This window comes from Streptomyces sp. NPDC001922 (assembly GCF_042891165.1).
Classification (GTDB): Bacteria; Actinomycetota; Actinomycetes; order Streptomycetales; family Streptomycetaceae; genus Streptomyces.
Genome location: NZ_JBIASV010000021.1, coordinates 1 through 115,343, shown reverse-complemented (window position 1 = coordinate 115,343; position 115,343 = coordinate 1). Strand labels below are relative to the sequence as shown.

At 73.1% G+C, this 115,343-nt stretch carries 84 protein-coding genes, 1 tRNA gene and 1 other RNA gene (1 of these 86 running past the window's edge); 29 read left to right on the top strand and 57 right to left on the bottom strand.

The genetic code is table 11. The features are described from left to right. Both ACFYYR_RS30885 and clpS read right to left on the bottom strand, forming a co-directional pair. Positions 1-90: the beginning of a DUF2017 domain-containing protein gene (locus ACFYYR_RS30885; RefSeq protein WP_388860963.1), read on the bottom strand. It extends 501 nt beyond the left edge of the window; 90 of the gene's 591 nt are visible here — the first part of the coding sequence; the start codon lies at positions 88-90; its stop codon lies beyond the left edge, outside the window. Beyond that, positions 90-422 carry an ATP-dependent Clp protease adapter ClpS gene (clpS, locus tag ACFYYR_RS30880; protein ID WP_351512757.1) on the bottom strand — a complete coding sequence of 111 codons (333 nt, stop codon included), beginning with the start codon at positions 420-422 and terminating at the stop codon, positions 90-92. Before clpS ends, ACFYYR_RS30885 begins: the two co-directional genes overlap by 1 nt. 78 nt (positions 423-500) lie before the next feature. Between clpS and ACFYYR_RS30875 the strand changes: the two genes are divergently transcribed. Both ACFYYR_RS30875 and ACFYYR_RS30870 read left to right on the top strand, forming a co-directional pair. Next, positions 501-1,829 (top strand): nicotinate phosphoribosyltransferase, encoded by a 1,329-nt coding sequence (locus tag ACFYYR_RS30875; protein ID WP_388860960.1) that lies wholly within the window; start codon positions 501-503, stop codon positions 1,827-1,829. Between the two features lie 311 nt (positions 1,830-2,140). Further along, on the top strand, positions 2,141-2,725 hold the full coding sequence (locus tag ACFYYR_RS30870) for an isochorismatase family protein (protein ID WP_388860958.1): 585 nt from the start codon (positions 2,141-2,143) through the stop codon (positions 2,723-2,725). Between the two features lie 173 nt (positions 2,726-2,898). On the opposite strand, the gene ACFYYR_RS30865 is transcribed toward ACFYYR_RS30870, so the two are convergent. Next, positions 2,899-3,303, bottom strand: a complete 405-nt coding sequence (locus tag ACFYYR_RS30865; RefSeq protein ID WP_388860955.1) for a hypothetical protein — start codon at positions 3,301-3,303, stop codon at positions 2,899-2,901. Between the two features lie 139 nt (positions 3,304-3,442). Continuing rightward, positions 3,443-5,836, bottom strand: coding sequence for an immune inhibitor A domain-containing protein (locus ACFYYR_RS30860; RefSeq protein ID WP_388860952.1), 2,394 nt, complete (start codon positions 5,834-5,836; stop codon positions 3,443-3,445). Positions 5,837-6,267: 431 nt separating this feature from the next. On the opposite strand from ACFYYR_RS30860, the gene ACFYYR_RS30855 reads away from it, so the two are divergent. Then, positions 6,268-6,585: a hypothetical protein gene (locus ACFYYR_RS30855; protein WP_388860949.1), complete on the top strand. Its 318-nt coding sequence runs from the start codon at positions 6,268-6,270 to the stop codon at positions 6,583-6,585. A gap of 178 nt (positions 6,586-6,763) precedes the next feature. Here ACFYYR_RS30855 and ACFYYR_RS30850 read toward each other — a convergent pair whose 3' ends face one another. Both ACFYYR_RS30850 and ACFYYR_RS30845 read right to left on the bottom strand, forming a co-directional pair. Next, positions 6,764-7,495, bottom strand: a complete 732-nt coding sequence (locus ACFYYR_RS30850; protein ID WP_388860946.1) for an RDD family protein — start codon at positions 7,493-7,495, stop codon at positions 6,764-6,766. Positions 7,496-7,747: 252 nt separating this feature from the next. Continuing rightward, a complete protein-coding gene (locus ACFYYR_RS30845) occupies positions 7,748-9,535 on the bottom strand; it encodes an RDD family protein (RefSeq protein WP_388860943.1) in 1,788 nt (595 codons plus the stop codon). A gap of 490 nt (positions 9,536-10,025) precedes the next feature. On the opposite strand from ACFYYR_RS30845, the gene ACFYYR_RS30840 reads away from it, so the two are divergent. After that, on the top strand, positions 10,026-10,508 hold the full coding sequence (locus ACFYYR_RS30840) for an SsgA family sporulation/cell division regulator (RefSeq protein ID WP_388860940.1): 483 nt from the start codon (positions 10,026-10,028) through the stop codon (positions 10,506-10,508). Positions 10,509-10,751: 243 nt separating this feature from the next. Here the strand turns inward: ACFYYR_RS30840 and ACFYYR_RS30835 are convergent, their stop codons facing one another. The 3 genes from ACFYYR_RS30835 to hppD form a co-directional block, all read right to left on the bottom strand. Next, positions 10,752-12,119: an FAD-binding oxidoreductase gene (locus tag ACFYYR_RS30835; RefSeq protein WP_388860937.1), complete on the bottom strand. Its 1,368-nt coding sequence runs from the start codon at positions 12,117-12,119 to the stop codon at positions 10,752-10,754. A gap of 310 nt (positions 12,120-12,429) precedes the next feature. Further along, the gene (locus ACFYYR_RS30830; protein WP_388860934.1) at positions 12,430-13,554 is read right to left on the bottom strand and encodes a teichoic acid biosynthesis protein C; all 1,125 of its coding nucleotides are present in this window, start codon (positions 13,552-13,554) and stop codon (positions 12,430-12,432) included. Between the two features lie 278 nt (positions 13,555-13,832). Further along, entirely contained in the window at positions 13,833-14,990 is a 1,158-nt protein-coding gene (hppD, locus tag ACFYYR_RS30825; RefSeq protein WP_388860931.1) for a 4-hydroxyphenylpyruvate dioxygenase, read from the bottom strand. A 124-nt stretch (positions 14,991-15,114) separates the two neighbouring features. Here hppD and ACFYYR_RS30820 point away from each other — a divergent pair, with 124 nt between their 5' ends. From ACFYYR_RS30820 to ACFYYR_RS30800, 5 genes are read left to right on the top strand one after another with little or no spacing between them, the layout of a single operon-like run. Continuing rightward, on the top strand, positions 15,115-15,588 hold the full coding sequence (locus tag ACFYYR_RS30820; protein WP_388860928.1) for an Lrp/AsnC family transcriptional regulator: 474 nt from the start codon (positions 15,115-15,117) through the stop codon (positions 15,586-15,588). Positions 15,589-15,613: 25 nt separating this feature from the next. Beyond that, positions 15,614-16,261 (top strand): ABC transporter permease, encoded by a 648-nt coding sequence (locus ACFYYR_RS30815; RefSeq protein WP_388860925.1) that lies wholly within the window; start codon positions 15,614-15,616, stop codon positions 16,259-16,261. Next, positions 16,254-17,711 carry a betaine/proline/choline family ABC transporter ATP-binding protein gene (locus ACFYYR_RS30810; RefSeq protein ID WP_388860922.1) on the top strand — a complete coding sequence of 486 codons (1,458 nt, stop codon included), beginning with the start codon at positions 16,254-16,256 and terminating at the stop codon, positions 17,709-17,711. The genes ACFYYR_RS30815 and ACFYYR_RS30810 overlap by 8 nt, the downstream gene beginning before the upstream one ends. A gap of 47 nt (positions 17,712-17,758) precedes the next feature. After that, positions 17,759-18,517 (top strand): ABC transporter permease, encoded by a 759-nt coding sequence (locus ACFYYR_RS30805; protein ID WP_388860974.1) that lies wholly within the window; start codon positions 17,759-17,761, stop codon positions 18,515-18,517. Between the two features lie 2 nt (positions 18,518-18,519). Then, complete coding sequence (locus ACFYYR_RS30800; protein ID WP_388860919.1) at positions 18,520-19,536, top strand: glycine betaine ABC transporter substrate-binding protein; 1,017 nt, start codon at positions 18,520-18,522, stop codon at positions 19,534-19,536. Positions 19,537-19,590: 54 nt separating this feature from the next. On the opposite strand, the gene ACFYYR_RS30795 is transcribed toward ACFYYR_RS30800, so the two are convergent. The 7 genes from ACFYYR_RS30795 to ACFYYR_RS30765 form a co-directional block, all read right to left on the bottom strand. Continuing rightward, positions 19,591-20,379: a PDZ domain-containing protein gene (locus ACFYYR_RS30795; protein WP_388860916.1), complete on the bottom strand. Its 789-nt coding sequence runs from the start codon at positions 20,377-20,379 to the stop codon at positions 19,591-19,593. Between the two features lie 162 nt (positions 20,380-20,541). Next, positions 20,542-21,183, bottom strand: coding sequence for a helix-turn-helix domain-containing protein (locus tag ACFYYR_RS30790; protein WP_351512722.1), 642 nt, complete (start codon positions 21,181-21,183; stop codon positions 20,542-20,544). 563 nt (positions 21,184-21,746) lie between these two features. Beyond that, on the bottom strand, positions 21,747-23,534 hold the full coding sequence (locus ACFYYR_RS30785; RefSeq protein WP_388860912.1) for a DEAD/DEAH box helicase: 1,788 nt from the start codon (positions 23,532-23,534) through the stop codon (positions 21,747-21,749). Between the two features lie 303 nt (positions 23,535-23,837). Next, positions 23,838-25,400: an MFS transporter gene (locus ACFYYR_RS30780; RefSeq protein ID WP_388860909.1), complete on the bottom strand. Its 1,563-nt coding sequence runs from the start codon at positions 25,398-25,400 to the stop codon at positions 23,838-23,840. A 327-nt stretch (positions 25,401-25,727) separates the two neighbouring features. Next, positions 25,728-26,783, bottom strand: coding sequence for a YeiH family protein (locus ACFYYR_RS30775; RefSeq protein ID WP_388860906.1), 1,056 nt, complete (start codon positions 26,781-26,783; stop codon positions 25,728-25,730). Continuing rightward, the gene (locus ACFYYR_RS30770; protein ID WP_388860903.1) at positions 26,783-27,424 is read right to left on the bottom strand and encodes a cysteine dioxygenase; all 642 of its coding nucleotides are present in this window, start codon (positions 27,422-27,424) and stop codon (positions 26,783-26,785) included. The genes ACFYYR_RS30775 and ACFYYR_RS30770 overlap by 1 nt, the downstream gene beginning before the upstream one ends. An 80-nt stretch (positions 27,425-27,504) precedes the next feature. Beyond that, positions 27,505-28,410 carry a LysR family transcriptional regulator gene (locus tag ACFYYR_RS30765; protein ID WP_388860900.1) on the bottom strand — a complete coding sequence of 302 codons (906 nt, stop codon included), beginning with the start codon at positions 28,408-28,410 and terminating at the stop codon, positions 27,505-27,507. Positions 28,411-28,569: 159 nt separating this feature from the next. Here ACFYYR_RS30765 and ACFYYR_RS30760 point away from each other — a divergent pair, with 159 nt between their 5' ends. Together ACFYYR_RS30760 and ACFYYR_RS30755 are read left to right on the top strand one after the other, a co-directional pair. Further along, positions 28,570-29,442: an alpha/beta fold hydrolase gene (locus ACFYYR_RS30760; RefSeq protein WP_388860897.1), complete on the top strand. Its 873-nt coding sequence runs from the start codon at positions 28,570-28,572 to the stop codon at positions 29,440-29,442. A gap of 177 nt (positions 29,443-29,619) precedes the next feature. Further along, positions 29,620-29,691: transfer RNA gene (locus ACFYYR_RS30755), tRNA-Cys, on the top strand. A 141-nt stretch (positions 29,692-29,832) separates the two neighbouring features. On the opposite strand, the gene ACFYYR_RS30750 is transcribed toward ACFYYR_RS30755, so the two are convergent. The 7 genes from ACFYYR_RS30750 to ACFYYR_RS30720 all read right to left on the bottom strand — a co-directional run bounded on the left by ACFYYR_RS30750 (position 29,833) and on the right by ACFYYR_RS30720 (position 38,245). After that, the gene (locus ACFYYR_RS30750) at positions 29,833-30,573 is read right to left on the bottom strand and encodes a hypothetical protein (RefSeq protein ID WP_388860894.1); all 741 of its coding nucleotides are present in this window, start codon (positions 30,571-30,573) and stop codon (positions 29,833-29,835) included. Continuing rightward, positions 30,563-30,748: a hypothetical protein gene (locus ACFYYR_RS30745; RefSeq protein WP_388860891.1), complete on the bottom strand. Its 186-nt coding sequence runs from the start codon at positions 30,746-30,748 to the stop codon at positions 30,563-30,565. The genes ACFYYR_RS30750 and ACFYYR_RS30745 overlap by 11 nt, the downstream gene beginning before the upstream one ends. A 170-nt stretch (positions 30,749-30,918) precedes the next feature. Next, on the bottom strand, positions 30,919-33,234 hold the full coding sequence (locus ACFYYR_RS30740) for a xanthine dehydrogenase family protein molybdopterin-binding subunit (protein ID WP_388860888.1): 2,316 nt from the start codon (positions 33,232-33,234) through the stop codon (positions 30,919-30,921). 139 nt (positions 33,235-33,373) lie between these two features. Beyond that, positions 33,374-35,761, bottom strand: coding sequence for a 2Fe-2S iron-sulfur cluster-binding protein (locus ACFYYR_RS30735; protein ID WP_388860885.1), 2,388 nt, complete (start codon positions 35,759-35,761; stop codon positions 33,374-33,376). Next, complete coding sequence (locus ACFYYR_RS30730) at positions 35,758-36,654, bottom strand: FAD binding domain-containing protein (protein ID WP_351512687.1); 897 nt, start codon at positions 36,652-36,654, stop codon at positions 35,758-35,760. The genes ACFYYR_RS30735 and ACFYYR_RS30730 overlap by 4 nt, the downstream gene beginning before the upstream one ends. 689 nt (positions 36,655-37,343) lie before the next feature. Next, positions 37,344-37,637, bottom strand: a complete 294-nt coding sequence (locus ACFYYR_RS30725; protein ID WP_351512686.1) for a DUF3039 domain-containing protein — start codon at positions 37,635-37,637, stop codon at positions 37,344-37,346. Positions 37,638-37,666: 29 nt separating this feature from the next. After that, positions 37,667-38,245, bottom strand: coding sequence for a YqgE/AlgH family protein (locus tag ACFYYR_RS30720; protein WP_388860881.1), 579 nt, complete (start codon positions 38,243-38,245; stop codon positions 37,667-37,669). Between the two features lie 242 nt (positions 38,246-38,487). On the opposite strand from ACFYYR_RS30720, the gene murA reads away from it, so the two are divergent. After that, positions 38,488-39,831 carry a UDP-N-acetylglucosamine 1-carboxyvinyltransferase gene (gene murA, locus ACFYYR_RS30715; RefSeq protein ID WP_351512683.1) on the top strand — a complete coding sequence of 448 codons (1,344 nt, stop codon included), beginning with the start codon at positions 38,488-38,490 and terminating at the stop codon, positions 39,829-39,831. A gap of 214 nt (positions 39,832-40,045) precedes the next feature. Here the strand turns inward: murA and ACFYYR_RS30710 are convergent, their stop codons facing one another. The 11 genes from ACFYYR_RS30710 to ACFYYR_RS30660 all read right to left on the bottom strand — a co-directional run bounded on the left by ACFYYR_RS30710 (position 40,046) and on the right by ACFYYR_RS30660 (position 55,705). Then, positions 40,046-40,327, bottom strand: a complete 282-nt coding sequence (locus ACFYYR_RS30710; RefSeq protein WP_351512681.1) for an HU family DNA-binding protein — start codon at positions 40,325-40,327, stop codon at positions 40,046-40,048. A 334-nt stretch (positions 40,328-40,661) separates the two neighbouring features. Further along, positions 40,662-42,098, bottom strand: a complete 1,437-nt coding sequence (locus tag ACFYYR_RS30705) for an NAD-dependent malic enzyme (RefSeq protein WP_388860877.1) — start codon at positions 42,096-42,098, stop codon at positions 40,662-40,664. Positions 42,099-42,516: 418 nt separating this feature from the next. Next, positions 42,517-44,961: a HelD family protein gene (locus ACFYYR_RS30700; protein ID WP_388860874.1), complete on the bottom strand. Its 2,445-nt coding sequence runs from the start codon at positions 44,959-44,961 to the stop codon at positions 42,517-42,519. 207 nt (positions 44,962-45,168) lie between these two features. Then, positions 45,169-45,936, bottom strand: coding sequence for a zf-HC2 domain-containing protein (locus tag ACFYYR_RS30695; protein WP_388860871.1), 768 nt, complete (start codon positions 45,934-45,936; stop codon positions 45,169-45,171). Further along, positions 45,933-46,520, bottom strand: a complete 588-nt coding sequence (locus tag ACFYYR_RS30690; RefSeq protein ID WP_388860868.1) for a sigma-70 family RNA polymerase sigma factor — start codon at positions 46,518-46,520, stop codon at positions 45,933-45,935. The genes ACFYYR_RS30695 and ACFYYR_RS30690 overlap by 4 nt, the downstream gene beginning before the upstream one ends. An 824-nt stretch (positions 46,521-47,344) precedes the next feature. Further along, positions 47,345-48,508, bottom strand: a complete 1,164-nt coding sequence (locus ACFYYR_RS30685) for a uroporphyrinogen-III synthase (protein ID WP_388860865.1) — start codon at positions 48,506-48,508, stop codon at positions 47,345-47,347. A gap of 170 nt (positions 48,509-48,678) precedes the next feature. Continuing rightward, a complete protein-coding gene (locus ACFYYR_RS30680) occupies positions 48,679-50,052 on the bottom strand; it encodes a nitrate/nitrite transporter (RefSeq protein WP_388860862.1) in 1,374 nt (457 codons plus the stop codon). A gap of 270 nt (positions 50,053-50,322) precedes the next feature. Next, positions 50,323-51,582, bottom strand: a complete 1,260-nt coding sequence (locus ACFYYR_RS30675; protein WP_388860859.1) for an acyltransferase — start codon at positions 51,580-51,582, stop codon at positions 50,323-50,325. Then, entirely contained in the window at positions 51,579-53,750 is a 2,172-nt protein-coding gene (locus ACFYYR_RS30670; protein ID WP_388860856.1) for a bifunctional polysaccharide deacetylase/glycosyltransferase family 2 protein, read from the bottom strand. Before ACFYYR_RS30670 ends, ACFYYR_RS30675 begins: the two co-directional genes overlap by 4 nt. After that, positions 53,747-54,439 (bottom strand): hypothetical protein, encoded by a 693-nt coding sequence (locus ACFYYR_RS30665; RefSeq protein ID WP_388860853.1) that lies wholly within the window; start codon positions 54,437-54,439, stop codon positions 53,747-53,749. The genes ACFYYR_RS30670 and ACFYYR_RS30665 overlap by 4 nt, the downstream gene beginning before the upstream one ends. A gap of 294 nt (positions 54,440-54,733) precedes the next feature. Continuing rightward, on the bottom strand, positions 54,734-55,705 hold the full coding sequence (locus tag ACFYYR_RS30660) for a LysR family transcriptional regulator (RefSeq protein WP_388860850.1): 972 nt from the start codon (positions 55,703-55,705) through the stop codon (positions 54,734-54,736). Positions 55,706-55,788: 83 nt separating this feature from the next. Between ACFYYR_RS30660 and ACFYYR_RS30655 the strand changes: the two genes are divergently transcribed. Next, positions 55,789-57,102, top strand: coding sequence for an MFS transporter (locus ACFYYR_RS30655; protein ID WP_388860847.1), 1,314 nt, complete (start codon positions 55,789-55,791; stop codon positions 57,100-57,102). A 94-nt stretch (positions 57,103-57,196) separates the two neighbouring features. Here the strand turns inward: ACFYYR_RS30655 and ssrA are convergent. The 5 genes from ssrA to ftsE form a co-directional block, all read right to left on the bottom strand. After that, positions 57,197-57,567, bottom strand: a transfer-messenger RNA (tmRNA) gene (ssrA, locus tag ACFYYR_RS30650). A 188-nt stretch (positions 57,568-57,755) separates the two neighbouring features. Beyond that, a complete protein-coding gene (smpB, locus tag ACFYYR_RS30645) occupies positions 57,756-58,235 on the bottom strand; it encodes an SsrA-binding protein SmpB (protein ID WP_388860844.1) in 480 nt (159 codons plus the stop codon). A gap of 18 nt (positions 58,236-58,253) precedes the next feature. Then, entirely contained in the window at positions 58,254-59,435 is a 1,182-nt protein-coding gene (locus ACFYYR_RS30640; protein ID WP_388860841.1) for a S41 family peptidase, read from the bottom strand. A 67-nt stretch (positions 59,436-59,502) separates the two neighbouring features. Then, complete coding sequence (gene ftsX, locus ACFYYR_RS30635; protein ID WP_388860838.1) at positions 59,503-60,420, bottom strand: permease-like cell division protein FtsX; 918 nt, start codon at positions 60,418-60,420, stop codon at positions 59,503-59,505. A 42-nt stretch (positions 60,421-60,462) separates the two neighbouring features. Then, positions 60,463-61,152 (bottom strand): cell division ATP-binding protein FtsE, encoded by a 690-nt coding sequence (ftsE, locus tag ACFYYR_RS30630; protein ID WP_351514857.1) that lies wholly within the window; start codon positions 61,150-61,152, stop codon positions 60,463-60,465. Between the two features lie 287 nt (positions 61,153-61,439). Between ftsE and ACFYYR_RS30625 the strand changes: the two genes are divergently transcribed. Then, a complete protein-coding gene (locus tag ACFYYR_RS30625; protein ID WP_351514855.1) occupies positions 61,440-61,640 on the top strand; it encodes a hypothetical protein in 201 nt (66 codons plus the stop codon). Between the two features lie 450 nt (positions 61,641-62,090). On the opposite strand, the gene ACFYYR_RS30620 is transcribed toward ACFYYR_RS30625, so the two are convergent. Then, on the bottom strand, positions 62,091-62,807 hold the full coding sequence (locus tag ACFYYR_RS30620; RefSeq protein WP_388860834.1) for a hypothetical protein: 717 nt from the start codon (positions 62,805-62,807) through the stop codon (positions 62,091-62,093). Between the two features lie 350 nt (positions 62,808-63,157). Beyond that, the gene (gene prfB, locus ACFYYR_RS30615; protein ID WP_351514851.1) at positions 63,158-64,264 is read right to left on the bottom strand and encodes a peptide chain release factor 2; all 1,107 of its coding nucleotides are present in this window, start codon (positions 64,262-64,264) and stop codon (positions 63,158-63,160) included. Positions 64,265-64,404: 140 nt separating this feature from the next. Here prfB and ACFYYR_RS30610 point away from each other — a divergent pair, with 140 nt between their 5' ends. After that, positions 64,405-64,599 (top strand): hypothetical protein, encoded by a 195-nt coding sequence (locus ACFYYR_RS30610; protein WP_388860831.1) that lies wholly within the window; start codon positions 64,405-64,407, stop codon positions 64,597-64,599. A 248-nt stretch (positions 64,600-64,847) separates the two neighbouring features. Here ACFYYR_RS30610 and ACFYYR_RS30605 read toward each other — a convergent pair whose 3' ends face one another. Both ACFYYR_RS30605 and ACFYYR_RS30600 read right to left on the bottom strand, forming a co-directional pair. Beyond that, complete coding sequence (locus ACFYYR_RS30605; protein ID WP_388860828.1) at positions 64,848-66,107, bottom strand: serine/threonine-protein kinase; 1,260 nt, start codon at positions 66,105-66,107, stop codon at positions 64,848-64,850. Positions 66,108-66,403: 296 nt separating this feature from the next. Continuing rightward, positions 66,404-68,071 carry a serine/threonine-protein kinase gene (locus ACFYYR_RS30600; RefSeq protein ID WP_388860825.1) on the bottom strand — a complete coding sequence of 556 codons (1,668 nt, stop codon included), beginning with the start codon at positions 68,069-68,071 and terminating at the stop codon, positions 66,404-66,406. A gap of 435 nt (positions 68,072-68,506) precedes the next feature. Between ACFYYR_RS30600 and ACFYYR_RS30595 the strand changes: the two genes are divergently transcribed. From ACFYYR_RS30595 to ACFYYR_RS30580, 4 genes are all read left to right on the top strand, one after another. Further along, complete coding sequence (locus ACFYYR_RS30595; protein ID WP_388860822.1) at positions 68,507-71,845, top strand: FtsK/SpoIIIE domain-containing protein; 3,339 nt, start codon at positions 68,507-68,509, stop codon at positions 71,843-71,845. A 204-nt stretch (positions 71,846-72,049) separates the two neighbouring features. Further along, positions 72,050-73,423 (top strand): ABC transporter substrate-binding protein, encoded by a 1,374-nt coding sequence (locus tag ACFYYR_RS30590; RefSeq protein ID WP_388860819.1) that lies wholly within the window; start codon positions 72,050-72,052, stop codon positions 73,421-73,423. Between the two features lie 13 nt (positions 73,424-73,436). Next, positions 73,437-74,804: a carbohydrate ABC transporter permease gene (locus ACFYYR_RS30585; RefSeq protein WP_388860816.1), complete on the top strand. Its 1,368-nt coding sequence runs from the start codon at positions 73,437-73,439 to the stop codon at positions 74,802-74,804. After that, complete coding sequence (locus ACFYYR_RS30580; protein ID WP_388860813.1) at positions 74,801-75,709, top strand: carbohydrate ABC transporter permease; 909 nt, start codon at positions 74,801-74,803, stop codon at positions 75,707-75,709. Before ACFYYR_RS30585 ends, ACFYYR_RS30580 begins: the two co-directional genes overlap by 4 nt. A gap of 112 nt (positions 75,710-75,821) precedes the next feature. Here ACFYYR_RS30580 and ACFYYR_RS30575 read toward each other — a convergent pair whose 3' ends face one another. Further along, the gene (locus tag ACFYYR_RS30575) at positions 75,822-77,321 is read right to left on the bottom strand and encodes a hypothetical protein (RefSeq protein WP_388860810.1); all 1,500 of its coding nucleotides are present in this window, start codon (positions 77,319-77,321) and stop codon (positions 75,822-75,824) included. 175 nt (positions 77,322-77,496) lie between these two features. Between ACFYYR_RS30575 and ACFYYR_RS30570 the strand changes: the two genes are divergently transcribed. Next, on the top strand, positions 77,497-79,158 hold the full coding sequence (locus ACFYYR_RS30570) for a glycosyltransferase family 2 protein (RefSeq protein ID WP_388860807.1): 1,662 nt from the start codon (positions 77,497-77,499) through the stop codon (positions 79,156-79,158). A gap of 194 nt (positions 79,159-79,352) precedes the next feature. On the opposite strand, the gene ACFYYR_RS30565 is transcribed toward ACFYYR_RS30570, so the two are convergent. Both ACFYYR_RS30565 and ACFYYR_RS30560 read right to left on the bottom strand, forming a co-directional pair. Then, complete coding sequence (locus ACFYYR_RS30565; RefSeq protein ID WP_388860804.1) at positions 79,353-80,648, bottom strand: glycosyltransferase; 1,296 nt, start codon at positions 80,646-80,648, stop codon at positions 79,353-79,355. Next, complete coding sequence (locus tag ACFYYR_RS30560; RefSeq protein WP_388860801.1) at positions 80,645-83,707, bottom strand: CDP-glycerol glycerophosphotransferase family protein; 3,063 nt, start codon at positions 83,705-83,707, stop codon at positions 80,645-80,647. Before ACFYYR_RS30560 ends, ACFYYR_RS30565 begins: the two co-directional genes overlap by 4 nt. Positions 83,708-84,316: 609 nt before the next feature. Between ACFYYR_RS30560 and ACFYYR_RS30555 the strand changes: the two genes are divergently transcribed. Next, a complete protein-coding gene (locus tag ACFYYR_RS30555; protein ID WP_388860798.1) occupies positions 84,317-86,605 on the top strand; it encodes a PIG-L family deacetylase in 2,289 nt (762 codons plus the stop codon). A gap of 155 nt (positions 86,606-86,760) precedes the next feature. Here the strand turns inward: ACFYYR_RS30555 and ACFYYR_RS30550 are convergent, their stop codons facing one another. Continuing rightward, positions 86,761-91,749 (bottom strand): NAD-glutamate dehydrogenase, encoded by a 4,989-nt coding sequence (locus ACFYYR_RS30550; RefSeq protein WP_388860795.1) that lies wholly within the window; start codon positions 91,747-91,749, stop codon positions 86,761-86,763. A gap of 444 nt (positions 91,750-92,193) precedes the next feature. Here ACFYYR_RS30550 and ACFYYR_RS30545 point away from each other — a divergent pair, with 444 nt between their 5' ends. Beyond that, positions 92,194-92,763, top strand: coding sequence for a DJ-1/PfpI family protein (locus tag ACFYYR_RS30545; protein WP_388860792.1), 570 nt, complete (start codon positions 92,194-92,196; stop codon positions 92,761-92,763). Between the two features lie 128 nt (positions 92,764-92,891). Here the strand turns inward: ACFYYR_RS30545 and ACFYYR_RS30540 are convergent, their stop codons facing one another. Continuing rightward, positions 92,892-93,554 carry an HAD family hydrolase gene (locus ACFYYR_RS30540; protein WP_388860789.1) on the bottom strand — a complete coding sequence of 221 codons (663 nt, stop codon included), beginning with the start codon at positions 93,552-93,554 and terminating at the stop codon, positions 92,892-92,894. 102 nt (positions 93,555-93,656) lie between these two features. Continuing rightward, complete coding sequence (locus ACFYYR_RS30535; protein ID WP_388860786.1) at positions 93,657-94,163, bottom strand: DUF6912 family protein; 507 nt, start codon at positions 94,161-94,163, stop codon at positions 93,657-93,659. Positions 94,164-94,534: 371 nt separating this feature from the next. Here ACFYYR_RS30535 and ACFYYR_RS30530 point away from each other — a divergent pair, with 371 nt between their 5' ends. After that, a complete protein-coding gene (locus ACFYYR_RS30530) occupies positions 94,535-95,122 on the top strand; it encodes an Rv3235 family protein (protein ID WP_388860783.1) in 588 nt (195 codons plus the stop codon). Between the two features lie 330 nt (positions 95,123-95,452). On the opposite strand, the gene secA is transcribed toward ACFYYR_RS30530, so the two are convergent. Then, entirely contained in the window at positions 95,453-98,281 is a 2,829-nt protein-coding gene (secA, locus tag ACFYYR_RS30525) for a preprotein translocase subunit SecA (RefSeq protein ID WP_388860780.1), read from the bottom strand. 445 nt (positions 98,282-98,726) lie between these two features. Here secA and ACFYYR_RS30520 point away from each other — a divergent pair, with 445 nt between their 5' ends. After that, the gene (locus ACFYYR_RS30520) at positions 98,727-99,950 is read left to right on the top strand and encodes a winged helix-turn-helix domain-containing protein (protein WP_388860777.1); all 1,224 of its coding nucleotides are present in this window, start codon (positions 98,727-98,729) and stop codon (positions 99,948-99,950) included. 165 nt (positions 99,951-100,115) lie between these two features. On the opposite strand, the gene ACFYYR_RS30515 is transcribed toward ACFYYR_RS30520, so the two are convergent. The 7 genes from ACFYYR_RS30515 to mtnA form a co-directional block, all read right to left on the bottom strand. Continuing rightward, the gene (locus ACFYYR_RS30515) at positions 100,116-100,859 is read right to left on the bottom strand and encodes a response regulator (protein WP_388860774.1); all 744 of its coding nucleotides are present in this window, start codon (positions 100,857-100,859) and stop codon (positions 100,116-100,118) included. A 197-nt stretch (positions 100,860-101,056) separates the two neighbouring features. After that, entirely contained in the window at positions 101,057-101,740 is a 684-nt protein-coding gene (gene hpf / locus ACFYYR_RS30510) for a ribosome hibernation-promoting factor, HPF/YfiA family (RefSeq protein ID WP_388860771.1), read from the bottom strand. Between the two features lie 591 nt (positions 101,741-102,331). Next, the gene (locus ACFYYR_RS30505; RefSeq protein WP_388860768.1) at positions 102,332-102,841 is read right to left on the bottom strand and encodes a ComF family protein; all 510 of its coding nucleotides are present in this window, start codon (positions 102,839-102,841) and stop codon (positions 102,332-102,334) included. A gap of 604 nt (positions 102,842-103,445) precedes the next feature. After that, complete coding sequence (locus ACFYYR_RS30500; protein ID WP_388860765.1) at positions 103,446-105,290, bottom strand: LpqB family beta-propeller domain-containing protein; 1,845 nt, start codon at positions 105,288-105,290, stop codon at positions 103,446-103,448. Continuing rightward, on the bottom strand, positions 105,280-107,322 hold the full coding sequence (mtrB, locus tag ACFYYR_RS30495; RefSeq protein ID WP_388860762.1) for an MtrAB system histidine kinase MtrB: 2,043 nt from the start codon (positions 107,320-107,322) through the stop codon (positions 105,280-105,282). Before mtrB ends, ACFYYR_RS30500 begins: the two co-directional genes overlap by 11 nt. A 1-nt stretch (position 107,323) precedes the next feature. After that, entirely contained in the window at positions 107,324-108,013 is a 690-nt protein-coding gene (mtrA, locus tag ACFYYR_RS30490) for a two-component system response regulator MtrA (RefSeq protein ID WP_351515682.1), read from the bottom strand. 4 nt (positions 108,014-108,017) lie between these two features. Further along, positions 108,018-109,166: an S-methyl-5-thioribose-1-phosphate isomerase gene (gene mtnA, locus ACFYYR_RS30485; protein ID WP_388860757.1), complete on the bottom strand. Its 1,149-nt coding sequence runs from the start codon at positions 109,164-109,166 to the stop codon at positions 108,018-108,020. Between the two features lie 186 nt (positions 109,167-109,352). On the opposite strand from mtnA, the gene ACFYYR_RS30480 reads away from it, so the two are divergent. From ACFYYR_RS30480 to ACFYYR_RS30460, 5 genes are read left to right on the top strand one after another with little or no spacing between them, the layout of a single operon-like run. Continuing rightward, the gene (locus ACFYYR_RS30480; RefSeq protein WP_388860754.1) at positions 109,353-110,657 is read left to right on the top strand and encodes a hypothetical protein; all 1,305 of its coding nucleotides are present in this window, start codon (positions 109,353-109,355) and stop codon (positions 110,655-110,657) included. A 22-nt stretch (positions 110,658-110,679) separates the two neighbouring features. Next, entirely contained in the window at positions 110,680-111,351 is a 672-nt protein-coding gene (locus ACFYYR_RS30475) for a DUF4129 domain-containing protein (RefSeq protein WP_388860751.1), read from the top strand. Further along, positions 111,348-112,616, top strand: a complete 1,269-nt coding sequence (locus tag ACFYYR_RS30470) for a DUF4350 domain-containing protein (RefSeq protein WP_388860748.1) — start codon at positions 111,348-111,350, stop codon at positions 112,614-112,616. Before ACFYYR_RS30475 ends, ACFYYR_RS30470 begins: the two co-directional genes overlap by 4 nt. Continuing rightward, the gene (locus ACFYYR_RS30465) at positions 112,613-113,578 is read left to right on the top strand and encodes an AAA family ATPase (RefSeq protein ID WP_388860745.1); all 966 of its coding nucleotides are present in this window, start codon (positions 112,613-112,615) and stop codon (positions 113,576-113,578) included. Before ACFYYR_RS30470 ends, ACFYYR_RS30465 begins: the two co-directional genes overlap by 4 nt. Positions 113,579-113,595: 17 nt before the next feature. Next, on the top strand, positions 113,596-114,909 hold the full coding sequence (locus tag ACFYYR_RS30460; protein ID WP_388860742.1) for a DUF58 domain-containing protein: 1,314 nt from the start codon (positions 113,596-113,598) through the stop codon (positions 114,907-114,909). Positions 114,910-115,343: the final 434 nt, after the last annotated feature.

Sequence of the window (115,343 nt, the reverse complement as noted above, 5' to 3'; positions counted from 1 at the left end):
GACGGCGAGGCTGCGCAGGATGGAGACCTCGACCTCGTCGAGCGCCACGGCCGCGCCCCCGCCGGGTACGGCTTCGAAGAGTCCGGGCATCAGCGGTCCTGCTGGAGAGTCGCCCACAGGCCGTAGCCGTGCATGGCCTGCACGTCGCGTTCCATCTCCTCGCGGGTGCCGCTGGAGACGATCGCCCGCCCCTTGTGGTGCACGTCGAGCATCAGCTTGTGAGCCTTGTCCTTGGAGTAGCCGAAGTACGTCTGGAAGACATACGTCACGTAGCTCATGAGGTTGACCGGGTCGTTGTGCACGAGCGTCACCCACGGGACATCGGGTTCGGGCACCACGTCGGGTGCCTCGCTCGACTCGGGACGCTCGATCTCGACGGGTGCGACGCTCACGCGTCCATGCTGCCACCAGGGGTGGGGCATCGCATAAACCGGCCGCCGGGAGGCCCCCGTTCCGCAGAAATCGTCAGAGTGACGAGTATGGGGGGTAGCATCCCAGCCATGAACACAGCGGACCTGGGGCTGCCGGTGGCCGTGCCGTCGACTGCGCTCTTCACCGATCAGTACGAACTGACGATGCTGCAAGCAGCGCTGAGAGCGGGCACCGCCGACCGCCGCTCCGTCTTCGAGGTCTTCACCCGCCGGCTGCCCGAGGGGCGGCGCTACGGGGTCGTGGCGGGCACCGGCCGGGTGCTGGACGCCGTCGAGAACTTCCGCTTCGACACCGGCGTGCTGGACTTCCTCCGCAGCCGCGGCGTGGTCGACGAGCCGACGCTGGAGTGGCTGGCCGACTTCCGCTTCCGCGGCGACATCCAGGGCTACCCGGAGGGCGAGGTCTACTTCCCCGGGTCGCCGCTGCTGCGGGTCGAGGGCAGCTTCGCCGAGGCCGTACTGCTGGAGACGGTGATCCTCTCGATCCTCAACCACGACTCGGCGGTGGCCGCCGCGGCCTCCCGGATGTCGCTGGCCGCCGGGGTCCGGCAGCTGATCGAGATGGGCGCCCGGCGCACCCACGAGCTGGCCGCGGTCGCCGCCAGCCGCGCCGCGTACATCGGCGGCTTCCACTCCACCTCCGACCTCGCGGCCGGCTTCCGCTACGGCATCCCGACGGTCGGCACCAGCGCCCACGCCTTCACGCTGCTGCACGACAGCGAGCGGGACGCGTTCACCGCCCAGATCGACTCGCTCGGGCGGGGCACGACCCTGCTGGTCGACACCTACGACGTGGCCGAGGCCGTACGGACCGCCGTGGAGCTGGCCGGGCCCGAGCTGGGCGCCGTCCGGATCGACTCGGGCGACCTGCTGCTGGTGGCGCACCGGGTGCGGCAGCAGCTGGACGCCCTCGGCGCCCGGGACACCCGGATCGTCGTCACCAGCGACCTGGACGAGTACGCGATCGCCTCGCTCGCCGCGGCCCCGGTGGACGCCTACGGCGTCGGCACCCAGCTGGTCACCGGCAGCGGCCACCCGACCTGCTCCATGGTCTACAAGCTGGTCGCCCGCGCCGAGTCCACCGATCCGGCGGCCCCGCTGGTCCCGGTCGCCAAGAAGTCGCTGGGCGGGAAGACGTCGGTCGGCGGCCGGAAGTGGGCCGCCCGCCGGGTGGACGCGGACGGCGTGGCGACGGCCGAGGTGGTGGGCACCGGGGAGGTCCCCCCGGAGCTGGCCGGGAACGAGCTGCTGGTGGAGCTGGTCCGGGGCGGCGAGGTGCTCTCCCGCGAGCCGCTGGACACGGTCCGCGACCGGCACGCCCGGGTCCGGGAGACCCTGCCGCTGTCGGCCCGGCAGCTGTCCCGGGGCGAGCCGGTGCTCCCCACGGAGTACCTCTAGGCCCGGGGGCCCGCCGCCACGGGCTCGGGCCGGGCTCACCGGTCCGGTCCCCCCGACGGCGGGCCCCCGGGCCGCGTCCGCTCCCCGTGCGGCGCCCAGGGGGAGCGGACGGCACGAATCCGGGCAGGCCCCGGGACACGCGCCATGGTCAGGGACACCCCACGAGGGCGTCCGGGCCCCCTCCCGCGGGGGCGTCCGAATCTCTACGCTCGGAAGGGCCGGGACTGGCCGGTCGACCGTGCGGTGGCCGGGCGCCGGCCCCGGAGAGGGGCCCGGTCCGCCCCCGCCGTTCACCAGCCGAAGGGCACGCCATGCACCGGGCACTCATCGTCGTCGATGTGCAGAACGACTTCTGCGAAGGCGGCAGCCTCGCGGTCGCCGGCGGCGCCGACATCGCCGCCGCCATCACCGACGCGATCGGAGCGTCGACCGCCGGATACCGCCATGTCGTCGCGTCCCGCGACTTCCACATCGACCCGGGCGGTCACTTCTCCGAGCAGCCCGATTTCGAGCACTCCTGGCCCCCGCACTGCGTGGCGGGCACGGAGGGCAGCGCGTTCCACCCGAACTTCGCCCCGGCCGTCGCCTCGGGCGCGATCGCCGCGATCTTCGACAAGGGCGCGTACGCCTCGGCGTACAGCGGGTTCGAGGGCGTCGACGAGGACGGGACGACCCTGGCCGACTGGCTGCGGGCCCGGCACGTCAGCGAGGTCGACGTGGTCGGCATCGCGACCGACCACTGCGTCCGGGCCACCGCGCTGGACGCGGTCCGGGAGGGCTTCACCACGGGGGTGCTGCTCGATCTGACGGCCGGGGTGGCCCGGCACACCACCGAGCGGGCGCTGCGGGAGTTCCGCGAGGCGGGGGTGGAGCTCACCGGGCGGCCGGTGGTCTGAGGCCCGCAGGGGCCGCGGCCCTCCGCGGCGGCCCCTGCGGCGGCTCTCACGCGGCCGGGACCGGCCTCGGAGGACCGGCCCGTACGAGCGCGGGGCCGCGCAGCGGACCCCGGCCCCACCAGGTGCCGGATACGCAGGCCGGATACCCGGAATCCCGAGACCGGGGCCGACCTCTAGAGCACCAGCGGTGCGGGCACCGCGGGAAAGGCCGGCAGGCGCCGCTCCTCCGGCGCCCGCGGCTCCGGCGCGGCGGGCTGGGCCGGCGGCCGCAGCAGGGTCCGGATCGGGTGCCAGGACTCCGTGTCGTCGTGCGGGGCGGCCCGCCAGACGAGCCCGTCGGGGTGGTGCAGGACGGCCGTGACCTCGTCCGGCGTGGGCGGCGCGATGTTCCCCCGCAGGTAGACCGAGCGCAGCCCGAGATTGCGCAGGCGGGTCAGGGCCCGCGCCCGGTTCGCGGCGTGCACGAGCACCCGGACCCGTACGGCCTCGCCGCAGGCGCCCTCGCCCAGCGGGCGGGGCAGCGACAGCGCGACGACCACGCTGCCGCCCGGAAGCTTGATGAATCCTCCATCTGCCATGCGTTCGAAATCTCCCCCGTGAGTGGTCATGCGTGACGGTCGTGTCAATAAGAAGTTTGCCAGAGCATCTAAACGCGGATCGGCCGCCGCCCGCTAGAGGGCGACGGCCGATACCGTTCTGACCTGCGAAGATAAGGATCTACCGGGTCGAGGGCCCGACCTTCACCGTCATCGTCGACCCATCGCGGGCCTCCTTGACGATCTTGATCTGGGTGTTGGTGTCAGGAACGACCACACCCGCGGTCGGGTTCGAGCGGTACCAGTAGGTCCCCTTGTGATCGTCGAAGACGGAGACGCCCTTCTTCGACTTGATCTTGGTGGCCTTGCCGTCCTTGTGGATCTTGAACCCGTCCGAGGCGTACCGGCTGAAGGGCGAGTCGTACGCCTGGACGCGGTTGCGCAGCAGCGTCCCGTCGGCCCACTTCTCCGGCTTGGCGTGCGAGTCGACCGGCAGGATCAGACCCTTGCCCGGGTGGACGCTGACGTTGTTGTCCGCCTGCGAGGTGTCCCAGAGCGAGACCAGCAGGCCGTTCTGGTACGGGTAGTGCTCCACCCAGTTCGGACGGGCGGTGGCCCAGCCGAAGTTGTACGGGCCGACCTTGAGGGTCTTGTCGTACGACACGTACTGGCGGTTCTCCGCGAGGTAGTACTGCGGGTACTTCTTGGTGAAGGTCTCGCCGATGCGGGAGAAGCCCTTCACGGTCCAGCCGTTGTCGCCGGCCTCGGCGCCGTCGGTGAACAGCGGGGAGCCGTCCGCCACCACGCCGATCTCGTCGGCCGCGAAGCCCTTCTGCGCCGCGCCGCCGTCGGTCTGGTAGCGGAAGCGGAGATCGATCTTCTTGCCCGCGTAGGCGTCCAGCGGGTAGACGACGTCCTTGTAGGCGCCGGAGACACCGGTCAGCGCCGGCTTGTCACCGCCGTCGCGCGGAATGGCCTTGCCGTCCGCCGTGCCGTCCACCGGCGTCCAGTTGGCGCCGCCGTCGGTCGACACCTCGGCGTAGAGGTAGTCGTAGTTCTCCTCGATGTCCCACCAGCCCTTGAGGTTCAGGGCGGCCTTGGACTTGCCCGTCAGGTCGACGGAGCGGGTGAGGGTGTTCTTGAGGTCGTTGCCCATGTCGCTCCACCACTGCTTGGCGCCCTCGGTGGGCTTCGCCACGGTGGTGGTCTCGGACTTGGACGGCAGGTTGACGACGAGCGCCTGCTTGTTGCGGGTGTTGTACTCCGCGACCCCCAGCTTGTGGGTGGACTTCTTCGCCGCCTTGGCCTTGCCGTAGTTCAGCCAGCCCAGCTGCAGCTTGTCCCAGGCGCTCATGTCGCCCGGCAGGTCGCCGATCTCCTTCTTGCCGGTGCCCAGCCAGGAGCCCGAGGACATCAGGGACCAGAAACCGACGGACGACTCGCCCTTGCCCGTGGTGTCGTAGAGGTCCGGCAGACCCAGGTCGTGGCCGTACTCGTGGGCGTAGACCCCGAGGCCGCCGTTCTCCGGCTGCATCGTGTAGTCGCCGACCCAGATGCCGGTGTCACCGATCTGGGTGCCGCCGGACTTGTTGGCCGAGGGGCCGGTCTTGCCCGCGTCCGTGCCGTACGCGTACCAGCGGTGCGCCCACAGCGCGGTCTCGCCCTGGACACCGCCGCCCGCCGACTCGTCCTCGCCCGCGTGCACGAGCTGGAAGTGGTCGATGTAGCCGTCGGGCTCGTTGAAGTTGCCGTCACCGTCGAAGTCGTAACGGTCCCACTTGTCGTACTTGGCGAGCTGCGCCTTGATCTGGGCGGGGGTGCGCCCGGCGGCCTTCTGGTCGGCGGCCCACTGGTTGACACCGTCGCGCACCGCGTCCCAGACGTTGGGGCAGTTGGTGTCACCGCAGTAGTTCGAGCCGTACCGGCCCTCGTTCCACTTGACCTTCACCCAGTCGGAGACCTCGCCGTCGACCGAGTACCGGCCGGAGGATGCCTTCTCGTAGTACTTCTTCAGGGACTGCTTCTTCTTCGCCTTGGAGAAGTAGAGGTCCTGGAAGTGCTTGCGGTCGTAGTCCTTGCGCCAGGCGGTGCTGTTGTCGTCGGCGCGGTCCGGCTTCGCGATCTTGTTGTGCTTCGGGCCGGGCGTGCCGCCGTACTTCTTGACGGCCGGCTTCGGGCCGTCGGCGCCGTCCGGGTCGTACATCGTGGTGCTGTCGACCTTGTTGCCGAACTCCACGAGGATCGTGAAGATCTTGTCGGTCCGCTCCCGGCCCAGCTCGACGTACTTGTTCTTGTCGAGCTTGACGACCTGCGAGGAACCGCGCTTCTCGGCCCGCGCGTCTCCGGCGAGGACCTGCTTGAGCGCTTCCTCGCGCTGAGCCTTCTGCTTCTCGCTGAACGGGCCTTCCAGGTCGTGATCGACCTGCCCCCTCGCCGACGCCGGGTCAAGGCGCTCGACTCCGCCGGTCGGCCGGTCGTCGGCCTGCGCGGCGCCCGCTGACAGAGCTGCTGCTCCGAGCGCGGCGACCGCGGTTGCCAGGGCGGCGGATCTGATGGTCCTCCGGTGGCTGCTCACGTGGCGCTGTCCTCCCCGGGTGTTCCCCCAAAAAAGCTTCTTCTGGGGGGCATTGGACCGGAGTGACGACAGAAAAGACAGATCTTGACTTGGACACGCCATGCACTTACGTTGAACGGTTCTCACCTTCCGGACATCGGACGCATGTCCGCCGGGTGAACGCCGCAACCCCCGGACACCCGGCCCCACCTCGGGCAACGTGGTTCCGGCAGGCGGAAGGAACAGGCGCGTCCGTCTCGCCTGTTGAAATACGGAATGACTCCGTGCGCCCCCTGTGCACCGGCACCGTGTGTAAGGTCACGCTTAGTACCGGATCCGCTCGGGCAGACAGCAACTGGAGTGACAGGACGGCGCGAGCTCGGCGTCCGCCCCGGGCCCAGCGACCGGTGACTCCGCCAACCCCGACACTGTCCCGAGGACGGAACTCCGCGATGCCGCGTCCGACTCTCGCCCAGCTCGCCTACGGTTCGGCCACCGTCGTCTTCGCGACCCTGGCCATGCTGCTGCTCTTCCGGACCGGTTCGGGGCTGGGGGTGACCCTCGTCGCCGTCGCGGGCCTGGCCCTCGGCCTGCTGGTGGCCACGACCGTCGCGGCGCCCCGCCGCTCCGCCCGGCCCGCGGCCCAGCCGCCCGCCGACCGCGCCATGGGCTCCGCCGTCCCGGCCGTCACGCACCGGGCCCGGGTCCCCCGGCCGCGGCACCACCCGAAGGCGGGCTCCCGGCTGGAGGGCCACTCGGTCCGCCGCTGAGAGATGGGGCACCGGCTCGGCTGACGCCCGCCTCCCGTGGCCGGGCACAGCGGGAACAGGGCCCGGGTGACGCCCACTTCCGGCGCAGACGGCCGGAACAGGGCCCGGGTGACGCTGACTTCCGGGACCGGCACGGCCGGAACAGGGCTCGGGTACGAGCCCGTTTCCCGGCCGGGGCTCAGGTGACCGCCACCACCACGGTCTTGGCCGCCTTGTCGTGCAGACACTGCTGGTACGGCTTGTCCCAGGTGCAGTTCAGCACGTTGATCAGCCAGAAGATGAAGCCGCAGCAGGGCACGAACTCGGGCAGCGTGTAGACGGCGGCGCGGATCCAGCCGGCCGATCCGGCCGGGATCCCTCCGTTGTCCAGCAGGGCGACCCGGATGTTCATGAGCTTCTTGCCCACGGTCTGGCCGGAGTTGCTCAGCATCAGCCCCTCGTAGATGAAGTACACGAGCATGACCGTGCCCTGGACGGTGGCCGATCGGCCGGTGTCGTCGGGGTCCGTGGGGTCGTAGCCGCCGACGATCAAGGACATGATCACGCCGACCGGGATGGCGATGAGCAGCCCGTCGATGATCCGGGCGAGCAGCCGCCTGCCGCGGTTGGCGAGCGGGGGCATTCCGGCGAGCGGATCGACGCCGGAGCCCGAACCGTAGGGATCGCCGCCCTGGGGCCCGCCGCCGTACGGACCACCGCCGTAGGGTCTGCCGCCGCCCGGGGCGCCCCTGTACGGGCCGCCGCCCCCTCCGACGTACGGGCCGCCGGCGCCGCCGGGCGGAGGGGGTGGCGGGGAACCACCACCCCACGCACCGCCGGCCCCGTCCGCGGGCGGGGGCTGCGGCCCCTTCCGGAACGGGTCGTCGTCCGGCGGCTCGCCGGACCCCGGCGACGGCTGATCGCTGCTCATGGCCCCCAGTCGACCCCGGCCGCGGAGGCTCCGCAGCCCGGAACGAGCCGTTCGGGGGAACGGTCGGGGACCGGTCGGCTCAGGGCTCCGTGCGCCGTGCCCGCCCGGGCCGTGGCCCGGCACGGCACCGCGCCGCGTTGCCGGACAGCCCGGGTGGCCCCGTGACCGGAACTCTCCGGCGCCCGCACGGCACCGGCCCCCGCACGGCACCGGACCGGCGACCGCACGGGGCGCCCACAACGCCGGAACTCCTCAGTCCTGTCCGCCGGTTCCGGCCACGAACGTGCGGGCCGCCTTGTCGTGCCAGCACTGCCGCCACGGCCGGTCGAAGAGGCACCAGAGCACATTGACGATCCCGACGGCCAGGACGCCGAACAGGCCGTAGAGCAGCCAGCGGCGCAGGGCGGCGCCGAAGGACGGGGTGTCGTGGGTCTCGATGTCCAGCACCTGCACCCCGCAGAGCCGCTTGCCCACGGTGCGGCCCCACTTGGCCACCGGCAGCGCCTCGTAGAGCACGCCCGCGACGAGCAGCACGCCCAGGACCGCGCCGAAGTACCCGGCCGTGGTGCCGTCGACCAGCCAGACGGTCACCGTCTCGCCGGTCAGCCGGGCCTTCTCCAGCTTGTCGTCGATGTGGCCGAGGGCGAGGGAGATCAGCGGAACGGCGGCGGCGGCCACCGCGCCGCCGAGGAGGACCGTGTCGATCAGCCGGGCCGCGAACCGGCGGCCGAGCGCGGCCGGACGGACCGACGCCTGGGCCTGGGCGGCCCGGAGGAAGGGGTCGTCGACCGGCGGCCGCCACGGGATGACGCCCTCGGCGCCGCCCTGGCCCGCACCGCCGTGCCCCGCACCGCCCTGGCCCTGCGCCGCGCCCGCGGCGGCCTGGTCCGGGGTGGCGAGCCGGTGCACCTGCTGCGCCCAGGACGGCTGCCCGCCGCCGGGGCCCTGGGTGACCGGCGACTGCGGGGCGGCGGGCCCGGGCCCCGGCGCCTGCTGCTGCGCCGGGACGGACGGCTGATGCGGCGTCGGGGCGGCGGGCGTGGCCGCCGGGGTCTGCTGCGGGGGCACCTGGGCCGAGGGCGCCCGGTCCGGCTGGGCGGCGGCGGCCTGGCCGGTGGGCGACGGGGCCTCCGGGCCCGGCTGGGGCGGGATCGCGTCGATCCGCTCCCGCGCGGCACCGGGCCGGGCGGCGCGGATGGTCAGGGTGCCGTCCTTGCGGTCCGCGCCGGACGACGCGCCCCGCTCGCCGGCGTCGGCGCGCAGGGTCATCGTGCCGTCGTGCCGGTCCCGCCCCGCCGGTCCGGAACCGGTGCGCGCGCCCAGCTGCACGGTCGCCGACGGGCCCTGACGGTCCGTGGTCCCGGCCGCCGCTCCCCCGTCCGCCTCCGGGGACCGGTCCGACGGCTCGTTCCGGCCGGCGGAACCGGCCTGGGCGTCCGCCGGCCGCTCCGGGTCCTGGGGCGGGCCGAACGCGCCGGAGACGGGCCGGCCGACGGCCTGCGCGGCACCTCCGGCCCCCACGCCTCCGGCCCCCGCACCTCCGGCAGCGGCACCGGGGCCGTCGCCGACGGAGGGCGCCGCACCGTGCGCACCGGGGGTGTCCGCGGATTCCGCGCCCCAGGAGATGCGGCGCTCCTGCTCCGCGCTGAACCCGGTCTGCCGGGAGGCGTCCGCCTGCCAGGCGGAGGCGGGCTCGCTGCGGGAGCCCTGGCCGGCCGGCGGTGACGTCCCGTCCGGGCCGCCGGAGCCGCTCTCCGGCAGGGAGCCGGCGGAGGACGCCGCCAGGGCCGGGTCCTCGTCGAGGAACACCGGGCCGGACTCCTCCATCGACGTGCTCAGGTCCCCCGGGAAAGCGGCCGGGGCGGGCGCGGCGGCGGCCGGTGCCCCGGGCGTCTCCTCGCCCTCCTTCGGCGCTGGCCGGCTGGTGCCCGGCACCCAGGACGAGCCGTTCCAGTACCGGATGTAGCTGGGAATGGACGGGTCCGGGTAGTACCCGGGGCTGGGGCTGCCGTCGGCGGATCCTGAGGTTGGCGCGCTCATTGACCGTGTCCCGTCGTTCTGCTCGTCCGTGCTGTGCGGTTGGGGCAGGAGCAGTGTGCCGCACACGCGCGGTGTGGGTGTAGCGCGCTCCGCCGCTGCCCGGAGGCGCGCGGGGGCCGGAACGCAGTGTCCACACATACCAGACCCGTCCGTCCGGCGCTCCAATCCCCGGTTACCGCCACGACGGCCGGGCGCGGCCGGGAGAATCCGTGGGCGTGCCCGCGGAACCACCGCCAACGCAGGGACCCCTGCGTCGCGTGTCCGGGGTACGCGCTCCGCGCCGCTCCCGCCGGGGAGGCACATCGGGGGAGAAGCGGGGCACGAGAACGGAGCCGGGCGGGCCGTCCGCGGTACCACCCGGTCACCGCCGGCGTCCGCCCGGCACGTGTTCCGGCGGGTTCCGCGAAGTCGCGTCATGAATGCCGAGGTGCGGTGTCTCACCGTGTGCGGGCCCGTCGCGAGGGCCGCCGCCCCAGGAAAGGACGACGTCATGCACACCGTGGTGGAACGAGAGTTGGAGCTCGACCTGGTCCTGTCACCCGAGCGCAGCATTCCGGTACCGGCCCGGCTGATCTACCGGACGGACGATCCGTATGCCGTGCGCATCACCTTCCACATCGGCTCGGACTCCCCCGTCACCTGGACGTTCGCCCGGGATCTGCTGATCGAGGGGGTGTTCCGGCTCTCCGGCGAGGGCGATGTGCGGGTCTGGCCGACGAAGATCGACGGCCGGAGCGTCGTCTGCATGATGCTGTCCTCCCCCGACGGTGACGCGCTGCTGGAGGCCCCGGCCGGTGCGGTGTCGGCGTGGCTGGAACGGACCCTGCGCCTGGTGCCGCCCGCGGCGGAGGGCGAGCGGCTGGCCATCGACGACGAACTGGAGGCCCTGCTGGCCCCGGTGGTCCCGGAGGAGGCCCGGCTGCGGGAGTCCCGGCCCGCCGACGAGCCGCCGGAGACGCCCGCGGGGGCCTGAGCGGGGGACGGCGCGGGGGCCGGGCAGCAGGTCCGGAAGGGGGACGAGGAGAGACGGAACCGGGGGAAGCAACCGGGGGTGAGGTCGGGGATCGGGGTCGGGGTCGGGGTCGGGGTCGGGGTCGGGGATCGGGGGTACGGCCGAGGGTGCGGCCGTGAGGGCACAGGCGGGCCCCGGGGAAGAGGGGGTGGTCCGGGCCGGGCGGTGCGTCGGGGGAAGCGGTGCGTCGGAAGAAGCGGTGCGTCAGAAGAGCTTGCCCGGGTTGAGCAGGCCGAGCGGGTCGAAGGTGTTCTTGATGCCCCGCTGGAGCTCCAGGCCGACCGGGCCGATCTCCCGGGCGAGCCACTCCTTCTTCAGCACGCCGACGCCGTGCTCGCCGGTGATCGTGCCGCCGAGTTCGAGGCCGAGGGCCATGATCGCGTCGAACGACTCCCGGGCGCGCCGCGACTCGTCCGGGTCGGCGGAGTCGAAGCAGACGACGGGGTGGGTGTTGCCGTCGCCCGCGTGGGCGCAGACGCCGACCGTCAGGCCGTACCGGTCGCCGATCGCCGCGGTGCCCTCCAGCATCTCCGCGAGCCGGGACCGGGGCACGCAGACGTCGTCGATCATGGTGGCGGTGCCGACCCGCTCCAGGGCGGTGAGGGCCAGGCGCCGGGCCTGGAGGAGGAGTTCGGACTCGGCGGTGTCGTCGGCCGGCACGACCTCGGTGGCCCCGGCCTCCTCGCAGATCTTCCCGACCGCCGCCAGCTCGCTCGACGGATCGGGGGTGTCGAAGGCGGCGAGCAGCAGCGTCTCGGTGGTCTCCGGCAGTCCCATGCCGGCCATCGCGTTGACCGCGCGGAGCGTGGTGCGGTCCATGAGTTCGAGGAGGGAGGGGACGTGGCCGTCGGCCATGATGCGGCAGACGGCCTCGCAGGCGGCGGCCGTGCTGGGGAATTCGGCAGCGAGGGCGAGCTGCGGCGGCGGGGTGGGCTTCAGGGCGAGCACGGCCCGGACGACGATGCCGAGGCTGCCCTCGGAGCCGACGAACAGCCGCGTCAGGTCGTAGCCGGCGACGCCCTTGGCGGTGCGACGGCCGGTGCTCAGCAGCCGCCCGTCGGCGAGGACGACCTCGAGGCCGAGCACGTACTCGGCGGTGACCCCGTACTTCACGCAGCACAGGCCGCCGGACGCGGTGCCGATGTTGCCGCCGATGGTGCACTGTTCCCAACTGCTCGGGTCCGGCGGGTAGTAGAGGCCGTGCTCGGCGACGGCCCGGGAGAGCGCGGCGTTGACCACGCCGGGCTCGACGACCGCGGTCCGGTCGACGGGGTTGATCTCCAGGATCCGGTCCATCTTGACCAGGGAGAGCACGATGCAGCCCTCGGAGGCGTTGGCCCCGCCGGACAGCCCGGTGCGCGCCCCCTGGGGGACGACGGGGACGCGCAGGGCGGTGGCGGTGCGCATCACGTGCTGGACCTGCTCGACACTGCGGGGCAGGACGACGACGGCGGGGACGCCCGCGTCGCAGAAGGACGCCATGTCGTTGCGGTAGGCGGCGGTGACGTCGGGGTCGGTCAGCAGCGCTTCGTCGGGGAGGCCGTCCCGGAGCAGATCCATCAGCTGGTCCATGAGGTCCAGCGTCGCATTTGCGTGCTCCGCTGGGAAGATCGACACCTCCCGGCGACGGGCGGGATCCGGACCGGACGGGCCGGCCCCCCGGGGCTGGGACCGCAACCGGAACCGGACGGGGGCGGGGGCGTGCGCTGTGCCCGGTCCGTTTCCGGTGCTCCTGGAAGCGGTGGCACCGCTTCCAGGAGCGGTCGGGGGGCCGGATGCCTCGGCTCAGGGGCCGCGCTCAAGGGCCCGAACTCAGGGGCTCGGATTCAGGGGCCCGAACCGCGGGGCCCGGGCTCAGGGGCCCGAACCGCGGGGCCCGGGCTCAGGGCCCCGGGCTCAGCGGCGCCGGGTCCGGCTCCGGGGCCTCCTTGTAGTAGAGGGAGTACTTCCGGCCGCCGACCGGCCCCGAGGCGTACCCCATGCACAGCCGCGGCCGGGGAGTGTGCAGCACCGCCAGGCCCTCCGGCTCGCGCGCCAGCAGCACGTCGACGGACCGGGTCCGCAGCTCCTGGATGACTCCCCCGCTGCTCAGGTCCATGCAGTACAGGCGGCCGTTGATGCCGACCTCCTCGGAGTCCGGGTCGTCGGGGTCCCGGAAGGCGCCGATCACCTGGTAGGCGTAGTCGCCGTACAGCGTCATGCCCTGGAACGGGAGGCCGAGCTCGGCGCCCGGCTGGGGGAAGTCGACGATCGGGCGGTAGCTGCCGCGCCGGAAGAGGTCGAAGTCGTAGACGGCGAAGCGCACCCCGTCGTCCCGGCGGTAGCGCAGCAGCAGCCGCCGGCCGTGCAGGTCGATGGCGGCCGAGTTGCTGATGGAGCCGGGCTGCGGGCGGTGGATGGTGACCCCGGGGTCGGAGCAGTGCAGGATCGTGTCCTCGGCGTAGCGGTAGCGGCCGATGCCGCGGGCGTGCCCGGTCTCGGGGTCGGCGTCGCACTCGGTCCACAGCGCGAACCGGCCGCTCCCGAGCGGCTCGACGCCCATCGCGCTGCCGTGCCCGAAGCCCTTGAGGTACATGTGGCCCAGCACGTCGCCGTCCATGGAGAGCCGGTTGAGGCACAGGTCCCCGGACCGGGTCCGCTCGGCGTGGGTGTACGCGCGGGGCTCGCCCGGCAGCTGGACGCCGCCGCGGATCACCTGGAGGGCGTAGATGTGCTGGTTGTCCTCGTCGAAGGCGAAGGACTGGAGCACCGTCGTCTGCTGCAGCCGCTTCTCGTGGATCCAGCGGGTGGCGGCCCCGCTCAGGTCGAACGGCCGGTCGGGGGCGGTCGGCACGGCGCCGCGGACGGGCCGTCCGGTGGCGGACGGCCCGCCGAGCGGCGCGGTGCCGGTCCCGGGGGCCGCGTACGCCGGTGACGCCCCGAGCGCGGACGCCACCACCGCGCCGCCGCCGAGCCGGAGCACGGACCTGCGGGTGGGCCGAAGTGGTGATGAGTCTTCCTCTCGCATCGGAACACTGTCGGAGGTACCGGGACGCGGCCGGAACGAAGGCGGACGGCGGGCCGCGAAGTTCATCCGTACGGGGTCCGTTCCGCCCGGCGTCCGTGTCACGGGGTGGGTACCACGGGGTGGGTGCCACAGCGGGGGCGTCCCCCGGGGAAGGCCGACGCACCGCGGCCCCACGGGTCAGGTTCCGTGGGGCCGCTGGGGCCACCCCCGCGCGAGCGGGGGCGTGCGGGCGGTCCAGGGGCCTGTCGTTCGGATCGGCCCCAGCGCCGCCGGGCGGGTCACAGGTTGCCGCGCTTCTCCTGCTCCCGCTCGATCGCCTCGAACAGCGCCTTGAAGTTGCCCTTGCCGAAGCCCATGGAACCGTGCCGCTCGATCATCTCGAAGAAGACGGTGGGGCGGTCCTGAACGGGCTTGGTGAAGATCTGCAACAGGTAGCCGTCCTCGTCGCGGTCGGCGAGGATCTTCAGCTCACGCAGCGTCTCCAGCGGCACCCGGGTGTCACCGACCCACTCGCCGAGGGTGTCGTAGTAGGAGTCGGGGGTGTCGAGGAACTGCACCCCGGCCGCCCGCATGGCCCGTACGGTCGCCACGATGTCGTTGGTGGCCAGCGCGATGTGCTGGACGCCCGGGCCGCCGTAGAACTCCAGGTACTCGTCGATCTGCGACTTCTTCTTCGCCACGGCGGGCTCGTTGAGCGGGAACTTCACCTTGCGGGTGCCGTCCGCCACGACCTTCGACATGAGCGCGGAGTACTCGGTGGCGATGTCGTCGCCCACGAACTCCTTCATATTGGTGAAGCCCATGACCTTGTTGTAGAAGCCGACCCACTCGTCCATCCGGCCGAGCTCGACATTGCCGACGCAGTGGTCGATGGCCTGGAAGCGGCGGGGGCCGGGCTCGACGATCGGCTCGGCCGCGACATAGCCGGGCAGGTACGGGCCCCGGTAGTCACCGCGCTCCACCAGGGTGTGGCGGGTCTTGCCGTAGGTGGCGATGGCGGCGAGGACGACGGTGCCGTGCTCGTCCTTCACCTCGTGCGGCTCGTCCAGGCCGGTGGCGCCGTGCTCCACCGCGTAGGCGTAGGCGGCGCGGGCGTCCGGCACCTCGATCGCCAGGTCGATCACGCCGTCGCCGTGCGCGGCGACATGCTCGGCGAGGAACCGCCCGTGGTCGGACACCGGCTTGATGACAGAGGTGAAGACGAACCGGGCGCCACCGGACTCCAGCACGTAACTGGCGGTCTCCCGGCTGCCGTTCTCCGGGCCGGAATACGCCACGCGCTTCATGCCGAACGCCGTGGAGTAGTAGTGGGCGGCCTGCTTGGCGTTGCCGACCGCGAAGACGACCGCGTCCATCCCCTTCACCGGGAAGGGGTCGGCCTGGCGTGCGCCCTCTTCGGTCGATCCGGCAGGGCGGTGATCGATGGTCTCAGTCATATGCGCAGGCTCCCTCCGAACCACAAGGTGCGCAATAGTTGGGGATTCCACTGCACACTGTGTACAGCCGAACCAGGGGTACGCCGGTCGGTCTGTACAGGATGACCATCGGGAGGCGTGACGCATGGGGATCGACGGGCTGGACGGACGGCTGATCGAGCTGCTCGCGGTGGAGCCCCGCATCGGCGTCCTGGAGGCGTCCCGCCGGCTCGGCGTGGCCCGGGGCACGGTTCAGGCCAGGCTGGACCGGCTTCAGGCCAATGGAGTGATCCGCGGCTTCGGGCCGGAGGTGGACCCGGCGGCCCTGGGCTATCCGGTGACGGCCTTCGCCACCCTGGAGATCAAGCAGGGGCAAGGGGCCGACGTGCGGTCCCACTTGGCGACCGTTCCGGAGGTGCTGGAGCTGCACACCACCACCGGCCACGGCGACATGCTCTGCCGGCTGGTGGCGCGCTCCAATGCCGACCTACAACGTGTCATCGACCGGGTTGTGGGCTTTGATGGCATCGTGCGAGCCTCGACTGCCATCGTGATGGAGAACCCGGTACCGCTACGGATCATCCCGCTGGTGCGCCAGGCGTCGGAGGACCGCCCCTGAGCCGAGCAGGACGGAGGGCCCGGATGTGAGCTTCTGGGAGTACCTCGGAAACCGCCACGAGCAACTGCTGGTGGACGCGTACCAGCACGCCAGCGCGGTGTTCCAGTGCATGGTGCTCGCCACGCTGATCGGAGTGCTGATCGGTGTGCTGACCTACAACTCCGAGTGGGCCGGGAACCTCGCCATCACCTCCACGGCGACCGTCCTCACCGTGCCCTCGCTGGCCATGATCGGCCTGCTGGTGCCGGTCGTCGGCCTGGGCGTCGCCCCGACCGTCATCGCGCTCACCCTGTACGGGCTGCTGCCGGTGGTGCGCAACTGCATCGTCGGGCTGCGCGGCGTCGACCCGTCGCTGGTGGAGGCGGCCCGGGGCATCGGCATGTCCCGCACCGCCCGGCTCCTCCGGGTCGAACTCCCGCTGGCCTGGCCGCCCATCCTCACCGGCATCCGGGTGGCGACGCAGATGCTGATGGGCATCGCCGCCATCGCCGCGTTCGCCTCCGGCCCGGGGCTGGGGAACCTGATCTTCCGTGGCATCTCCAGCCTGGGCAGCGCCAACGCGCTCAACGAGGTGCTGTCCGGGACGCTCGGGATCGTCGTTCTCGCCCTGCTCTTCGACGCCGCGTACGTCCTCATCGGACGTCTCACCATCTCGAGGGGAATCCGTGCCTGAACCCGCGGTCACCGGTGCCACGATCGAGCTGGAACAGCTCACCAAGCGCTATCCGGGAGGTTCGGTCCCCGCGGTCGACGGCGTCGATCTGCACATCAACGCCGGGGAGATCGTGATCCTGGTCGGCCCGTCCGGCTGCGGCAAGAGCACCCTGCTGAAGATGATCAACCGGCTGATCGAGCCGACGTCCGGCCGGATCCGGATCGGCGGGGAGGACGTCACGGGCATCGACCCGGTACGGCTGCGCCGCACGATCGGGTACGCCATCCAGGCGTCGGGGCTGTTCCCGCACATGACGGTGGCCGAGAACATCGCGCTCGTCCCGCGCATGGTGGGCTGGCCGAAGGCCAAGGTGAAGGACCGCGTCGAGGAGATGCTCGACCTGGTCGGCCTCGACCCCGGCGAGTTCCGCGGCCGCTATCCGCGCCGGCTCTCCGGCGGCCAGCAGCAGCGGGTCGGGGTGGCCCGGGCGCTGGCGGCGGATCCGCCGGTGCTGCTGATGGACGAGCCGTTCGGCGCGGTCGACCCCATCACCCGCGACCACCTCCAGGACGAGCTGATCCGGCTCCAGCACGAACTGCACAAGACGATCGTCTTCGTCACCCATGACTTCGACGAGGCGATCAAGCTGGGCGACCGGATCGCGGTGCTGCGCGAGCAGTCGCACATCGCCCAGTTCGACACCCCGGAGGCGATCCTCACCAACCCGGCCGACGACTTCGTCTCCGGCTTCGTCGGTGCCGGCGCGGCACTCAAACGGCTCAACCTCACCCGGGTGCGGGACGTGGAGATCGCCGACTTCCCCACCGTCACGGTCGACGACCCGCTGGACACCATCCTCGAGCGGCTCCAGTCGAGCAACACCAACGAACTGTTGCTGCTGGACCAGCGGGGACGCCCGTACAAGTGGCTGCGTCGCGGCGACCTGCTGCGCGCCCAGGGCTCGCTGGCCCGCGCCGGTGCGCTGATCCAGGACACGGTGACCCGGGACGCGACCCTCCACGACGCCCTGGAGGCGGTGCTGGTGGACAGCAGCGGCCGGGTCGCGGTCACCGGGCGGCGCGGCGAGTACGCCGGGGTGGTCGACATGGAGACGCTGCTCAACACGGTGCACGAGATGCTGGAGGCGGACCGGCTGGCGGCGACGGAACCGCCGGACGAGCGGCGGGAGTCGGAGGCGGAACGTTCCGGCAGCAGGGGTTCGGGGGTCGGCGGTTCCGGTGCCGCGGAGCCCGGTGCCGGGGGCCCGGGGGCCGGGGGAACGGGAGTCGGGGCACCGGGGCCCGGGAGCGCGCCGTCCGCCGGACCCGGACGCCACGGCGGCGGGGGCAGCGGGGGCAGCGGCGGTTCACCGGCCGGGGAACCGGGTGCCGGTGCCGCCGGGCCACGGGCCGAAGCCCCCGGCCGGGAGGTCGGCGGGTCCGTCACCCCGCCGGAGGATCCGTCGTGAGCCCGGGGACCACCGCACCGGCCGCCCGGGACGAGATCGAGACCGGAATGGTCGGCCAGGACCGGGTCCCGTCCCGGCTCACCTGGCAGAAGCTGGTGATCATCCCGGCGTTCGTGGTCGTCGCCGTCGGCGCCACCGCGCTCTGGCTGAGCAATGTCCACCTGGACTCGATCGCCCGGAACTCCCTGAGCCTGGAGATCGTCCGCACCGCGCTCTGGCAGCAGATCAAGCTGGTCGCGATCTCCACGTTCTTCGTACTGATCATCGCGATTCCGCTGGGGATCGCCCTGACCCGCGGGGCGCTGCGCCGGGCCTCGCCGGTGGTGACCGCGCTCGCCAACATCGGCCAGGCGACCCCGGCCCTCGGCCTGTTGGCGCTGCTGGTGATCTGGCTCGGGATCGGTCAGCGGTCGGCGCTGATCGGCATCATCATCTACGCGATCCTGCCGGTCCTCAGCAACACCATGGCCGGGCTGCACGCCATCGACCCGACGCTCGTGGACGCGGCGCGCGGCATCGGGATGTCACCGCTGGGCGTCCTGACGCGGGTCGAACTGCCGCTGGCCGTCCCCCTGATCCTGGCCGGGGTGCGTACCGCCCTGGTGCTCAACGTCGGCACCGCGACGCTCGCCACGTTCGGCGGGGGCGGCGGCCTCGGCGACCTGATCGCGGCCGGCATCACCAATCAGCGGATGCCGGTGCTGGTGCTGGGCTCGGTGCTGACCGTGGCGCTGGCGCTGATGGTGGACTGGCTGGCCAACCTCGCCGAGGTCCTGCTGCGGCCGCGCGGCCTGGAGGTGGGGTGAGGATGCGCCGGACGAGGACGACGCGCCGGGTGAGGACGCGCCTCGCGACGACCGCGGTGGCCGGCGGCTGCGCGCTGCTGCTGGCCGCCGCGACGCTCTCCGGGTGCGGACTGACCAGCGGCAGCCCGCTGGTGGACGATGTGCGGCCCGGCTCGGTGGGTCAGGGGCGTCCGCTGGAGGGGGCCAGGCTGACCGTCACCTCCAAGCAGTTCACCGAGCAGATCATCCTGGGCCAGATGATGGGCCTGGCCTTCAAGGCGGCGGGCGCGGAGGTGCTCGACCGCACCAACATCCAGGGGTCGATCGGTGCCCGGGAGGCGGTCAAGTCGGGCGCGGCGGACGGGATGTACGAGTACACCGGCACCGCGTGGATCACCTACCTCGGCCACACCGCGCCGATCGTGGACCCGTACCGGCAGTGGGTGACCGTCCGCGACGAGGACCGGAAGAACGGCATCACCTGGCTGCCGCCCGCGCCGCTCGACAACACCTACGCGCTGGCCGCCAACCCGGCGAACGCCAAGAAGTACCGCCTCCGGACGCTGTCCGACGTGGCGCGGCTGACGAAGACCGACCCGGGGGCGGCCACGCTGTGCGTGGAGAGCGAGTTCGCGGTCCGCGACGACGGGCTGCCGGGCCTGCAGAAGAAGTACGGCTTCACGATCCCGCCCGGGAACATCAAGAAGATGGACAGCGGCATCGTCTACACCCAGGTCTCGAAGGGCGCGGCGTGCACCCTGGGCGAGGTCTTCACCACCGACGGCCGCATCCCGGAACTCGACCTGACGGTGCTGGAGGACAACAAGCACTTCTTCCCCAACTACAACGCGGCGCCGGAGATCAACACGGACGCCTTCCGGAAGCACCCGGAGATCGCCGACGTCCTCGACCCGATCAGCAAGCGGCTGACGACCCGGGTCGCCCAGCAGCTGAACGCGAAGGTCGACGTGGGCGGCGAGGACCCGCACGACGTGGCGCTGGACTGGCTGGTGCAGGAAGGGTTCATCAAGGAGGGGTGAGGACCCGCACCCGGCGTCGGGCCGGCAGCGCACGGCCCGTCCGGCTGGGGTGAGTCAGCAGCTCGGGACCCGGCCGCCGGTGTTCAAGGCCTTCAGCGAGTCGAGGGCGCCGTCGAGCGTGGTGACCGGGATCAGGCGGAGCCCCTTCGGCAGCCCGGACTTCGCGTCGGAGCACTCCGCCTTCGGGACCAGGAAGACGGTCGCGCCGTCCCGCCGGGCCGCCTGGGTCTTGAGCGGTACGCCGCCGACCGCGCCCACCGTGCCGTCCTCGGTGATCGTGCCGGTCCCCGCGACCGTACGGCCGCCGGTGAGGTCGCCGCCCCGGCCGTCGCCGTCGAGCTTGTCGATGATGCCGAGGGAGAACAGCAGCCCCGCGCTCGGCCCGCCGACGTCCGCGAGCCGCAGGGTGACCTTGACGTCGTCGGGCGAACGGTGGAGCCGGTGCAGCGCGGCGTCGGTGGCGGAGCCCTGGGACTTCCGCATCTCCTGCACGTTGTGCTTCTCGATCTGCTGGGTGCTCTCACCGACCGGGTAGACCGCTTCGCGCGGCAGCACCTCCCGGTCCGTGTCGAACCAGCCGTCGACCACGTCCCCCAGGCCGATCTGCGCGTCCGGGCCCGTCGCGGCGATCGTCGTCATCCGCAGCTGCCCCGCCGTCTTCCGGGTCTCGGCACCCGAAATGGTGATCACCGGCTTGCCCTTGTTGCTGCCGAGCACATCCGCCGTCATGCCCGGCTGCGCGATCGAGAAGGGCAGCGGGGCGAACGCGGCCACGGCGAACAGCGCGGTCACGGGCAGGGCGCAGACAGCGAGGAGCCGGGAGCGGGGAGAGACGGCTGGCATGGGAACGAATCTAGTTCACCGGGGGCGCGGACGTCGCAGGGGGCGGCCCCCGGCCCGGCGACGGCGGAGCGGCCGACATGCGGGGTGGACGGACGCTGCGAGCCTGCGGCCGGGGCCGCAGGCCTGGACCTGGGTCTGGGCCTGGGTCTGGGCCGCCCCCGGTCAGCGCAGCGCCTCCGACACCTCCCGGGCCGCCTCCATCACCCGCGGGCCGACCCGTTCCGGTACGGAGTCGGCGAGCATGACCACGCCCACGCTGCCCTCCACGCCCGTCACCCCCAGCAGGGGGGCGGCGGCGCCGCTCGCGCCCGCCTCCAGTTCGCCGTGGGTGAGCTCGAAGCCGGGGTCGGTGCCCGGGTTCCGCCGGGCGGCGAGGATCGCCCGGCCCGCGGCTCCGCGGTCCAGCGCGTGCCGGAATCCGGCCCGGTAGGCCACGTGGTAGTCGGTCCAGGTCGGCTCGACGACGGCGACGGCCAGGGCCTCGGTGCCGTCGACGAGGGTGAGGTGAGCGGTGGCCCCGATGTCCTCCGCGAGCGAGCGCAGCGCGGGCAGCGCGGCCTCCCGCACCAGGGGATGCACCTGGCGCCCCAGCCGCAGCACCCCCAGCCCGACCCGGGCGCGCCCGCCGAGGTCCCGGCGGACGAGGGCGTGCTGCTCGAGGGTGGCGAGCAGTCGGTAGACGACGGTCCGGTTGACCCCGAGCTTGTTGGACAGCTCGGTCACGGTCAGCCCGTGGTCGGTATCGGCCAGCAGCTTGAGGACCCGCAGTCCCCGGTCGAGCGTTTGAGACGTCTCCGCGGTCACGACGCCCCCTCCTCGTCTGAGTGACGGGCGACGCTCTCCCGCGGTGGGTGGCCCTGCCGGTCCCAGCGGCAGCGCACGGAGAGGCCGCCGGTCGCATGGCACCGGCTGCGCTCCGCGGCGGCGTTGCCACGGGGCGTGTGGGGTAGACCGGAACGCTAGCGAGCGGTCCCGCTGAGCGGAAGAGTCCGTCCAGAATCCGGGCATATCACGGTCGGTTTACGCGCATTGCGGACCGCTCCGGACAGGGAATCGGGCCCGAGGCCGACCGCTGAGCGCCTGGTGACGACCGGTCGGAGCAGCCGCTTCCGCGCCGCCGGTCACCCCTCCGGGGCGTCCGGGACTCCCCCGCCCCGCGGATTCGGTCACCGCCACAACCTCTGGACACCGGCCGGCCGTCGGCCGGCGGAGCCGCGGTCGGCCCCCGGCTCACGGGCGGCCGACGCCTCGACAGCAACGCCCGACGACTGGCGACCGACGACCGCCCCTCGCCGCACCCCCGACCGCCGACCAGCGACCAGCAGCCGTCAGCCGTCAGCCGTCAGCCGTCAGCCGTCAGCCGCACCTCACCGCATCCGCGTGGCCCACTCCTGGACCTTCTTGATCCGTTCCCGGATCTGCCCCGCCGTCGCCTCCGCGCTCGGCGGCCCGCCGCACACCCGGCGCAGCTCGGTGTGGATCACGCCGTGCGGCTTGCCGCTCTGGTGCACATAGGCGCCGACCAGGTTGTTCAGCTGCTTGCGGAGCTCCAGCATCTCCTTGTGGCTGACGATCGGCCGCCGCTCCGCCGGGAGCTCCAGCAGATCGGCTTCCTCGTCGGGCTTCTTCCGGCTGTGCTGGATCTGCCGGGCCTGCCGCTTCTGCAGCAGCATCTGCACCTGATCGGGTTCGAGAAGGCCCGGAATGCCCAGGTAGTCCTGTTCCTCCTCGCTGCCCGGGTGAGCCTGCATCCCGAACTCGGCGCCGTCGTACAGCACCCGGTCGAAGACCGCGTCCGACTCCAGCGCCTCGAAGGGCAGCGCGTCCTGCTCGCCGGTGTCCTCGTCCTGCTGCTTCTCGGCCTCGGCGAGTTCCTTCTCGGACTCCGCGTACGGGTCCTCCTCGCCCTCCTTCTTCGGCTTGTCCAGGACGTGGTCGCGCTCGACCTCCATCTCGTTGGCGAAACCGAGCAGCATCGGGATGGTGGGCAGGAAGACGGACGCCGTCTCACCGCGCCGCCGGGACCGCACGAAACGGCCCACCGCCTGGGCGAAGAAGAGCGGTGTGGAGATGGTCGTGGCGTAGACGCCGACCGCCAGCCGCGGCACGTCCACCCCTTCCGACACCATCCGGACCGCGACCATCCACCGGTCCTCGGACGCGCTGAAGTCGTCGATGCGCTGCGAGGCGCCGCTGTCGTCGGAGAGGACGACGGTCGGCCCCTTGCCGGTGATCTCGCGGATCAGCTTCGCGTAGGCGCGCGCCGAGTCCTGGTCGGACGCGATGACCAGCCCGCCCGCGTCCGGGATCGCCTTGCGGACCTCGCCGAGCCGCTGGTCCGCGGCCTTCAGCACATTCGGCATCCAGTCGCCGCGCGGGTCCAGGGCGGTGCGCCACGCCTGGGACACCGCGTCCTTGGTCATCGGCTCGCCGAGCCGGGCCGCGACCTCGTCGCCCGCCTTCGTCCGCCAGCGCATGTTGCCGCTGTAGGAGAGGAAGATGACCGGGCGGACGACGCCGTCGCCGAGCGCGTTGCCGTAGCCGTAGGTGTAGTCGGCGGAGGAGCGGCGGATGCCGTCGTTCCCCTCCTCGTACTGCACGAACGGGATCGGGTTGGTGTCGGACCGGAACGGCGTGCCGGTGAGCGCCAGCCGCCGGGTCGCCGGGTCGAACGCCTCGAGGCACGCCTCGCCCCAGGACTTGGAGTCACCGGCGTGGTGGATCTCGTCCAGGATGACCAGCGTCTTGCGCTGTTCGCAGCGGTTGCGGTGCAGCATGGGCCGCACACCGACGCCCGCGTAGGTCACCGCGACGCCGTGGTACTCGCGGCCCAGCGGCCCCGCGCTGTACTCCGGGTCGAGCTTGATGCCTATCCGGGCTGCCGCCTCCGCCCACTGCTTCTTCAGATGCTCGGTCGGCGCGACCACGGTCACCTGCTGCACGACGTGGTGGTGCAGCAGCCAGGAGGCGAGGGTCAGCGCGAACGTGGTCTTGCCCGCGCCGGGTGTCGCCACCGCGAGGAAGTCCCGCGGCTGCTTCTCGATGTACTGGTCCATCGCGCCCTGCTGCCAGGCACGCAGCTTGTTGGCCGTACCCCAGGGGGCGCGGCCGGGGAAGGCGGGCGAGAGGTGGTGGTTGGCGGTGGTGGTAGTCACGGTCTCCGTCGGGCTGGCTCGGCGATCGGGAACCGCGTCAGCCTACCGGTGCCGAGGGCGCGCTCCGCGGGTGCGCCCCTCAGCTGCCCCGGGGTGGGATCCAGCTCACATCCGCTTCTGTCGGTCCCGGCCGGAACGCGTCCCGAAAAGCCTCCGGAAGCCGCGGGAAACGGCCGGAAGCCGCCGCCGCGCGTTCCGCATCCGCCACGGCCACGGCCACGGCCACGGCCACGACGAGGATCGGAGAACGCCCGGGACCGGCCCCGCGCTCCCGCCGGCGGCGATGAGGGCCACCGGCCCGGCTCAGCCCGCCCGTTCGGGCGCGGGCCGCAGCCGAGTGGTGATGTACGCGCCGATCAGGGCAACCGCCGCCATCGCCAGATACACGGCGGCGAACGCCGCGGGGCGGCCCGCACCGGCGCCGGCCGCCCCGGACACCGCATGCGCCCCCGTGGCGAGCGAACCCCCGCCCAGCCCGACGAAGACCACACCACTGAGCCCGACCAGGGTGATCGACCCCAGCGCGTCGGACACCTGGAGGGAGGCGGAGTTGCTGCCCGCCTCCTCCGGGCGGGACAGTTCCAGCAGCAGCACGCTCGCGTTGGAGATCGTCAGGCCCATGCCGAAGCCGCCAGCCATCCAGCAGACGGCCACCGTCCAGGCCGGCACCGATTCGGCGAGGGCGAGCGCGCAACCGGCGATGGAGAGGGCCATCAGCGTCGTGCCCAGCGTCATGAGCCGCTCCCGGTGGGGCTCCATCCGGCTCCTGGACTGGACGTACGAGCCGAGCGCCCAGGTGAGCCCACCGCCGGTGAGGGAGAGCCCGGCCTGGGTGGGCGTCAGTCCGCGCTGGGTGACGAGCATGAGCGGAACGAACGTTTCCGCACCGAGGAAGGACCCGGCGGCCACCCCGCGCAGCAGGATCACGGCGGGCAGCCCGCGGGCTGCCCGGAACGTACCGCGCGGCAGCAGCCGGCGGATGGTGGGGACGACGAGCAGCAGCCCGGCGGCCGCCGCAGCCACCGCGGCCGGGCCCACCCCGCCGGACGGCACGGCCTGCGCCGCGTACTGCAGCAGACCGGCGCCCGCCGCGACGGCGAGGGCGAAGAGGATCCGGCGGCGGTCCATGGCCGGGGTGCGGTCCCCGGCGGGGAGCCCCCGCAGGGCGGGCAGCATCACGGCGAGCGGCAGCAGGATCAGCGCCGGAATGGCGAGGAACACCCAGCGCCAGCCGAACTGTTCGGTGACGGTACCGGCGACGAGGGGGCCGACGATGACGGGCAGCACCCAGGCGGCGCTGAACGAGGCCAGCACGGCCGGGCGCAGCCGCTCAGGGTAGGCCCGGCCCACCACCACGTACAGGGCGACGATCACCAGCCCGCCCCCGGCCCCCTGGACGCAGCGGCCCGCGACCAGGATCCACATGGCCTGCGCCGCACCGGCCAGCACCAGCCCGGTGCCGAAGGCCGCGATCCCGGTGAACAGCGGGACGAGCGGTCCCCGGCGGTCGCACCACTCGCCGGACAGGACCATGGTGAAGAGGCTGGCGGTGAAGTAGCCGGAGAAGGCGTACGCGTAGAGGGCGATGCCGTCCAGGGCGTGGGCGGCGACGGGCAGGGCCGTGTTGAGCGCGCTGGCCTCGAAGGCGATCAGCGAGACCACGGAAATGATGCCCAGGGTGAGCGCCCGGAAGCGCCTCCCGAGGACGGTCTCGTCCGGCGCGGGGCCGCCGGCCGGGGCGGTACTTCCCTCCGGGACGGGACTTCTGTCCGCCGCCCCGGAACCGGGAACGCCGGTGCCCTCGGGGGCACCGGCGGTATCGGCGGTATCGGCCACTGTGTCGTCCCCCTGGTCGAATGCGGTCATTGCGCCAGCGTAGGAGCGCCCTGACGGTCCGACACCTGCCGCGGGACGGTGATCGGGTCGGACTTCGGTCCTAGGCCACGAGGTGGCCGAGGCAGGAGGCCGCGGTGACCGCGGCAGGAGGTCGCGGTGACCAAGGGAAGAGGTCGCCGTGGCCAAGGAAAGAGGTCGCCGCGACCAAGGGAGGAGCCGCAGCCCGTGGCGAGTCCGCGGAAGCCCCCTCCGGCCGCGGCCCGTCCCTCCGTACCGGGCCGCGGCCGTGGCCGTAGGCGCGCCGTCCGCCCGCGCGCACCGGTCCCTGGGGTGGTCGTCGGGTGGTTCCGCCCGCCTTCAGGTGGTGAGCAGCACCCCCGCGTACGACACCCCCGCCACCACCACCCAGGAGCACAGGCCGAGCGCGGCGACCCGGCCTCCGGTCCGGGCCAGCGTGGGCAGGTGGACCGCGCTGCCCAGCGCGAACAGCGCGGTGGCCAGCAGGAGTTCCTGGGCGATCTGCGCCGCGTCGAGCACGGAGACCGGCACTCCCCCGGTGCTGCGCAGGGCCACCATCGCCAGGAAGCCCAGCACGAACAGCGGCACCAGCGCCGGACGGCGTCCCTCCGTGCGGCCCGCCGCCTTGCCGCGCCGCCGGATGTGCACGGCCACGCCGGCCACGAGCGGCGCGAGCATGGCCACCCGCATCAGCTTGACCAGGACCGCCTCCCCCAGGGCCCCGGGGCCGGCGGTCTGTGCGGTCGCCACGACCTGCCCGACGTCGTGCACTCCCGCGCCGACCCAGCGGCCGAACTGCGGATCGCTCAGCCCGAGCGGGTACTGGAGCAGCGGCAGCACGGCGATGGCGAGCGTGCCGCAGAGCGTCACCAGGGCCACGGAGGTCGCGACGTCCTCCTTGTCGCTGTCGGACACCTCGCTCACCGCGCCGATGGCCGACGCGCCGCAGATCGAGTAGCCGGTGGCCACCAGCAGCGGCTGGTCGCCCCGCAGGCCCATCCGGCGGCCGAGCCACAGAGTGCCGAAGAAGGTGGCGGCCACCACGGCGAGGACCATCACCACGGTCGCCCAGCCCAGCCCCAGCACGTCGTTCAGGCTCAGCTTGAGGCCCAGCAGCACGATGCCGAGCCGCATCAGGCGCTTCCCCGCCAGCGACAGCCCCGGCTTGGCCACGCCGCGCACCAGCCCGCGCAGCCCGGGCAGATGGGCGGCGGCGATGCCCAGCACGATCGCCGCGGTCAGCAGCGGCACGGCAGGCACCAGCCGGTGGACGGCCCAGGCCGCCGCCGTGCCGAGACAGGCGACCGCCAGCCCGGTGACCTTGGGATGCGCGGCGACGGTCGCGACGGGAGCCGGACCCGGACCGGCAGTGGGGCGTTCCCTGAGGAGTGCCACTACTGGTCGTCCTCCGGGAGGTCGTAGACCCGGCGGACGCTGGTGCCCAGCCGGCTGATGTCCGCGCCGTAGACGTGGATCGAGATCGCCAGGTCCGTCGCGCCGTTCCACACCCGGTGGATGTCGCCGGGCGGCGCGAAGCCGCACACCTCGCCCTGCGGGTTCACCACGTCCTGGATGGGGACCAGCCGCGCCGACGTGCCGTCGGGCACCAGCCGGTAGCGGCGCTCGCACTCCTCGCCCTCGTGCACTCCGGCGACGCACCAGGCCACATGGTCGTGGATGCAGGTGCGCTGCCCGGGCAACCAGACGAGCCCGACGACCGAGAAGCTGCCGTCCGGCTCGGCGTGCAGCAGATGCTGGCGGTAGGTCTCGGGGTCGCTCTGCCGCTGCTCCTCGGTGAGCAGGTCGGGAGCCCCCATGTGCGGCCGCAGCGCCTCGGAGACGAGGTGGGCCGTCAACTCGGGGGACAGACCGCGCCCGACGGCCTCCCGCACGTCCTCCACGAGTCGGTGCAGCCGGGCCGTGCCGCGAACGGGGACGGCGGCGGTGCGGTCGGTGGCCGGTGTCCGGACCGTGGAGGTGGTCCGGCCGGTGGTCGTCCGGTCGGTGGCGGTGCGGGCAGCGGTCGCAGGGGTCATACACGCAGCGTCGGGCCGCCCGACCCATCACGTCCAACGACGATTTATACGCCTGACCCCAACGTCTGCTTATAACGGGCTCAGCAGCCGACGCGCGCCTCCGCCACCGCCTTGAGCTGGTCGAGGACCAGGGCGGTGGCCGGAATCCGCAGATGCTCGCGGAGCACGTACGCCGACACCTGGCGGCGGGTGTGCGGCTCCACCGCGCGCCCCGTCACCTTGGTGTGGCAGAGGAACGACAGCACCAGCGCCGGCATCATCGCGACGCCCACCCCGGCCGCGACCAGGCTCTGCACCACCAGGTTGTCGTCGGTGGTGAACGCGATGTCCGGGGCGAACCCCTCCTCCGCGCACGCGTGCAGGAAGTTGGCGCGGCAGCGCAGGCAGCCCGCGATCCAGCGCTCGTCCCGCAGGTCCGCCAGATGCACCGCCTTGCGGCGGGCCAGCGGATGGCCGGCCGGCAGCAGCACCGTCAGCAGGTCCTCCATCAGCGGGACCTCGACCAGGTCCTCCGGCACGTCGTCGTGCAGGCCGGGGTAGCTGAACGCCAGCGTGATGTCGCACTCGCCGCGCACCAACTGCCGCAGCGAATCCGGCGGTTCCCCCTCCAGCAGCTCCACCCGCACCCCGGGATGCTCCGCGGAGAGCCGCGCCATGGCCTCCGGTATCAGCGTGGCGCTGGCGCTGGGGAACGCACAGACCCGCACCCGCCCCGAACGCAGCCGGGTGATGGCGTTCATCTGCTCCTGAGCCGCGGAGATGCTCTCCAGGATGACGCCGGCGTGCCGGGCCATCGCCTCACCGGCCTCGGTCAGCCGCACGCCCCGGCCCGCGCGGGTGAACAGCGGGGTGCCCACCGAGCGCTCCAGCGCCTTCATCTGCTGGGTGATGGCGGGCTGGGTGTAACCGAGAGAACGAGCCGCCGCGGAGTACGACCCCGTCCTGACCACTTCGTGAAACGTCTTGATGTGCCGCGATTCGAACACGCAGGAATCATAAGCGGATTTTGGGATCGCAGAAGAATCCGCATCCGACGCTTTTCAGCCGCCTCACCGTCCGGGGCCGGGGACACGGGCCGGCGACACCCCACCCGGATGCCCCCGCATCCGGACGTACGCCGTCGCAGATCGGGCACCCTGATGCCTATGCCGCACTTCCGCTCGTACGACGACACCGAACTCTCCTACCGGGTGCTCGACGCCCGCGACGGCACGGCCGCGCCCCCGCTGGTCTGCCTGGCCGGCGGGCCGGCCCGGGACGCCGCCTACCTCGGGAGCCTCGGCGGACTCGACGGCCACCGGCCGCTCGTCCTGCCCGACGCCCGCGGCACCGGTGACTCCCCCGCCGCGTCCGACGCCTCCGACTACGCCTTCCCGCGCCTCGCCGAGGACGTGGAGGCCCTGCGCGAACACCTCGGGCTGGAACGGTTCGCCCTGCTCGCCCACGACGCGGGCACGGCCACGGCCCAGGCGTACGCCGCCGCCCACGGAGAGCGCCTCAGCCACCTGATCCTGCTCAACCCCGGCGCCCGGCTGCAGGGCGAACTCCCCGACGACGCCCGGGAGATCTTCGAGTCCCGGCGGGACGAACCCTGGTGGCCGGATGCCGCCGCCGCGCTGCGGCAGCTCGCCGAGGTCTCCGACCTCGACGAGGTGCGCGAGCTGCTGCTGCGGGTCGCGCCCATGGCGTACGCGCGCTGGGACGAGGCCCAGCAGTCGCACGCCCACGCGGAGGCCGGGCAGCTGAACCCGGTCCCCCGGGCCGGCTTCTGGCAGGGCGTCGACGAGTCCGCCCGCCGCGCCCTGCTCGCCCGCCTGTCCGAACCGGACTGCCCGGTCCTGGTGGTGACGGGCGCACTGGACGCCGTGACCGGCCTGCGCGCGGGCGAACTGGTCGCGGACTCCTTCCGGCACGCCACCCTGCGCGTCCTCCCCGGCGTGGGCCACTACCCCTGGGTGGACGAACCGGAGACGCTGCGCCCCTTGGTGGAGGAGTTCCTCACGACGCCACGGGCGTGAAGCCGGGGGTGGGTACCGGGGAGGCCGCAGGGGGCCGCCGGACAGGGGCCGGACCGGGGTGTCGGACGCCCCTGCCGGGCCGACTGTGAACGGCATATGGCAGTCGTATGGCACCGTGCACCGAACCGTTGAGCGCCCCACTCCGGCGCCGTACGGTCGTTATCAACAGCCCGGCACGGCCGTGTGCCCGAGTGGTTCAGGGACTCGCCTGCAAAGCGAGTTACGCGGGTTCGATTCCCGCCACGGCCTCTCCCGCCCGATCACAGGCGAGCATGGGGCGGTCCCGACAGGGCCGCCCCATCGCTGTCCAGGGCCGAGAACCACCTGTGTGGCGTGGAGCGTCCCCCGCGAGCGCTTCGGACCCCAGACCGTTCGGACCAGGCTTCCTCCTCACGGCAGGAAGAGTTTGGTGACATCACGTTCCGTACGGGGTCGGACCACCTTCGGCGGCTCCACGGTGTACCCCAGAAGGCGGAGAGTTTCGGCAGCCTCTTCCGGTGCGTCCCGCACAGCCGACTTCATCTGCATCAGCCGCCAGTCCACGAGGTGCTCCTCGACCACCGCCCGCCAGCCCGGACGGGTATCGATCGAGAACTCCCTCTCCAGGAAGAGCAGAACGTCCTCCAGCGACGGACGCATGCGATGTCCGCCCACCGGAAGATGCATTTCCGCCAGGCGAGGCAGCTTGTCCCGCTTCATCGCGAACCCGGGCCTGCCCGAGTCGGCCAAGCGCAGCAGGTACGCCATCTCGTCACGGTGCGCGTGCACTTGGATGTGAGCGCCGGGCGGGTCCGTCCACGTTCGCTCGTACTCGAACCGCAGCAGCGGCTCGGACCCCTTCTCGTAGAAGAGGTGCAGGTTGGCCTTGTCCGTCGCCAGGAAGGTGCTGGAGCCGTCCCAACAGCAGTAGTAGCAGGCCATGAGGCTGAGCCTCGGCTGTCCGCCGATGGTGATGGGGATGCGGTGCACCCGCTCGGTATCGGATATCGGCGAGACGCGGATGCGCGAGCCTGCATTCACGGCGTGGAACTGCGGGGAATCCTCGCCGAGGACTCCCCGGGTCAACGCGGTGAGCTTGTTGGCGAACTCGGCCGCCAAGTCATCGAGGGCGAAGGCCCCTTCAGCAGTCACCCGCCAGAAGGTAGTCGATGCCCTCGATGGTGTGCCAAACCTCCAGCTCGGCCATGCTCAGGCTGTAGGTCTCCGCACGCTCCCGAAGCTCCTCGTAGTCCATGTTCACCTCGGCGAGGAGCGCCGCGCGCTGGTCCCGTAGCTCCGTCGGAGTCCGGTGAATCACTGTCGGCATACTGCGCTCCCCACTGTCGATGAGGCCCAGTGAACCAGGCCCCACTGACAACGATGCGGCAAGGACCGGGGATTGTCACCCGGGTGGGTCACCTACCAGTCTTCCCGCGTAGACACCGAGCAGTCGGGTGGCGCGCGGAAAAGGCGCACGCCGCCCCTGATGACGCGCGACTACTGCGGCGCCGCCGCCACCGCCGCCTGCGGGCGGATCGGGAGGCGGTTCACCGGGCGGCCGGTGGCCGCGCGGACCGCCGCCGCCACCGCGGCCGGGGCCGTGACCACCGGTACCGCGCTCGCGGCCTTCGCTCCGAACGGCGCCACCACGTCCCGCTCCTCGATCAGTTCGACGATCCGGATCTCGGGGGCGTCCAGCGAGGTCGGGAGGGCGTAGCCGGTGAGGTCCGGGTGGCGGACGACACCGCGCGAGGTGCGCAGATTCTCGGTCAGCGCCGCGCCCACGCCCTGGGTGATGCCCGCCTCGATCCGGGCCGCCAGCTGACGCGGGTTGAGCACCCGGCCGACGTCCTGGGCCACGGCCATCTCCACGACGCGCACCGAGCCCAGCTCGATGTCCACGTCCACCACGGCCCGGACGGCGGCGAAGGCCATGCCGACGAACGCGTCGCCCTGGCCCGTCTCGTCCAGCGGCTCGGTCGGGTGCGGGCGGCACTGCGCGGTGGCCCACAGCTCCTTGCCGTCCAGCGTCTCCGCGACCGTGGTGCTGAGCACCCCGTCGTAGGAAGTGATCTTGCCGTCGGCGATGGTCAGGAGCTCGGTGGACATGCCGAACTTGTGGGCCAGCGGCTGCAGCAGCTGGGTACGGACCATCTTCGCCGCACGCTCGACCGCGCCGCCCGACACCCAGGTGTGCCGGCCGTGGCAGGCCGGGCCGGCCGGCGGCTGGTCGGTGTCGACGGAGGCGACGTGCACCTCCTCGATGCCCAGCACCTCCTGGACGATCTGACGGGCGAGGGTGGTGAAGCCCTGTCCGGTCTCGACGGCCGCGCAGATCACGGTCGCCTCACCGCCGTTGACCTTGACCGTCGCGGTGGAGACCTCGTCGGTCCCCTCCGCGCCCAGCATGTGCACCATGCCCAGGGCGTAGCCGACGCCGCGCCGCACCGCGCCCGGCTCGCCCGCGCCCTCGGGGCCGCCCGGCAGCAGCCAGTCCTCCTCGGGGGCGTCCTTGGGCAGGGCGGGCAGCTCGGCGTCCCGTACCGCTTCGAGGAGTTCGGCCACCGGGGCGGGGCAGGTCACGGTCTGGCCGGTGGGCAGCAGGTCGCCGGTGGCCAGGACGTTCCGGAGCCGCAGCTCGACGGGGTCCATGCCGAGCTTGGCGGCGAGCTTGTCCATCTGGCCCTCGTACGCGGCGCACACCTGCAGGGCGCCCTCGCCGCGGACGTGGCCGGAGGGCGGGTTGTTGGTGCGCACGGCCCAGCCCTCGACGAACGCGTGCGGCACCACGTACGGGCCGGCCGCGAAGGCGACCGCCGCGGCCAGCGATTCGGACGAGTCGTCGGCGTAGGCGCCCGCGTCGAGCAGGATCTGGGCCTCCACCTTGACGAGCCGGCCGTCGGCGTCGGCGTGGTGGCGGTAGCGCAGCAGCGTGGGGTGCCGGTGGGCGTGGCCGAGGAAGGACTCCTCGCGGGTCGCGGCGAGCTTCACCGGGCGGCCGGTGCGCAGCGCGAGCAGCCCCAGCGGCAGTTGCATGCCCGGGTCCTCGCGGTCGCCCATCGCGCCCGGCACACCGGTGACGACGACCTTCACCCGGTCCCGGTCGAGTCCGAAGCAGGCGGCGGCGAGGTCGCGGTCGGTGTGCGGGTCGGTGGAGGCGGTGTAGATCTCCACGCCGCCGTCCGGGCGCGGCACCGCGAGCCCGGCCTCGGCGCCGATCGGCGCCGGGTCCTGACGCCCGATCCGGTACAGGCCCTCGACGACGACCTCCCCGTTCACGTCCGGGTCGCCGTAGCGCAGCGGGATGTGCCGGACCAGGTTGCCGTCGGGGTGCAGCGGTTCGGCGGAGAACGCCCGCTCCGGGTCGGTGACCGGCTCCAGGACCTCGTACTCGACGGCGATGGCCGCGGCGGCCAGGCGCGCGGTGTCGGGGTGGTCGGCGGCGACGGCGGCGATCGGCTCGCCGTGGTGCCGGACCAGGTCCTTGGCGAAGACCGGCCGGTCGGCGATCTTCCGGCCGTGGCAGGCGTCGCCGGGCACGTCCTCGTGGGTGACGACGGCGTGCACGCCCGGCATCTCCGCGGCGCCCGAGGTGTCGATGGCGACGATGCGGGCGTGCGGGTGCGGGGACCGGAGCACAGCGGCCCACAGCAGGCCCTCGGCCCACAGGTCGGCCGCGTACGGGAAGGTGCCCGCGGTCTTGGCGAGCGCGTCGGCGGGCGGGAGGGACGCTCCGATGCCGTGCGCCGGGAGTTCGGGCGGCACCGGGGTGCCGCCGGCCGGTGTCGCGGTGGCCGCGTCGGGACCGGTCATCACGCTGCCTTTCCGCTGCCGCTGAAGGTCTGCTGGGGGCGGGCCGCCGTGCCGGGCGGAGCGGTGGGGTCACCGGCCGCGGCGTGCGCGGGCCGGGTGGCCCCGGGGGCCGGGCTCCGCAGGCGGGCGCGCGGGGGGATCACGCGGGTCCTCCCGTCGAGGGATCGGTGGCCCCTCCGTACGGGCCCGTCTGGTGGGGGATGCGGGTGGTGTCGGCCTGCGGGCCGGGCGGGGTGCCGTCCGGGGCCTCGTCGGCCGGGCCGGCGGCCTCCGCCGCCTCGATCCGGTTCTCGACGACCTCGCGGACCGCGTCCAGGACGCCCCGGTAGCCGGAGCAGCGGCACAGGTTGCCGCAGATCGCCTGCCGGGTCTCCAGCTCGGTCGGCGCGTGGTTGCCCTCGAGCAGGTCGTGCACGGTCATGGCCAGGCCGGGCACGCAGAAGCCGCACTGCACGGCGCCCTTGGCGGCGAGCGCGCGCTGCACGTCGGAGGCCGCGCCGTCGGTGGCCAGCCCCTCGACGGTGCGGATCTCGCAGCCCGCGGCGGTCGCGGCGGGCACCAGGCAGGAGGCGACCAGCCGGCCGTCCACCTGCACGGAGCACGCCCCGCACTCGCCCTGCGAGCAGCCGTCCTTGGCCCCGGCGAGGCCGAGCCGCTCCCGCAGGACGTAGAGCAGCGACTCGCCGATCCAGGCCTCGGTGACGGGCCGGTCGGTGCCGTTGACCGTCAACAGGTAGGAGGCGTACGGGTGTTCGCTGTGCGGGTCGTACGCCGCGGGCTCGTCCTGCGGTGCCGCGTCGGGTCCGGCGGCGTCCGGAGCGGCCGGGTGGGCCGGGTCGCCCGGCTCCCCCGCTCCGGCCGGGCCGTCAGCGGCGGCCACGGAGTCACCGCCGGGAGCCGGCGCGCCGCCGGGAGCGGTTGCGCCGCCGGGGACCGGCGCGCCGTCGACCGGCGTCGCGTCGGAGACCGGACCGGCGTCGGAGACCGGAGCGGCACCGGGAAGCCGGGTGCCGTCGGGCACGGTGTCGCCCGGACCGGCCGGAGCGGGCCCGGCGGCCGGGTTCGCGGATCCGTGGCCCGGAGCGGCGCCCTCGGCGTCGTGGTCCCCCGCCGCGGGGGTGCCGGCGGCGGTCCCGGCGTCCGTCGGCCGTGCGGCCGGTTCGCCGGCGGCAGCCGCCTCGTGGGTGGAGTCCGGGGCGTGGGTGTCCGGGGCGTGGGTGTCCGCGGCATGGGCGTCCGCAGGGTGGGCGTCCGCGGCCTGAGGCGAGTCCGGGGCGTGCGTGGGTTCCGGGTCGTGACCGGCGACCGGAGCGTGACCGGCAGCCGGAGCGTGACCGGCCGGGTCGTGCCCGGGAGCCGGGGCGTCCGACCGCGGGGCGGCGTCGGCGTGCTCCGGGTGCTCCGGGGCGGGCCGGTGGCCGCCGCCGGCGTCCGGCCACGGGGCCCCGGCCGGCAGACCGCCGCCATACGAGCCGCTGGAGGGCACGTCGGTGCCGAACCCGTCGCGCGGGCCCGGCAGTTCGACCTGCGGGGCGGCCGGCCAGGCGTCACCCGCCCGGGGCTCCGGCGGCCTCGGGCCGGCCGGCGCGCCGGTGCCGGGCACCGCGGGGGCCGTGCCGCGCGCTTCCCAGTAGGCGCTGCCGTGGTCGTCGTACGGACGGCCGCCGTCGTCCGGGGAACCGGGTGCGTGCGGCCCGGGGGCCGGCCCGTCCGCGGTCACGCCGTCGGGACGGTAGGCGCCCGGGGCATCCCGGTCCGCCGGGTCCGCGTCCCGGGGGACGGTCCAGTGGCCGGTGTCCCGGCCGGCGGTGTTCCAGTGCCCGGCGGAGCCGTCCGGCGCCCCGGGGTGCTGCTCGGGAGGAGCGGGGTGCTGCCCGGGGGAAGCGGCGCCCGGGTGCGGCGACCCGTGCTGCTCCTGGGGTGCGTAGTGCCACGGGGCGTCCGGCGCGGGGGCGGTGCCGTCGCGCTCCGCGTCCCACCGGGTGCCGCTCGCGGCCCCGTGAACCTGCCACTGGCCGGTGCCGCCCGCTCCGCCGGAGTCCCGGAGCAGGTACTCGCCGGACTCGTCCGGGATGTCGTCGGCGGCCGGGGGGACCGTCCACGGACCGGCGGGGCCCTCGGCGTTCGGACCGGTCCAGCCGGTGTCGTGCGCGGCGCCGTACGAGGGCCGCTCCTCGCCGGGCGCGGGCCAGTGGGTCTCCGGCGCCGGATGGTGCGGCGCGGCGCCGTCGCCGAACGGCATCGTCCACTGCCCGGCGCCCGGGTCGGCGGGCGGCGCCGGGTGCGCGGGCGCGCCGGAGTCACCGCCGGCGGTCCCGGGCGTTATCGGCGGGGGGACGTAGCCGTGGCCGGGCGCCGCCAGCGGGTCGCTGCCGGGAGGCATCGCGACCATGTCGAGGAGGCCCTCCGGCAGTTGCACGAACGCCGTGGCCTCGATGTCGTACTCGCCCTGCGGCAGCGGCTGCCAGCCCTGCTGCGGGTCGGGGTCGTGCGGCTGCCCCGGCTGCCGCTGCTCCTCGGAACTCATGCGAGAGCCCTCCCCAGTGCTCGGCGGGCCAGTGCCGCCACCGTACGACGCAGATGCAGCACTCCCGGCGGCAGCGCAGGGGGGTCCGAGCCGTCCGCCGCCGGGGGCGGGTCGGGGATGCAGGCCGCGGCGACGTACTCGCCGAACGCCGTGCAGGCCTCGGGCGCCAGCGCGCGGTCGCCGTCCCAGTCGATGAGTCCGGCGACCCAGCGCTCGGCCTCCAGCGGGCGCAGCGGCATCGGGGCGACCGCGCCCACCGCGCAGCGCACCCCGCGGCGGGCGGGGTCCAGCACCACGGCGACGGAGGCGGTGGCCCGGCCCGGCCCGGTGCGGCCGGTCGCCTTGAGGAAGGTCTGCGGGGCGTGCAGCAGCGGCACCCGGACGAAGCCGACGAGTTCGGCGGGGCCGAGCATCTCCATCCCGGCGAGCAGATGGCTGACCGGGATCTCCCGCCGCGCGCGCTCCGGCCCCGCGATGATCAGCGTGGCTTCGAGGGCCGCGAGCACGGGCAGGGCGTCACCGGTCGGGGCGGCGGAGACGATGTTGCCGCCGAGGGTTCCGGCGTTGCGGATCTGCGGCGGACCGGCGGCGCGGGCCGCGGCGGCCAGCCCCGGGATCAGCGCCGCGAAGTCCGGGCGGCCCATGCGGGCGTGGGTGAGTCCGGCGCCGAGCAGGGCGTGTCCGTCCTGGTACTGCCAGCCGCGGATCTCGCTGATCCGGCCGAGGCCGACCAGGGCCGCGGGGCGCAGCAGACCGGAGTTGACGGCCGCCATGAGGTCGGTGCCGCCCGCGACGGGTACGGCGGCGGGCATGGCGGACAGCGCCGCGACGGCCTCGTCCAGCGAGACCGGCAACGTCACCGTCTGCGCCGCATGCGGTGCGTGCGTGGTCAACCCAGCTGCCCCTTCCCGGTGTCCCGCCTGTTCGCCGTACGGTACGTGCTCACAGCCCGGACGTGGCAACTCTGGCACATGTTCACCGGTCCCCGACGCGAGGGTCCGCGAAGGGCGGTTCCGCACCGACCCGACCAATGGTCCGTTTTCTTCCCCTGTCACCCGTGCGTGCGCATTGCCATCTTCGGGGAACCTTGTACGAATTCCTCCGCGGCGGAGACAACGGTCCCAGGGGTCCGGCGCACGGACGGCCACCTTCCGCTCCGGCTCACACGATCGGGGGCGCCCCCTCGATCGGGCGTCCGAGCACCGCGTCACGGCCGTGCGGGACCGCCCACCGGGAGCGCGGCCGGGGGAACGGGTGCGCCGGGCCCGGGGCGCCAAGTCGCCCACGGCGCAGGCCCCCACCGCCGCGCGGCGCGGCGCCGGGTGAAACCGGCCCGGCCCGGCGTGGCCCAGCGGCGGAAGACGGAACCCGAGAACGGGGCCCGGAACCCCCGCCCGCCCGAGCGCCGTTCACCGCCGGAGCCCGCCCGCGGACCACGGCCGGCCCGGTCACGGGGCGACGGCGCCCCGGTACCGACGGGAGGCCCCGCCGGGAGCGCGGACGGCCCCCGGGCGCGCCTCAGCGCGCACCCGGGGGCCGTGGAAGCCCAGTTGCGTCCCGGCGTCCGCCGGGCGGGCGGCCGTTACTTCTTGTCGCCGCCCTTGCCGCCCTTGTCCTTGTCGCCGCCGGCGCCCATGGACTCGTAGATCTCCTTGCACATCGGGCACACCGGGTACTTCTTGGGGTCGCGCCCCGGGACCCAGACCTTGCCGCAGAGTGCGACGACGGGCGTGCCTTCCAGCGCGCTCGCCATGATCTTTTCCTTCTGGACGTAATGGGCGAAGCGCTCGTGGTCGCCGTCACCGCTCGACACCTGCGGCGTCGGCTCCACGAGGGTGCCGGTCCCTGCCCCGCGCTCGGGCTCAAGAGTGCTCATATCGGCAAGGGTACTCAACGCGGCCCTGCTCAGTTGAGGCTCGGGTCGTCGGGGTAGGTCGCCACCATCGCGAGCTCGTTGCGCTGCCGCCGCAGCACCGCCCGCCACAACTGCTCGGGGTCCGGCGAGGACACGTCACCGGGCTCCGACTCCACCACGTACCAGGCGCCGTCGACCAGCTCCTCCTCCAGCTGGCCGGGCCCCCAGCCCGCGTAACCGGCGAAGATCCGCAGCGAGCCGACGGCCGCCGCCAGCAGCTCCGGGGGCGCCTCCAGGTCGACCAGCCCGATCGCCCCGTGCACCCGCCGCCAGCCCAGCGGCCCCTCCCCCACGACCGCTCCGGCCTCGCCGGGCACCACGGCCACGCCGAGCGCCGAGTCCAGCGACACCGGACCGCCCTGGAAGACCACACCGGGCTCCCCGGCCAGCTCGGCCCAGGACTCCAGGATGTCGCCGACCCCCACCGGTGTCGGCCGGTTCAGGACGACCCCCAGCGACCCCTCGTCGTCGTGGTCGAGGAGCAGCACCACCGCGCGGTCGAAGTTCGGGTCGGCCAGCGCCGGTGTCGCCACCAGCAGCCGTCCTGTGAGGGAGGACACCTCGGTCATGAGCACATGATCCCGCACGTTCGCCCCGCGCGGGGAGTCAACCGGGCTACGTGGCTGATGGCAGCACGGGGCGTACGGCGGCAGCGGGGGCGCGCCCGGTGACCCAGCGGCGCGAGTGGTGGACGGAGCGTGCTGTCACACGTTCATGACGTGACCGTGGCGTTCCCGCCCTTACGGGACAGGGCCACTCGGCCCTTACCATTTCCCTTTGGCCACTGCCCAACTCCAGGAACGCGAGATCCATGACCGGCACCGACGATGTCCTGCTTGTCCACGGCGGCACCCCGCTCGAGGGCGAGATCCGTGTCCGCGGCGCGAAGAACCTCGTGCCGAAGGCCATGGTCGCCGCACTGTTGGGAAGCGAGCCCAGTCGGCTGCGCAATGTGCCCGACATCCGCGACGTCCGCGTCGTCCGCGGGCTGCTCCAGCTGCACGGCGTGACCGTCCGGCCGGGTGACGAGTCCGGCGAGCTGATCCTCGACCCGTCCCGGGTGGAGAGCGCCAATGTCGCCGACATCGACGCCCACGCCGGCTCCTCCCGCATCCCGATCCTCTTCTGCGGCCCGCTGCTGCACCGGCTCGGCCACGCCTTCATCCCGGGCCTGGGCGGCTGCGACATCGGCGGCCGTCCGGTCGACTTCCACTTCGACGTGCTGCGCCAGTTCGGCGCGGTCATCGAGAAGCGGGCGGACGGCCAGTACCTGGAGGCCCCGCAGCGGCTGCGCGGCACCAAGATCCGGCTGCCGTACCCGTCGGTCGGCTCGACCGAGCAGGTGCTGCTGACGGCCGTGCTGGCCGAGGGCGTCACCGAGCTGTCGAACGCCGCCGTGGAGCCGGAGATCGAGGACCTGATCTGCGTCCTGCAGAAAATGGGCGCGATCATCTCCATGGACACCGACCGGACCATCCGGATCACCGGTGTCGACAAGCTCGGCGGCTACAACCACCGCGCGCTCCCGGACCGCCTGGAGGCGGCCTCCTGGGCGAGCGCGGCGCTGGCCACCGAGGGCAACATCTACGTGCGCGGCGCGCAGCAGCGCTCGATGATGACCTTCCTCAACACCTTCCGGAAGGTCGGCGGCGCCTTCGAGATCGGCGACGAGGGCATCCGCTTCTGGCACCCGGGCGGCCCGCTGAACGCGATCGCGCTGGAGACCGACGTCCACCCCGGTTTCCAGACCGACTGGCAGCAGCCGCTGGTCGTCGCCCTGACCCAGGCGTCCGGGCTCTCCATCGTCCACGAGACGGTGTACGAGTCGCGGCTGGGCTTCACCTCCGCCCTGAACCAGATGGGCGCGCACATCCAGCTCTACCGCGAGTGCCTGGGCGGCTCCGCCTGCCGCTTCGGGCAGCGGAACTTCCTGCACTCGGCGGTCGTCTCCGGCCCGACCCGGCTCCAGGGCTCCGACCTGGTCATCCCGGACCTCCGCGGCGGCTTCTCGTACCTGATCGCGGCGCTGGCGGCGCAGGGCACCTCCCGGGTGCACGGCATCGACCTGATCAACCGCGGCTACGAGAACTTCATGAGCAAGCTGGTGGAGCTGGGCGCGAAGGTCGAGCTCCCGGGCGGCTCCACGGGCGCCTGAGCCCGCCGTCCGGCTGCCGGGCCGCCCTCGGGCGCCCACGGCAGCCGGACGGGGCCCAGGGCCGTGATCAGGGCCCCTGGCGCCGGTGACCGGCGGCGGGCCCCGCCGGGCCCGCACCGGCCCGGCGCCGCGGCCCGACGGCACGGCCCCGCACGCACGACGAAGGGCGGCCACCCCGGAAGGGGTGGCCGCCCTCTGCGTTGTCTGCGTGGCCTTACTTGCCCTTGGCGGCTTCCTTGAGCTTGGAGCCCGCGGAGACCTTCACGCTGTAACCGGCCGGGATCTGGATCGGGTCGCCGGTCTGCGGGTTACGCGCGGTGCGAGCGGCACGGTGGGTGCGCTCGAAAGTCAGGAAGCCGGGGATGGTGACCTTCTCGTCGCCCTTGGAGACGACCTCACCGATGGTCTCGGCGAGGGCGGCCAGGACGGCGTCCGCGTCCTTGCGGGTCACCTCGGCGCGCTCGGAAAGAGCGGCCACCAGCTCACTGCGGTTCATAGTTACTCCCGTGTTCATCTTGCCAATGAGGCGTGAGATCGAAGCCGATGCTGCCAGGGCCCTCGGACAGTCCCCGGACCCGGGTCTGAAGCCAGACCCTCGCGCCCGCGATACGCATCCTGCCCCCACCTGAGGCGGGAAAGCCAATCCGGCACCCTCGAGAGTCACACGGAAAGCGCCACTGCCTCACTTTGTGACGCTCCGTCCACTCCCGGCAGCGCACCGCAGGGCATCGCTTCAGGGTGTGCGACCCTTTTCTGCCCCCGTCACCCTATGGGGGCCACGGCGGCCCGGAGTCACGCGACGCGCCGTGCCCGGGCCTGCCGGACGCGGCCTACTGCTCCCCGGTGGCCCCGGTCACGGCCGGTTCCGACGCCTTGGCGGCGTCCCGGACGGCACCCGCGACCGCGCCCGCGACCTTGTCGTTGAAGACGCTGGGGATGATGTAGTTCGGGTTGATCTCGTCCTCGGTGACCACATCGGCGAGCGCCGCGGCGGCCGCCAGCATCATCTCGGTGTTCACCGTGCGTGACTGCGCGTCGAGCAGGCCGCGGAAGACGCCCGGGAAGACGAGCACATTGTTGATCTGGTTGGGGAAGTCGCTGCGGCCGGTGGCGACCACCGCGGCGGTCTGCCGGGCCACGGCCGGGTCCACCTCGGGGTCCGGGTTGGCGAGCGCGAAGACGATCGCGTCGTCCGCCATCGCGGCGACGTCCTCGCCCGCGAGCACGTTCGGCGCCGAGACGCCGATGAAGACGTCCGCACCGGCCACGGCCTCCTTCAGGGTGCCGGTGACGCCCTCGGGGTTGGTGTTGTCGGCGATCCAGCGCAGCGGGGACTCCGGGTCGGCGGAGACCAGGTCGGGGCGCCCGGCGTGCACGACGCCGTGGATGTCGGCGACCACCGCGTGCCGCACTCCGGCGGCGATCAGCAGTTTGAGGATGGCCGTGCCCGCGGCGCCGGCGCCGGACATCACGACCCGCACGTCGCCGATGGCCTTGTCGACCACCCGGAGCGCGTTGGTGAGCGCGGCGAGCACGACGATGGCCGTGCCGTGCTGGTCGTCGTGGAAGACCGGGATGTCGAGGGCCTCGCGCAGCCGGGCCTCGATCTCGAAGCAGCGCGGCGCGGAGATGTCCTCCAGGTTGATGCCCGCGAAGCCGGGGGCGATGGCCTTGACGATCTCGACGATGGCGTCGGTGTCCTGGGTGTCCAGGCAGAGCGGCCAGGCGTCGATCCCGGCGAAGCGCTTGAAGAGGGCGGCCTTGCCCTCCATCACCGGCAGGGCGGCCTTGGGGCCGATGTTGCCCAGGCCCAGGACCGCCGAGCCGTCGGTGACGACGGCGACGGAGTTGCGCTTGATGGTGAGGCGGCGCGCGTCCTCGGGGTTCTCGGCGATGGCCATGCACACCCGGGCGACCCCCGGGGTGTAGACCATGGAGAGGTCGTCACGGTTGCGAATGGGATGCTTGGACGCCATCTCGATCTTGCCACCGAGGTGCATCAGGAAGGTACGGTCGGAGACCTTGCCCAGGTGGACGCCCTCGATGCCGCGCAGCTTCTCGACGATCTCGTCGGCGTGCGCGGTGGAGGTCGCGCCGACGGTGACGTCGATCCGCAGCGTCTCGTGGCCGGAAGCGGTGACGTCGAGACCGATCACCGAGCCCCCGGAGGACTCCACGGCCGTGGTGAGCTGGCTGACGGCCGTGCCGCTCGCCGGCACCTCCAGCCGGACGGTCATCGAGTAGGAGACGCTGGGCGCCGTTGCCATGGCGGACTTCCTCTGCTTTCCCTTGTTTCGCGTGACGCGCGACCACAGGGATACCGGGACGCGCCGTACGATCGTCGCACCTACCAGCCGGTACACGGTAACCAGCCATGACGCCCCGAGCCCCGTACAGCGGGCCGGGAGACGCCGGCCGCGCCGGGCCTCACCGGCGTGCGCACCCGCATCGGGCGCCCCCCGCACAGCACTTCGGGCGCCCCTCCGCGGAGGAGGAGCGCCCGAAGTGCGAACGAAGGTGGCACCGGCCCGCCATGCTCGCCTCGCGGCAAGTGGTCGCTCGAAGCGACTATGGTTGGGCCCGGGGGCTTGGATCGGGCCGGTGCCACACTCAGGCTAACAAAGAGCCCCGGAAAGTCATTCCTGGGCGGCCAGTTGGTCCGAAATCGACCCCGATCAGCCGACGTCAGTCCCGCAGCAGATCCGGCACCCCGTCCGCGTCCGGGGCGTCCCGTTCGCCGGAGAGCACCGTCAGCCGCTGGGTGGCCCGGGTCAGCGCCACGTACAGCACCCGCAGGCCGGCCGGGGACTCGTCCGCGATCTCCGCGGGCGAGACGACGACCGTGGCGTCGTACTCCAGGCCCTTCGCCTCCAGGCTGCCCAGGGGCACGACCCGTTCGCCGAGGCCCGCCAGCCACTGCCGGGCCTCCTCGCGCCGGTCCATGGCGACGACCACGCCGACGGTGCCGTCCACCTCGCCGAGCAGGCGTTCCGCCTCCTCGCGGACGGCCGCTCCGAGGGCGTCGGTCGCCGCGGTGACGTCCGTACCGGTGCCGTCCGGCTCGGTGACCTGCTCCGCCGTGCCGTTCACCGACGCGCCGCCCACCCTCGCGCCGCTCACCACTGCGCCGTTCGCCGCGACGGCGAAGCGGGGCACGGTGCCGGTGGAGCGGACCGCCGCCGGGGACTCCATGCCCGGCATGGCCAGGGCCAGCACCTTGGCCGCGACCTCCGCGATCTCCGCCGGGTTCCGGTAGTTGACGGTCAGGGTGAACCGGCGGCGCGGCCGGGGGCCGAGCGCCTCGTCCCGCGCCTCGGCGGCCTCGTCCGGATCGGACCAGGAGCTCTGCGCGGGGTCGCCTACGACCGTCCAGGTGGCGTGCCGGCCGCGGCGGCCCACGAGCCGCCACTGCATGGGGGTGAGGTCCTGCGCCTCGTCGACGATGACGTGGGCGTAGTCCGTCCGCTCCTCCTCCAGCCGCTCGGTGCGGCTGCGGCGGCCGGCGGTGCGGTCGGCGAAGGTGGTGACCTCGTCCAGGCCGGTGAGCTGGTCGAGCGGGTCGGCCTCCCGCTTGCGGGGGCGGGCCGGCGCGCCGAGCAGGGTGTGCAGTTCGTCCAGCAGCGCCACGTCGTGCACGGAGAGCGGTCCCCGGCCCTCCGGGTCCAGCCGCCGCAGGGAGCGCGCCAGCCGGCGGGCCTCGCGCTGGTTCAGCACCCGGCGCGACCAGCGGGCGAGCCGCCGCTCGTCGGCCATCGCGGCGAGCACCCGGCGCGGGGTCAGCTCGGGCCACCAGGCGTCCAGGAAGTCGATGAAGTACGGCTCACCCGTGATGTCGTCGTCGAACGCCTGCCGGGCCTCGGCCGCCAGCTCCGGATCGCTGTACCGGCGGCCCGCGCCGGACTTCGCCCAGAGGGCGTCCAGCACCAGCCGGCGGGCCCGCGGGCGCAGCAGGTTGACGGGCGCGGTGCCGCCGAGCGCGGTCCGGCGGATGTGCTGGAGGTCCTCCGGGCCGAGCTCGACGCGGCCGCCGAAGGCGACCACCCGGAGCTGCTCGGGGACGTCCGGCGGTGCGGTGCCGTCCGTGCCGGGGCGCGGCAGTTCCAGGGCGCCGCGGACCGCCTTGCGGAGGACCTTGACCATCCGGGAGGAGCCCTTGATCCGGGCCACCGCCGGTTCGTCGTACGTGGTGGCCTCGGCCCCGTCGACGAGTGAGCCCACCGCGCGGATCGCGACCTGGCCCTCCTCGCCGAGCGACGGCAGCACGCCCTCGGTGTAGGCGACCAGCAGCGGGGTGGGGCTGACCACGAGGATGCCCCCGGCGTACCGGCGGCGGTCCTGGTAGAGGAGGTACGCGGCGCGGTGCAGCGCCACCGCGGTCTTGCCGGTGCCGGGGCCGCCGCCGACCTCGGTGACGGAGGCGGCGGGGGCCCGGATCACCTCGTCCTGCTCGGCCTGGATGGAGGAGACGATGTCCCGCATGGCGTGGCTGCGGGCCCGGCCGAGCGCCGCCATCAGCGCGCCGTCGCCCACCACGGGCAGTTCCCCGCCGTCGAGCGTGGCGGTCAGTTCGGGTCTGAGCAGGTCGTCCTCGACGCCGAGCACCCGGCGGCCCTTGCTCCGGATCACCCGGCGGCGCACCACGCGGCCGGGGGCCTTGGGCGTCGAGCGGTAGAAGGGCGCCGCGGCGGGCGCGCGCCAGTCGATGACCAGCGGGGAGTAGTCGGCGTCGAGCACCCCGAGCCGGCCGATGTGCAGGGTCTCGGCGATGTCGCCGTACGACCCGGCCCCGTCGGTGCGCACGGCGTCCTCGGAGGGCTCCACCGAGGTGTAGGCGCCGTCCGGGCCGCGCTTGCCGTCCTTGCCCAGCAGCAGGTCGATCCGGCCGAAGAGGAAGTCCTCGAATTCGCTGTTCAGCCGGTTGAGGTGGACGCCGGCGCGGAACACCTGCGCGTCGCGCTCGGCGAGCGCCCCGGGCGTGCCGACCTGGCCGCGGCGAGCGGCGTCGTCCATCAGGAACTCGGCTTCGTGGATCTTCTCCTCGAGGCGCCGGTACACCTGGTCCAGATGTTCCTGCTCGACCCCGATCTCGCGGTCCCGAACCGAATCGACTGCGGCATCCTGCGCGGCCACCCGGATCCCCCTTCTGACGTGCTGGGCAGCCGTCAACCGTACGCCACGGGCGCGTGCGGCGCACGCCTGCCCGTCCGGGGCCGGGAGGGGGAGAGCGGAGCGGAAGGGCCCGGTCAGCGGGGTACGCCGGGGAGCGGCCGGGCGGGAACGCCGGAGCGGGCCGCGCGGGCAGCCGGACGGCTGCGGACGCGGCCCGCCGGGGTGCGATCAGGCGTTGATCGAGACGAGGCGCTTGCCCGAGAAGGTCCGGACCTCGAAGTGGTCGATGTCGTCGCGGGACATCGCGGCGCCGCCGTGGACGTACAGCGGCTTCTTGCCTGCCTCGTGCTTGCTGCCCGGGATGCCGTAACCCCATCGGGGGACGCTCCAGGACGTGATGACCTCTTCCTCGCCGCTCTTGGACACGGCGATGAGGTTGCACCGCTCGGGGCCCTTCACGTTCTTCAGCTCCAGAACCGTGTGGGTGCCCCAGGCCTTCTTCTCGGTGCCGACCGTGGCAGCGATCTTGGTGCCGGGGTCGGTCCCGTTGACCTTGTCGGTCATGTGGTTGAAGAACGCGTCCTCCGCCGGGCTGGTGGAGTGCGCGTGCGGCAGGGCGACGTTGGAGCCGGTGTTCTCCGCGGTCACCGCCGTGGCGATCACCGGCCCGCCGATGATCAGCGCGGCGGCCGCCGCGACCAGGTACAGGCCGCGGCGCCGGCGCTGGGTGCGCCGCACGGCCACCTCGTCGACCAGCCGGTCCAGCAATTGCGGCGTCGGCTTGGCGTGGAGGGTCGCGGGATCGGGCACCGCGGAGGGAGTCTCGGCAAGCTTGGCGAGCAGCGGTTCGAGACCCATGAACTCGTCGAGCTGCTGTGCGCAGGGCTCGCAGTAGGCCAGGTGGTCCTCGAATCGGGCCGCATCCGCAGCGTCCAGCACGCCGAGCGCGTAGGCACCGACGGCCTCGTGCTCTGAATGGCGCTCGTACGCTGTCATGCCGTCACTCCTCGTTCCTCGAGCGCGAGCTTCATGGAGCGCAGCGCGTAGAAAACACGGGATCTCACGGTCCCGCTGGGTATGCCGAGTTTTTCTGCCGCTTCATTGACGGTCCGACCCTTGAAGTATGTCTCGACGAGCGCTTCCCTATGCGCGTCACTGAGGTCACCCAAGGCATCCGAGAGCGTCATGAGTGACAGAGCCTTGTCAATCTCATCCTCCGCGGGCATGAGTTCCAGAGGTGACGGGTCGACCTCCTGCGGGCGCGCCTGACGGCTGCGGTGCCCGTCGATGACGATGCGCCGCGCGACGGTCACGAGCCACGGCCGCACCGAGCCGGTGGCCCGGTTCAGCTGGTCCGCGTTCCGCCATGCCCGTACCAGGGTTTCCTGGACGACGTCCTCCGCGCGGTGGCGGTCACCCGCGACCAAGCGGAGGACGTAGGCGAGCAACGGACCTGCGTGCTCACGGTAGAGAGCCCGCATGAGCTCCTCGTCCGGCACGGGGGTGCCGGCTCGGGGCTTCTCGGCCCTATGGCGCGTTCTTGAAGGACGATGTTCGACCACGGCCGCATCCTTGCGCACCCGAACCTCCTGGTCGAGTCCCAGTTTTGGAGAAAGACTGGGAACGGTCATTGACGGAAGTCACGAAGTGGGGCGGGGGTCCGCAGCCCTCGTCTGCGGCGGACCCCCGCCCGTCCTCGGAACCACTGGCGTGGGGGAACGGTCAGTGGCCCGAGGAGTTTCCGGAATCTCCGCCGCTCCGGCCCGAGTCCGGGAGACCGTCGTCGCGGACCGCCGTGCGGCGGGAGGCGGCAACGGCGGGGGCGGACACCGCGTGCGGTCGGGCGCGGTTGGAGTGGCGCATGGGTGTTTCCCCCAAGGATCTGGTGGACGCGGGCTTTTCGCTGCTTCCCCCATGAGTACGCGCGGGGCTCTCGATCGACTCAACGCCGCGACAAAAAGTTTGTGAATCGCTCCGCGGACGGCGGGCGATACGAGGGCTGCGGGCCGGCGGTTCACGGCCCGCGGCATGACGCGTCTCACACTCGGAAATTCCCCGGGGCGCGGGAAGGAATCCGCTTCATTTCCGCAGAGTCGACACAGCGGACACATTCCGCATCGCGGAGGAATCACCAGGAACGGCCGGGGCGGTGAAGTCCGTTGGGGCGCGGCCCTGACGTTTCAGGGTTCGCTGTTGGTCACCGCGGGACTTCTCTTGGCTGCTGATGGACCGATGGTGACCGCCGGCGGATCACTGGTGGCGCGGGCCGATGACCGGGCGGTCCGGAGCGGGCCCGGAGAGGTCCGGAATCGAACCCCCCGTAACGGGGTACCCCGACCGGGCCCTCCCGCCATGGGGACAGCGGCCTCGCGCCCCGGAGGGCGGGAGGCCGTGCCGACCGCGCCTACGCGTCCCCGTACTTGGTGTCCGCCGCCGGGTCGAGCGCCAGCCGGTAGCCCCGCTTGACCACGGTCTGGATGAGCTTCGGCGCGCCCAGCGCCGTCCGCAGCCGGGCCATCGCCGTCTCCACCGCGTGCTCGTCCCGGCCCGCCCCGGGCAGCGCCCGCAGCAGGTCCGCCCGCGACACCACCCAGCCGGGCCGCCGGGCCAGCGACCGCAGCAGCGCCATGCCGGCGGGCGGTACCGGCCGCAGCTCGCCGTCCACCAGCACCGCGTGCCCGCGGATCTCCACCCGGCGGCCGCCGACGACCAACGGCCGCACCCGACCGGGAAGTTCGGCGCAGAGCAGCTGGACGAGCGGCCCGAGCCGGAAGCGTTCGGGCTGTTCGGTGGGGATGTCGTGGGCCTGGAGCGGCAGCGCGGTCACCGGCCCGACGCAGGCGGGGAGCACATCGTGGCGCAGGGCCTCGACCAGCTCCGTCAGCAGTCCGCGCTCCCGCGCCCGGTCCAGCAGGGAGGCCGCCGCGGGTGCGCTGGTGAACGTCACCGCGTCCAGGGAGCGGTGCACCGTGGCGTCGAGCAGCCGGTCCAGCGGGCCGATGTCCTCCGGCGGCATCCAGCGGTAGACGGGCACGCCGACCACCTCGGCGCCGCCGGCCCGCAGCGCCTCGATGAAGCCCGGCAGCGGCTCCCCGTGCAGTTGCAGCGCGATCCGGCGCCCCTCGACGCCCTGCTCCAGCAGCCGGTCGAGGACCTCGGCCATCGACTCCGAGGCGGGGGACCACTCCTCCGTGAGCCCCGCGGCCCGGATCGCGCCCTTCACCTTGGGCCCGCGGGCGAGCAGTTCCACCCCGCGCAGCCGCTCCAGGAGGGCGTCGCCGAGGCCCCAGCCGTCCGCGGCCTCGATCCAGCCGCGGAAGCCGATGGCGGTGGTCGCGACCACCACGTCCGGGGCGCTGTCGAGCAATTCCTTGGTGGCGGAGAGGAGTTCGGTGTCGTCGGGCAGTGGAACGATGCGCAGCGCCGGCGCGTGCATCACCTCGGCGCCGCGGCGCTGGAGCAGCGCGCCCAGTTCCTCGGCGCGCCGGGCGGCCGTGACGCCGACGGTGAATCCGGCGAGGGGCGGCGGAGCGCTGGCCCGCTCCGCCGCTTCTGTCTTCTCCTGCATGGCTCTCGTCCCGCTTCGCAGTGGTGGTGCGTGTGCGCCGGCGGGCCGTCCCGGGCCCGCCCGGCTCTTCCGGGTCCTCGGATCCTGTCAACCGGCAGTGACGGGCGCGGTACTCCTGTGTTACCCCCCTGTTACGGCGCCCACCGCCCCGGCAGGGCGCGGACCGGCTCTCAGACCTCAGCGTAGGCGGGCTCGGACCGCGTCCGCTCGGCCGTCCGGGCCGTCGGCGCCGGGCGCCGGAGGTATACCGCCCAGGTCACGACGGAGCACAGCGCGTAGCAGGCGAGGAAGGAGCAGAACGCCGGGGTGCCGCTGCCCGTGGCCTGGAAGGACTGGCGGAAGGCGAGGTTGATGCCGAGGCCGCCGAGCGCGCCGGCCGCGCCGATCAGCCCCATCGCGGCGCCGGAGAGCCGCCGCCCGTACGCCGCGGCCTCCTCCCCCGCCAGTCCGCGGGCGACCGCCTTCGCCTGGAAGATGCCGGGGATCATCTTGTAGGTGGAGCCGTTGCCGAGCCCGGACAGGACGAACAGGGCGATGAACCCGGCGAGGAACACCGGCAGCGACCGCGTCACCGAGGCCTGGACGACCACCAGGGTCGCGGCGGCCATCGCGGCGAAGTTCCACAGGGTCACCCGGGCGCCGCCGATCCGGTCGGCGAGCCGGCCGCCGACGGGGCGGATCAGGGAGCCCAGCAGCGGTCCGATGAAGGTGAGGGAGGCGGCCTGGAGCGGGGTGCGGTCGAACTGGTTCTGCAGGACCAGGCCGAACGCGAAGCTGTAGCCGATGAACGAGCCGAAGGTGCCGAGGTAGAGCAGCGCCATGATCCAGGTGTGGGCGTCCCGGGCCGCTTCCCGGGCGGCCCCGGTGTCGTTCCGCACCGGCGCGAGGTTGTCCATCCGCAGGGCCGCCAGCACCGCCGCGATCACGATCAGCGGGATGTAGACGGCCAGCACCAGCCGGGGGCGGCCGGCCCCGGCCACGCCGATGACCAGCAGGCCGACGAGCTGGATGACCGGGACGCCGATGTTGCCGCCGCCCGCGTTGAGCCCGAGCGCCCAGCCCTTCTTCCGCAGCGGGTAGAAGGAGTTGATGTTGGTCATGGAGGAGGCGAAGTTGCCGCCGCCGACCCCGGTCAGCGCCGCCACCACCAGGAAGGTGGTGTACGAGGTGCCGGGGTGCATCACGGTCGCCGCGGCGGCCGTGGGCAGCAGCAGGAGCAGGGCGCTGACGACCGTCCAGTTGCGGCCGCCGAACCGGGCCACGGCGAAGGTGTACGGGATCCGGAGCACCGCGCCGACCAGGGTGGGCACTGCCACCAGGAAGAACTTCCCGGCCGGGTCGACCCCGTACTCCGGGCCCATGAAGAGCACCATCACCGACCACAGGCTCCAGACGGAGAAGCCGATGTGCTCGGAGAGGACCGAGAACGCCAGGTTGCGTCCGGCGATCCGTTTGCCCTGCCGTTCCCAGAAGGCGGTGTCCTCCGGGTCCCACTGCTCGATCCAGCGGCCTCCCTTACGGGCTGTGGTGCTCGGAGCGGTCATCACGCCTCCACGGGTGTCGGGCCTGAGGGGGCCTTGCACTATGAGCGTCCGATGGGTCGCGTGGTCCGGTGCCGTGCATCGCAAGGCGCCGGAGAGTCCTGGTAGCGGAGCTACCAGGGCTGTTCGGCAACGCGGCGAGGTGCGGTGCCGGGCCGCGCGACCCGGGCGGTCAAAGTGCAAGGCCCCCTTAGCGGCAGCCATCACCGCCCGACGGTAGGGAGGCCGCGTTTCAGCGCCGTGGCGACAGGTGACGCGGACGAAACCTTGCTCTCACCCGCCGCCCGGCGGTGCTGTGAGTGCCCCCGTACGCGCCCGGCCCGCCCGGCGCCGGCCGCCGCCGCTGGGCCACAGCCGCACCCGGCGCCCGGCCGCCAGGTCCTCCGCCCAGCCGAAGCCCAGCACGAGCAGCGCGATCAGCGGCCAGGCCAGCAGGAACATCAGCGCGGTGTCGGCGCTCTCCAGCAATGCGGACCAACCCGGGCTGTCGGCCAGCCAGGGCACGTCCCACAGCAGATCGAGCAGCGGCACGGTCGCCATGATCGCGACCTCGTGCCAGAGGTAGATCGTCACCGCCCGGTTGTTGGCCAGCGTGACCGGCTTGTCCAGCCGCCCCAGCCGGCCCGGCAGTTCCCGCCAGGACGGGGCGACGCTCAGCAGCAGCGCGCAGAATCCGAACGACCACAGGGCCTGGGCCGGCGGGATGTCGTTGAGGTCCAGGCCGTCCTCGCCCGGGTGCCCCGTGGCCCACCACAGCCCGAGCGCCATGAACACCGGTGCCAGCGACGGGACGAGATACGCCGGGATCCGCCGGAGCAGCCCGTCGTGGTGCGCGAAGCCGAGGATCCAGCAGGAGCCGTAGACCACGAAGTCGGTCACCGCCTCGCCGGTGGCGCCAGGGATCTCCACCAGCCCGGTGCCGAGCAGCGCGGTCAGCCCGAGCGGGGCGAGCAGCGTGGGCCAGGGCAGCCGCCGGAACGCCCGCAGCAGCAGCGGTGACAGCACCACGAACCAGAAGTAGGCCCGCAGATACCAGAGCGGCCCCGCGGCCTGCGACGCCCAGCCGTCCTCCAGGAGGCCGTCCGGGCTGCCGAGGTGCCAGGGGTAGGGCGGGGTGCCGACCGGGACGATCCAGCAGAGGACGCGCAGCCACCCCCAGCTCCCCTCCCCCTTCTCCGGATGCCAGCCGGCCAGGAACATGGCGCCGAGCGCCAGCGCGCCGAACAGCCAAAGCGGCGGCAGCAGGCGCCGGAGCCGGCCCCGCAGGACGCCGAGCGCCGGACGCTCCAGCGAACGGGCCATCAGCGAGCCGGCCAGCGCGAACATCACGCCCATGGACGGGAACGCCAGCGTCAGCCAGGCCCATTCGAAGGTGTGGTAGCCGACGACCCGGACGAGTGCCAGGGCGCGCAGCAGGTCCAGATAGCGGTCCCGGCCGGGCCGGCCGCCGGGCGCGGCTGGCGCGGCGGCCGCGGCGGAGCTGCCGGTGCCGGCCCGGTGCCGCGCGGCGGCCCCGGCGGAACGGACGGTCATCCGACGCACTCCTTCTCCGGGGCGCCGGTGGCGCGCGGCGCCGCCCCGGTCACCGGTGCGCCCACGGCCCCGGTGCGGCGCAGCTTCTGCCAGCGGAGCCGGCCGCCGGTGAGCGCGGTGATCCAGGACTGGAGCAGCACCACGTACATGAGCTGGCGGTAGAGGATCTGCTGGAGCGGCAGCGAGACCAGATGGGTCTTCTTCTCGCCGTCCAGCCGGAAGGCGTAGGCCGCGCACACCGCCTGGACGGCGAGCACCCCGAGCCAGGCCAGCACGGTCTTCCCGGTGGGGCCGAAGATCAGGCCGTACGCGAGGAAGACGTCGATCAGCGGGGCGAGCAGCGGCGCGAGCACCATGAACAGCGAGACCAGCGGCAGCCCGACCCGGCCGAACCGGCCGGACGGACCCGACTCGACCAGCGCCCGGCGGTGCTTCCAGATCGCCTGCATGGTGCCGTAGCACCAGCGGTAGCGCTGTGACCAGAGCTGCTGGACCGTCTCGGGCGCCTCGGTCCAGGCGCGGGCCTTCTCGGCGTAGACCACCCGCCAGCCGTCCCGGTGCAGGGCCATGGTGATGTCGGTGTCCTCGGCGAGCGTGTCCTCGCTCATCCCGCCGACCCGCTCCAGGGCGTCGCGGCGGAAGGCGCCGACCGCTCCCGGAATGGTGGGCATGCACCGCAGCACGTCGTACATCCGGCGGTCCAGGTTGAAGCCCATCACGTACTCGATGTGCTGCCAGGCGCCGATGAGGGTGTCCCGGTTGCCGACCTTGGCGTTCCCCGCGACCGCGCCGACCCGCGGATCGCCGAAGGGCTGCACCAGCTCGCGGACGGTCGACTCCTCGAAGACCGTGTCGCCGTCCATCATCACCACGATGGCGTGGGAGGCGTGGGCGATGCCGTTGTTGAGGGCGGCGGGCTTGCCGGCGTTCCGCTGCCGCACGACCCGCACGCCGGGCAGACCGAGCCCGTCGACGATGTCGGCCGTGCCGTCCGCGGAACCGTCGTCGATCACGATGATCTCCACCGGGTGGTCCCCGGCCACCAGCGAACGCACGGTGTTGGTGATGCACTTGGCCTCGTTGTACGCCGGGACCAGCACGGTGACCGGCTCGGTGACCGGCGGCCCCCAGCGGAAGCGGCGCCGGCGCACCTTCCGGGCGTGCGCCCAGGAGAGCACCAGCATCAGCCCGAAGCGGAGGAACACCAGGGCGCCGACCACGGCGAGCAGCACGGCCAGGGTGTCCGTGGTGTCCTCGGACAGCTCCACCGCGAGGACGAACGCCTTGCCCTTCCACAGCTCGGCGCCGGTGACGGGGGTGTGCGCGCTGGGCGCCTTCAGGGCCCGGGTCAGCGTCGGGAACGTGTAGCCGCGGTCCGTGAGTTCGGGGATGATCCGGTCGAGCGCGGCCAGGGTCTGGGAGCGGTCGCCGCCGGAGTCGTGCAGCAGGACGACCGCCCCGGCGCCGCGCTTCTCGGGCAGGGCGTTCCGGACGATCGCGTCGACGCCGGGACGGGCCCAGTCCTCGCTGTCGGTGTCGATGAAGGCGCTGATGTAGCCGCGGCTGCCGATGTAGCGGGTCACCGGCCAGGACTTGTCGTCCAGGGCGTCGGCGGTCGCCGAGTACGGGGGCCGGAAGAGCGAGGTGCGGATCCCGGCGGCCCCGGCCAGCGCGAGCTGGTTCTGGGTCAGCTGCCAGTCGACGCCGGAGCGCGACTGGTACGAGAGGTCGGGGTGGTTGAAGGTGTGCAGGCCCACCTCGTGCCCCTCGGCCACGATCCGCCGCACCAGTTCGGGGTAGCGGGCCGCCATCGTGCCGGTGACGAAGAAGACGGCGTGCGCCCGCTGCTTCTTCAGCCGGTCGAGGATCCGCGGCGTCCACACCGGGTCGGGCCCGTCGTCGAAGGTCAGCACGGCCTTCCGGTCCGGGATCCGGTGGCTGACGGGCCGGCCCTCGCCGCGGGCGTCGAGCACCGGCCCGCCGTTCAGGATCCGCTCCGGGACCTCCCCGGAGGGCGCGGCGGACCGCACCCGGTGGTCGGCGAGGATCTCGCTGTGGACGTAGCCGCGGAGCATCAGCATGGCGAGCAGCGCCACGAGGAAGGTGAGCGGCAGCAGGTGCCGCATCGGCAGCCTGCGGCGCCGGGTGCGCCCGCGCGGGGACCTCATGAGGTGCCGCCCTCGGGGGCCGGCTGGGAGCTCTCGGGGGCCGGGGAACTGGTCGCGGGCTCGGGCGTCGCGGACGCCGACTCCGCGGGTACGGGGCCCGGTCCGGCGCCCGGGTCGGGTGCGGGTCCCGGCTCGGTGGCGGGGTCGGGGTCCCGGTCCGGGGCCGGCTCGGTGACCGGCCGGGGCGCCGGGGTGACCTGCGCACCGGCGGTGCCGGCCGTGGCGCCTTCGCCCGTGCGCGGCGCGGCCTTCTTCCTGTCGCGCCGGCGCTCCGCGGCGGACGCCCGCCGGCCCGGCCGGCCGGACTCGGAGGCGTCCGGCCCGGCGGTGGCACCCGCGCCGGCCACACCGGTGGCGGGGCCCGGAACACCGCGCTCCGCCGCGGCGCCCTTCTCGGGCGACGTCACCACCGCGTCCCGCGGCTTGTCGTCGTCGGCGCCCGGGATCAGCAGCCAGGGGGCACCGGCGTTGCCGCCGAGCAGCGAGTAGACCAGCACGGCCGCGTACCCGGCGCAGCCCGCGCCCAGGATCCAGCCGATGCGCCGGAGTTTGCGCCGGCGCCGGCCGCTGCTGTCGACGAACACCGGCCCGCCGTCCTCGTCCGCACCGCTGCCCGGGGGCCCGCCGAGGGACACCTCCGGCAGCTGCCGGGTCGGCTCGTCGTCGTCCAGGCCGGTGTAGTCGGCCAAGTCGGCCAGGGGTGCCGGGCCGGCGCCCGGGGCCACGGCACTCCGAAGAAGGGCAGGGTCTCGTAAGTTGTCCACTGGTGTACGCACATCCCGGGGTGCAGAGGCCGATCGAGGTGCGCACGCGACGTCTCCGGGCATCTGCCGTCGAGCCCGGTCTCCCCACCCGGCCCGAGGCGCCCCCCTACCGCATTGCGCCCGGACGAGGAACGTAGCGCACACCGGGGACACACCGGCGCACGCCCCTCTTAACGGTCAGAGTCGGTCATTTCTCCGCCAGCCATGGACACTCCGGTGCTACTTCCTGATGGGCGCCATCAGTGTCCCGTCGACATCGGGCAGCCAGGAACCATCGGGACGCTCCAGCCACCGCCCGGCCTCCCCCAGCGTCCGCACCGCCTCGCGCAGCACGTCCAGCCCCGGGTGACGCAGCCCGCGGCGCCACACCATGGAGACCGCGGACAGCGGCACCGGATCCACCAGCGGACGGCGCACCGCCCAGGGCATGTCGACGAACTCCACGCTGGCCAGCACCGGCCGCCCCAGCTTCTCCATCACCCGGGCGAACTCGTCCTTGCCCTCGATCGGCGGCAGCGGGGGCAGCGTGGCGATCCGGCGCCCGGCGAAGAGCAGGTCCGCGAGCCCGGTCCACTCGGCGGTCGCCGGGTTGCCCGCGCCGGTGTAGACGGACTCCCCGGCGAGCGCCGCCAGCGGCACGGCCGGCAGCGCGGCGAGCGGATGCTCCGCCGGCAGCACCACCGTCATCGGCTCGTACCGCACCGGGCAGTGGTCCAGCCGGGCGAGGACGGCCGGGGCCAGCCCCGCCACCCGGCCGAACGACACATCGAGCCGGCCCGCGAGCACGTCCTCCGCCGCGCCGGTGAGACCGCTGTGGAAGCGGGCGAAGAACTCGGTCCCGGGCGCGGCGCTGCGCGCCTCGGCGAGGACCCGGTGCGCGGTGGCGTACGGCGAGCCGACATCGACCAGCAGCGGGCGCCCGCCCCCGTCGGCGCAGGCGGCCACCAGCTCGTCCTGCGCCGCCAGCACCCGGCGGGCGTACGGCAGCAGCCGCTGCCCGTCCGCCGTCAGCTCGACGCTGCGCGTCGTACGGAGGAAGAGCGTGACCCCCAACTCCCGCTCCAGCCGCCCGATGTCCCGGCTCAGCGCCTGCTGGGCGACGAACAGCCGGGCGGCGGCCCGGGTGAAGTGCAGCTCACCGGCGACGGTGACGAAGGCCCGCAGCAGCCGCGGTGCGATGTCTCGGGACACCCGGCCAGTCAACAACACGGATGCGTGAATGGCCACTGATCAGGTGTTGGACCAACACCCTTCCGGACGGCGACCGTTGAGCCATGCCCCACTCCTCCGCCCCGCCCCTGCTGACCGTGGTCGGCGACACCCTGGTCGCCGCCGACCGCCGGATGCCGCCGCCCGCCCGCCGCCGCGGCCCGCTGGCCCCCTACCGCCGGATCTTCGCCGCGCCCGGCGCGGTCGCCTTCACCCTGGCCGGCGCCCTGGCCCGGCTCCCGATGTCCATGCTCGGCGTCGCCACCGTGCTGCTGATCGCCCTGGAGCGCGACTCGTACGCGCTGGCCGGAGCGGTGTCGGCCACCGGGGTGGCGGTCACCGCCGGCACCGCCCCGCTGCTCGGCCGGCTGGTGGACCGGCACGGGCAGGCCCGGGTGGCCGTACCGGCGGTCCTGGTGTTCGCCACCGGGACGGCCTGCCTGCTGCTCTGTGTGCACTACGGCGCGCCCGACTGGGCCCTGCTGCTGAGCTGCGCCGGCTCCTCCGGCGCCCCGGGCATCGGGGCCATGACCCGGGCCCGCTGGACTCACCTGCACCGGGACAGCCCCGCACTCCGGCACGTGGCCGGCTCCTTCGAGCAGGTCCTCGACGAGCTGTGCTTCATGACCGGCCCGGTGCTGGCCATGCTGCTGTGCACCCTGGTCGCCCCGGAGGCAGGGCTGCTGACGGCGGCGGTTCTGCTCACCGCGGGCACCCTGCTGTTCGCCGCCCAGCGCGCCACCGAACCCCCGGTCCACCCGCGGCCCCACGGCCGGTCGGCGGGGCCCCTGCGGGTCCCGGGCCTCGGGGTGCTGCTGGCCGTCCTCCTGGCGACCGGCGCCCTCTTCGGCTCGATGGAGGTGGCGACGATCGCCGCCGTGGACGCGCTGGGCGGCACCGCCCCGAGCAGCGCCGTCCTGGCGCTCCAGGCGGCCGGCTCCGCCGCGGCCGGCCTGGTCTTCGGCGCGCTGCGGCTCCGGGCCGCCTCGGCGGGGCGCCTCGTCACCGGTGTCGCCGCCATGGCGCTCGGGGTACTGCCCCTCACCGCGGCCGACGTCCTGCCGGCGCTGGCGGCGGGGCTGTTCCTCGCGGGGACGGCGACCGCGCCGACGATGGTCACCGGCATGGCGCTGGTCCAGCAGCTGATGCCGGAGGCCCGGCTCAACGAGGGCATGACCACGGCGTACACCGCGCTGCTGGTGGGCATCGCGGCCGGCGCCGCCGCGGGAGGCCGGACCGTGGAACACCTCGGCCCCGGCGCGGGCTACTGGGTCCCGGCACTGGCCGGAGCCCTGGCCCTGACGATCGCCGCGGCCGGGGCGGGGCGGCTCCGGCGGGGCCTGCGCCACTCCCCGGGCAGCCCGCCCGAGGCCCCGTGAGCGCCCCGAGCGTCCCGTGGACACCGACCGATGATGTCCCGTGGAACGCCGAAGGCCCCGCTGAGAACAGCGGGGCCTTCGGCGCACATGGGATGAGTGGAGATGGCGGGAATCGAACCCGCGTCCAACGGTGCGGAAACAGGGCTTCTCCGAGCGCAGTCCGCTGCGATTTTCTCGGCCCCGGAGATCACGCGGACAAGTCTCCGACGGGCTCAGTCACTGTTTGATTTCCCACTCGGCCCCGTGACCGGGCCTAGTGGTTTAGTTCCCTAGCTGATGCCAGGATCCGGGTCGGGAACAGCCCCGGGCTGACAAGTTCACCGGTCGCTACTTAGGCAGCGAGGGCGAACTGAGTGCGCTTGTTATCGGCACTTATTGGTTGCGACATATGGTTTACGAGATCATTGCCGCTTCCTCGGCTCGCTTCCCCTGCTTCGACAGCCGCTGTCGAAACCGATCATCCCCATGTTGATTTTTCAATCTGCGGCGCCGGGCGTGTGCCCGTGCTGCTTGCGCCATCGTACGGGATCAACGCGGACCGGTGCCAGCGTATTCCCGGCCTGTCAAGGACACCCCGGCCCACGGGCCGTACGCCCCGGCGCCGGACGGGTGAGCCACCCGCGGCCGGGGCCCGGACCGTGCGGCCCGGCGGATCAGCCCTGCTGCCGCCGCTTCACCGCCGAGATCGCCCGGTCCGCCTCGCGCCGGTCCTGCTTCTCGCGCAGCGCCTGCCGCTTGTCGTACTCCTTCTTGCCCTTGGCCAGGGCCACCTCGACCTTGGCCCGGCCGTCCTTGAAGTACAGCGCCAGCGGGACGAGCGTGTGCCCGGTCTCCTGGGACTTGCTCTCCAGCTTGTCGATCTCCGCGCGGTGCAGCAGCAGCTTCCGCCTGCGCCGCGCGCTGTGGTTGGTCCACGTCCCCTGGCTGTACTCGGGGATGTGGACGTTGTGCAGCCACGCCTCGCCGCCGTCGAGCTGCGCGAAGCCGTCCACCAGGGAGGCACGCCCCTGCCGCAGCGACTTCACCTCGGTGCCGGTCAGCACGAGACCGCACTCGTAGGTGTCGATGATGGTGTAGTCGTGCCGCGCCTTCTTGTTCTGCGCGATCAGCTTGCGCCCCGTCTCTTTAGCCATAGCCCGGCCATTCTCGCACTATGCCCCGCCTCCGAGGCCACTCAATACTGTGCGGGCCCGGCCCTCGGCGCCCCCGCGCACGGCCAGATCGGGAGTGATGCCGCGGCCGTCCACCAGGCGTCCGGCGGGGGTGCGGTAGTGGCCGACGGTCAGCTCGGCGACCGAGCCGTCCGGCAGCTCGCTCGGCATCTGCACCGAACCCTTGCCGAACGTCCGGGAGCCCACGACCACCGCCCTGCCCCGGTCCTGGAGCGCGCCGGCCAGCAGCTCGGCGGCGCTCATGGTGCCGCCGTCGACGAGCACCACCAGCGGCCGTCCGGTGTCGCCGCCCTGCCGCGCGTAGAGGGCCTGCTGCTCGCCCCGGAGGTCGTAGGTGGCCACCAGCCCGCCGTCGAGGAATGCGGACGCGGCGGTGACGGCCTCGGTGACCAGACCGCCGGAGTTGCCGCGCAGATCGAGCAGGATGCGGTCGCCCCCGGGGGCCTCGCGCACCGCGCGGCGCACCTGCTCCCCGGTGCCCCGGGTGAACGAGCCGACCGTGATCCGCGTGGTGCGGTCCGCCGCCCACCGGCGGGCGGTGACGGTCTCGGCGGCCAGCCGCTCCCGGTGCAGCGGCTCCTGCCAGGCGTGCCCGCCGCGCTCCAGGCCGAGCTCGACCGGCGTGCCCGCGCGGGCCGGCCCGCCGCCGCCCCCGGCGCCGCGCAGCCGGGCCACCACATCGGTGACGGGCTGCCCGGTGATGGTGCGGCCGTCGATCGTCCGGAGCCGGTCACCGGCCCGGACGCCGGCGTGACCAGCGGGCCCCCCGGGCTGCACCCGGGCCACCTCGATCCGGCCGCCGTGGCCGCCGCGCACCCAGATGCCGACGCCGACGTAACTGCCGTCGAGGGCCTGCCGCACGTCTTCGTACTCGCGGGCGGTGTAGACGGCGCCCCAGCGGTCACCGCTGCGGCTGACGACCTCCTCGGCGGCCTGCGAACCGGACTTGCCGTCCGCCACCGCCTCGGCGGCGGCCCGGGCGACCTCGGCGCGGTCGGCGGCGCGGGCCACCGAACGGGCGGGCAGCCGGGCGGCGTTCGCCGTCCCGCCGTCCCAGAGACCGGAAGCGGCCCCCGCGGCGACGACGCACCCGAAGACCAATGTCAGGGCCGCCCCGCGGCGGACGCTGCGGGGCCGGAGGAACGTACACGGGCCCGACATGCGGGTGAGTCTAGGACACCGAAGGGCGCCGTACGGCCAATCGCCCGTACGGCGCCCCGGGTACAGATCACACCTTGAGGTACTTGCGCAAGGCGAAGAAAGCCGCAAGTGCGGGCATCAGCAGCCCGGTGGCGAGCACCAGCGGCAGCTTGGCGAGGACCGCGTCCCAGCCGATGAAGTTGATCAGCTGCATCTTGTCCGCGAGCGCCAGGCCGTGGTCGATGAGGAAGTAGCGGCCGACCAGCAGGATCGCGCAGGCACCGGTGGCGCCCAGCAGACCGGCGAACGCCGCCTCCATGATGAACGGCATCTGGATGTAGAAGCTCGACGCCCCGACCAGCCGCATGATGCCGGTCTCCCGGCGCCGGCTGAACGCCGACACCCGCACCGTGTTGACGATCAGCATCAGCGCGACGACCAGCATCAGCGCCATGACGCCGAGGGCCGCGTACTTCATGCCGTCGAGCAGGTTGAAGAGGTTCTGCAGCAGGTTCTTCTGGTCCTGGACCTGCTGCACACCCGGCCGGCTGGAGAAGGCGCTGGAGATGACCTGGTACTTCTCCGGGTCCTTCAGCTTGACCCGGTAGGACTCCTGCATCTGGTCCGGCGTGAGGGAGCTGGCGAGCGGCGAGTCGCCGAACTGCTCCTTGTAGTGCTTGTACGCCTGGTCACTGCTCTCGAACTGCACCGTGTCGACGACCGGCAGCTTCTTCAGATCCGCGCGGATCTGCTGCTTCTGGTCCTCGGTGACCGCGCCCTTGGCGCAGTTCGGGTCGCTCTGCGCGTCGTTCTTGTTGCAGAGGAAGATCGAGACGTTGACCTTGTCGTACCAGAAGCCCTTCATCGTGCTCACTTGGTCCCGCATGAGCAGGGACCCGCCGAAGAGGGCGAGCGACAGGGCGACGGAGACGATGACCGCGAAGGTCATCGTGAGGTTGCGACGGAGACCGACGCTGATCTCCGACAGGACGAACTGGGCGCGCATGATGTCCTTTCAGGGGGGCGGCCGCGGCTACGGGGCTCAGGATCAGTGCTGGTAGCCGTAGACACCGCGCGACTGGTCGCGCACCAGTCGGCCCTTTTCGAGCTCGATGACGCGCTTGCGCATCTGGTCGACGATCTGCTGGTCGTGCGTGGCCATCACGACCGTGGTGCCGGTCCGGTTGATCCGGTCCAGCAGCTTCATGATGCCCACCGAGGTCTGCGGGTCCAGGTTTCCCGTCGGCTCGTCGGCGATCAGCAGCATCGGGCGGTTGACGAACGCCCGCGCGATGGCCACGCGCTGCTGCTCACCACCGGACAGCTCGCCCGGCATCCGGTCGTCCTTGCCGCCGAGCCCCACGAGGTCCAGGACCTCGGGGACGGTCTTGCGGATCTGGCCCCGCGGCTTGCCGATCACCTCGAGGGCGAAGGCGACGTTCTCGCCGACCGTCTTGTTGGGGAGCAGCCGGAAGTCCTGGAACACGGTGCCCAACTGGCGGCGCATCTGCGGCACCTTCCAGTTGGAGAGCCGGCCCAGGTCCTTGCCCAGCACGTGCACCGCGCCGTGGCTGGCCCGCTCCTCGCGCAGCAGCAGCCGCAGGAAGGTGGACTTGCCGGAGCCCGAGGACCCCACGAGGAAGACGAACTCGCCCTTCTCGATCTCGAGCGAGACATCGCGGAGAGCAGGGCGCGTCTGCTTGGCGTAGGTCTTGGAGACGTTGTCGAATCGGATCACGGATGCACCAGGGTCGACCTGTAGAGGGGACACGGGACGCCGTAGCGCGGCTCCCGTCGGTGAGCGTGACCATACGCGAAGCGGGAGGGGCCGTGCAGACGTCGGTCGGCCGTTGCGCGCCGATTCACGACACTATTCAGGACAAAGAACGCATTGGCCGCAGACTTCCCGCCCACGACCGGGTCACGGAATCCTGCGAGGCGCGCCGAATCGTGGTGGAGCTGGCACAGTGGTAGGGGGAACCGGAGTGTTTCCCCCTGCGTTGGCCACAGTGAGGAGGAGATCGCATGACATGCGACCGTCTGGTGTGCGCCAACTGCGCGGCCCCGGTCAGTGAGGGCCGTTGCCCCGTCTGCCGGGCGAGCCGCGAGCGGCTTCAGCAGCAGGGACCGTTCGGCGGGCTCTCCCCGGCGGCACTGCTGGCCCTGCTGGTGGCCCTGATCGCCGTCGCCGTGCTGGCACCCGTGCTGGCCCAGCAGGGCGCCTGAGCCCTGCCCGGTCCGCCCCGGCCGTGATGCCGCGCGGCCCGGATCCGTCCCGGCCACGATTCCGTGCGCCCGGGCGCCGCGTCGGCGTGTCGGCGGGCCGGTGCGTGCCCTGAGCCCCGGGCTCCGGCGGCATACGCCCTGAGCTCCGGACCCCGGTGGCATGCCCGCCTCCGCGTCCGCGCCGAGCCACTCCGTACGCCTGTCACCCCGTGCGCCTGTCACCCCGTACGTCTGCCGTCCCGTACGGCTGTCACCCCGTCCGGCTCAGCCTCCTCCGGGGCCTCACAGAACCCCGGAACCGCCCCGCAGAGGCCCTCCACGGCCGTCTGAACGCCCGCGGGCCCGGACCGGGACCCTCCGGCGCCGTCGCGGCCCCGGAAACGCCGCAGGGCCCCGTCCCGCCGGATGGTGTTCCGGCGGGACGGGGCCCGGTGCGCGTCAGGCCGTGGATCAGGCCGCAGCGGCGCCGCCGCCACGGGTGATCAGGCGCGGCAGCATGCGGAAGCCGATGCCGCCCGCGATCATGGTCGCGGCGCCGATCAGCAGGAACGCGGTCTCGGAGGCACCGGTCTCGGCGAGCTCCTCCTTGGCCTCACCCTGCTGGACGGGCTGCGAACCGACGCTGTCGGTGTCAGTGCCGGTCCCGGTGCCCGCACCGGTGTCGGTGCCCGGGTTGTTGCCGCCACCGCCGGTGCCGTTGCCGTTGCCGGCACCGCCCGTGCCGTCGGTCGGGTCCTCGGTCGGGTCCGTGGGCTCACCGGTCGGGTCGGTCGGGTCGGTCGGGTCCTCGGTGGGCTCCGTCGGCTCACCGGTCGGGTCCGTCGGGTCCGTGGGCTCGCCGGTCGGGTCGGTCGGGTCCGTGGGCTCACCCGTCGGGTCCGTCGGGCCGCCGGTCGGGTCCCCCGTGGGGTCGCCGGTCGGCTCACCCGTCGGGATACCGGTCGGGTCGCCCGTCGGAATGCCCGTCGGGTCACCCGTCGGCTCCTCGCCGATGTCGATTCCGGCGTGCACGCCCTTCTTGCCCGCGTGCGCGCCGACGCCGATACCGCCGACCTCGACGTCCACGCCCACGGCCTGAGCGGCGCCGGCAGCGGTCAGCGACGCACCGGCGGCGATCACCGCGCCGGCCGCGATCCGCGCCACGCGCAGCCGCATCTTCTTGGTCATGTGCTTGCTACCCCCAGTAGCTGATGTGTCAGTGAGCAGCCCTGCGTCGGGCAGCGGCAGCATGGGGGGAGAAAAGAAACAGGCGGGACAAACCGCCCCCGCCCCCGATCGCACGCGCCTCAGTCATGGGCATGCCGCGCGTCAGCTTTCCCACTTTTCACATCAGCGTCAAGGGCATTCCGCACGCATTGTCGACTATGCAGCGAATGCCCGCCGTTAAAGTCGGCCGACTGTGACGAAAAAGGCAACCGCCACTCGGAGAGCGGCAGTTGCCTCGGGAACCTTTCGGCTCAAGGTTCTTGCACTGTGAGCACCCGATGAGATCGAGCGGGCACAGCGCGAGAACCCCTTTACTTCTCCTGCTGCTTGCGCCAGCGGATGCCGGCCTCGAGGAAGCCGTCGATCTCGCCGTCGAGCACCGACTGCGGGTTGCCGACCTCGAACTCCGTCCGGAGGTCCTTGACCATCTGGTACGGGTGCAGGACGTACGAACGCATCTGGTTGCCCCAGGAGTTGCCGCCGTCGCCCTTCAGCGCGTCCATCTTCGCCTGCTCCTCCTGGCGGCGCCGCTCGAGCAGCTTGGCCTGGAGGACGTTCATCGCGGTCGCCTTGTTCTGGATCTGCGAGCGCTCGTTCTGACAGGAGACGACGATGCCGGTCGGGATGTGCGTCAGCCGCACCGCGGAGTCGGTGGTGTTGACGCCCTGACCGCCCGGACCGGAGGAGCGGTACACGTCGACGCGCAGCTCCGACTCGTCGATCTCGATGTGGTCGGTCTGCTCGACGACCGGGAGGACCTCGACGCCCGCGAAGGACGTCTGACGGCGGCCCTGGTTGTCGAACGGCGAGATGCGGACGAGGCGGTGGGTGCCCTGCTCCACGGAGAGGGTGCCGTACGCGTACGGGGCCTGGACGGCGAAGGTGGTCGACTTGATGCCGGCCTCCTCCGCGTAGGAGGTCTCGTAGACATCGGTCTTGTAGCCGTGCCGCTCGGCCCAGCGCAGGTACATCCGCTGCAGCTGCTCGGCGAAGTCGGCGGCGTCGACGCCGCCCGCCTCGGCCCGGATGTTGACGACCGCCTCGCGGGAGTCGTACTCACCGGACAGGAGGGTGCGGACCTCCATCTCCTCGACCGCCTTGCGCACGGCGACGAGCTCGGACTCGGCCTCGGCGCGGGCGTCCGCGTCGTCCTCGGCGTCGGCGAGCTCGAAGAGAACCTCGAGATCGTCGATCCGGCCGCGCAGCTCCTCGGCACGGCGCAGGTGCCCCTGGAGATAGGAGAGCTTGCTGGTGACCTTCTGGGCGTTCTCCGGGTCGTCCCACAGGGAGGGGGCCGCCGCCTGCTCCTCGAGCACGGCGATGTCGGCCCTCATCGTGTCGAGGTCCAGGACGGCCTCGATCGACCCCATGGTCGAGGAGAGGGACTTCAGCTCTTCGGATACATCGACGACTGCCACGGGTCCAGCCTAACGGCTGTGACGCGGAGCTCTGCCCGTGATGCTCCGGCACTGGACCTCACGGAAAAACACCCCACAATGGGTGATACGCGAGCAATGGCTCCGTTGACACGGCCCACAGAGCACGAAGGAGGGTCGACATGACCGAACCGCACGAGGACGGGTCCACCGCCCTGCCGAAGCACCTGAACCTGCGCACGGGTGCCGAGGGGCCGGTGGACCCCGAAGACCTCGTCAAGCTGAGCGGCCGCGATGTGACACCCGAGCGGATCGAGCGGGCCCGGCGGCTCCTCGACGAGAAGGGGGCCGCGGCCGTCGAGCGGTACCTCCCCTGACCCCCTGACCCCCTGAACCCGCGGAATCCGCGCCGTCCGGGCCCTGCCCGAGCCCGGGGGCCGGGACGGGTGCGACTCCTTCCGGGACCGGCGCCTTTCCCGGCAGGGTGACCGCCGACTCCCGGGGATGCGTCGCCCCTGGTGGGGCCGGTGCCCGCGGTCACCGCCGGGCCGTGCTTCCGCACCGCCGCCGCGGGTCCGCGGCGGCGGGCAGCGGGCTGCCGGAGCGGTCCTCGGCAGCGGAGCGCTCAGGGGGCCGAGGAGGCGCCGTCCGGACGCTCCACGCCCGGCGGCTTGGCGTCGCCCTCGTCCTCACCCGCCGCGAGCCAGCCGCCCAGCCCGGCCGCGGCGACGAGCCCCAGCGCGACGGCGCCGAGCCTGATCCGGCGGCGGCGCACCGCCTCGGAGGCGGCACGGCTGCGGGCCGAGCCCGGGCGCCGCTCCCCCGCGGCCCGGGGGAACCGCGCGGTGCCGTGCGCCCCGCCCGCGAGCTCGTCCGCGCTGGGCACCCGCATGCTGGTGTGGGTGTCCCGGTTGGAGTCCCGCGCGGCCCCGTGCACCAGGGGGACAGCGCCCCGGCGGGGCGCTTCCGCACCGTCCTGCGGGCGGTGGGGCTGCTCGTCGTGGACCGGATCGGGATCCTCGGCCCCGGAGTCCGGCTCGTCCACGTCCAGCGGGGGCATCCCGGCCAGGTCGGGCAGCAGCTCCCGCAGCCGCCCGGCGAGTTCCGCCGCGCGCAGCCGGGAGGCGGGGGACTTGGCGAGGCACTGCACGAGGAGCTGCCACAGCTCGTCGGGGATGCCCGGCAGCGGCGCCACGGTCTCCGTCACATGGCGGCGGAGGATCGCGCCGGGGTAGCCGCCGCCGAACGGGGTGAATCCGGCGAGCAGTTCGTAGAGGACCGTCGCCAGGGCGTAGATGTCGACGGAGGCGCGGGGCGGCAGGCCCTCGACGATCTCCGGGGCGAGGTAGTCGGGCGTGCCGATGATCTTCGTCGCCCTGGTCCGGCTGGGCGCGTCGACGAGCCGGGCGATGCCGAAGTCGGTGAGCAGCGCCGGGTGGGTGCCGCCGGGGCCGACCGGGCCCTGCACGTCCAGCAGGACGTTCTCCGGCTTCACGTCGCGGTGGACGATCCCGGCGGAGTGCGCCGCGGTGAGGCCGTCGGCCACGTCCGCGGCGATGGCGACCGCCGTCTCGGGGGCCAGGCGCCGGTCGCGGTCGAGCCGGGTGCGCAGGTCGGTGCCGCGCACGAGGTCCATCACGAGGGCGAGGTCATTGCCGTCCACGACGAGGTCGCGGACGCCGACGACCCGGGGGTGGGAGAGGCTGAGCAGGGCGGTGCGCTCCTGCACGAAGCGCCCGACGAGCTCCTGGTCCGAGGCGAGGTCCTCCCGCAGGAGCTTGATGGCGACGGGCCCTTCGGGGCCCTCGCCCAGCCACACCGTGCCGGCGGATCCCCGGCCCAGGACCTGGTGGGCGGTGTACCGGCTGCCGATCTTCCGTGCCAAGACTGCTCCGACGTGTCGTGCCCCGAGGTCTCCGGGGCTGGCGTTGGCGACAAAGCTACGCGGACACCGGGGTGTTGGGTGCCCCGGATGACGGCAACCGTCGCTTCTGAGCGGGAAATCACCCCTCAGGAGTCGACAAATCTCCAGACCGGTGGATGGATCGCGAAGAAATCTCCCGGAAATGGCGCCACGGGGTCCGGAAATGCCGAACACCGGTACGCGACGGGCGCGTACCGGTGCCGGGACGAATGCCTACCGGGAGACGAATGCCGACCGGGAAGGGGCGGGGCGGAAAATCACTGTCCGCCGGAGCCGGAGGATTTGCTGATCTCCGACACCCAGTCCTTGACGCTGTTGAACCAGTCGCCGGCCGCGTTCCAGAAGCTCTTTCCGTCCGCGATCCAGTCCTGGAGCGGGGTGAGTTCCCAGATCAGCCAGGCACCCACGACGAGCATCAGGATGCTGAACAGGCAGCCCTTGAGGCAGCCCAGCCCGGGAATCCGCATCGGATTGGCGCTGCGGCGCGGCTCCCTGCGCTGCGGCTCCGGCGCGGGCGGGGGTGGCGGGGTGCGCCGCTCGGGGCGGCGCTCCCGGCGGCGCGGCTGCTGCTGGGGCTGCTGCGGCGGGTAGGGCGCCTGGGCCGGGCCGCGGCCCTGCTGCTGCCCGTACTGCTGCTGCCCCTGCTGCGGGCCGCCGTACTGCCCCGGCGGGGGCGCCGCGGGGCGGCGCGGCGGACGGCGGCGCAGCGGGTCCTCGCTCGGGTCCAGGTACTGGACCTGGGTCTGCTCGTTGCGGTCCCGGGCGGCGGCCATCTGGCCCTGCCACGGGTGCGGGCCGTCCTGGACGGGCGGCATGGCCTGGGTGGGGTCCGCGTTCGGACCGCCGGGGCCGGCGCCGTGCCGCAGGGCCTGGGTGGGGTCGGCGTTCGGGCCGGTGGAGGGCAGCACGCTGGTGGCGGCGGCCGGGTCGTAGGAGCCCGCGCCGGAGGGCAGCACCTGGGTGGGGTCCGCGTCGCCGGAGGCCCCGGCGCCCGAGTCGGGCACCGGCGCGGGGGCCGGGTCGGGGGCCAGCAGCGCGGCCACGCCGAGGGCGGCCTCGGCCTGGGCGGCGGTGGCGTGCACGCCCACGCCGTCGGCGACGACCCGCAGGCCGCGCGCGAGGTTCTCGGCGCTCGGCCGCTCGTCGGGGTTCTTGCGCAGACAGCGCTCGATGACCGTCCACAGCGGTTCGGGCACCGTGCTCGGGCGGCGCGGCTCCTCGCTCAGGTGCCGGTGGAGCACCTCCAGCGCGGTGGAGCCGGCGAACGGCGGACGGCCGGTGACCAGCTCGTACAGCACGATGCCGGCGCCGTAGATGTCGACGGCGGAGGTCTGCGGGCGGCCCTCGGCCGACTCCGGCGCGACGTAGGCGGGCGTGCCGACGAACTCCTGGGTGCGGGTCAGTCCGGGCGAGTCCGCCAGCCGGGCGATGCCGAAGTCGGTGAGCATCGGGTGCAGCTCGCCGCCCGCGTCCGTGAGCAGGACGTTGGCGGGCTTGAGGTCCCGGTGCACGACGCCGTCGCTGTGGCTGGCCGCCAGCGCGTCGGCGATCTGCGCGGTGAGCAGCGCGGCCGCCACCGGCGAGAACGGGCCGTTCTCCCGCAGATAGCGGTGCAGGTCGGGGCCGTCGATCAGGTCCATGACCAGGGCCAGCAGATCGCCCTCGACGACCAGGTCCCTGGTCCGCACGATGTTGCGGTGGGTGAGCCGCAGCAGCACGGACCGCTCGCGCAGGAAGCGCATCACGATGTCCGGGTCGCCGGCCAGCTCCTCCTTGAGGACCTTGATCGCGACGGTCTCGCCCGGCTGGCCGGGAACGGCCGCCTCGGCGCCGGCCGCCTCTCGCTGGCTCGCCCGCCAGACGGTGCCCGTGGCTCCGCGTCCGAGCGGCTCCTCGAGCAGGTACTTGCTGCCTACCGGCCGCACGTCTGCGCTCCCTGATCGTGGTCCAAGTTGCGGGGCCGCCCGACGGCTCGGCGACCCGTTCGACCCACTGTAATGCCGCCGTACGGTATGCCGACCGGTTACGGCGACCCGGGGTCGACTGGAAGACGCACGTTCCGGGCAGATGGTTGCCGAGCGGACGGCGCCAACCGGAATTTCTCCCCCCGGCGGGCGGGTGCGACACCGTAACGCGAGCCACAGCGGCACATTTGCGCCGTAGCCCGGCCAATCAAGATCGATTGTCGCCGGTCCCGGCGCGAAGTGCCGGTGGCAGGTGCGAGGATGCACCGAGCACGGAAGCGGTGGGCAACCCGGTCCCGTCCGCCGTGTGACCTGTACGTGCTGAGGTGCCTGTGCGCGGCGGGGGAGCCGGCCTCCCCGGTCGCGCGCGCCGGGCAGAAGGGACCGTTGACGGCGATGCAGATTCGGCTGACCGTCCTCGGACCGCGCGGCGGCCACGCCGCGCGGGTCTGCGACGTGCTCGTCACGGCCCCTCCCGGCACCGCGCTCGCCGCGGTGGCGAGCGGGCTCGCGGCCGCGGTCGCCGCCTCCTCCGGCGCCACTCCCCCGGCACCGGGCCGCCGCGACGGGTCCGCCGCCGCGGCCGGCGCCACCGGGGCGGGCTCCTCGCGGGCCGGGGGCGAGAGCGCGCCGGACTCCTCCGGCTCGGGCCCGGTCGTGCTGTACGTGGGCGCCGAGCGGCTCGACGCCCAGCGCTGCGCCCTCGGCGAGCCGCCGCTGACCGACGGCGCGGTGCTCTCCCTGGGCGGCCCCGCCGAGCCCGAGCGGCACCCCGGCGGGCCCCCGGTGCTGCCGTCCGGCGCACCCGCCCAGCTCCATGTGGTCGCGGGGCCCGACGCGGGCGGCGTCCATCTGCTGCACGGCGGGCAGATCCGGATCGGGCGGTCGGCCGACGCGGACGTGCCCCTGGACGACCCGGACGTCTCCCGGCTGCACTGCGCGGTCACCGTCGCGGACGACGGCCGGGTCACCGTGGCCGACCTGAACTCGACGAACGGCACCGCGCTGGACGGCGAGCCGGTGGGCGGCGCCCCGGCCCCGGTCCGGCCCGGGGCGCTGCTCCGGCTGGGCGAGTCGGCGCTGCGGCTGGTCGCCGCCCCCGGCCCGGCCGTCGGCGCGCCCGCGGCTCCGGCCGGTACACCGGTGCCCGGCGCTCTGCAGGCCCGGCCGGACGGCGAGGGCCATCTGCGGGTCGCCGTGGGCGCGGCAGCGGAGGGCGTGGACGGGCGGGACCCCGTTGGACCGGTGACCCGGTCCGGGGGCGACGCACCGCAGGCCGGGGACGGCGGCGGCACCGTCGCGGGCTGGGGCTACGCGGAGTCGATGGTCACCCGTCCCGGCACGGCCGCGGGCGGCCCGTATCCCGCCTCCGCCACCCGGCCGGGAGAGCAGGACTCCGCCGCGACCCACCCCGGGCGGCACTCTCTCGCCGGCCCCGGGCCGGAGGGCGCCCCGCGCCAGGTCCGGCGGGTGCGCGGCATAGGGGCCTGGGCCCGGCGGCTGGCCGGAGCACGGGCCGATGCCGGTGCGGTTCCCGGCGCCGAGCCGCCGCAGACCCGCCCGGTGGTGGACACCGCCGCCGAGGAGGCCGCGGCGAAGCGGTGGCCCGACCCGTCCGAGGTACTGCTGACGGCCCTCGGCCCCGGCCCCCGGCTGTGGGAGCGCGGCCCGGGGCACCCGGACACCCTGGTGGTCCGCCTCGGCACCGCCGACCGGCCCGGCGCCCCCGCCGCCCCGGTCACCCTCGGACTGCGGCAGACCGGCTCGCTGGGGCTGGCCGGGCCGCGGGCGCGGCTGACCGGGCTCGCCCGCTCCGTGGTGGCGCAGCTGGCCGCCCTGCACCCGCCGGGCGACCTGGAGATCGTCCTCATCAGCACCGACCGGGAGCGCCCGGCGGCGGAGCGGCTGGCGGAGTGGGGCTGGCTGGGCTGGCTGCCGCAGGTCCGCCCGGCGCACGGCCAGGACTGCCGGCTGCTGCTGGCCCACGACCGGGACCAGGCCGCGGCGCGCACCGGTGAACTGGTGCGGCGGCTGGACGACGGACCGCTGGGGCCCAGTTGGATCACCGCGGACCGCGCGGCGATCGCGGAGGCGGCCGGGGAGTACGACGGCCCGTACACCCTGGTGATCGTCGACGGCGATCCGGGCTCGGCCGCGCTGCGCGGGACGACGGCGCGGCTGGCCGCGGGCGGGCCGGCGGCCGGTATCCACGTGCTGTGTCTGGCCGAGACCCCCGCGGCGTCACCCGCGTCCCCGCTCTCCGTGACGCTGGACATGGCGCGGGAGGCGTCGGCGCCGTTCTCCGAGTGCGGGGCCGCCGCGCTGCTCAGCGGCGATGTCGCCACCGCGCTGCGGGTGATGCACCTGGGCCCGGCGGGCCCGGTGAACAACGGTGTGGTGGCGACCGTGGACGCGGTGTCCGCCGCCTGGGCGGAGCGCTTCGCCCGTGCGCTGGCCCCGCTGCGGGCCGCGGACACCGGCGGCGACGGGCCCCGGCGGGTGGCGGCGCCACTGCCCCGGACCGCACGGCTGCTGGACGAGCTGGGGCTGGCCCGCGCCACCCCGGCCTCGCTGATGGCCCGGTGGGCCGCGGCGGCGGACACCGGACCCGCCGAGGGCGGCCGGGTCTGCGCGGTGCTGGGCGCCGGGCCGCACGGGCCGCTGTCCGTGGACCCGGCTGCCGACGGCCCTCATCTGCTGGTGGAGGGCGGTCCGGGCAGCGGCAAGACGGAGCTGCTGCGCTCGATGGCCGCCTCGCTGGCCGCCGCCGACCGGCCGGACCGGGTGGCACTGGTCCTCGTCGACGGCGGCGGTGCCGAGCGCGGCGAGGGGCTGCGGGTCTGCACCGAACTGCCGCACGTCTCCACGTATCTGGCGGCGGCGGACCCGGTCCGGATGCGGGCCTTCGCCCAGGCCCTGGGCACCGAGCTCAAGCGCCGGGCCGAGCTGATCGGCGACGGCGACTTCACCGACTGGCACACCCGGCGGGCGGTGGCGGACCGGATGGTCGCGCCGCGGCGGCCCCGGGACCCGGACCCGGTGGCCGACCGGCACGGGGACCTGGAGTCCGCGCCCAGCGGGACGCTCAAGCTGCGCGCCCGCGGCGGCGGTTCGGCGACGGGCGCCGGCCCGGCCGGCGCGGGCCTGACGGCGGACGCGCCGGCGGGCGAGGAACCCCCGGCGCTGCCGCGGCTCGTGGTGCTCGTGGACGACTACGACGAGCTGGTGGCCCCGGGGCTGGGCAGCCCGGGGCGGCCCGCGGCCGGTTCGGTGGTGCGTGCCCTGGAGGCGGTGGCCCGGGAGGGCGCCCGGCTCGGGGTGCATCTGATCGCGGCGACCGGCCGTCCGGACCGCACGGCGGAGACCGCCGCGGCCCAACAGGCGGGCCTGCGCATCGCGCTGGAGATCCTGCCCGCCGAGGGGCCGGGGCCGGCCCGTCCGGAGGCCGGGGGCGACGCCGGGGAGCCGGCACCGGGCCGCGGCCGGCTGCTGTTCGCCGACGGTTCGGTCGCCCCGTTCCAGGCGGGACGGGTGACGGGCCGCATTCCCCGGACCGCGACGCTGCGGCCGACGGTGGTGCCCCTGGAGTGGGAGCGGATGGGCGATCCGCCGACCCGGCGGCCGGTGCGGGAACTGGGCAACGGTCCGACGGATCTGGCCCTGCTGGCCAGCGCCCTCCACCGGGCGGCCCAGTCGGCGCAGGCTCCGGCGGCACCACCGCTGCTGTCAACGTGACCCGGCCCTGCGCACATCACGCATTGATGCCCTGTCACATCCTGGTCACGATGGGCCACTTGACGCCCCACGCGGTATTGCGGGGGTTCGCGTTCCGGGCGTAGGACTGAGCCACGGGACGCACGGAGCACCTACGGCCGCCGTCTGCGGGGTCCGCGCAACGGTGGGCCCCCGTGGCCCGGCCCAGGGGAGACGGGGCAGGTCATGCGCACAACTCTTCGCTCGGCACACACCACTCGCACCGCACTGGCGATCCTCACCGCGAGCGCCCTCGCCCTCACGGCCGCCGGGTGCGGCGACGACGGCGACAGCTCGTCCGGGGGCCCGGGGAAGGGCGGCTCGAAGGCCTCCACCGTCCGGCTCCCCCACCTGGACGGAGAGAAACTCCAGGTCGCAGCCGTGTGGACCGGCGCCGAGCAGAAGAACTTCACCGCCGTCCTGGACGAGTTCGAGAAGCGCACCGGCGCCCGGGTCGGCTTCGTACCGACCGGCGACAGCATCTCCACCTTCCTCGGGACGAAGATCGAGGGCGGGGAACCGCCGGACGTCGCGATGCTCCCGCAGGTGGGCGCGCTCCAGCAGTTCGCCGACAAGGGCTGGCTGAAACCGCTGGGCGGCCCGGCCGAGGCCCAGCTCCACAAGAACTTCTCCCGCGGCTGGCAGGACCTCGGCGCCCACGACGGCACGCAGTACGGCGTCTACTTCAAGGCCGCCAACAAGTCCCTGGTCTGGTACAACACCACGGCCTTCGAGAACGCGGGGGTCTCCGAGCCCAAGACCTGGAAGGAGTTCCTCGCCGCGGCCCGTACCATCTCCGACTCCGGGGTGCCGCCGGTCTCCGTCGGCGGGGCGGACGGCTGGACGCTCACCGACTGGTTCGAGAACGTCTACCTCTCCCAGGCGGGCCCCGAGAAGTACGACCGGCTCGCCCGGCACGACCTCCCGTGGACCGACCCGTCCGTGAAGCGGGCGCTGACCACGCTCGGCGAACTCTTCGGCGACCGGACGCTGATCGCGGGCGGCTCGGCACGGGCGCTGCAGACCGAGTTCCCCAAGTCCGTCACGCAGACCTTCACCGGGGGCGACGCCCCGGGGGCCGCGATGGTCTTCGAGGGGGACTTCGTCGCCGCCAGCATCGCCACCGACACCGACGCGAAGGTGGGCAAGGACGCCAAGGTCTTCCCGTTCCCGGCCGTGGGCGGTTCCTCCCCCGTGGTCAGCGCCGGCGACGTGGCGGTGGCGCTCAAGGGCGGCAAGGGCGCGCAGGCGCTGCTCACCTTCCTGGCCTCCACCGACGCGGCCGCGATCTGGGCGAAGGCCGGCGGCTACCTCTCGCCGAACCGGAAGCTCGACCCCGGGGTGTACCCGAACGCCGTGCAGCGGGACATCGCGAAGGCCCTGATCTCGGCGGGCGACGCCTTCCGGTTCGACATGTCCGACCAGGCACCGGCGTCCTTCGGCGGCACCAAGGGCGCGGGCGAGTGGAAGGCGCTCCAGGACTTCCTGAAGAACCCGAAGGATGTCGCGGGCGCCCAGCGGAAGCTGGAGGCGGCCGCCGCCAAGGCGTTCCGGAACTGACGGGCCGCCGGCCATGACGACCGCGACCGCGGAGGGCACGGCCGCACCGGGCACACCGCCCCCCGCCCGCTCCGGACCGCCCCGCGGCAGCGGGACCAAGGGCACCCGGCCGTGGGTGGCCGTCTGCTTCCTGCTGCCCGCGCTGGTGCTGCTGGGCGCGCTGGTGGTCTACCCGATCGGGTACTCCCTGGTGCGCAGCTTCCTCGACGCCGACGGCTCCGGATTCGTCGGACTGGACAACTTCGCCGAGGTGTTCACCGACCCCGACAGCCTCACCGCGGTCCGGAACAACCTGATCTGGGTGGTCGTCGCCCCGGCCGTCTCCACCGCGCTCGGCCTGATCTACGCCGTGCTGACGGAGCGGATCCGCTGGGGCACCGCGTTCAAGCTGGTCGTCTTCATGCCGATGGCGATCTCGATGCTGGCGGCGGGGATCATCTTCCGGCTGGTGTACGAGCAGGACCCGGACCGCGGGGTGGCCAACGCCGTCTGGGTGGGGGTGCACGACACCTTCACCGAGTCCGCCGCCTACCCCGGCGCCCGTCCGGGGCCGCGCACGGAGCTGCGGCCCTCCGGCGGCGGGTCGTTCACCAGCGCCTCGCCGCTGGCGGACGGGGTGCCCGCGGACGTGCCGCTGGTCGGCGTGCCCGCGGCGAAGCTGCCGTCCGGCGCCGCCGCCGCGCGGCCCGCACCCCGCGAGGCCGGGAAGATCACCGGCACGGTGTGGCTGGACTTCACCAAAGGCGGGGGCGACCGGCCCCGGGTGATCGACCCGGGTGAGAAGGCGCTGGCCGGGATCCGGGTCGAGGCGGTCCGGGACGGCCGTGTCGTCGCCTCGGCCGAGGCCGCCGCCGACGGCACGTACGCACTGCCCGCGGACCGGGCCACCGGGGCCCTGCTGCGGCTGCCGGCCGGGAACTTCGCCGAGCCGTACCACGGCGTGGACTGGCTCGGCCCGTCCCTGGTCACCCCGGCGATCATCGGCGCGTACGTGTGGATGTGGGCGGGGTTCGCCATGGTGCTGATCGCCGCGGGCCTCGCCGGGGTGCCCCGGGAGCTGCTGGAGGCGGCCCGGGTCGACGGGGCCGGTGAGTGGCAGGTGTTCCGGCGGGTCACGGTGCCGCTGCTCGCACCGGTGCTGGCGGTGGTGCTGGTCACCCTGATGATCAATGTGCTGAAGATCTTCGACCTGGTCTATGTGATCGCGCCCGGGGCGACCCAGTCCGACGCCAATGTGCTGGCCCTCCAGCTGTACCTGTCGTCCTTCGGGAGCGACGCCGACCAGGGCGTGGGCAGCGCCATCGCCGTGCTGCTGCTTCTGCTGGTGGTGCCGGTGATGATCCTCAACATCCGCCGGATCCGGAGGGAGCGCCGCCGATGACCACGACCACGGACGCGGCACCGGTACGCCCGTCCCGCACGGTGGGGAAGGCCCGGCCGTCGGCCGTGTCCCGGCTCGCGGCCCGCGCCGGGGGCGGGCTGACGCAGGTGCTGCTGATCCTGGTCGCGCTGTTCTGGCTGATGCCGACGCTCGGGCTGCTGATCTCCTCGCTGCGCGACGGCTCCGACATCGCCGGCTCCGGGTGGTGGACGGTGTTCGGCGCGCCCGCTCAACTGACCGTCGACAACTACGCCGAGCTGCTGGGCAACGGCGCGATCACCGAGTCGCTGCTGACCACGGTGCTCATCACCGTCCCGTCCACGGTCCTCGTCGTCGTCATCGGCTCGCTGGCCGGATACGCCTTCGCCTGGCTGGACTTCCCGGGCCGGGACGGGTGGTTCCTGCTGGTGGTGGGCCTGTTGGTGGTGCCCGTCCAGGTGGCGCTGCTGCCCGTCGCCAAGCTCTTCAACAGCCTGGGGATCTTCCAGACGACGGCGGGGGTGGTGGTCTTCCACACCGCGTTCGGGCTGCCGTTCGCCGTCTTCCTGCTGCGGAACTTCTTCGCCGAGATCCCGCGCGAGCTGCTGGAGGCGGCGCGGCTGGACGGGGCGGGCGAGGTCCGGCTGTTCACCCGCGTGGTGCTGCCGCTCGGCGGGCCCGCCATCGCCTCGCTCGGCATCTTCCAGTTCCTGTGGGTCTGGAACGACATGCTGGTCGCCCTGATCTTCGCGGACAGCGGCTCACCGCCGGTCACGGTCGCCCTCCAGCAGCAGGTGCGCCAGTTCGGCAACAACATCGACGTCCTGGCGCCGGGGGCGTTCGTCTCGATGGTGATTCCGCTCGTGGTGTTCTTCGCCTTCCAGCGGCAGTTCGTCACCGGGGTCATGGCGGGCGCGGTGAAGTAGGCCGGGGGCGGTGGCCCTCGCGGGCGGTCCGTGGGCGGCCGGCGGTGTCCGTGGGCAGCGGACCGCGGTGTGCGGGCGGCGGCCCGCCCCGTCAGCCGTACGCGGGAACCGGTCAGTCGTGCACGAAGAGATGGACACTGCCGCCGTGCAGCCGGGCCACGCCCTCCCGGTGGAACCGGGTCGCCAGCACGTCCTGCTTGACCCGCTCCACCTCCGCCCGGAACACCCTCCGCTGGTCGGAGTCCTCCCGGTCCAGCAGCCACACCCGGTCGGCCCGCGACAGCAGCTCCCGGACGCGGCCGGGCGGCAGTTCGGTGCCGTACAGCGTGCCGGAGCGCCCCGGGGGCGCCTCCAGCGCCACATCGCGCAGCCCGGCGAACGCCTCCGGGTAGGCGATGGCCGCCTTCCGCCGGGTCCCGGCCAGGAAGACCACCGCGTCGCCCGGCTTCGCCCGGGCCTGCACCGCCTGCGCGATCGGCCGCAGGTCGTCCATCCGGCTCTCCCCGGAACGCACCTGGTTCTGGGCGGCCAGCTGCCCGCCCAGAACCATCGACACCACCAGCGCCCCCGCCAGCGGCAGCGACCCCCGCCACGGCACCCGGGCGGCCAGCCGGTCGGCACCGGCCGCCACCAGCAGCGACAGCCCCGGCAGCGCGTAGAGCACGTACCGCAGGTCGTACAGCGGATACAGCTGGGACACCGCGATCAGCAGGACGGGCGGGACGACCAGCAGCGGCAGCGCCACCGTGATCAGGGTGGGCGGGGCGGCGGCGAACGACGGGCGGCGGGGCAGGAACAGGGCGGCCGCCGCCAGCGGCAGGGTCAGGCACGCGGCCCCGCCGGACGGCCCGGCGAACGCCCGCACCAGATGGACCACCTCGTCCCAGCCGGGCCGGGTGATCCAGGCGATCGCCTCCACCTGACCGCCCGCCACCCACAGCAGCGGTGCCAGCACCACCACCGTGCCGCCCGCCGCCATGCCCCACAGGCGCCAGGTCCGGGGAGCGCTGCGGGCCATCAGCAGCGTCACGGCGTGCGCGGCGAGCAGCAGCACGGCGAGGGCGTGCAGCACCACGGTCAGCGCCACGACCCCGGCGTACGCCTGCCACCAGCGGCGGTCCGTGCTCCGGCAGCCGCACGCCAGGAGGTAGGTGGCAGTGGTCGCACCGGCCACCACCAGGGCGTACGACCGGCCCTCCTGGGCGTACAGGCTCACCACCGGCACCACCGCGAACAGGGTGCCCGCGATCAGCCCCACCCGGGGCCCGGCGAGCTTGGCGCCGGTCGCCGCGACGGCCGCCGCCGCCCAGCTCATCGCCAGCACCGAGGGCAGCCGCAGCATCACCTCGTCGGCGCGCACCGCCAGCAGCAGGTGCATGCCGAAGTAGTAGAGCCCGTGCACGGCGTCGAGGTTCTGCAGCAGGTGCCAGAGCTCGGCCGGGGTGCGCCGGGCGGCCGTCCAGGTGGCGGCCTCGTCGCCCCAGAGCCCGCGCCGGTTCAGGCCCCAGAGCCCCAGGACCGCCATGGTGACGGCCGGGATCAGCAGGGTCGCGACCGGGGTGCGGCGTGCCAGGACGGGCCGGAAGGGGATCCTGACCTCGGTTGTGACCATCGACGAGCTCCTGTTCTTCGCACGGTCCCGTCTTTGGTTCGGCAGCAAACGGCCCCCGCTTGATCCCCCGCACGGCGTCGGCCCGGCTCACCGGGGCGGCCGGTCCCGTCACCCGGTTCGCCGCTCCCGGCTCGGAGAACGCCGCCCCCGGGGCTGAAATGGAGGGGTGGCCCCCATGGCAGCAGCACAGACGGCTCCGATACCGTCCGCGGCGCAGGTCAGCGTCATCGTGATCGGCTACAACGACGCCGGGCACATCGCGGACGCGGTGCTGTCCGCCCTCCGACAAGGGGCCGGTGTCGCCGAGGTCGTGGCGGTCGACGACGGCTCCACCGACGACACCGCCCGGGTCCTGGCCGGCCTGGCACGCCGCTACCGGCGCGTCCGCGTGGTGCGCCGCCGCGGCAACAGCGGCGGCTGCGGCACCCCGCGCAACGACGGTCTGCGGCGTGCCACCGCCCGGTACGTGATGTTCCTGGACAGCGACGACGTGCTGCTGCCGGGCGCGGTGGACGCCCTGCTCGCGGCCGCCGCCCGGCACCACGCCCCCGTGGTGGCGGGCGCCTGTGTCCGCCGTGAGCTGCCCGGACGCCGCGAAGTCCGCTGGCAGCAGTCGCTGTTCCGTACGGAGGCGGTGCACGGCTCCCCCGCCGAACTGCCCCGGCTGGTCCGCGACACCCTGTGCGTGAACAAGCTCTACGCCCGCGCCTTTCTGCAAGGGCACGGCATCACGTTCCCCGAGGGGGCGTTCCGCTACGAGGACTTCGTCTTCACCGCCCGGGTGCTGGCCGCCGCCCCGCGGATCGCGATCGTCCCCGACGCCGTCTACGGCTGGCAGGTACGCCGTTCGGCGGAACGGCCGTCGATCTCCCTGGACCGCAACGGCCCGGACAACTGGCGCAGCCGGCTGGCGGCGCACCGCCGGTCCGTGGAGATCTTCGAGGAGGCCGGGCAGAAGCGGCTGGCGCACGCCGCCCGGGTGAAGTTCCTCGACTACGACCTGCGGATGTACCTGCGCGAGCTGGGCGGGCACAGCTCCGCGCACCGGGAGGCCTGGTGGCAGCTCACCCGCGCGTACCTCGCCGGCTTCGACGCCGCCGAGCTGACGGCCGCCCGCGCCCCCGCCCGCTGGATCGCCCGGGTCCTGCTGGCGGCGGATCACCCGAGGGACCTGCGACGGCTGATCGAACTGGCCGACCGGCCGGCCCGGCTGCTGCCGCCCTACGCACGGGCCGGCGGCCGGCCCGTCTGGGCCGTGGACCTGCCCGGGGTGCTGCTGGACGGGATCGACACCAAACCGCTGCGCCGGCTGCCGGTGACCGTCGAGGCGGAGCCGGTCGTGGGCGCCCGGACCCGGCTGCTGCGGATCCGGGTGCACGAGATCTACGGGCGGCTCGCGGCTGCGGGACCGCGGACGGTCGACATCGAGCTGCGGCACCGCGAGGACGGCGCGACCGGGCTGGCCCGCGACGCCGTCCTCACCCCGGAGGCGGGCCGGGGTGAGGACGGCGTCCCGGGGGAGGGCGTCTCCTCCTGGTCGGCCGAGGTCCTGCTGGATCTCGACGCGCTGGCCGTCCGGACCCGCGGCTCCCCGCCGGACGTCTGGGACCTGCGGGTCCGGCTGCACTGCGCCGACGGGTCCTCGCTGTCCACCGGCGTCCGGGCCGCCGGGCCGGGGCTGCGGCGGACGGCCGTGCCGAGCCGAGGCCACGGGGTGCTGCTGGTCCAGCCGTACGCCACCACGGGCGGTTCGCTGGCCCTCCGGATCGCGCCGGGGCCCCGGGCGGCGGTCGCAGTGGTCACCCGGAGGCTGCGACGGGCGACCCGTCGGCGGTGAGGTGTGCGGGGACGGGCGCGCCCGCGGCCGGCCGGGGGCGCGGGGCGCGGGCACCCGGCGGTTTCGATCGCACCCGGAGGTGAGCCGCGCGGCGCGCGCCGGCCGTGACGGTGACGGGCGCGGTGACGGTGACGGTGACGGCAGAGGCGTACGGTCAGCCTCCCCCGGCCTGCCAGGCGCTCAGCGCCCAGCACTCAGCGCTCCAGAAAGGCGAACAGCTCCTCCCAGCGCCGCACGACCTCCTCGGTCGAGAACCGCCGCACCCGTTCCCGCGCCAGCTCGCCCATCCGGTCCCGCAGCTCCCGGTCGGACATCAGGGTGTCCAGGCGGCGGGCGAGTTCGCCGGTGTTGCCCGGGGCGGCGAGGAGCCCGTCCTCGCCGTCCCGGATGATCTCGCGGACACCCGGCGCGCAGTCGAACGCCGCACACGGCACCGCCGCCGCCATCGCCTCCATCAGCGCGAGCGGCAACCCCTCGCCGCGCGAGGACTGGACGAAGACCGAACCAGCGCGCAGCGCCCCCGGCACGTCGCCGGTCCGCCCCCGCCACTCCACCGACCCGTCCAGGCCCAGCGCGGTGCACTGCGCGCGCAGCATCTCCTCGTCCTCCCCGGCGCCGTAGATGTGCAGGGTCCAGTCGGGGTGCCGCGGCGCGACCTCGGCCCAGGTGTCGAGGAGCATGTCGATGCCCTTCTGGTCGGTCAGCCGGCCCATGCTCGTCACCACCTTCGCGGTGCGGGGCGAGGGCTCGTCGGGCATGAACGGCAGCGGGTTCGGCATGAATCCGGTGTTGTCGAGCCCCTGCCGGATCCACAGGTCGGCGTCCTCCTGGGTGAGGACCAGCATCCGGTCGACGTCCCGGTAGAACCGCTGCACCCGGCGGAAGCGCGAGCTGTCGCGCGAGTATGCGTACGACTCGTGGCTCATCCCGATGACCGTCGCCCCGGCGGTGTCGGCGAGCGTCACCCACTCCATGGCCCAGACCTGGGTGACGATGACGACCGCGCCGGGCCCGGCGGCCCGGAACAGCGCGCTCAGCTTCTCCGCCTGCTCCCGCATCCCGGCCTCGCGGGCGCCGCGGCGCCGGCGTTCGACGGGGTTGAACCGGCTGCCGAACGTGACCGGCCGGACCTTGGGCGGCGGGGCGTCGTAGAGGGTCAGCACGGGGTACGCCGGCTCGCCGCCGAGGCTCTGCCGCTCCTCGGCGGGACCGATGCCGACCACCTGCACCCGGTGCCCGCGCGCGGCGAACAGCCGGGCCATCTGGTGCGACCAGCTGGTGACCCCGCCCAGCTCGTCCACGCTGTTGGAGACGAAGAAGATGTCCCGCCCGGTGGCGTCGGGGCCGGGGCGGGGGCCGGCCCCGCCCGCCACGGCAGGCTTTCCGGCGGACTCGGGGACACCGGAGGCATCGGGGACACCGGGCATCCCGGAGACCTCGGAAGTGCCCGGGAGTACCGGGGCCTCGGCGGGCATCCGCTGCTCGTTCATGTGCCGCTCCGCGGGGTGAAGAACCGGTTCACGATGGTGCGGGCGGCGTCGCCGCGGTCGTACTCGCCGTACTCCGCGACGAACCGGCGCCGGGCCTCCGCGTATTCGGTGTCGGCGGACTTCAGCGCGGCGACCGCCGCGAAGAGGGCCTCCTCGGTCCGCACCACCGGGCCCGGGGCCTGTTCCAGCAGGTCGAAATAGGTGCCGCGGCTCTCCCCGGCGTACTCGTCCCAGTCGTGGACGTAGAACAGCATCGGCCGGTCGAGGAGCGCGTAGTCGAAGAGCACCGAGGAGTAGTCCGTGATCAGCCCGTCCGCGAGCATCAGCAGCGGCGTGATGTCGTGGTGGCCCGTCACGTCGAGGACGGTGCCGCGCACCGACGGCGGCAGCACGACATGGTTCAGATAGTGCGAGCGGATCAGCAGGGTGCAGCGGTCACCGAAGCGCCGGGCGAACTCCTCGACGTCGAAGGGCAGCTCGAAGGCGCGGACCCGCCCGCCCGGACCGCTGCGGAAGGTCGGCGCGAACAGCAGCACCTGACGGCCCTCGGGGATGCCCAGTTCGGCGGCGAGCGGACCGCGCTCCCGCACCCCGGTGGTCTCCTCCCGGGCGCGGGCCGCGACGAGCGGGTCGTTGCGCGGATAGCCGGTGCGCAGCAGCACCTCGTCCTTGAGCCGGTAGGCGCGGGCGAGGGTGCGCACATCGTGCTCGGAGCGGATCAGGAAGTGGTCGAAGCGGTCCAGCACCCGCTGGTACCCCTCCTGGCCGGAGCGGTTGAGCAGCTTGTAGCGGGGCTCGTCGAAGCCCATCCGCTTGAGCGCCGACCCGTGCCAGGTCTGGATGTACGTGGTCTCCGGCCGCTTGGTGAGCTTCAGCGGGAATCCCTGGTTGTCGATCCAGAACTCCGCCTGGGCCAGGGCCCGCAGATAGGGCCAGCTCCACCGGCGCACCAGGGTGGCGTCGGTGGGGAAACCTTCCGGCTGCCGCCCCGTCCAGGACCAGACGGGCTCGAAGTCCACGCCCTGCCGGCGCATTTCCTCGTAGATGGCCCGGGGACTGTCGCTGTACTGCTTGCCGAGGTGGCTCTCGAAGACCACCAGCCCCTTGCGCACCGGCAGGACGCGCAGCGCCCGGTGGTACGTACGGATCTTGGTCTCCCCGGAGTGGAGCCCGCGCTTGGCCTTGCGGGCCCGGCGCACGGTGGACTTGACGAGCCCTCCGGCGGGCCCGGTGACAGCGGCGTCCACGGCCTCGCGGGCCCGGATCGCCGCCCGCCCCTGTGCGGCCAGCCGGAACGCCAGGTGTCCGCGCCGGGAGATCTCGGGCTCCAGCCGGTCGGCGACGAGCCGGGTGAGCCGGGGGCGCACCCGCAGCGGGCGCGCCTGGTCGAGCGCGAGACCGCCCACGCTGAGCCGGGTGCGCAGCCGCTCGCCGTCGACGTCCAGGAGGAGCCGGACGTCCCACACCGCGTCGATCACGCCCAGCGGACGCAGCCGCCGCGCGAGGTCCACCTCGGCGGTCCAGTCCAGGGAGTCGCCGTGCCGGCGCAGCGTTCGGAGCGGGAAGTGGAAGGTCTGCAGGCTGCGCCGGCGGGCCCGGAACTCCAGCCGCCCCCGCACCCGGGATCCGGGCCCGATGCGGCCGAGCGGATTGACCACGCTGCCGGCGAGCCGCACGGTGCCGCGCCCGTCGTCGGCGTATCCGGTGAGCCGGTTGCGCAGGAACATCCGCCCGAGCGGAATGCCGTGGTAGTCGGCGTCGGTGACATCGAGGACCCTGCGGCCCTCCGGGTCGTCGAGGTGCTCGGCGCACCAGTAGACCCGCCCGTCCCGCTCGGTGAGCGGCGAGGAGATCTTGTCGCGGTTCATCAGGGTGTCCGCGGCGGGCAGCAGGTTGTCCCAGTCCTCCCGGACGAGGAGGTAGGCGCAGATGGCCTGGATCGGCTGGACCTCGTCGTACGCCGCCGGGTCGAGAGCGGCCAGGTAGGAGCCGGCCAGCTCGGCGAACCGGTGGCGGTACTCCTCGTCCAGCAGCGGCAGGTCGCGCAGATGCAGGACCAGGTCGTGCTTGAGGAACTTCACGTCCTTGTGGAACTTCAGCTCCGGCAGCCGCCGCTGCTCCAGCAGGGTGTCGATCCGGCGGTGGATCTCCATCCGGTGCGCGAAGTTGGCGATCTCGTGCCGGCGGTTGCTGATGGACTTCGCGCCGGTCCTCTCGACGACGTTCCAGAAGTAGACCCGGTTGGGGATCAGCGCGATGCGCTCCGCGGCGAGATAGGCCTGGGCGGAGAAGAGCAGGTCCTCGTAGTGGATCCCCACCGGGAACAACAGGTTCCGCTCCAGCAGGAAGTCCCGGCGGTAGCACTTGTTGGTCGACAGGGTGTCGAAGATCAGCAGGTCGGGAAGTTCGGAGACGGACTCCAGGGTGCGGGTCTCCTGGTAGATCCAGGGGTACCAGTCCTCGCGCTTGCCGTGCCGGTTGTCGACGTGCACCCGGACACAGCGGCCCGAGACGAGATCGGCTCCGGTGCTCTCGGCCGCCGCGAGCAGGTTGCGGCAGGCGTTCCGCTCCAGTTCGTCGTCGCTGTCCAGGAACATCACGTACCGGCCGCGGGCCTCGCCGATGCCGTGGTTGCGCGGGGCGCCGCAGCCGCCGCTGTTGGCGGGCAGCCGGAACGCCCGCACCTGCCCCGGACGCTCGGCGGCGAGCTCCTGGGCGACGGCGTACGAGTCGTCCTCGCTGCAGTCGTCGACGATCACGACCTCGACGGCGCGGAGCGTCTGGGCCAGGACCGAACGAACGGCGGTGGGGAGCCGGGCGGCGTCGTTGTAGACGATCACGACCACCGAGACGTCGGGGGCCGGGCGCTCCGGACCGACGGGGCTCTCGGGGCTCTCGGGGCTCTCCACCGGGCTTTCGCGGCTCTCCCGGCTCTTGCGGCCTTCGCGCTTCTCCCGGCCTTCGCGGCCCTTGCGGCTCTTGCCGCTGTCGGCCGCGGGCTCCACCGCGTGCACGGGACCCCGGTGCAGCTCCGAATTCTCCGGCCCTGCCGAATTCATAGGCCCTCCAGGCAACCCGAAGCGTTCCGCCGACATCATAGAAATTACCGGGAATGGCCGTTGTCGGCCCCACAAAAGGTGGCAAATGCCATGGGCCCGGTCGGGTGAAGGTGTGACACCGGAGGCACGGTGGCACCGGAGAGGCACGGTTCATGGTCGGTCGCGACACCCGCTTCCACGAGCGGCGGACGCTCCCCGGCACCCGGTCGGCCGGTCCCCGGAGCGCCGAGGCGAGGGCTGAGGGCCGGGGCACGGGGACGCGGAACGTCCGGCCGCTGCCGCCCAGGCCGCCCGGATCCCCGCCACGACCGGCGGCACGACCGGCACCACGACCGACAGCGCAGTCGGCCCGGCGACCGGCGGCACAAGAGGCACCGGGACCGGCGACAGCGAGCTGATCCGGCCACACGTCCAGCGAGCCCTTCCCGCCCCGCGGCTTCCTTCCACCGCTGCGCGTCGTGCCGTTCGCCCCTCCGCTCTGCGCCGCCTCCCCCGCGTGCCACAGCTCTCCCGCCGCTCCGGCCTCTCTCCTGCTCCGGCTCACCTCCTTGCTCCGGCTTCCTCCTGCTCAGCCTCCTGGGCTGTTCCGCACCTCGAAAGCGAACACCGATGCCTGCGATACCCCGCCGTCTGCTCCGCAGCGCGCTCACCCTGGCGCTCGTCGGAACCGTGGCCTCCTGCTCCACCCCTCTCGCCCGTGGCACGGCGGACGTCCGGGAGCCGGCCGCCGGCCGCGCCCGTGCGGCGGGCACGGCCGCCGACCAGCGGATCAGGACAGCGGAATCGGTCCTCCAGGTCGTCGCCCACCCGGACGACGACCTGTACTTCATGAACCCGGACCTGAGCCAGTCGCTGCGCTCCGGGAACGCCCTGGCCACCGTCTATCTGACGGCCGGCGAGTCCAACGGGGTCAACGCCTCCGCGGAGGAGGCACGCCGGAAACAGCCGCCCGCGGACCGGGCGAAGTTCGCCAAGGCCCGGCAGAACGGCATCCGGGCCGCCTACGCCCGCATGGCCACCGGGGACCCGGCGAGCCCCTGGCGGCGCGAGGTCGTGCCGACCGACGGCGGTGGGGAGGCCGAGCTCGACACCCTCCGGGCGCACCCGAAGATCCGTCTCGTCTGGCTGCAGCTGCACGAGGCGGAGAGCATAGGACGCGACCGGCCGCACAGCCTGCGCGGTCTCTGGGACGGCCGGGTACCGGCCCTCAACTCCCTCCTCGCCTCCGGCAGCGTCGTCTCCGAGGACTTCGCCTACTCCAGGGAACAGCTGGTCAGCACCCTCACCGGGCTGCTGGAACGCTTCCGGCCGACGTATGTGCGGATGCAGGACCCGACCCCCGACAGCAAGCGGAGCGGCATCGGCTGGACCGACCACCAGGACCACATGTACGGCGCCCGGTTCCTGCAGCGGGCGCTCGCCCGGTACAGCGGGGAACCGGACCGGCCCCCGGTCGGCACCCAGGTGTACCTCGGCTACCTCAACGGCTCGCTGCCCCACACCCTGGACCGCACGGCCCTGCGGGCCAAGCTCGACGCCATCCGGACGTACGGCTGGACCGACGGCCGCGACTGCCGCGACGCCGCGGGCTGCGGCGACCTGAAGGTCGGCGCCCGCCCCCTGGGCTTCAACTGGGCCCAGAGCATCCGCTACCACCGCGGTGAGAGCACCAGTTGGCTCCAGCCGCAGCGGAACGGCGCGCTGCGGGCGTTCGGCACCCTCGACGGGCGGCTCGCCGTGTGGAGCCAGCGGGGCCGCGGCTCGGCCCAGTGGTCCGGCCCGGACCTGCTGCCCGGTGCGGGCATCGACGACGGTGTGACGACCCTGCGGCTGCGCGACGGCCGGATCGCGGTCTTCGCCACCCGTACGCTGCTCGGCACCGGACCGGCGGACTACCGGCGCGAACTGGTGACCACCGCGCAGACTGTGCCGGGCGGCCGGTTCGGCCCCTGGGAGTCGCTCGGCGCCCCCGACCCCGACCCCGTCGCCAGCTGGCAGCTCGGCGCGCCCGGCGTCACCCTGGACGGCTCCGGCCGCGCGACCATCTACCTGCGCAACGGTGCCCACGGCCTCAGCTCCCGCACCCGGAACGCCGACGGCTCCTGGCAGCCCTGGACGGACCTGGGCGGCACCGGACTGCTCGGCAACCTGGCGGTCGCCACGGACCGGAAGGGCCGCATGCACGTACTGGCCGCCACCCCCGCCTCCGTCCTGGCCTGGTCACAGCCCCGGCGCGGCGCGGTCATGGGTGCCCCGGAGCCGACCGGACTGCCCGCCACCACCGGTCCGCTGACCGCCCATCCGGAGGCCACCGGGGTCCGGCTCTACTTCCGCCGCCCCGGCTCCGCCGACCTGCTCACCGCCCACTCGCCGTCGGCCCCGTCCTCGGCGTCCTCTTCGGACTCGCCCCGCGCAGGCCGTGCCGTCGGGATCTCCCGCAAGACCTGGCGGACGGAACCCGCCGACCTGGGCGGCATCGCCGGCTTCGGCCCCGTCGAGGTGACGCCCCAGGGGTCCGGCGTCCTGCTCACGGCCCGGGACGACCGGGGCACGGTCAGCGCCGCCCGGTACGCACCGGCCGGCAGCGCGAAGGGCCGAGCCGGTACGGGCGGTTCCACGGCGGGCGGCTCGGCGGCGGAACGTTCCGCCGCGGGACGTCCGGGGGGCGGGGGTGCGACCGCGGGCCGCTCGGCCGCGCGACGTGCCGCGGCAGGCCGGCCCCGGGCTCTGGACTGGGAGCCCGGACGCTTCCTCTTCAGCGGCGCCCCGGCCGGCGCCCGGTCCGGCACGGGCGGCCCGGCGGTGGCCGCGATCGGCCTCGACGGCCGGCTCTACTGGACCCGCACCGGCCGCACCCCCGACCTCACCCCCTGGCGCCCCGCCACCGGCCGGCACTGACCCACCCGGCCCGGGAGCCACGACACACGGGAGGGGCGCCCGGACCAGGTCCGGGCGCCCCTCCGCCGTTCCATCCCGCGACGTCCTCCCCCGCACCGCGTCCTCCGCTGCGCGCGACCGCAGGGAGACCGGGACCAGTGCGGGGAGTCCGCCTCCTACTGGTGCGTGCGGAGCAGCGTCCGCATCGTGCGCATCGCCACCGAGAGGTTGGCCAGGTCGAAGTCGTCCGAGTTCTGGATCTCCTCCAGGGTCGTCCGGGCACGGCCCAGCAGCGCGGCGTTCTTCTGCTCCCATGCGCCGAACCGCTGCTCCGGGGTGGAGCTGCCGTTGCCCGCAGCGAGCACATCCGCGGTCAGTGCGGCGTGCGCCGCGTACAGGTCCTCGCGGATGGCGGCCCGCGCCATCGACTGCCAGCGGTCGGCGCGCGGCAGCTCGATGATCCGGTCCATCAGCTGGCTGACCCGCAGCCGGTCCGCCAGGTCGTAGTAGACCTCGGCGACGTCCAGCGGCGCCTTGCCGGTGCGGTCCGCGATCGCGACGATGTCGAGCGTCGGGAAGGCGGAGGAGAAACCGGCGACGCGCTGCGCCAGCTCGCCCGGCACCCCGGACTCGGTCAGCTCGTCGAAGATCGCCTGGTACCACTCCAGGTCGGACCCCTTGAGCAGCTTGGGCAGCTCGGCCCAGACGCTCTGCACCCGCTCACTGAAGAACTCGACGTTCTCGGCGAGCAGCAGCGGCTGCGGACGGTTGTTGAGCAGCCAGCGCGTGCCCCGCTCGACCAGCCGCCGCGCGTGCAGCCGGATACGGGTCTGCACATCCGCCGGAACCCGGTTGTCGAGCCCCTCGACCTCGTCCCAGACCTGGCCCAGCTCGAAGATCGCGCGAGCCGCGGTCTGGGCGCGCACCACCTCTTCGGTCGAGGCGCCGGTCTCCTCCCGCATCCGGTGCAGGAAGGTCGTACCGGAGCTGTTGACCGTGTCATTCACCAGGACCGTGGTCACGATCTCCCGGCGCAGCGCGTGGTTGTCGATGTGTTCGAGGAACCGTTCGTTCAGCGCCTTCGGGAAGTAGGCGTGCAACAGCTGCGTCAGGTACGGGTCGTCCGGCAGATCAGTGGTGATCAGCTCCTCGGCGACCGTGATCTTGAGGTAGGCGAGCAGGACCGCGAGCTCCGGCTGCGTCAGCCCGCGCCCGGAGCTCAGCCGCTCCCGGATCTGCCGGTCGCTGGGCAGGGCCTCCAGGTCACGGTCGAGGCGGCCGTCCCGCTCCAGCCGGCGCATGAAGCGCTGGTGGGCGTGGAGCAGACTGGGCGCCTGCGACACGGCGTTGGCCAGGGCGACGTTCTGCGCGTAGTTGTTGCGCAGCACCAGCGCACCGACCTCGTCGGTCATCTCCGCCAGCAGCTTGTTGCGCTGCTTGACGGTCATGTCGCCGTCCTCGACGACCTTGTTCAGCAGGATCTTGATGTTCACCTCGTGGTCGGAGGTGTCCACACCGGCGCTGTTGTCGATCGCGTCGGTGTTGATCTTGCCGCCCCTGCCGTCGGGGCCACCGGACAGGGAGAACTCGATCCGGCCGCGCTGGGTCAGGCCCAGGTTGCCGCCCTCGCCGACGACCTTGACCCGCAGGTCCTGGCCGTCCACCCGGATGGCGTCGTTGGCCTTGTCGCCGGCGTCCGCGTGGGACTCCGTCGACGCCTTGACGTACGTCCCGATGCCGCCGTTCCACAGCAGGTCGACCGGGGCGTGGAGGATCGCCTTCATCAGGTCCGCCGGGGTCATCTTGGTGACCCGCGCCTCGATCCCGAGCGCCGCCCGGATCTGCGCGTTGATCGGGATGGCCTTCGCGGAACGCGGGTGGATGCCGCCGCCCTGCGAGAGCAGTTCGGTGTTGTAGTCCGCCCAGGAGCTGCGCGGCAGCTCGAACAGCCGGCGCCGCTCGGCATAGGAGACGGCCGCGTCCGGGTTCGGGTCGATGAAGATGTGCCGGTGGTCGAAGGCGGCGACCAGCCGGATGTGCTCGGAGAGGAGCATGCCGTTGCCGAACACGTCACCCGACATGTCGCCGACGCCGACGACCGTGAAGTCCTCGGTCTGGCTGTCGTGGCCCAGCTCCCGGAAGTGCCGCTTGACCGACTCCCAGGCACCGCGGGCGGTGATGCCCATGCCCTTGTGGTCGTAGCCCGCCGAACCGCCGGAGGCGAACGCGTCGCCGAGCCAGAAGCCATAGGCGATGGCGACCTCGTTGGCGATGTCGGAGAACGTCGCGGTGCCCTTGTCGGCGGCGACGACCAGGTAGGTGTCGTCCTCGTCGTGCCGCACGACGTCCCGGGGGTGCACGACCTCGCCGCCGACCAGGTTGTCGGTGATGTCGAGCAGACCGGAGATGAACGTCTTGTAGCAGGCGATGCCCTCGGCCATCCAGGCGTCGCGGTCCACCGACGGATCCGGCAGGCGCTTGCCGACGAAGCCGCCCTTGGCACCGACCGGCACGATCACGGTGTTCTTGACCATCTGCGCCTTGACCAGGCCGAGGATCTCCGTGCGGAAGTCCTCCCGCCGGTCGGACCAGCGCAGACCACCGCGGGCGACCTTGCCGAAGCGGAGGTGGACGCCCTCGACGCGGGGCGAGTAGACCCAGATCTCGTACGCCGGGCGGGGCGCGGGCAGGTCCGGAATCGCCTGCGGATCGAGCTTCAGCGAGAGGTAGCTGTGCGGCTTGCCCGTCTTGTCGCCCAGCTGGAAGTAGTTGGTGCGCAGGGTCGCCTTGATGACGGTGAGGAAGGAGCGCAGGATGCGGTCCTCGTCCAGGCTCGCCACCTGGTCCAGTGCCGCGTCCAGCTCCTCCAGCAGCGCGTCGGTGAGCTCCAGGCCCGCCCGCTGCCGCTCCGGCGACATCCGCGCCTCGAAGAGGTTCACCAGCAGCCGCGTGGTGTGGACGTTGGTACGGAGGGTGTCCTCCATGTAGTCCTGGCTGAAGGTGGAACCGGCCTGCCGCAGGTACTTCGCGTAGGCCCGCAGCACCATGGCCTGCCGCCAGGTGAGCCCGGCCCTCAGCACCAGCTGGTTGAAGTTGTCGTTCTCGGCCTCACCGTTCCAGACGGCTGCGAACGCGTCCTGGAAGCGCTCACGGGCGTCGTCGGCGAGGTAGTCGCCGCCGTTCTGGGTCGGCGCGGGAAGCTGCAGCCCGAAGTCGTAGATCCAGGCGGAGCTGCGGTCGGCGCAGCGCAGCTCGTACGGCCGCTCGTCCACGACCTCGACGCCGAGCCCGTTGAGCACCGGCAGCACGGCGGAGAGCGAGACCTGCTCACCGCTCCGGTAGATCTTGAAGCGCCGCTCCCCGGGGCCCGCGCCGACGGGCTCGTACAGGCTGAGCTCGAAGTCGCGCTCGCCGCCGGCCGGGGTGAGCTGTTCCAGGTGCTGGAGGTCGGAGACCGCGCCGCGCGGCGTGTGGTCCGCCTTGAAGCCCTCCTCGAAGGCATTGGCGTAGCGCCGCATCAGCTCGGCGGCGCGCTCCTCGCCCACCTCGGCGTTGAGCGCCTCGGCGAAGCCGTCCTCCCAGGAGCGGGCGGCCTCGGCGAGCCGGATCTCGATGCGCTCGATGTCGGCCTCGGTCAGGTCCGGCAGCACGGTGCCCGGCTCGACCCGGACGACGAAGTGCAGCCGGGAGAGGACCGACTCGGTGTTCCAGGCCGTGAAGTCGACGCTGGAGCCGCCCAGCTCGTCCTTGAGGATGTTGGTCAGCTTGTGCCGGACGGTGGTGTTGAAGCGGTCCCGCGGCAGGTAGACCAGCGCGGAGTAGTAGCGCCCGTACTCCTCCTGGCGCAGGAACAGCCGGAGCCGCCGGCGTTCCTGGAGGTAGAGGACGTTGATGACGATCTCGCGGAGCTTGTCGACCGGGGTCTGGAACAGCTCGTCGCGCGGGTAGGTCTCGAGGATCTGGAGCAGGTCGCGCCCGTCGTGGCTGTCCGGGGAGAAGCCGGCCGTCGCCAGCACCTCGGAGACCTTGCGGCGCACCACCGGGACCCGCCGGACGGACTCGGTGTACGCGGCCGAGGAGAACAGCCCGAGGAAGCGGCGCTCCCCGACGACATTGCCCTGCTCGTCGAACTTCTTGACGCCGACGTAGTCGAGGTACGAGGGGCGGTGCACCGTGGCGCGGCTGTTGGCCTTGGTCAGCACCAGCAGCTTGTGCTCACGCGCCTTGGCCCGGGCGTCGGCCGGCAGCCGGTTGAAGGACGGGGAGACCGGGTGGCCCTCGCTGCCCTTGTGGGACGGGTCCGAACGCAGGATGCCGAGCCCGGTGCCCGGGATGGCGGTGAGCACGTCCTCCTGGGAGCCGTCCGTCGCCTCGCTCGTCAGCTGGTACTCGCGGTAGCCGAGGAAGGTGAAGTGATCGTCGGAGAGCCAGCGCAGCAGCTCACGGGCCTCTTCGACATCCTGCTCCGGCAGGTCGTCGGCGCGCGGCTCGTCCGGCAGCCCCTCCGCGATCCGCAGGGCGGCCTCACGCATCTTCTCCCAGTCCTCGACGGCCTCGCGGACGTCGGAGAGGACCCGGAGCAGATCGGCGGTCATCTGCTTGAGATCGGCGCGGTCGGTCTCGCGGTCGGTCTCGACGTGGATCCACGACTCGGTGGACGCGTCGTGCGGCCGCTCGCGGGTGGCGCGGTCGGAGTGGACGTCGCCACTGCTGTCGAGAACCTCGATCAGCTTCCCGGTGACGTCGCGGCGGACGACCATCTGCGGGTGGATCACCACATGGATGCCGCGGCCCTGGCGGGACAGCTCATTGGTGACCGAGTCGACGAGGAAGGGCATGTCGTCGGTCACGACCTCGACGACGGAGTGGGTGCAGGTCCAGCCGTTCTCCTCGACGGTCGGGGTGTGCACCCGGACGTTCGCGGTGCCCTGGGGGCGGTTCTCCGCGAGCCGGTAGTGGGAGAGCGCGGCACCCAGCAGGTCCACCGGGTCGCGGCCTGCGAGGTCCTCGGGAGCCGTGTGGAGGTAGTAGCGCTGGAGGTACGCCGTGAGGGCCTCCGGGGTGAGGCCCTGAACCGGTTGTTGACTCCCGGCCGGGCTGTTCTCAGCTACCCGGGCAGCCCTTTCGAGCAGCTCGGCCTTGGCTTCGTCCAGCTTGGTCTGCATGTCCTCTGGCTCCTGTCGCGCGCCGTTGCGTGACGTTGGTTGCGGAAACCGGCATCACGTCGCGACGCGGGATGTCCGCTCGGTGTCGACGGTATGCCTTGATGAAAGGTGAACGGGCCGGAAGGGGCGATTCTCGTCGTGTGGCCCCGGCCCGAGGGATCAGCGACCGCCCGGGCACGGTGGCACACCGGGCTCATGACAGAGGCTTCGCTGCCCCTGCGAAGGCCCCTCCACCCCGTTGCGGGGGGAGGAGGGCATATCGCGCTGATCACGGGACAAGGCTATCGCCCTTCCCCAGGGAGCCGTCATGGGCCGTTTGTGTACAAAACCTGGACTGGAAGTTTGACGTTCCGGACAGCGACGTGGGCCCTCTTGGCAAACCCACCGTCGCCGTGCAGGTTGGGCCTCGGGGGGAACGAAACGGACAGCCCGGAGGTGGGAGCCATGGCGGCCAAGATCCTGATCGTGACCGGTGACGCGGCGGAGTCCCTGGAGGTGCTCTACCCGTACCAGCGGCTTCGCGAGGAGGGCTACGAGGTTCACATCGCGGCTCCCAGCCGCAAGAGGCTGCGCTTCGTGGTGCACGACTTCGAGGAGGGCTTCGACACCTACACCGAGAAGCCCGGCTACACCTGGCCCGCCGACCTGGCCTTCTCCGAGGTGGAGCCGAGCCAGTACGTGGCGCTGGTGATCCCCGGCGGACGGGCACCGGAGTACCTGCGCAACGACCCGGAGCTGCGGAAGGTCCTCAAGGCGTTCTTCGACTCCGACAGGCCCGTGGCCCAGATCTGCCACGGGCCGCTGCTCACGGCGGCCGTCGACGGGCTCAGCGGACGGCGCGTGACCTCCTATCCGGCCCTGGAGCTGGACATGCAGATGGCGGGTGCCTCCTTCCAGGACGCGGAGGCGGTGGTCGACGGGACGCTGGTCTCCGCCCGGGCCTGGCCGGACCACCCGGCGTGGATGCGCGAGTTCCTGGCCGTGCTCCGGACGAAGGCCCCCCTGTCCTCCTGAGGCTCTCCGCCCCGCCCGCACGAACGGCCCGGACACCGGCGGACGGGCTGCCGCCCGGGCCCGCGCGGGCCTGCGCGCCTCGGCTCCGGCGGGTCTCCGCACCGCCGGTGCCCCACTCACGCCCCTGCTCAGCCGTACAGATCCTCTGCCGCCTCGACGGCCTCCGACAGGCTGTCGACCACCGGAACACCGGCCGTCTCCAGACTGGCCCGGCTGTGCGAGCCTCCCGTGTACAGCACCGCCCTGGCCCCCACGTGCGCCGCCGCGATCGCGTCGTCGACCGCATCTCCGATCACCACGATCCGCTGCCGGACAGCACCGTCCAGGGCGGCGAGGTGCCGCTCCATGTGCTGCGCCTTGCCGGTGTGCGACGGTCCGATCCGGCCGTCCACCCGGAGGAAGAGCTGCTCGATGCCGTGGGTGCGCACGATCGGTATCAGTTCCTCGTGCGGCGCCAGTGAACACAGCGACTGCGTGAGCCCGGCGGCCTGCCGGTCGGCCAGCAGCTGCTCGGCGCCCTCGGTGAGGGCCGCGCTCTCCGCCCGGGACCAGTAGTGCCGGTGGAAGGCCTCGTCCATGACCTCCCACTCCTCCGTGGTGGGCACCCGCCCCATCAGCCGCTCGTAGAACCGCGGCACCGGAACGCAGTAGAGGTCCCGGTAGCGGGCGAGGGTGATCGGCGGCAGACCGATCTCGGCGAACGAGGCGTTCGTCGCCGCGATGACCGCGTCGATGTCGTGGAACAGCGTCCCGTTCCAGTCCCAGACGATGTGCGTCCCGTGTTTCCCCATGCTCAGAACGGTACCCAGTCGGTACGACACCGCAGTCCGGCAGCGGCCGGTCCGGGCCCGGCACCGGCTCCGGTCCGGTGGAGCCAGTGGCTGTCCGGCCGGTCAGCCGAGAAGCGTGGGGATCTCCTGGACCGCGTACCAGAGCAGCTCGTGGTCCTCGGCTCCGTCCACGGTGAACTGCGCGTCGTCGTCCCCCAGGTCCGCCGCGCCCAGCGCCGCGGCAGCGGCGGTCACGTCCCGCTCCGCGTCGGAGGAGTCGAGGTGCACCGCGGCGGCCTTGGCCAGGGCGACCGGCCGGGCGATGCGGACGGCGCCGAGCGCCGACGGGTCCAGGCCGCGGTCCGGGTCGGCGACGGCGGCACCGTCCGGGACGTCCACGGCCACCACGACCCGGCGGCGCGGAGCCTGCGGATCCGTGGCGAGCTGCCGGAGCGAGGCCTGGGCGGCCCGGCTGAGCGCCGCGTACTCCAGCTCCTCGATGTCGTCGGAGACGTACCACTCGCGCAGTGCCGGTGTCACCGCGAAGGCATCCAGCGGGCCGGGCCCCAGCTCGCCCGCCTTCTGCGCCGCAGCGAGACCGGGGAGGGTCATGGGGACGTAGACGCGCATGGCTGTCGCTTTCGTGAGGGCGCTGGAGCGGTGAGCGAGGGGAACGCCCCGCCAGCATACGGGCGATGGTCCCCCTTCGGGGTGCACGGGGCGCCCCCGGCCCGGCCGCGACGCGCCCCGAACGCGGCATTCCGCCCCCTGTCACGCCCCGCGGCGGACCGGCTTTTCTCCGGCGCCCACGGCCGCCGACGTGCGGCGGCGTGTGGCACCGCGGCCCCCGACGAGCCCCTCGTCACCCGGATAGGTGAATCCGATCGGCGCGGCCCGGCCGGCGCCTCCGTCCTTGCAGGGCGTCCAGCGGGCCGGTTAGAAGTTCTCGCATCGAAGCTACCGCCCGGTATGCGCACCGGGCCGATGCCGCGGGGGCACGCATGGATCACCACAGGAACAGGACCTCGGCTCGCAGGACCGACCGCCGGACCGCCGACGGCACGCCCGCCGGGGAGCGGAACGCCGGAAGCAGGACCGCCGGAGGCCAGGGCCCCGGGCGTCGCCGCACCGCCGGGAGCGTTCCTCCGGGGCGCCGGGACTCACGCCGGCCCGGCGCCGCGGGCGCGGCACCCTGGGCGGCCCTGCGGCGGCGGGAGCGGGAACGGCAGCCCCGGTACTGGTTCGCCGACCGGCTGCTGCTGACCCTGAGCGGGCAGAAGCCCGTCCACTGGATGCTGGGGCACACCCTGGGCGGCGCGTACGACCAGTTGGTGCTGCTGGCCCCGCTGGCCCCGCTGCGGCCGTCCGGTCCCGCGTCGCCCGGGTCGCCCGGTCCGGGGTCGCCCGGTCCGGCGCCGTACGTCGGCCGGTGCGACGAATACCGTCCGGAGCCGGGTGTCATCGAGGCGTTCGCGCGGATCGTGTACGGGGACCGCGTCCGGGCGCTGGCCTTCCGGCTGGAACAGGGCCCCGACGACCGCTGGCGCTGCTCCGCCGTGGAACTCGGCCTGCCCGCGCCGACGACATGACCGAACCGGCGGACGTGGACCGGACCGGCGACGTGACCGGACCGGCGACATGCCGATTCCGGCGGCGTGACCCTCCACTCCGGCCGCCGGGCAGGACCGGCTCCGCTCCGCCCGCGCGGTGTCCCGCCCCGGGCGCCGGAACGCCCCGGAACCCCACACCCCAGCAGCCTCAGCAGCTCCGGCAGCTCCGGCCCCGGCCCCGGAACGGGCACCGGCACCGGCACCGGCACCGGCACCGGCACCGGAACGGGCGAAAGGGCCGGGGCGGAACACCGTGCGGTGCTCTGCCCCGGCCCGTTCGTCGGTCCGAGCCGCGACTGCTGCGTGCGGCTACTTCTTGCGGCGGCGGCCGGCGGCCTTCTGCGCCTTGCGGCGCTCGGCGCGGGTCATGCCGTCCGCCTCGGAGCGCGGCGGGCCGTCGTCGCCGACCAGGTCGCCCTCGACGATGTCGCCCTCGCCGTCCACCTTCGGGGCGGTGAAGTGCAGCCGGTCGGGACGCTGCGGCGCCTCGAGCCCCTTGGCGCGGATCTCGGGACGACCGACGGCAGCGGCCGGAACGGCGTCCTCCGGCTCCTTCTCGAGCGTGGCCTTCGCCTCGGCGTCCGTGACGGGAACCTCCTCGACCTGCTGCTCGACCTGGACCTCCAGGTTGAACAGGTAGCCGACCGACTCCTCCTTGATGCCCTCCATCATGGCCGTGAACATGTCGAAGCCCTCGCGCTGGTACTCGACCAGCGGGTCCTTCTGGGCCATGGCGCGGAGGCCGATGCCCTCCTGGAGGTAGTCCATCTCGTAGAGGTGCTCGCGCCACTTGCGGTCCAGCACCGAGAGGACCACACGCCGCTCCAGCTCACGCATGATCTCCGAGCCGAGCTCCTTCTCCCGCGCGTCGTACTGCTCGTGGACGTCGTCCTTGATCGACTCCGCGATGAACTCGGAGGTGATCCCGGCCCGGTCCCCGGCCGCGTCCTCCAGCTCCTCGACGGTGACCTTCACCGGGTAGAGCTGCTTGAACGCGCCCCACAGCCGGTCGAGGTCCCACTCCTCGGCGAAGCCCTCGACGGTCTCCGCCTGGATGTACGCGTCGATGGTGTCGTCCATGAAGTGCCGGACCTGCTCGTGCAGGTCCTCGCCCTCCAGGACGCGGCGCCGCTCGCCGTAGATGACCTCACGCTGCCGGTTGAGGACCTCGTCGTACTTCAGGACGTTCTTGCGCGTCTCGAAGTTCTGCTGCTCGACCTGCGACTGCGCGGAGGCGATGGCCTTGGTGACCATCCGGTTCTCGATCGGCACGTCGTCCGGGACGTTCGCCATCGCCATGACGCGCTCGACCATCTGCGCCTTGAACAGCCGCATCAGGTCGTCGCCCAGCGACAGGTAGAAGCGGGACTCGCCCGGGTCGCCCTGACGGCCGGAACGACCCCGCAGCTGGTTGTCGATACGCCGGGACTCGTGGCGCTCGGTGCCCAGCACGTAGAGCCCGCCGAGGTCCTTGACCTCGTCGTGCTCGGTCTTGACCGCGGCCTCGGCCTTCTCCAGGGCCGCGGGCAGCGCGGCGGCCCACTCCTCGGGGTGGTCCACCGGGTCGAGACCGCGCTGGCGCAGCTCCGCCTCGGCCAGGTCGTCCGGGTTGCCGCCGAGCTTGATGTCGGTACCGCGGCCGGCCATGTTGGTGGCCACGGTGACCGCGCCGCGGCGGCCCGCCTGCGCGACGATCGTCGCTTCCCGGTCGTGCTGCTTGGCGTTGAGCACCTCGTGCGGCACACCGCGCTTGGCCAGCTGGTTCGACAGGTACTCGGACTTCTCGACCGAGGTGGTGCCGACCAGGACCGGCTGGCCCTTCTTGTGCTTCTCGGCGATGTCCTCGACCACGGCCGCGAACTTCGCGGGCTCGGTGCGGTAGATCAGGTCGGACTGGTCGATCCGCTGGACGTCGCGGTGGGTCGGGATCGGCACCACGCCGAGCTTGTAGATCTGGTGGAACTCCGCGGCCTCGGTCATGGCCGTACCGGTCATGCCGGAGAGCTTGTTGTAGAGGCGGAAGAAGTTCTGCAGGGTGATCGTGGCGAGGGTCTGGTTCTCGTCCTTGATGTCCACCCCTTCCTTCGCCTCGATCGCCTGGTGCATGCCCTCGTTGTAGCGGCGGCCCGCGAGAATACGGCCGGTGTGCTCATCAACGATCATGACTTCGCCGTCCATGACGACGTAGTCCTTGTCCTTCTTGAAGAGCTCCTTGGCCTTGATCGCGTTGTTGAGGTAGCCGACGAGCGGCGTGTTCACCGACTCGTAGAGGTTGTCGATGCCCAGCCAGTCCTCGACCTTGCTCACGCCGGACTCGTGGATGGCGACCGTGCGCTTCTTCTCGTCGACCTCGTAGTCGCCGGTCTCGTCCAGCCCCTTCTGGAGGTTCGCCGCCTCGCCCTTGGTCAGCCGGGTGACGAGCTTGGCGAAGTCGCCGTACCACTTCGTCGCCTGGTCGGCGGGGCCGGAGATGATCAGCGGGGTACGCGCCTCGTCGACGAGGATCGAGTCGACCTCGTCGACGATGGCGAAGTTGTGGCCGCGCTGCACCAGTTCGTCCTTCGACCACGCCATGTTGTCGCGCAGGTAGTCGAAGCCGAACTCGTTGTTGGTGCCGTAGGTGATGTCGCAGGCGTACATGTCGCGGCGCTGCGCGGGCGTCATGTTGGCCAGGATGCAGCCGACCTCGAGTCCGAGGAACTTGTGCACCCGGCCCATCCACTCCGAGTCGCGCTCGGCCAGGTAGTCGTTCACCGTGATCAGGTGCACGCCCTCGCCGGACAGCGCGTTGAGGTAGGCGGGGAGGGTACCGACGAGGGTCTTGCCCTCACCGGTACGCATCTCGGCGACGTAGCCGAGGTGGAGCGCGGCGCCACCCATCAGCTGAACGTCGTAGTGGCGCTGTCCGAGGACACGCTTGGCCGCCTCGCGGACGGTCGCGAACGCCTCGGGGAGCAGGTCGTCCAGGCTCTCACCGTCGGCATACCGCTGCTTGTACTCGTCGGTGAGTGCCCGCAGCTCGGCGTCGGAGAGGTTGACGAAGTCCTCTTCGATGGAGTTGACCTGGCCCGCGATGCGGTGCAGCTTGCGCAGGATCTTGCCTTCGCCTGCACGCATGAGCTTGTTGAAGACGGACACGTAGGTTGGTCTCCTTGCCGGTCGGGCCTGGCACGGTTCATGTGCGCGGGCACGGCAGGGGCAGGCCCCGCCGCAACGGCCATCGTAAGTCAGGACCCCGCCGCGCCGGGAGGTCCGTCTGCTGGAAGGGCCGGTGTCACCCGTAAGGAGAACGTACGAGCGCCCCGGAAGGTGCCCCGGAACCGCCCCACGACCGCTCCGGCGCCCGACGGTGGCCCGGCGCGAGGCGGGCACGCTCCGGCGCGCGGCCCGCTTCCGGTGACTCCGGGGCCGCTCCCTCCCGTGTGCCGATCAGTGATCATCCATGCGACCTGGTGGTCCCTTGGCCGTGGGGGATCCCCGGGCTGCGGTCGCGAGGGCCGTCCCGCACCGGTGCGCGGACGCCGCGGGCAGGGGGTCTGCCGTCCCGGCAGCACTGTCAGTGGCGGCATCTAGGGTGCGGCCCATGACCACGTTGCCGAGGCCGGCCATCGAACTCTCCGCCGACGACGCACGGCGGATCGCCCTGCGCGCCCAGGGACTCCTGGGCGCCCCGGACCGCCGGGCCGGGGTGCGGGGAGTGCTGCGTCATCTGGGCGCGATACAGCTGGACACGATCTCGGTGCTGGCCAGATCCCATGAGTTGGTGCCGTATGCGCGGCTCGGCGCGGTGGGCCGCCCCGCCGTCGAGGCGGCGTACTGGACGGACACCCACTCCTTCGAATACTGGTCGCACGCGGCGTGCATCCTGCCGATCGAGGAGTGGCCGCTCTTCGCCTTCCGCCGCCGGGCCCGCCGGGCGAAGGGCCACCGCTGGCATGTGCTGGAGGACTCGGAGCGCTCGTGCGCGGCGGTGCGGGACCGGTTGAAGGCCGACGGCCCGCTGACCGCAACGGAGTTGGGCGGCGCCAAGAACGGCGGCCCCTGGTACGACTGGTCCGAGACGAAGATCGCCGTCGAGTGGCTGCTCGACACCGGCGAGGTCGTCTGCACCGAGCGGCGGGGCTGGAAGCGGGTCTACGACCTCGCGGAACGCGCCGTACCGGACCGGCTGCTCCACGACGACCTCGACGATTCCACGTGCATCCGCCGCCTGGTCGAGCAGGCGGGAGCCGCGATGGGAGTCGCCACACGGGCCGACCTGGCCGACTACCACCGGCTCAAGGGCGAGCAGGTGGATGCCGTGATCGCCGACTCGCGGCTCGTCCCCGTACGGGTGGAGGGCTGGGGGCGGCCGGCGAACGGCACCGGCGCCGGCCGGTCCGTCCCGCGGGGAGCGGGCGAGGCATGGGCCGATCCGGCGGCGCTCGCGGACGCGGCCCGGCGGAACAGGCACCGGACCACCCTGCTCTCCCCGTTCGACTCCCTGATCTGGGACCGGAGGCGCACGGAGCGGATCTTCGGCTTCACCCACCGGCTGGAGGCGTACGTGCCGAAGCCGAAGCGGGTGCACGGCTACTTCGCCATGCCGCTGCTGTCCGGCGGACGGCTGCTGGGCCGGGTGGATCCCGCCCGGGAGGGGGCCACGCTGGTGGCACGGCAGCTGTCGCTCCAGGGACGCGGGGCGGTACGGCCGATGGCGGAGGCGCTGCGGGAGGCAGCCGCGTGGGTGGGCTGCGAGGACGTACGGGTCGAGCGGATCATGCAGCCGGAGCTGTCGGCGCCGCTCACCGAAGCACTGAGCCGCTGAGCTGCTGAGCTGCTGGGTTGCAGAGTCGGGGTTCTGCCGAGTCCGGGCCTCCAGTGAGCCGGGGCCCTGCCGTGTCCGGTCCGGGGCCCGCCGGCGAGGGCCCCGAGAAACGGCACCGGGGCGCCACTGCCGTGCCGCGATCCCGGCGTGCTCCCCGGTCACGCCCTACCTGATTTCGAGGATCTTCTCCCGCATCGCGTACACGACCGCCTCCATCCGGGAGTGCAGCTGGAGCTTCTCCAGGATGTTCCGGACGTGGTTCTTCACCGTGTTCTCGCTGATGAACAACTCCTTCGCGATGTCACGGTTGTTCATGCCCGTCGCGACGAGTTTGAGCACCTCGAGTTCACGGTCGGTCAGCCGGGGCGCGGGCACCAGGCGCCGCTCATCGGTGCGCTGGATCATCGACTTGAACTCGGTCAGCAGCTTGGAGGCCATGGACGGACTGATCTGCGACTGGCCGTCGGCGACCGCGCGAATGGCGGTGGCGACCTCGTCGGTGGAGATCTCCTTGAGCAGATAGCCGGTGGCCCCCGCCTTGATCGCGTCGTAGAGATCGGCCTCCTCGTCGCTGATCGTCAGCATGATGATCTTCGCGCTGGGGGCCACCTCCTTGATGGAGGTACAGGCCTCGATACCGCCCCGCTTGGGCATCCGTACGTCCATCAGCACGATGTCGGGCAGCAGGTCGGCCGCCTTCTCCACCGCCTCGGCGCCGTCCCCTGCCTCGCCGATGACCTGGATGTCCTCCTCCTGGGCGAGGACGATCTCCAGACCACGGCGGAAGAGGGCGTGGTCGTCCACCACGAGGACCCGGATGGGCTCCTTGCGTGCCCCCTCCGTGTCCGCACCCGCCCCGACGACTCCCTGGCCGTCCTCGTCGGAACCGGGCCCGAAGCTGTGCGCCATCGTTCCTCCCCCTGAAGGCCGTGGCCTTGGTTGCGTGCCCTGCCGCCAACCGCACTCCGTGGAACACGGGTTGGCCGCGGTCGTCATGATTTCATGCCCGGTCGGCAGTGGGGCGCTCCCGTGGGCGCACAGTGATGCCCCCGGGGGCGCACAGGCGCTCCCGGGGGCATCGAGTCGTGTGGTGCGTCGGCCTGCCGTCAGCCGCCGAGTGCCCCGCCGGCGCCGTGCGGTGCCTCGGCGACCAGCGGGTCGTGCTCCAGATGAATGACGCCGTAGTCGTAGGCGTGACGCCGGTAGACCACGCTCGGCTGCTTGGTTTCGGAGTCGACGAAGAGGTAGAAGTCGTGCCCGACCAGCTCCATTTCGTAGAGCGCCTGGTCGAGGCTCATCGGTGCCGCGGCGTGGGTCTTCTCACGGACGACCAGCGGGCCTTCGCCCTGTACCTCCAGCGAGCCCATCCTCGTCGTGGGCACGCCTTCCTCGACGTTCGCGGTCGGCGTCTCGCCGTTGAGGGCTGCGGCGAGGGGGGCGGTGGCGGCTGCGACGCTCATCGGCGTCCGGCCGCCGCCGCGGTGTACGCGGCGCTTGTCGGCCTGCTTGCGCAACTGGGCTTCGAGCCTGTTCGTCGCCGCGTCGAGTGCGGCGTACGGGTCGGCGGCCGAAGCCTCCGCCCGGATCACGGGGCCGCGCGACACCAGCGTGATCTCCACGCGGTCGGCGCGGTCGGCCTGACGGGGATTGTGTTCCTTGGACACCTCGACGTCGAGGCTGATCACCTTGCCGTCGAGCTTCTGGATCTTGTCCAGCTTCAGCTTCTCGGCCACGTGCTTACGGAAGCGCTCGGGCACCTCGGTCTTGCGGCCCTTGACGACGATGTCCACGCAGAACTCCGTTCCCGGATCGCCCCGCCCGGAGGCGGAGCACATCCCTCTTGCCTGGGGCCGGCGGGTTCCCCGCAACGGGAGGAACCGTCGGCACTGCGTCTGCTGCACCGCCACGAAGCCGGGGCGTCGTCCGGAGTCGCGGCGCTGCGACTTTCACCTCCTCCTCCCCAGTCGGCAGGGTTTCACCCCATCGACTTCAGGGACGGCGGAAAAGTCCCTAAGCACGCTCGTCCGAAGTATGAAGCACGCTTGTCCGACATATAAGGCATAGCCTCCGCCATTCCTCACACCGAACATAGCTCCACCCGACAGTTGTCGGCACCCCCTACCGGCGCGTACCTCGGTTCCGGAGTCATTCCGCTCTCACCCCTGCAACGCTGGGCGTTCTCCGCCAGTTCCACCACAGGACCCACACCCTCCGGACACTCCGGGCGAACGGTCCACGACGCTCCCCGGCCGGCGGTCCGAGGCGCACCCGTCGGAAGCCCGTGCGGCGGGAGGCGCACCGGCGAGGGCTCCCTCGGCCGCGCACCGGGAGGCCGCGCCGACGAGGGGCGCTCTGCCCCGGGATGGGCAGCAGGCAGCGGGTCAGCACGCTCCGAGCGGGCCGGCGACCACCGCTGCCGCCACCACCCGGCCGCCCGCCTCCGCCACCGCTTCGGCTGCCGCCGCCAGCGACGCCCCCGTCGTCATCAGGTCGTCCACCAGGACCGCAGGAGCGGCCCGGAGCAGCCTGGCGGACCCGCCCGCGACCATCAGGGCGCCCGCGAGATTCGCGCGGCGCTGCGGGCCGGTGAGCCCCGCCTGGTCGGCCACCGTGCGCCGTTGCCGGAGCAGCGCCAGCACCCGCGCGGGGCGGCGCTCGCGCCGCAGCTCACACGCTGCCGCGAAGGCGATCCGGCGGGTCGGGTCGTGGCCGCGGGCCGCCACGGCACGCCGGGCCGAGGGCACCGGAACGATCAGCAGCCCCCTGCCGTCCGGCGGTCCGCATCCGGCCCGGATCGCCCCGGCGAGGGCACCGCCCAGCGGCCGTGCCAGCCCCAGGGCGCCCCTCTCCTTGTGGGCGAGCAGCACGGCCCGCACCTCGTCCGCGTACACCGCCGCAGCATGGACCGGCGGCAGCCCCGCCGGGACCGGCGTGGGGCGCACTCTGCGTGACCGACGGCCGCTCAGAGCCGACCGGCACCGGTCGCACAGCACCACCCGTGGATGTCCGCAGCCCGCGCAGCCGACCGGCAGCACCAGCCCCGAGATCTCCGCCCACCATCCCCGCATGGCTCCACGGTGACCGGTCGGGCCCGACCGCACCAGCCCTGTGGACAACCCGGCCGCCCCTCTCCTCGGGGCCGCCGGCCGGTGCACCGCACAGGCTCCGCCGCCGACCGTGCCCAGGCCCGTCGACGAGGTCGACGAGGTCGGCAAGGTGGGCAGGGTGAGCGAGGCGGACACCTGCGCGCGCGTGTCCCCGGCGTCCCCCGACCGTCAGTCACGGCCCCTGGCCTGCGGGGATCGGTGCCGGCCCGTGGGGATCACTCCGACATCCCTGAACCGCTCCGACCTTCGGAGACATCCCCGACCAGCGGGGATCGCCCTGTGACCTGCGGAGGTCACGCAGCCCGACCGGGGCAGGACCGCAGCACGGCAGGACGGGGGTCGCCCCGGCCGGGACAGGCGCCCGGCCGGGGGCGGAGAGGGATGCCCGTCAACCCGGATAGACCGGCGCGGAACCCTTCCGGGTGACCAGCTTCCAGTTGGCGTCCAGCGGCAGCCGGACGATCCCGTCACTCGAATGGGCCATCAGCGGCTTGTTCTTGTCCTCGGAGGCCGCGACGGCCCGGACGTCGTTGATGCCGGGCAGCGTCGGAGTGTTGGAGGACGAACCGTCGGTCTCCACGTACTGCAGCTGCTGGACACCTCCGGCCTCCGTGCCGACCACGACCAGCCGACTGCTGCCGGCCCAGGACGCGGCCTTCACGTGCTGCAGCTGCGGTGCCACCGAACGCAGGTCTCTCACCAGGAGCGACACCTCGCCCCCGCGGGTCTCGGTCCGCTCGACGCGCCCCAGCTCCAGCGAGGTGTGCCCGTCCCGGGTGACCAGCAGGGCGATGCGCACGCCGTCCGAGGAGACCCGCAGGCCCTCGATCCGTCCGTCGCCGAGCGCGGGCACCTCGACCTCCTCGGGCTTTCCGGTCCCGGCGGACAGCCGCAGCAGGCGCGGGCGGTCCGGGTCACGGTCGGCGACCCACAGATTGCCGTTCCCGTCCCAGCTGGGCGCCGTCAGGGCGTCCCGCTCGCGCTTGGCCGAGCTGTGCAGCCTCGCCTCGCCCTGCTCGGCCCCCGAGCTCATGGGCGCCACGTACAGCGACCGGCCGTCCAGGGAGACCCCCGCCGCGAAACGCTCGCTGCGGTCGACGCCCACCGCCCCCAGCTGGACCGAACCGTCCCCGAACGGTCCCTCCACCCGGCTCGGCTCGTCGCTGCCGTCGGACAAGCTCGCCAGCCGGTGCTCGGAGTCGACGAAGTACTGGTGCTCGGAGTGGGTCCTGAGGCCCGCCGGTGCGTAGGCGGCGGCCTCGCCCGGCTTCAGCACGCACAGCTCGCTGCCGTCCTTGCGGGCCAGCTCCACTCTGCTGATCTTCGCCGACGCCTGGTCCTGGACGGTGTACAGCAGCTGCGCCGCCATCCGGTCGCACTGCGGTGCCGCGACCCGCGCCGCCCGGTCGTTGAGCCGGACCCGCAGACCGTTCGAATCGTCCAGGGACAGCGTGTCGTCCACCACCGCCGTGCCGCGCGGGAAGGTGGTACCGACGACCCGGCTCAGCCACTGGGTGGGGCCCTGGAGCAGCGCGTTCACCGTCGAGGTCAGCGGATCTATCCGGCGGCGCAGATACACCGGATCGGCGACCAGCACCTCCTTCTGCGCCCCTGCCGCCTTCTCGTCCGGATCGGTCCGCGCGAAGTAGTACTTGTTGACCGACCGGTAGATCCGCTCGAAGTCCGCCTTGCCCAGCACCAAGCCGTCCGGCGGGACGTCGATGCGCCATTCGCCGCCCACCTTCGTGAGGTGGATCGTCGTCCGGTAGGCGCCCCCGCCCGGGGTGTACGCCTGCTTCTGGTCGACGGTGGCGACCTGCTTGCCGGAGAGCTCGGCCGTCGCGCCCTCGCCGCGGGCGGCCTGCTCCCCGGCGGGCACGTCCGTACGCGGGATCGGCCCGTCCTGGAGCACCGTGGTCCTGGAGAAGGGCTTCCAGTTCTTCGACGCCTCCTTGGTGAGGTAGAGGCGCGCGGTCTTGAAGTCCACCTCGTCGCTCGTCGTCGCCTCGAGGAAGCCCTTGACGATCTCGTTCGGCTGCTCGCCCGACCGGGGCGGCACCCCGAACACGCGCACCTGCGCGTCGGCGTCCGCCCGCTGCGAGGCGTCGACCCGGTGGACCTCACCGCTGTCCGGCATGGACGCGCAGCCCGTTGCCACCAGAGCTCCGCAGCCGAGCAGGGCGAAGGCCCGCAGGGGGCGCCATCGACGGTTGGTGTGCCGGTCAGAGCCCACGAGGCCCGCCCTCCCGCTCGGGTCGGTTGTCCTGCTGCATCGGTCGCTGCGCGCCACCCGGCGGCGCGGATCCGTCCGGTGCGCCCCCTCCCCGGGGCACCACCCGTGCGCCGTTCCCGGGCAGCGCGGCCGGATCGGCGGTGGGGGCTGCCGGGGTCCGCGGCTGGGAAGGGACGGGGGGCGTCCGCCCCGGGCCGCCGTTCGGCAGGCCCGCGTCGTTCAGCCCGCGGTTGCGCCGGGAGTCCTCCGGCTCCAGCGGAATCGGCGAGCCGCGCAGGGCGTCACCCGCCGTACGGGGCAGGGTCAGCCGGAACTGCGAACCGCCACCGGGCTCACCCCACGCCTGCAGCCACCCGCCGTGCAACCGGGCGTCCTCGACCGCGATGGAGAGCCCGAGACCGGTGCCTCCGGTGGTGCGCGCCCGCGCCGGGTCCGCCCGCCAGAAGCGGTTGAAGACCCGGGTCGCCTCACCGGGCTTCAGACCCACGCCGTAGTCCCGCACGGCGACCGCCACGGCGCCTCCCGCCGCGGCGAGCCGCACCACCACGTCACGGCCCTCGCCGTGCTCGACCGCGTTGACGACCAGGTTGCGCACCACCCGCTCCACGCGCCGGGCGTCCGCCTCGACCATCACGGGCCGCTCGTCGCCGCGCACCACGATCCGGCCGCCCTTGCGCTCGGCGAGCGGCTCGGCCCCTTCGATGACGCGCTGGACGATGTCCCGCAGGTCCACCGGGGCCGCCTCCAGGGCGGCCGCGCCGGCATCGAACCGGCTGATCTCCAGCAGGTCCGAGAGCAGCGACTCGAACCGGTCGAGCTGGCCGCGCAGCAGTTCCGCGGACCGCTTGGTCGCCGGGTCGAAGTCGTCCCGCACCTCGTGGATGACATCCGCGGCCATCCGCACCGTCGTCAGCGGCGTCCGCAGCTCGTGCGAGACGTCGGAGACGAAGCGACGCTGCATCCGGGACAGCTCCTCCAGCTGCTGGATCTTGATCTGGAGGTTCTGCGCCATCTTGTTGAAGGCCTCGCCGAGCCGGGCGATGTCGTCCTCCCCGGTGACCTTCATCCGCTCCTGCAGACGGCCCGCCGCGAGCCGCTCGGAGATCCCCGCCGCCATCCGTACGGGGGTGACGACCTGCCGCACCACCAGCCAGGCGATGGCACCGAGCAGCACCACGACGAAGACCCCTGCGGTGGCGAGCGTCCCCTTCACCAGGCTCAGGGACTTCTCCTCCTGGGTGAACGGGAAGAGGTAGTACAGCTGGTACGGGTGACCGTTGACGTCGTTCAGCTGCTTGCCGATGGCCAGCGCGGGCTCTCCGCCGTCACCGGCGCCACGGAAGATGCGGGTGTGCTGCTCGTAGGTACCGGGCTCCGCGTCGAGGGAGCGCCGCAGCTCCTCCGGCACACTCCGCTCCGGGTCCACCACACCGGATGCGCGCGGGGCACGGGTGCCACGGCTGTCGTCCACGAACGGCTGCTCGGTGTCGGAGCTGAGCGCCATCACCGTGTACACGCCCTGCCCGCCACTGCCGAGCTGCTGCACGAGGTCGGTCAGCCACTCGCTGGAGTTCTGCGCCGCCCGGCTGCCGACCGGTCCGCCGTTCTGGCCCCGTCCGTCCGTGTCGGCCTTCTCCCGGGCCACGTTGAATCCGCCCGCGGCCTGGCTCTGCGCCGCTCCCTGCTTGGCGTCCTGGAGCCCGTTGCGGACCTGGCCGATGACGACCACGCCGAGCAGCAGCACCACGCCGAGCGACATCAGCAGGGTCGTGGCGACGACCCGCAGCTGGATGTTGCGCCGCCAGAGCCGCACCGCCGGCAGCAGCGGCCTGCGGACCCAGCGCACCAGGAGCCGCAGCACCGGGTGCACCGGGCCGCCCGGTGCACCGTCCTGCAGGAGGTTGCCGCCCTGCCAGAAGCGTTCGAACACGGAAATCCGGCCCACCGGGGGGACGGGCCGCCCCTCACGCACGTCCTCCGGGGACCCGGTCCCCGGAACTCCGGACTCCGGAGCGGCGCCGTTCCCGGACATGTCAGCCCGGTCCGGCCTTGTAGCCGACACCGCGCACGGTCACCACGATCTCCGGACGCTCGGGGTCCTTCTCGACCTTCGAGCGCAGCCGCTGCACATGCACGTTGACCAGCCGGGTGTCCGCCGCGTGCCGGTAGCCCCAGACCTGCTCCAGCAGCACCTCGCGGGTGAAGACCTGCCAGGGCTTCCGGGCGAGCGCCACGAGAAGATCGAACTCCAGCGGCGTCAGCGCGATCGACTGGCCGTTCCGCTTCACCGAGTGGCCGGCGACGTCGATCACCAGGTCCCCGATGGCGAGCTGCTCCGGCGCAGGCTCCTCGGACCGGCGCAGCCGTGCCCGGATCCGTGCGACGAGTTCCTTGGGCTTGAACGGCTTGACGATGTAGTCGTCCGCGCCGGACTCCAGTCCGACCACCACGTCGACCGTGTCGCTCTTCGCGGTCAGCATGACGATCGGCACGCCGGACTCGGCACGGATGAGCCGGCAGACCTCGATGCCGTCCCTGCCGGGCAGCATCAGATCGAGCAGCACCAGGTCCGGCTTGGCCTCGCGGAAGGCGGCAAGCGCCTTGTCCCCGTCGGAAACGAACGACGGTTCAAAGCCTTCGCCGCGCAGCACGATGCCGAGCATCTCTGCCAGTGCGGTGTCGTCGTCGACGACCAGGACGCGTCCTTTCATAATCGACATCATCCCATTAGCTAATCGTTACCTGGCGTGACCTGGCGCACAGCTCGGCGAGCCCCGCTTCCGTGACCGGGGAAACCACCCCGCGCTCCGTGACGATCGCGGACACCAACTCCGGTGGCGTGACGTCGAATGCGGGGTTGTACGCCGTCGTCCCGAGCGGCGCCACCGGTATCCCGTTACCCGCCTCCGAAGTCGCACCCGAAACACCCGGAGGTGTGATCTCCGTCACCTCATGGCCGGGTCGCTGCTCCACCTCTATCGCCGTCCCGTCCGGGGTGCCGAGGTCCACCGTCGTGATCGGGGCGACCACGATGAACGGCACATGGTGGTAGCGGGCCAGCACGGCGAGCGGGTAGCTGCCCACCTTGTTCGCGACGGAGCCGTCGGCCGCGATCCGGTCGGCGCCGATGAGCACGGCATCCACCTCACCGGCGGCCAGGAGCGAACCCGCGGCATTGTCCGTGAGCAGGGTGTACGCCATCCCGCTGCGCGCCGCCTCGTAGGCGGTCAGCCGGGCGCCCTGCAGCAGCGGCCGGGTCTCGTCGACCCACAGCCGCCGCAGCTCACCGGCCCGGTGGGAGGCCCGCGCCACCGCGAACGCGGTGCCGTTGCCGCCGGACACCAGCGCGCCCGTGTTGCAGTGCGTGAGGAGGCGGTGCCCGCCACCCGGCACCAGCTCCTTGAGGAGCGCCAGCCCGTGCTCCGCCATCCGCTCGCTCGCCTCGGCGTCCTCCCGGTGGAGGGCCCGGGCCTCGGCGAGCACCGCCGCGGCGGCTCCCTCGCGGTCCCGCCCCTCCTCGAGAGCTCTCCGGTGGGCCTGCGCGGCCCGGCGTACCCCGTAGCTCAGGTTGACCGCCGTCGGGCGGGCGTGGGCCAGCAGCTCCGCCGCCTCGTCCACGTCGTAGCCGCGCACCGCGGCCAGCGCCACCCCGTAGGCCCCGGCGATGCCGAGCAGCGGGGCCCCGCGCACGGCGAGCGTCCGTATCGCCTCCACCAGCGCCGGCACATCGGTGCAGACGAGCTCGACCTCCTCCGCGGGAAGCCGCGTCTGGTCGAGGAGCACCACGACGGGCCCCTCGGGCGGCTCGTCCCAGCGCAGAGCGGGAACAGCGGGTGGTGCAGCAACTACGGGAGGTACCGCGTCCTGATCAGCCATCCGCCCAGTCTGCCCCGTCCGGCAGGGGTATTTGAAGGTGCACGCCGGGTACAGGGCACGGTACGAACTCGGGGGCACCGTGGCACGATGGCAGCGAACCGGCCGTTGCTGTGCTCGACCCAGGGGGCATCCCCCTGCCGCATGAGCCCAGTCGAGACCGCGGACGGGCACCGTGAAGGAGCGATGATGAACGACTCTCCGGGCTGGGCTTCGCCCGGATCCTCCCCCTCCGACGAGCCGGCCCGGAGCGGCTCCGGCAACCGGCCCGACGCAGAGGGTCAGGGCCCATCGGCTCCCGAGGACCGCGGCGCACCTCCGGTGAACTGGTCCCAGCAGCAACCGCCCCCCGGCCAGTGGACCGCGCCGGCCCCGCCCGGCGCCGCGCCGGGCACCGGCGGCGCTCCCGGCTGGGGCAGCCCGAGCCACGGAGGCCCGCAACCCGGCTGGAACTCCGGCTGGGCCCAGCCCCCCGCCGCGGCCAAGCCCGGCATCATCCCGCTGCGCCCGCTCGGTGTCGGCGAGATCCTCGACGGCGCGGTCTCCACCATGCGCGCGCACTGGCGGACTGTCCTCGGCATCTCCCTGGTCGTCGCCGTCGTGACGCAGACCGCGTCCACACTGACGACCGGCCTCTGGTTCCGCGGCTCGGGCAGCCTCCAAGGGCTGGAGAAGAACCCGAACCCGACGTTCGACGAGACGCTGGACGCCGTCGGCGGCACCCTCGCCGGCAGTGGCGTCACCTGGCTGATCAGCGTGCTCGGCACGATCATCGCCACCGCGATGCTCACCATGGTCGTCAGCCGCGCCGTCCTCGGGCGGTCCGTGTCCACCGGCGACGCCTGGCGCAGCGCCCGCGGCCAGCTGCCCCGGCTCTTCGGCCTGCTCTTCCTGCTGCCGCTGCTCGTCGCCGCCGTGGCGGCCTTGGCGTTGGCCCCCGGTCTCATCCTCGCCGTCGGCGGAAGCCGGGCCGCCGCAGCCGCGTTCATGGTGCTCGGCGCCTTCGCGGCCCTGGCGGGAGCGGTCTGGATCTGGATCCGCTACAGCCTCGCCGCCCCCGCTCTCATCCTCGAACGGCAAGGGGTGATCGCCTCGATGCGCCGCTCCGCGAAGCTCGTCCGCGGTGCCTGGTGGCGCATCTTCGGCATCCAGCTGCTCACCCTGGTCCTGATCTTCTGTGTCGGCGCAGCCATCGAGATCGTCACCAGCATCATCGCCATGATCGTCGGCGGCGAGGGCGCCATGGACTGGCTGACCGGGGAGAACACCACCACCAGCTGGACCTTCCTGATCGTCGTCGGCATCGGCTCGGTGATCAGCTCGACCATCACCTTCCCGATCAGCGCCGGAGTCACGGCCCTCCTCTACATGGACCAGCGCATCCGGCGCGAGGCGCTCGACCTGGAGCTGATCCGCGCCGCCGGAACTCCCGAGAACGGCCCTCAGCAACAGCCCCCGGCTGCCCAGGCGCACAACGCCACGCCGGGGGGCTGATGCGGTGATCGCGACGGGGGGCATGACCGCGGCCCGACTGCTGACCGGCCGCGGAGACGACGACGTACCGGTGACGATCCCGCGCGCCCCGGCCCGGGAAGCAGCCGAGCGGGAACTCTCCGACCCCAGGTACCAGGAGCACGAGCCAGGCCTGTTCCAACGGGCCCTGGACTGGTTCTGGGACCGGCTCGGCGACCTGCTCTCCGCCGCCTCCGGGGCCTCCCCCGGCGGGACGGTGGGCCTGGTCGTGATCATCCTTGCCGTCGTCCTCCTCGTGGTCGCCCTGAGGCTGCGCCTCGGCCCGCTGCGCCGCACCCCCACCGACGCCGGCGCGCTCTTCGACGAGCGGCCCCGCACGGCGGCCGACCATCGCGCCGCCGCCGAGCGCCACGCCGCCGACCAGGCATGGGACCAGGCGGTCCAGGAGAGCATGCGCGCTCTCGTCCGGTCCCTGGAGGAACGCGCTCTGCTCCTGCCGCGCCCCGGCAGGACCGCCGACGAAGCAGCCGCCGAGGCCGGACAGGCCCTGCCCGGCCACGAGGAACGCCTGCACGCCGCGGCCCGTGACTTCGACGACGTCACATACGGCGGCCGCCGCGCCACCGCGGACACATACGAGCGCCTGCGCAGCCTCGATCTCGAGCTCCAGCGGACCAGGCCCCGGCTCGACGTCCCCACCGGGGGCACCGGATGACCGAGACCACCGGCCCCTCCACCGCGGCCTCCCCAACTGCGGCCTCCCCCACGGCCCGACAGCTGTGGACGCGGTCCCGCGGCCTGCTGATCGCCCTCACCATCCTCGTCGTCGCCGGCATCGCGCTCGCCGCCGTACGCTCCGGCGAGCAGCACGGCCGGCTCGACCCCCGATCCGCGGACCGCTTCGGCAGCCGGGCCGTCGCCCAGCTCCTCGCCGAACGGGGCGTCACGACACAGGTCGTGACCACCACCCAGGAGGCCCTGGCCGCAGCGGGACCCCGCACCACCGTCCTGGTGAGCGACCCCGACCGTCTCACCCGGCGTCAGCAGACCAGACTGCACAACGCCCTGGCCGACTCGACCGGCCGCACCGTGCTCCTCGCCCCCGGTGACGACCCAGCCGACACCTTCGCCCCCGGCGTACGGGCCGCCGCCCGCACCGACGTGACGATCCGTCCCCCCGACTGTTCGTTCGCCGCCGCCGAACGCGCCGGTGACGCCGAACTGGGCGGCATCCGCTACGACTCGTCCGCCCCGGGGACCGACGCCTGCTACCCCAGCCGCGGACTGCCGACCCTGCTCCGGATCCCCGGAGCGAACGGCAGCGACACAGTCCTCCTCGGGACGCCGGACATCCTCTACAACGACCGCCTGGCGAAGCGGGGCAATGCCTCGCTCGCCCTGCAGCTCCTCGGCTCGCAGCCCCATCTCGTCTGGTACCTCCCCTCCGTTGGAGACAGCGCGGCCGGTGGAAACGACCGCAGCTTCCTCGACCTCGTCCCAGCGGGCTGGACGTGGGCATTCCTCCAGCTCGCCATCGCGGCGGCCCTCGCCGCACTCTGGCGTGCCCGCCGGCTCGGCCCCCTGGTGACCGAACCTCTGCCGGTCACCGTGCACGCCTCGGAGGCAACCGAGGGCCGCGCCCGCCTCTACCGGCAAGCCGACGCCCGCGACCGCGCAGCCGATGCCCTCCGCTCCGCGGCACGCTCCCGACTCGCCCCGCTCGTGGGTGTCCCGGCCGCCCGGGCCCATGACCCGGAACTGCTGCTCCCCGCAGTCACCGGGCATCTGACCGACCACTCGACGGACGCCGCCACTCTGCTCTTCGGCCCTCCGCCCCCGGACGACCGGGCGCTCGTCCGCCTCCCCGAGGACCTCGACGCCCTGGAACGCCGCATCACGTCCGGCACCGGGCAGGAGCCCCACTCCGCACCAACCCCGGCTGAAGCAACGCCCCCTACTGAAAGGGACCGCACTCCGTGACCGCCCCGACCGCCGACAGCGCCCGCTCCGCCCTGGAGTCCCTGAGAACAGAGATCGCCAAGGCCGTGGTCGGCCAGGACCCCGCTGTGACCGGACTGGTCGTCGCCCTGCTGTGCCGCGGCCACGTGCTGTTGGAGGGCGTCCCCGGAGTCGCGAAGACACTGCTCGTGCGGGCCCTCGCCGCCTCGCTCGAACTCGACACCAAGCGTGTTCAGTTCACCCCCGACCTCATGCCCAGCGATGTCACCGGTTCCCTGGTCTACGACGCACGCACCGCGGAGTTCTCCTTCCAGCCGGGGCCGGTCTTCACCAACCTCCTCCTCGCGGACGAAATCAACCGCACGCCACCGAAGACCCAGGCGTCCCTCCTCGAAGCCATGGAGGAGCGCCAGGTATCGGTCGACGGCACACCCCGTCCCCTGCCCGACCCCTTCCTCGTCGCTGCCACACAGAACCCGGTCGAGTACGAAGGCACCTATCCGCTCCCCGAGGCCCAGCTCGACCGGTTCCTGCTCAAACTGACCGTGCCGCTCCCGTCCCGCCAGGACGAGATCGACGTGCTCACCCGGCATGCCGAAGGATTCAGCCCCCGTGACCTCGAAGGGGCCGGCCTGCGCCCCGCGGCAGGGCCCGCCGATCTGGAGGCCGCCCGCGATGCCGTCGCCCGGACGACCGTGTCCCCCGAGATCACCGGCTATGTCGTCGATATCTGCCGTGCCACTCGTGAATCCCCCTCGCTCTCCCTGGGCGTGTCCCCCCGCGGGGCCACGGCCCTGCTGGCCACCTCACGCGCATGGGCATGGCTCACCGGCCGCGACTACGTCATCCCTGACGATGTGAAGGCTCTCGCTCTCCCCACACTCCGCCACCGGATCCAACTGCGACCGGAAGCCGAGATGGAAGGCGTCACCGCGGACTCCGTGATCACCGCGGTCCTCGCCAACGTCCCCGTGCCCCGCTGACCGACGGAAGCGGATCCATGGCCCTCACCGGACGCACCGCCCTGATCGCCGCCCTCGGCGCCCTTCTCACCGGTCTTCTGCTCCCCGACTGGACCGGCATCGTCGCCATCAATGCCCTGCTGACATTGGCAATTCTGTGCGACCTCGCACTCGCCGCGCCAGTACGAACGCTCCAGTTCACCCGAACCGGTGACACATCAGTTCGACTCGGTGAACAGGCCCAGGTGCATCTGACCGCTGCCAACCCGTCCGCCCGGCCGCTGCGCGCCCAGCTGCGCGACGCCTGGCCCCCCAGTTGCCGGCAGACCGGCACCATCGACGGCACAGCATCCCGGCATCGGCTGAGCATCCCGCCCGGCGAGCGACGCCGGGTGACCACGGTCCTCCGGCCCAGCAGGCGTGGGGACCAGGCTTCCGCGCGGGTGACCATCCGCTCCTTCGGCCCCCTGGGGCTGGCCGCACGACAGGGGCACCACCGGGTCCCGTGGACGGTTCGCGTGCTGCCGCCCTTCACCAGCCGCAAGCACCTGCCGTCCAAGCTGGCGCGCCTCCGGGAGCTCGACGGTCGCACCAGCGTCCTCACCCGCGGCGAGGGCACCGAGTTCGACAGCCTCCGCGAGTACGTCCCCGGCGACGACACCCGGTCCATCGACTGGCGGGCCACGGCCCGTCGGTCCTCGGTCGCCGTCCGCACCTGGCGCCCCGAACGTGACCGACGCATCCTGCTCGTCCTCGACACCGGACGGACCTCGGCTGGGCGGGTGGGCGACGCGCCGCGGCTGGACGCCGCCATGGACGCGGCGCTGCTGCTGGCCACCCTGGCCACACGGGCGGGAGACCGCGTCGATCTGCTCGCATACGACCGTCGCATCCGGGCGTCGCTCCAGGGGCGCGCGGCCGGCGATCTGCTCCCGGCTCTGGTCAACGTCCTGGCCCCCCTCGAACCGGAGCTGGTGGAAACCGACGCGCGAGGGCTCGCGGCCACCGTGCTCCGGGTGGCGCCCCGTCGGTCCCTGATCGTTCTGATCACCGGCCTCGATGCCGCCCCTGTCGAAGAAGGACTGCTGCCCGTCCTCCCTCAGCTCACGCACCGCCACCCGGTCCTGCTGGCCTCGGTGGCCGATCCCCGTATCGAGGAGATGGCAGCAGCGCGCGGCTCGCTGGACGGTGTGTACGAGGCCGCCGCGGGGGCGCATGCCCAGTCCGAGCGCCGTCGCACCGCGGAACGCCTCGCCCGGCACGGCGTGCGCGTCGTGGATGCCACCCCCGAGGAGCTGCCCTCCGCCCTCGCGGACGCCTATCTCGCTCTCAAGGCCGCCGGCCGCCTCTGACCAGAGCATCCCGTACCACCCGTGCGGCCCGGCCGGTGTGCATCGCCGGCTCATGCATGTGCCGCTTCGACTGCGATGAGTCAGACTTCCGGCCGCCTCATTTGCCGCTGAGCAGAGGGCGGCCTTCCTGCTGTGGCGCCCCGAGCTGCAGTCACAGGTGCAGCCGGCCGAGGCAGGCCTCCGACTGAGCCCGGCCTTCACTCATGGAGGGCAGACGGAGCGGCACGGGCGGTTGGCCTCCAGCGTCTCCGCGTCGGCCGGACGGCGCTCCACCCCAGCCGGCTAGTGGGTACGCCGTCAGCTCATGTTTCGCACGCAGGGCCTTGAGCATCCGAATACGGAAAACTCCCCGGAAACACAAAAAAGTCGTGGTGCCCGGCACCCATAAATGTCCCGGGACCACGCCGATAAAAAATTTTTTTTGGGGGGGTGCA

Coding starts and splice junctions, on each gene's coding strand:
- clpS (WP_351512757.1), bottom strand. CDS start 422: ATGCCCCACCCCTGGTGGCAGCATGGACGCGTGAGCGTCGCACCCGTC.
- ACFYYR_RS30875 (WP_388860960.1), top strand. CDS start 501: ATGAACACAGCGGACCTGGGGCTGCCGGTGGCCGTGCCGTCGACTGCG.
- ACFYYR_RS30870 (WP_388860958.1), top strand. CDS start 2,141: ATGCACCGGGCACTCATCGTCGTCGATGTGCAGAACGACTTCTGCGAA.
- ACFYYR_RS30865 (WP_388860955.1), bottom strand. CDS start 3,303: ATGGCAGATGGAGGATTCATCAAGCTTCCGGGCGGCAGCGTGGTCGTC.
- ACFYYR_RS30855 (WP_388860949.1), top strand. CDS start 6,268: ATGCCGCGTCCGACTCTCGCCCAGCTCGCCTACGGTTCGGCCACCGTC.
- ACFYYR_RS30850 (WP_388860946.1), bottom strand. CDS start 7,495: ATGAGCAGCGATCAGCCGTCGCCGGGGTCCGGCGAGCCGCCGGACGAC.
- ACFYYR_RS30845 (WP_388860943.1), bottom strand. CDS start 9,535: ATGAGCGCGCCAACCTCAGGATCCGCCGACGGCAGCCCCAGCCCCGGG.
- ACFYYR_RS30840 (WP_388860940.1), top strand. CDS start 10,026: ATGCACACCGTGGTGGAACGAGAGTTGGAGCTCGACCTGGTCCTGTCA.
- ACFYYR_RS30835 (WP_388860937.1), bottom strand. CDS start 12,119: ATGGACCAGCTGATGGATCTGCTCCGGGACGGCCTCCCCGACGAAGCG.
- ACFYYR_RS30830 (WP_388860934.1), bottom strand. CDS start 13,554: ATGCGAGAGGAAGACTCATCACCACTTCGGCCCACCCGCAGGTCCGTG.
- hppD (WP_388860931.1), bottom strand. CDS start 14,990: ATGACTGAGACCATCGATCACCGCCCTGCCGGATCGACCGAAGAGGGC.
- ACFYYR_RS30820 (WP_388860928.1), top strand. CDS start 15,115: ATGGGGATCGACGGGCTGGACGGACGGCTGATCGAGCTGCTCGCGGTG.
- ACFYYR_RS30805 (WP_388860974.1), top strand. CDS start 17,759: ATGGTCGGCCAGGACCGGGTCCCGTCCCGGCTCACCTGGCAGAAGCTG.
- ACFYYR_RS30800 (WP_388860919.1), top strand. CDS start 18,520: ATGCGCCGGACGAGGACGACGCGCCGGGTGAGGACGCGCCTCGCGACG.
- ACFYYR_RS30795 (WP_388860916.1), bottom strand. CDS start 20,379: ATGCCAGCCGTCTCTCCCCGCTCCCGGCTCCTCGCTGTCTGCGCCCTG.
- ACFYYR_RS30780 (WP_388860909.1), bottom strand. CDS start 25,400: ATGACCGCATTCGACCAGGGGGACGACACAGTGGCCGATACCGCCGAT.
- ACFYYR_RS30770 (WP_388860903.1), bottom strand. CDS start 27,424: ATGACCCCTGCGACCGCTGCCCGCACCGCCACCGACCGGACGACCACC.
- ACFYYR_RS30760 (WP_388860897.1), top strand. CDS start 28,570: ATGCCGCACTTCCGCTCGTACGACGACACCGAACTCTCCTACCGGGTG.
- ACFYYR_RS30745 (WP_388860891.1), bottom strand. CDS start 30,748: ATGCCGACAGTGATTCACCGGACTCCGACGGAGCTACGGGACCAGCGC.
- ACFYYR_RS30740 (WP_388860888.1), bottom strand. CDS start 33,234: ATGACCGGTCCCGACGCGGCCACCGCGACACCGGCCGGCGGCACCCCG.
- ACFYYR_RS30735 (WP_388860885.1), bottom strand. CDS start 35,761: ATGAGTTCCGAGGAGCAGCGGCAGCCGGGGCAGCCGCACGACCCCGAC.
- ACFYYR_RS30725 (WP_351512686.1), bottom strand. CDS start 37,637: ATGAGCACTCTTGAGCCCGAGCGCGGGGCAGGGACCGGCACCCTCGTG.
- ACFYYR_RS30720 (WP_388860881.1), bottom strand. CDS start 38,245: ATGACCGAGGTGTCCTCCCTCACAGGACGGCTGCTGGTGGCGACACCG.
- murA (WP_351512683.1), top strand. CDS start 38,488: ATGACCGGCACCGACGATGTCCTGCTTGTCCACGGCGGCACCCCGCTC.
- ACFYYR_RS30710 (WP_351512681.1), bottom strand. CDS start 40,327: ATGAACCGCAGTGAGCTGGTGGCCGCTCTTTCCGAGCGCGCCGAGGTG.
- ACFYYR_RS30705 (WP_388860877.1), bottom strand. CDS start 42,098: ATGGCAACGGCGCCCAGCGTCTCCTACTCGATGACCGTCCGGCTGGAG.
- ACFYYR_RS30695 (WP_388860871.1), bottom strand. CDS start 45,936: ATGACAGCGTACGAGCGCCATTCAGAGCACGAGGCCGTCGGTGCCTAC.
- ACFYYR_RS30685 (WP_388860865.1), bottom strand. CDS start 48,508: ATGCAGGAGAAGACAGAAGCGGCGGAGCGGGCCAGCGCTCCGCCGCCC.
- ACFYYR_RS30680 (WP_388860862.1), bottom strand. CDS start 50,052: ATGACCGCTCCGAGCACCACAGCCCGTAAGGGAGGCCGCTGGATCGAG.
- ACFYYR_RS30675 (WP_388860859.1), bottom strand. CDS start 51,582: ATGACCGTCCGTTCCGCCGGGGCCGCCGCGCGGCACCGGGCCGGCACC.
- ACFYYR_RS30670 (WP_388860856.1), bottom strand. CDS start 53,750: ATGAGGTCCCCGCGCGGGCGCACCCGGCGCCGCAGGCTGCCGATGCGG.
- ACFYYR_RS30655 (WP_388860847.1), top strand. CDS start 55,789: ATGCCCCACTCCTCCGCCCCGCCCCTGCTGACCGTGGTCGGCGACACC.
- smpB (WP_388860844.1), bottom strand. CDS start 58,235: ATGGCTAAAGAGACGGGGCGCAAGCTGATCGCGCAGAACAAGAAGGCG.
- ACFYYR_RS30640 (WP_388860841.1), bottom strand. CDS start 59,435: ATGTCGGGCCCGTGTACGTTCCTCCGGCCCCGCAGCGTCCGCCGCGGG.
- ftsX (WP_388860838.1), bottom strand. CDS start 60,420: ATGCGCGCCCAGTTCGTCCTGTCGGAGATCAGCGTCGGTCTCCGTCGC.
- ACFYYR_RS30625 (WP_351514855.1), top strand. CDS start 61,440: ATGACATGCGACCGTCTGGTGTGCGCCAACTGCGCGGCCCCGGTCAGT.
- ACFYYR_RS30620 (WP_388860834.1), bottom strand. CDS start 62,807: ATGACCAAGAAGATGCGGCTGCGCGTGGCGCGGATCGCGGCCGGCGCG.
- ACFYYR_RS30610 (WP_388860831.1), top strand. CDS start 64,405: ATGACCGAACCGCACGAGGACGGGTCCACCGCCCTGCCGAAGCACCTG.
- ACFYYR_RS30595 (WP_388860822.1), top strand. CDS start 68,507: ATGCAGATTCGGCTGACCGTCCTCGGACCGCGCGGCGGCCACGCCGCG.
- ACFYYR_RS30590 (WP_388860819.1), top strand. CDS start 72,050: ATGCGCACAACTCTTCGCTCGGCACACACCACTCGCACCGCACTGGCG.
- ACFYYR_RS30585 (WP_388860816.1), top strand. CDS start 73,437: ATGACGACCGCGACCGCGGAGGGCACGGCCGCACCGGGCACACCGCCC.
- ACFYYR_RS30580 (WP_388860813.1), top strand. CDS start 74,801: ATGACCACGACCACGGACGCGGCACCGGTACGCCCGTCCCGCACGGTG.
- ACFYYR_RS30575 (WP_388860810.1), bottom strand. CDS start 77,321: ATGGTCACAACCGAGGTCAGGATCCCCTTCCGGCCCGTCCTGGCACGC.
- ACFYYR_RS30570 (WP_388860807.1), top strand. CDS start 77,497: ATGGCAGCAGCACAGACGGCTCCGATACCGTCCGCGGCGCAGGTCAGC.
- ACFYYR_RS30565 (WP_388860804.1), bottom strand. CDS start 80,648: ATGAACGAGCAGCGGATGCCCGCCGAGGCCCCGGTACTCCCGGGCACT.
- ACFYYR_RS30560 (WP_388860801.1), bottom strand. CDS start 83,707: ATGAATTCGGCAGGGCCGGAGAATTCGGAGCTGCACCGGGGTCCCGTG.
- ACFYYR_RS30555 (WP_388860798.1), top strand. CDS start 84,317: ATGCCTGCGATACCCCGCCGTCTGCTCCGCAGCGCGCTCACCCTGGCG.
- ACFYYR_RS30550 (WP_388860795.1), bottom strand. CDS start 91,749: ATGCAGACCAAGCTGGACGAAGCCAAGGCCGAGCTGCTCGAAAGGGCT.
- ACFYYR_RS30545 (WP_388860792.1), top strand. CDS start 92,194: ATGGCGGCCAAGATCCTGATCGTGACCGGTGACGCGGCGGAGTCCCTG.
- ACFYYR_RS30540 (WP_388860789.1), bottom strand. CDS start 93,554: ATGGGGAAACACGGGACGCACATCGTCTGGGACTGGAACGGGACGCTG.
- ACFYYR_RS30535 (WP_388860786.1), bottom strand. CDS start 94,163: ATGCGCGTCTACGTCCCCATGACCCTCCCCGGTCTCGCTGCGGCGCAG.
- ACFYYR_RS30530 (WP_388860783.1), top strand. CDS start 94,535: ATGGATCACCACAGGAACAGGACCTCGGCTCGCAGGACCGACCGCCGG.
- ACFYYR_RS30520 (WP_388860777.1), top strand. CDS start 98,727: ATGACCACGTTGCCGAGGCCGGCCATCGAACTCTCCGCCGACGACGCA.
- ACFYYR_RS30515 (WP_388860774.1), bottom strand. CDS start 100,859: ATGGCGCACAGCTTCGGGCCCGGTTCCGACGAGGACGGCCAGGGAGTC.
- mtrB (WP_388860762.1), bottom strand. CDS start 107,322: ATGTCCGGGAACGGCGCCGCTCCGGAGTCCGGAGTTCCGGGGACCGGG.
- mtrA (WP_351515682.1), bottom strand. CDS start 108,013: ATGATGTCGATTATGAAAGGACGCGTCCTGGTCGTCGACGACGACACC.
- mtnA (WP_388860757.1), bottom strand. CDS start 109,166: ATGGCTGATCAGGACGCGGTACCTCCCGTAGTTGCTGCACCACCCGCT.
- ACFYYR_RS30480 (WP_388860754.1), top strand. CDS start 109,353: ATGAACGACTCTCCGGGCTGGGCTTCGCCCGGATCCTCCCCCTCCGAC.
- ACFYYR_RS30475 (WP_388860751.1), top strand. CDS start 110,680: ATGACCGCGGCCCGACTGCTGACCGGCCGCGGAGACGACGACGTACCG.
- ACFYYR_RS30470 (WP_388860748.1), top strand. CDS start 111,348: ATGACCGAGACCACCGGCCCCTCCACCGCGGCCTCCCCAACTGCGGCC.
- ACFYYR_RS30460 (WP_388860742.1), top strand. CDS start 113,596: ATGGCCCTCACCGGACGCACCGCCCTGATCGCCGCCCTCGGCGCCCTT.